Origin of the sequence: Bradyrhizobium viridifuturi, assembly GCF_001238275.1 — a bacterium.
GTDB classification, from domain to species: domain Bacteria; phylum Pseudomonadota; class Alphaproteobacteria; order Rhizobiales; family Xanthobacteraceae; genus Bradyrhizobium; species Bradyrhizobium viridifuturi.
In genome coordinates, this window is the sequence record NZ_LGTB01000017.1 from 1 (window position 1) to 114777 (window position 114777).

Below are 114777 nucleotides of genomic sequence, written 5' to 3' on the forward strand. Positions count from 1 at the left end.
TGTGTGCCGTGAGACCCTGTGCCCCCTCACCCGGATCGCATCTGCCGATGCGATCGACCTCTCCCCGCAAGCGGGGCGAGGTGAAGTGACTTCCTGCCACCTGCCGCCATTTCCGTCCCGCCCTCGACGAAACCGCCTGAACCACCTACCTCTTGGGCGTGTCGACGCTCGATCTCTTTTCCGTCCCGCCGTCGGAAACGGCCGATCTCTTGCCGCGCCGGTTTCGCGACTGGTTCGCCTCACGCGGCTGGTCGCCGCGCGAGCATCAGCTCGCGTTGCTGGAAAAAGCGCGCGAGGAGCGTTCCGCGCTGCTGATCGCGCCCACGGGTGCGGGCAAGACGCTGGCCGGGTTCTTGCCGACGCTGGTGGAGTTGGCGAACGAGCCGGGTGGGATCAAGTCGCAGCGGCAGACGAGCGAAGGAGCTGTCGAAGTCGATTCAAGGCCAAAAGTCGTCTCCACCGGCCGCTCGGTCCGCCGCAGCAGCGGCCTCCACACGCTCTACATCTCGCCGCTCAAGGCGCTCGCCGTCGACATCGCGCGCAATCTGGAGACGCCGGTCGCCGAGATGGGGCTGCCGATCCGGATCGAGACCCGCACCGGCGACACGCCGGTGTCGCGGCGGCAACGGCAGCGTCGCTATCCGCCGGACATCCTGCTGACGACGCCGGAACAACTGGCGCTGTTGCTGTCCTCCGACGACGCGCCGTTCCTGTTCTCCTCGCTGAAGCGCATCGTGCTCGACGAGCTGCATGCGCTGGTCACCTCGAAGCGCGGCGATCTGCTGTCGCTCGGGCTGGCGCGGCTCTGGACCATCGCGCCACAGGCGCGCGCATCGGCCTCTCGGCGACGGTGGCCGAGCCGGAGCAACTGGCGCGCTTCCTGGTGCCGCAGCCGGGCGGCGAGAACGCATCCGCCGACGTCGTCACCGCCGGCGGCGCCGCGCCGCCGGTGGTCGAGATGCTCGATACGCGCGAACGGCTGCCGTGGTCCGGCCACAGTGCCCGCCACGCGTTGCCCGAGGTCTATGAGTTGATCAAGCGCAACAAGACCACGCTGGTGTTCGTCAACACCCGCAGCCAGGCCGAGATGCTGTTCCAGGATCTGTGGCGGATGAACGACGACGGGCTCGCGATCGCGCTGCATCACGGCTCGCTCGACGTCGCGCAGCGCCGTAAGGTCGAGGACGCGATGGCCGCGGGCCGGCTGCGCGGCGTGGTCTGCACCTCCTCGCTCGACCTCGGCGTCGACTGGGGCGATGTCGACCTCGTCATCAATATCGGCGCGCCCAAGGGATCGTCGCGGCTGATGCAGCGGATCGGCCGCGCCAACCACCGCTTCGATGAGGCTTCGCGCGCCGTCCTGGTGCCGGCCAACCGGTTCGAAGTGCTGGAATGCCGTGTCGCGATCGATGCGATCGCCGAGAATGCGCAGGATACGCCGCCGCTGCGCTCGGGCGCGCTCGATGTGCTGGCCCAGCACGTGCTGGGTTGCGCCTGCGGCAAGCCGTTCCTGTCGGACGAGCTCTACGATGAGGTCAGGACCGCGGCGCCCTATGCAGCGCTGTCACGCACCGATTTCGACGACGTGGTCGATTTCGTCGCCACCGGCGGCTATGCGCTGAAGACCTATGAGCGCTTCGCGCGCATCAAGCAGGACAAGCAGGGCCGCTGGCGCGTCACCAATCCCAAGGTGCGGCAGAGCTACCGCCTCAATGTCGGCACCATCGTCGAGGAGACCATGCTGAAGGTGCGGCTGGTGCGCTCGCGCGCCGGCGGTCACGGATCAACCGGCGCGATCGCGCGCGGCGGCCGGATGCTCGGCGAGATCGAGGAGGTGTTCATCGAGGGCCTCGTGCCCGGCGATACGTTTGTCTTTGGCGGTGAGGTGGTGCGCTATGAGGCCTTGGTTGAAGACCAGATCTACGTCTCCCGCGCCAACGACAAGGATGCAAAAGTGCCGTCCTATATGGGTGGCAAGTTCCCGCTCTCGACCTATCTCGCTGAGCGCGTCCGCAAGCTGCTCGACAACAGCCGCGCCTGGAACGCGCTGCCGGACCAGGTGCACGACTGGCTGTCACTGCAGCGAAAGTTCTCCCGCGTGCCGGCGGTGCGCGAGCTCCTGGTCGAGACCTTTCCGCGCGGCGGCAGCCATTACCTAGTCTGCTATCCCTTCGAGGGACGGCTCGCGCACCAGACGCTCGGCATGCTGCTGACGCGCAGGCTGGAGCGCGCCCGCGCCCGTCCGCTCGGCTTCGTCGCAAACGAATACGCGCTCGCGGTCTGGGGCGTCGGCGATCTCTCCTTCATGATCCGGCACGGCAAGCTCGATCTCAACGCGCTGTTCGATCCCGACATGCTCGGCGACGACCTCGAAGCGTGGCTTGCGGAATCCGCGCTGATGAAGCGCACCTTCCGCAACTGCGCCATCATCTCCGGCCTGATCGCGCGCCGCTTCACCGACGAGGAGAAGTCGCGCCGCCAGGTGTTGTTCTCGACTGATCTGATCTATGATGTGCTGCGCAAGCACCAGGCCGACCACGTGCTGCTGCGCGCCGCGCGCAGCGATGCCGCCACCGGGCTGCTCGATCTCCGCCGTCTCAGCGACATGCTGTCGCGCATCCACGGCCGGATCACCCACAAGGATCTCGACCACGTTTCCCCGCTTGCCGTCCCCGCGCTGCTGGAAATCGGCCGCGAGTCAGTTTATGGCGAAGCATCCGACGAGCTTCTGGCCGAGGCGGCCGAGGAACTCGTGCGGGAGGCTATGACATAACGCTGGTACCTTGGGGAACAGGACGTGACGGCAAGCGCGCTAGCTTTGCGAGACGGTGACGACATGCGCGTTTCGAGGGTCACGGTGGCGGATGTCGGCTTCGTGGCGGATTTTTCCGGCGCACTCTTCTGGGAAGAGCAGCGCCTGCTCGTGGTGTCCGACCTGCACCTGGAAAAAGGCTCGAGCTTTGCCGCCCGCGGCGTGCTGCTGCCGCCTTACGACACGGTGGCGACGCTGAGCCGGCTTGCCGCCGTGATCGCGCGGCACGATCCGCGGCAGGTGGTCGCGCTCGGCGACAGCTTCCACGATCGCGACGCGCATGCGCGCCTGTCGGAACCGGATCGTGCGGCGCTCGCGGCGCTGCAAATGCGGCGCAACTGGATCTGGATCGCGGGCAACCACGATCCGGCGCTGCCGTCCAGTCTCGGCGGCGTGGTCGCGACCGAAGTTGCGATCGGCCCGATCGTGTTCCGCCACGAGCCGACCGGCGCGAGCGGTGAGATCGCCGGGCACCTGCATCCCAAGGCGCGGGTGCCGACCCGCGGCCGCTCGATCGAGCGGCGCTGTTTTGCCAGTGACGGCGAGCGCGCGGTGATGCCGGCGTTCGGCGCCTACACCGGCGGCCTCAGTGTCCGCGACGCCGCGTTCGTCCGGATATTCGGGTCGCGCGGCTTCATGGCCCACGTGCTCGGCGACAACCGCGTCCATGCGTTCGCTGCGTCGCGGTGTTATTGACGGTCGCGACCGGCCCGCTCGGGCCTGCCGTCATTCGTACATCGCACCACATACTCAGCGTGGTCCCGGGCAAGCGCAGCGCGACCCGGGACCCATAACCACAGGGTCTTGCTGTTGAAGAAGGCTGCGGGTCCAGCCTGCCCTCTCACCGCGCCCTGTGGTTATGGGTCCCCTGCTTTCGCAGGGACGACACCGCAATTGCGGCCCGACCTTCGCTACGCCGCCTTCGCCTGCACGCTCTCGCAATACTCGGCGAGCCGGTCCGCCAGCCGCAATGTCGCGGGCCTCGCCTCGGGGGCGGCGACGAGGGCGACTTCGGTCCGCTCGATCGGCGCAAAGCCGTCCTTCGCGGTCAGCACGCGATGCTCGGCCTGGATCGACATTTCCGAAAGAATGCTCAAGCCGAGGCCCGCCGCGACCGCAGCCTGGATGCCGGCGAGGCTGGAGGAGGTGTAGGCCATGTGCCAGTTGCGGCCGGCGCTCTCCAGCGCATGGATGGCGTGGGCGCGGTAGAGGCAGCCCGAGCCGAAGCCGATCAGCGGCACCGAGCCGACGGTGGTGTCGCGCGGATGGCTCTTGCTCGTCACCCAGTGCACGCGTTCCGGCCACACCGCGATGCCGCCCCTCTCGCTGGCGGCGCGCTTGATCAGCGCGAGATCGAGATCGCCGCGCTCGAGATCGCGGTACAGGTAAAGGCTCTGGCCGGAGCGCACATCGAGGCGCAGATTCGGATGGCTGCGCGAGAAGGTCGCGAGCAATCGCGTCAACCGATAGGCGGCAAAATCCTCGGTGATGCCGATCCGGATCGCGCCTTCGCTGCCCGGACGCGACACCACGTCGCGTGCCTCCTCGGCCAGCGCCAGCAGCCGCCGTGCATAGGTCAGCAGCTGATCGCCGGCTTCCGTCGGGGTGACGTCCTTGCCGCTGCGGATCAGCAGCGGCTGGCCGACATCCTCCTCCAGGCGCTTGATCTGCTGGCTGACCGTCGATTGCGTGCGGTGAACGCGCTCGCCGGCGCGGGTGAAGCCGCCGGCATCGACCACCGAGACGAAACTGCGCAACAGCTCCAGATCGAGCATCGCAGCCTCCATTTATAAATCCACTGGATGGCAGTCTATCATTTAATTTCCAAATGACAAGGCGCGGGCCTAGATCATGGGCGATGGAGAACCCGCCAGGAAAAATCGCCATGTCCGCCGCAACGTCAATCGCCGCCCCCCGCGCCCGCTTCAACACCCTGCCGCTGCTGATCGCGCTGTTCTGCCTGCTCTGGAGCTATGCTTTCGTCGCCGGCAAGATCGGCGTCACCGATTGTCCGCCGCTGATCTTGCTCGCCGCGCGATTCTCGCTCGCCGGCGTTCTGATCCTCGGCATCTCCTGGCTGCGACGGGACCAATGGGATCTCAGCTGGCGCGATGTCGCCGTGTTCGCCGTAATCGGCGTCGCCAACAACGCGCTCTATCTCGGCCTCGGCTATACCGGACTAAAGACGGTCTCCGCCGGGCTCGGCGCGCTGATCGTCTCGGCCAATCCGGTCTTCACCGCGATGCTGGCCGCGATGTTCCTCGGCGAAAGCATGACCTTGCGCAAGGTGATCGGTCTCGTGCTCGGCATCGTCGGCGTCGCCTTCATCGTCTGGCATCGCATCAAGGTCGGCACGGACAGCCCGCATGGCATCCTGTTCACGCTGGCTTCGCTGGCCTCGATCGTCGCCGGCACCGTCCTGTTCAAGCTGCTGGCGCCGAAGGGTAGCCTGTGGATCGGCAACGGCATCCAGAACATCGCCGGTGGCCTTGCGGTGATGCCGTTCGCTTTCACGCTCTCCAGCGTCAGCGACATCGTGCCGAGCATGCGACTCGCAGGCGCCTTCGCCTTCCTCGTGCTCGGCGGCTCGATCCTCGCTTATCTGCTCTGGTTTCATCTCCTGAAAGTGTGTGGCGCGACCGCTGCGAGCGCCTATCACTTCCTGATGCCGCCGCTCGGCATGCTGTTCGCCTATCTCGTGCTCGGCGAGCATGTCGAATTTCGCGACCTGCTCGGGATCGTTCCGGTCGCTCTCGGCATTTATCTGGTGACGCGCCCCGCCGCGGCATCGCCCAAGAGGAGTGGAACGTGAGCATCACCATCACCCTGATCGGGGGCCCGACCGCCCTGATCGAGATCGACGGGTTCCGCCTGCTCACCGATCCGACCTTCGATGCGCCCGGCGACTATCAACTGCCGCATGTGAAGCTGGAGAAGCTGACGGGCCCCGCGCTCGGCGTGCGCGACGTCGGCGAGATCGATGCGGTGCTGTTGAGCCACGACCAGCATTCCGACAATCTCGACCATTCCGGCCGGGATTTTCTCAAGGACGCGAGGCGCGTGCTGACGACGGAGGCCGGCGCCAAGCGGCTCGGTGGCAACACCGAGGGATTTGCGCCCTGGGCCTCGACGACACTGAAGAAAGGCGGGCGGACGCTTGCCATCACCGCGACGCCGGCGCGGCACGGGCCCGCGGGCATCGAGCCCTTGTCCGGCGACGTGATCGGCTTCGTGGTGGAGCGGCCGAAGCCGGGCCGTCCGGTCTATGTCAGCGGCGACACCACTTGGTTCGACGGCGTCGCCGAGGTCGCGCGGCGCTTCGACTGCGGCGTGGTGCTGCCGTTCGCCGGTGCAGCGCAGACCCGTGGCCCGTTCCATCTCACGATGGACACCAACGACGCGATCGAGACCGCGCGCGCCTTTGCCGACGCGGTAATCGTGCCGGTCCATACCGACGGCTGGGCGCATTTCCGGCAGAACGCGGGCGACCTGCGCGCGAGCTTCGATACGCTCGGCTTCGGCCGCCGTCTGCGCATCCTCGAGCCCGGGGTCGCCACCGTCATCGAGAGCTAGGTTTCATTGCAGGAACCCCGGCGTATCCGGCTCGTTGTCAGACGGCTGGAACCGGACATGACGCGCCAAGGGACGATCTCGCCACACGACAAGCATGACACGGCGCCGACGGCGAAGCCTCGGCGCCGGCCGTTCAGCGTCAGTCGCGTCCTGGAGACGCTCGGCCCCGGCCTGATCACCGGAGCCTCCGACGACGATCCATCGGGTATCGGCACCTACAGCCAGGCCGGCGCGCAACTCGGCTACGGCATCGGCTGGACCATGCTGCTGACCTTCCCGCTGATGACCGCGATCCAGGAGATCTCGGCGCGGGTCGGCCGCGTCACCGGGCACGGCATCGCAGGCAACGTATGCAAACACTATCCGGGCTGGCTGCTCGCGGCCGTGGTGATGCTGTTGTTCGTTGCCAACACCGTCAACATCGCCGCCGACCTGTCGGCGATGGCGGACGCGACCAAGCTCCTGATCGGCGGTCCTGCGATCCTCTATGTGGTGCTGTTCGGCGTGGCTTCGGTCGCCGCCCAGATCTTCATGAACTACCGGCGCTACGTGGCCGTCCTGAAATGGCTGACGCTCAGCCTGTTCGCCTATGTCGCGGCGCTTGCCTTCGCCAAGGTGTCATGGACGCAGGCGCTGGCCGGCGTGCTCGTTCCGCGCCTGACGTGGAGCGCGGATTATTTCACGACCATCGTCGCGATCCTCGGCACCACGATCTCGCCCTATCTGTTCTTCTGGCAGGCCTCGCAGGAGGCCGATGAACAGCGGGTCGATGCCAGCAAGCATCCGCTGATCGAACGGCACTACGGCGCGCAGCGCGAATTCTCGCGCATCCGGGCCGACACCATCACCGGCATGGCGTTTTCCAATTTGATCGCGCTGTCGATCATCGTCACCGCCGCAGCCGCGCTGCATGCCGCCGGCAAGACCGACATCCAGACCTCGGCGCAGGCCGCCGAGGCGTTGCGCCCGATCGCCGGGCCGTTCGCTGAGGTGATCTTCGCGCTCGGCATCGTCGGCACCGGCCTGTTGGCGATCCCGGTGCTTGCGGGCGCGACGGCCTACGCGGTCGGCGAGGGCCGGCGATGGCCGGTCGGACTGACGCGCAAGCCGAGGGAGGCGATCGCGTTCTATTCGGTGCTGGCGCTGTCGGGCGGCATCGGCATCGCGCTCAACTTCACCCCGATCGATCCGATCTCGGCGCTGTACTGGAGCGCGGTCGTCAACGGCGTGCTTGCCGTGCCCGTGATGGTGCTGCTGATGCTGATGGCCCGCCACACCGAGGTGATGGGCCGCTTCGCGATCGGCGGGTGGCTGTATGGGCTCGGCTGGCTCTCCACGGCTGCGATGGCGCTCAGCGTGATCGCGATGGGGATCGGGTTTCTCCTCTAGTCCCCGCGGAACAGCGAGCTATCGATCTTGGTCGTCGATTTGACCTTCCGCAGGATGATAGTCGTGCGGTAGCTCGCAATGTCGCTGTCCGGATGCATCAGGCGGTCGAGGATGAACGATTGATAGCGGGCGAGGTCGGAGGACACGACCCGCAGCGAGTAATCCCAGTCGCCGGCAATCATGCAGCATTCGACGACCTCCGGAAGGTCGATCACCTTCTTCTCGAAGCGCGCGAAGGATTCCCGGTTCTGTTGCTTGAGGCGAACTTCGACGATGACGTCGAACCCGAGCCCGACCCGCGCCGGGTCCACCAGCGCCACATAGGAATTGATGACGCCGGCCTCTTCGAGGGTCCGGACCCGCCTCATGCATGGGGCAGACGAGAGGCCGATCCGTTCGGCCAGTTCGAGATTTGTGATGCGCCCCTCGACCTGCAGCACGTCGAGGATCTTCCGGTCAATCTCGTCGATCACGATCGTAGTTCCCATTTCTTTCGCATTTGGCGCGTTTTGCGCAATTGATTGCAGAGACTGGGATGAAATGCATCTCAAATCGCAAGCTCATTGCGGCAGCGCGCGCATAAGATGCGCTGCAATAGCCTTGATCACGGCGACTGAGCGGCAAAGGGCATGGGTATGGCTGGAAATGACGACAAATCATTCTGGGATCGCGCGCGCCGTCACCTGATCCGGTACGGCGGGACGTTCACGCCCGTCATCATCGAGCGCGCCTCCGGATCCTTCGTCCATGACGCCGGCGGCCGCGCGATCCTGGATTTCACCTCCGGGCAGATGAGCGCCGTGCTTGGTCACGGTCACCCCGAGATCGTCCAGACCATCAGCGCGCACGCCGAGCGGCTCGACCATCTGTTCAGCGGCATGCTGAGCCGTCCGGTCGTGTCGCTGGCCGAGAAACTCGCGGACCTGCTGCCGCCGGGGCTCGATCGCGTCATGCTGCTGAGCACGGGGGCTGAGTCGAACGAGGCGGCGATCAAGATGGCGAAGCTCTTCACCGGTGGCTTCGAAACCGTCGCGTTCGCGCAGTCCTGGCATGGCATGACGTCAGGCGCGGCGGGGGCGACCTATTCAGCCGGCCGCAAGGGCTATGGTCCCGCGCCGGTCGGCGCGCTCGCGATCCCGACGCCGAACCCCTATCGGCCGCGTTTCGGCAATGCGGCCGACTGGCGGGCCGAACTGGCTTACGCCTTCGATCTCGTCGATCGCCAGTCGACCGGCTCGCTCGCCTGCATGATCGCCGAGCCGATCCTCAGCTCCGGCGGGCTGATCGACCTGCCGGAGGGCTATCTCGCCGCGCTGAAGGAGCTGTGCCGCGCGCGCGGCATGCTGTTGATCGTCGACGAGGCGCAGACCGGCCTTGGGCGTACCGGCGCCATGTTCGCCTTCGAGCGCGACGGCGTCGTGCCCGATATCCTGACCCTGTCGAAGACGCTCGGCGCCGGCCTGCCTCTGGCCGCGGTCATCACGTCGGCCGAGATCGAGGAGCGCTGTCACGAGCGCGGCTTCCTGTTCTACACGACACATGTGTCGGATCCGATGCCGGCCGCGGTCGGGCTGAAGGTCATCGAGATCATCCTGCGCGACCGACTGGTCGAGCGTGCCGCCATCGCGGGCGCGCGGCTGCGGGACGGGCTGCTCGCGCTTCAGAACCGGTTCGAATGCATCGGTGACGTGCGCGGCAGGGGACTGATGCAGGGCATCGAGATCGTGCGCGACCGCTTCAAGAAGGAGCCTGACGAAGCGCTCGGAACGCTTGTGTCGCAGCGCTGTCTGGAGCTCGGACTGAGCACCAACATCGTGCAGTTGCCAGGCATGGGCAGTGTGTTCCGCATCGCGCCGCCGCTCACGATCAGCGATGACGAGATCGATCTCGGCGTCTCGATCCTAGGCGACGCGTTCGAAAGCGCGTTGCACGGAAAGGATGGCTAATCCTTTCGGAACACGATTGAGGCCATCCAGCCCGTCATCAGCGCCATGAACGCGGTGACGAGGCCATAGACCAGGCCGTTATGCCGCGCGGTGGTGGCGACGAACTGCTCGAAGCCGACCTTGACGATCTCGAAGGCGGTCTCGGTCTTGGTCACCAGCGCGCCGTCACTGAACAGCTTGATCTCGACATTGTAGGTGCGATCGGCACCTCCGCCGGCAGCGGAATGCCGGTGCGGAACAGGGTCGGGGTCAGGAACGTCACCGCCGAGGTCGCCTCGCGGTACAGGCCGTGCTCGGAGCGCAGCCGGACGAAGGCGCTGCGGAACGGATCGTTCGGCACCACGTCGGCAAAGTCAGGGCCGACCCGCTGCATCAGCAGCACGTTGTTGAGCCCGAGCTGCTGCCGCCGCTGCACCTCCGGTGCGGCGATCTGGTCGAACGGCCGATTGGAGAACAGCGCGAGATAGCCCGGCACCTGGATGAACTGGCGCGAATCGGTGTTGATCCAGATCCCGAATTTGCGCTCCTTGCGCCGCGTCACCATGTCGGCGCGCGGGCCGGCCACCGTGACGACGAGATCGTAATTGCTGCGATTGGGCGGCGTCTTGTCGTCCTTCTCGACCGAGCCGAACAGCACCAGCTCGCCGCCGGAATAATTCGGCGTCACCGTGACGCGGTGGTTGGAGACCGACACGATCAGCCGCTCGGCACAGGCGGGCGAGGCCGCCAGGCTGGCGGCGGCGAGGCCGGCGATGACAAGCAGCGCGCGCAGCCTCATGGCGGGGCTCCGCCGGTTTCGCGAATGCTGTAGAGGTCCTGCGGCCGGATCACGAGCTCAACCGCGAAGCGGATGCCGACCGCGAGCACCAGCAGGCCGAGCAAGAGGCGCAGATGCTCGCCGCGGATCTTCTGGCCGGCGCGGGCGCCGAACTGCGCGCCGGTGACGCCGCCGATCATCAGGATCAGCGCCAGCACGGCGTCGACCAGATGGTTGGTCACCGCGTGCAGCATGGTGGCGAACACCATGGTGACGAGGGTGAGCACCATCGAGGTGCCGATCACGGTCGAGGTCGGCACCCGCAGCACGTAGATCATCAGCGGCACCAGGATGAAGCCGCCGCCGATACCCATGACAGCGCCGATGAAGCCGATCACGAGCCCGGTCACGACGACCGGGATGACCGAGAGGTAGATCTTGGAGCGCTTGAAGCGCAGCTTCAGCGGCAGGCCGTGGATCCAGCCGTGGCTGCCGGGCTTGCGCAGCGTGACCGTTCCGCCGCGGCGGGCACGCAGCATCGCGCGCAGGCCCTCCCAGAACATCAGCCCGCCGACCGTTGTCAGCAGGATGACGTAGGACAGCGCGATCATCAGATCGAGCTGGCCGAGCGAGCGCAGGAAGGTGAAGGTCCACACCCCGAGCGCGGTGCCGAGCGTGCCGCCGACCAGCAGCACCGCCGCCAGCAGCGGGTCGATTGCGCGCCTGCGCCAGTAGGAGATCGCGCCGGAGAACGAGGAAGCCGCGATGTGGCTGGCGACCGAGGCGACTGCGACCGCTGGCGCGATGCCGACGAAGATCAAGAGCGGCGTCATCAGGAAGCCGCCGCCGATCCCGAACATGCCGGAGACGAATCCAACCGCTGCGCCCATCGCCAGGATGAGGAAGACATTGACCGGAATGTCGGCGATCGGGAGGTAGAGCTGCACGCGCGTCGCTTCTTGTCGGTTCGCCGCATGCTGGGGCGCAAGGCCGCATCACGGCGTGATGTCGTTCGGGTCGGGCATTCTCCGGCTGAACGAATCCGGTCGGCGCGCAAGGAGCAGGCGAACGCGGGTCGATTGCCGCATTCTTGCATAACCGAATTTGGCGGGGGGAGGGACTAAAGTTTCCGCTCCGGGTGGCATTTTTCGCCGCACGTAGCCGCTCGGCTGCGGACGTGGTTGATAATTCAGATTAACGACAGCGAAGCCGGCTTGTTTGAGCATGATCTCCGCGCAAACGCGTTCCGCGTTGGTCGCGAGGGAAAGCCGCTCCGCACTTTGCGCTAACGCGGCCCTTCGGGTCCGGATCATGCCTCAGGGCTGGTCGACGGGCCTGGTGATCAGGTTGAGCGCGAGCGCTTCCTTCGCACTCAACCAGCGGATATCCGAGGTCTGCGACATCGCCTCCACGATCCCAGAAGAGACGCCCATCTTGGTCATGTAGCCGAGCACCATGCCCTGGATGCGTTGCGCCTCGGCGAGCGGATCGCTGACCGGTGCGCTGGTCGTGAAGCGGTGCACGCCGAGCCGCGAGCCCGCGACGCCATAGCGGGTCGCACCGCCGGCATAGACCAGGACGCAGGCGCTGGCGCAGGCTGCGGGGCGGAGCTTGCCCGAAGCATCGGCCGTCGCGACGGCGGTGACCAGCCCGTGCGTGCGGATGACCTCGCCCATGATGGCGGCCTGATTCAGCGCGCCACCCGGTGACGACAGCAGCACGGCATCACCTGGCGCGAGACGGGCCTCGCTCAGCCGGTCGCGGAACCAGCTCGCGCTGGCCGAGCCGATCTTGCCGCTGATCGCGAGCGCGCGCCGGCCGCGGCCCGACCCGTCGATGTCGATGTCTGATATCACCGCCGAGGTCATGCTCGCGGCGATGTAGGTCTCGCGCCAGAAGTCCCAGGCGCCCGGCCGCGACAGGTCGCGGTAAGCCTGAATGGCGACGCTCGACAGCAGCAGCACGAAGATGATGATGGAGGGGAGCGAGAAGCGGAAGGTACCGCGCGGCGGGGCCACGTTTCCTTGCCGCGGCGGAGGCGGCGGTGGAGCGCTCGGGCGCGCGGCAAACGGCGACGGCGTCTGGCGCGGCGGCGCGACGCGGGGACCGGTCGGCGACGAACGGTGGCCGGTGCCATCATCCTGACGATCGTCGACAGACAAACCTGATCCTCCGGAACGCACACGCCGCTGGGGCGGGACTGCGCGCCTGTCTACACGGCGGAAGGCGGGAGGGATAGGACAGCGGTGCCGTCGAGGCGCCGCTGCCATTCTCGTTTTAGTGAGCAGGAGCCGCCAGCGCCGCGGTCCGCTTCGACGGTGGCTTGACGGACTTCGCCGCCGCGGGCTGCGCGGGGGCGCCGTCCCAGCCGCCGGCCGGGGCCGGCACATTGACCGCATCGCTCGGCTGCGGTTCGGGGGTAAAGGTCTGGATCGCAAGCTTCGCGGCGGCGAGCGACTGCGGGTCGAGCCGCTTGGCGATATCATCGCGCTTGTGGCCGGCGTCGGCGTCGCCCTGTGCGGCGGCGAGGCTGAACCATTTGAAGGACTCGGCGAGGTTCTGTTCGACCCCGATGCCGCGGGCATAGAGGATGCCGAGGTTGACCTGGCTGTCGGCAACGCCGCGATCGGCCGCCTTGCGGAACCATTGCGCGGCGCTCTTGTAGTCGGCGCCCTTGCCGCCGCCATCGGCGTCGAGCACGGCGAGGTTATGCATCGCCTTGGCGTTGCCGCGCTCGGCGGCCTGCACGTAATAGCGCCGGGCCACGTCGAAGTCGCGTTTCACGCTGAGACCCTTCTCGTAGAAGGTGCCGAGCCGGAACATCGCCGGCACCACGCCGGCCTGCGCCGCGCGGCTGTACCATTTGGCGGCTTCGTCGACATTGGCGGGCACGCCCTTGCCTTCGGCATAGCGGATGCCGACCTCGTAGGCCGCGGCCGCATCGCCCTTGATCGCGGCGGTGCGCAGCGCCGGACCGCCGATCGCCTCGGGCAGCTTCTCGCCCGCCGGAATCTGGATCGTGGCGAGCTTGCCGCCGAGCGGCGGAGCGGTCGGAATCGTGCCGGTGATATCGCTGGCGGCGGCAACCGGTGGCGCCGCGGCGGGCTCCGGCGCGGCGGCCGGTGCAGGGGCCACCTGAGGAATCGTCACCTGCGCGCTGTCGAGCGTGTTCGGCGCCGCGGTGTTGTTGGACTGACGGCCGAGCGGGGTCGGCGAGGTCATCGACGGCCCGGGCACGCCGGATGGCGCAGCCGGTGCCGGGGTCACAGGATTTTCGACGGGCGGCTGCATGGCGGGTGCGGCCGGCTCGCGCTGCTCGATCGCAGGCGCCTGCGGCGCGGAGCTGGTGTCGAGCAGGTTCATCGCCATCTTGGCGGTGGAGAGCAGGATCACGACCACGCTCGCGCCGACCAGCAGCGAGCGGATCTTGGAGGTGATGGTCGACGGCTGGGCTTCGGTTGCGGCAGCCGCCGGCGCGCCGGCCTTGACGCCGGCCTTGGCGGCGGCAGCCTTCGCGGCCTTGTCGGCCTTCTCCTTGGCCTTGGCGGCGGCCTTGCTCGCTGCGCGCGCCGCCTTGTCGTTGACCGGTTGCGCGGCGGCGGCCTGCGCGGCGCGGCGCGCGGCGGCGATGAAGCTCGATGTCGAGACCGGCTCCTTCTTGCCCGCGGGCAGATCGGAGATCGCGCGCTCGGAATCCGCAATCCGCTCCGACGGCGACGACGCCCGGCCCGACGGGCGCGTGCCCGGCTCGAGCGGATGATCCGGCGGCAGTTCCGGTGCGAGCGCAGCGCGTGCGGACGCCGCATGCGGCTCGAGGATCTCGCTGATCGCGCGCGGCGGCAGCGGCGGCGGTGCGCTCTCGACCGGCTGCGCGGCATGGAATTCGCGCGGCGCGGACATGAAGTGCTCCTGCGCCTGCGCAGGATTGGGCAATTCGGGCCGGTATGAATCAGGCTTGTACGATTCAGCCCTGTACGATTCAGGTTGGGGCTGCGCGACCGGTTGCGGCATCGCCGCGCGCGGCATCTCCATCCGCGGTGCGTCCATCCGCAGTTCGGCCGGCGCAGGGGCAGGCGGAGCCGGCGGCGGCGCGGTGCGCACCGTGCGCAGATCGTTCTCGATCATCGCCAGCCGGTCGACGACATGGCCGAGCGTGTTGTGTACGGTTTCCAGCGAATCCTGGGTGCGGCGATCGGTCTCCGACTGGCTGAAGCGGATGTCGGACAGCTCGCGCTTCACCAGATCGACGATACCGCTGTCCATCATCGGTTGCGGCGCCGAGCTGCTGACGCTGTTGCGGGTGGCGTCGGCGAGCGAGGCGATATGGGCGTGCTGCGCCTCGAGGTGCCGCATGATGTCATGCAGCCCTTCCTCGACCCGGCCGAGATTGCCGGAGCGCTGGTCGGCGGACTCCAGGCGCTCGAGCAGATAGGAGACGCGCTGTTCGAGGTGGGTGAATGCCGACGAGCTGTCGTTGCCGACCTGCAGGCGGTCGATCCGCTCCGACAGCGAGCGCAGGGCGCCCTCGATCGCATCGGTGTTGTCATAGGCGGCCGGCCGCTCGCGGCCTTCCAGCGACGAGGCCAGTGCCGCAATGCGCTGCTCGATCCCGGCGAAGGCGTCGCCGTAGGAATCCCCGCGCGACATCTGCGACAGCTGGTCGACCTTCGCCGCCAGCGCATGCACGTCCCCGGAGAGCTGCAGCAGCGCGTCGTTGGAGGCGACATTGGAGACGATGGCGCGCAGCGCCGCGATCGCGCTCTCGAGCTGATGCACCGTCGACGGATCGTCGTTGGCGCGCAGGATCATGTCGAGCTTGGCGCCGAGATTGCGGATCGCCTCGTCGTAGCCGGTGAGCTGCTCGGCGGGCGTGAGCGTGCGCAGCGCCTCGCGGATCTCCGACAGCGCGCGTTCGATGCCGGCAATCGCCTGGTCCTGGCCGTTGTTGCTGTCGTGACGGATCTCGTCGATCCGGTGATGCAGCGAGCGGATCTCGTTCTCGATCGACTCGATCGCCCGGCGCGGCATCGCCTCGGTGATCGCCTGGCGGATTTCCGCGAGCTCGCCGCGGAACGACGCGATCGACTGCTCGATATGGTCGGGCCGCTGCAGCGCCTCGATCTGGCTCGTGATCTTGAGCAGATGACGCTCGAGCGAGGAGAAGTCCGGGCCGGCGGGCGCTGCCGGCGGCGGCGCGTAGGCGGCCATCGGCGGTGCCGGCTGCTGCGTCGGCGGCGCGCTGCGCTGTGGCATCTGCCGGGGCGCGGGGCCGTCGAGCTCGTTCTGGCGCGCAGCGATTTCCGCGATCGCGGAATCGAACGCGCCGGGCTCAGCGGCGGCGAGGGGCGGTAGACCTGGGCTGCGGCGCGCTCGACCGCTTCCGCCTGGCGCAGCCTCTCCTCCAGTTGCCGGTCGTTGATCTGTGGCTCCCGCTGCATCTGGGCTTCACGCATCGGCTGCGGCTGCGGTTCGCGCGTCGGCTGCGGCCGCGAGATCTGCGACAGCCGCGCATCGAGACGCGAGATCGCATCGTTCAGCTGCCGTGCCACCGCGGGCTGGCCGCGCGGCACTTCGGCGCGCACGGCTTCGGCGCGCGTCATCGGTTTTGCAATCTGCTCGATCTGGCGGGTGATCGCGTCGAGCCGCTGATGGATGTCGGCGACTTCGCGGCTTTCCCGGCTCGGCATCGGCTGCCGCTGCTCCGTGCGCCAATCCGGCGGGCTCGGCTCACCGACGGTGGAATTGAGCCAGTCGTTCAGCGACATCCCGGCGCGACGCGCAGCCGCTTCGGCCCTGTCGCGGACGGAGGGATCGATGCCGTCAACACTCCACGATACGCGCGAATTCATGATTCCGTCCGGTCCCGACTCCGGCGCCATACTCTGCGCCCGCAGCCTCCCCGCGCATTCCCGTTAAGAGACAATCGAATTCTGCGCTGGTCGTCTGCTTCAGCTGCTGACTTTTTCCCGTCACGGTAAATAACGGGTTAAGGAATGCAGTCGGCGGGCCTTAAAGTTAGGGATTCCCGGAACCTGTTGCGCCGGATCAGGACAGGCCTATCGTTTTCCGGCAGAGCGGATTCAGCCGTGCATGACGAATACGGCAAGCCGGGACGACGTTTGTTGCTAGCCGTTGCTTTCGCGCTTGCCGTCGTCGAGCGGCGTAACGCTGCCGCGGCCTGACATTGCCGACAGCGCATCGAGCGCCTCCTCGCACCACTCCACCACGACGTGCTCGTGGCGCATCCCGAGCCGCAGACTGAGCATCTTGCCGACATCGGCCGCAGGCGCGGTGCCGTCGGGGAAGCGCTTGTTGAGCAGGCGCTCGTAGCGCTCATAGCGGTCGCGATGATGTTCCAGCCGCGCCATCAGGTCGGTGCGCAGCGGCTCGATGTCGACGCAGTCGAGCGCGTAGAGCCGGACCAGGAGATCGTCCTTGATCGAAGGCGGGACGCTCGGCCGCGCCGCCCAGTGCTTCAGTGCCGCGCGGCCCTCGGCCGTCAGCGTGTAGACCAGCTTGTTGGGCTTGCCGGATTGCACCACCTCGCGGCCCTGGACATGGCCCTTGTCGCGCAACCGGGAGAGCTCCCGGTAGATCTGCTGATGGTCGGCCTTCCAGAAGAAGCCGATCGAGGCGTCGAACGTCTTGGCGAGCTCATAGCCCGTCATCGGACGTTCCGTGAGGCAGGCGAGGATTGCGTCACCGAGTGCCAACGCCCACCTCCATCTGAGTTCCCGAGTTCATCATTCTGAAGTTCGCTTGACTTTATGCGTTACTGTGCATATGCGTCAATATGCATATGGTGATCGGCGTGCCGTCTTGTCGCGCGCGGCCGATGTTCAGGCTTCTTACAACCCCGCCGCAGGAGACGTCCGAATGAGCAAGCCGGGCCTCGACAAGTGGTACGCCTACATGAAGTCCCACGACACCGCCGTTTTGTGGGATCTGCTGCATCCCGACGCGGTGTTCGAAAGTCCGGTCGTGCACACGCCGCAGCGCGGCCGCGACATCACCTTCAAATATCTCACCAGCGCCGCCAAGGTGCTCGGTGGCCCGACCTTCAAGTATCTCGGCGAATGGAAGAGTGACACCGGCGCGGTGCTCGAATTCGAGAACGAGATCGACGGCATCAAGCTCAACGGCGTCGACATCATCACGTTCGACGCTGACGGCCGGATCACGCATTTCAAGGTGATGGTGCGTCCGCTCAAGGCGATCAACCTGCTGCATCGGATGATGGGCGAGGAGTTGATGAAGCAGAGCGGCGCAACGTCGCAATCACAGTCTCGCTAGCACCTGCCGCGGACCTTCCGAACCGGATAAGGTCCGCTGCAACAACCCAAGGAAAAGCTGCGCAGCATCGGTCGCGTGTGCGACCGCGAGCCAGCCGGGAGATCAGCATGCCGACCTACAAAGCCCCCGTCGAAGACGTCAGCTTCCTGCTCAATGACGTTTTCCAGATCGACCGCTACGGCAATCTTCCCGGCTTCACCGATGCGTCCGCCGATGTGCGCGAAGCGATCCTCGGCGAGGCCGCCAAGCTCAGCGAAGAGGTGTTGCAACCGCTCAATCGCGTCGGCGATCTCGAAGGCTGCAGGCGCAATGACGACGGCAGCGTCACCACGCCGAAGGGCTTCAAGGACGCCTACAAGCAGGTCGCCGAGGGCGGCTGGCTCGGCCTCTCGGCGCCGACCGAATTCGGCGGCCAGGGCCTGCCGGTGACGCTCTCGCAGGCGGTCAACGAATTCCAGATCTCCGCCAACATGGCGTTCTCGATGTATGGCGGCCTGACCATGGGCGCGACCGCGGCGCTGCTGGTGCACGGCACGCCCGAGCAGAAGAAGACCTATGTGCCGAAGATGGTCGCGGGCGAGTGGACCGGCACCATGAACCTGACCGAGCCGCAATGCGGTACCGACCTCGGCCTGCTCCGCACCAAGGCCGTGCGTCAGCCGGACGGCAGCTTCAAGATCACGGGCACCAAGATCTTCATCTCCGCCGGCGAGCATGACCTTGCCGACAACATCATCCATCTGGTGCTGGCGCGTATCGAAGGCGCGCCGGCCGGCATCAAGGGCGTCTCGCTGTTCGTCGTTCCCAAGGTGCTGGTCAACAGCGACGGCTCGTTGGGTTCGCGCAACGGCGTCACCTGCGGCTCGATCGAGCACAAGATGGGCATCCACGGCAATTCCACCTGTGTGATGAACTACGACAACGCCACCGGCTGGCTGATCGGCGAAGAGAACAAGGGCATGCAGGGCATGTTCGTGATGATGAACGAGGCTCGCCTCGGCGTCGCCGTGCAGGGCCTGGCGCAGTCGGAGGTCGCCTATCAGAACGCGGTCGCCTACGCGCGCGAACGTCTGCAGGGTCGTTCGCTGACCGGCGTCAAGGAGGCCGACAAGCCGGCCGATCCGATCATCGTGCATCCCGACGTGCGCCGCACGCTGCTCACCATCCGCGCCTTCAACGAGGCCGCGCGCGCCATGGTGGTGTGGACCGCGCTGAAGAGCGACGTCGCCCACCGCTCCAACGACCCGAAGGACCGTCAGGCCGCCGACGATCACATGGGCCTGATGACGCCGGTGCTGAAGGGGGTCCTGACCGACACCGGGTTCGCCAACACGGTCTCGGCGCAGCAGATGTTCGGCGGCCACGGCTACATCGCCGAGCACGGCATGGAGCAGTTCGTGCGCGATGCCCGCATCGCGATGATCTATGAGGGTGCCAACGGCATCCAGGCGCTCGACCTGGTCGGTCGCAAGCTGCCGCGCGACGGCGGCCGCGCCGCGATGGCGTTCTTCGGCGAGGTCGGCGCCTTCGCCAAGGAGCATGGCGCCGACGAAGCAATGAAGCCGTTCATCACCCCGCTCTCCACCGCGCTCGGCCATCTGCAGCAGGCCACCGGCTGGCTGATGCAGAACGCGCTGACCAAGCCCGACAATGCCGGCGCCGCCGCAACCGATTACATGAAATTGTTCGGCCTCGTCGCGCTCGGCTACATGTGGGCGAAGATGGCCAAGGTGGCGCAGGACAAGGCCGCCGCCGGCACGACGCCCTATCTCAACACCAAGCTCGTGACCGGCCGCTTCTTCATGGAGCGGCTGCTGCCGGAGACCGCGGTGCATTTGGCCCGGATCCAGACCGGCAGCGCCACCACGATGGAATTGGCCGCGGAAGCGTTCTGAATAATTGCCGCCGCACCCATGCGGCGGCGCTTCCTTCCGTATATATTATGATCCTCATATCAAGGAGGGCGTCATGCCTGAGGCATACATCTACGATCACGTTCGTACTCCGCGCGGCCGCGGCAAGGCCGATGGCGCGCTGCACGAGGTCACCGCGCTGGCGCTCGCCACGGTGCCGCTGAAGGCGCTGAAGGAGCGCAACAACCTTGCCGAGGACAGTGTCGACGACGTCGTGCTCGGCATCGTCGATCCGGTCGGCGAGGCGGGCGGCGACATTCCGCGTTTCGCCGCGCTGAACGCCGGACTCGGTGAGAAGGTGCCGGGCGTGCAGATCAACCGTTTCTGCGCCTCCGGGTTGGACGCCGTGAACTTCGCCGCGGCGCAGATCATGAGCGGTCAGCATCAGCTCGTGATCGGCGGCGGCGCAGAATCGATGAGTCGCGTCGGCCTCGGCGCCGCTGGCGGCGCCTGGCCGATGGATCCCTCGATGGCGGTGCCGGCCTATTTCATGCCGCAGGGCGTCTCGGCAGATCTGATCGCAACCAAATACGGATTCTCGCGCGATGATGTCGATGCCTATGCGGTGCAGAGCCAGCAGCGCGCCGGCAAGGCCTGGGACGAGGGCCGCTTCAAGAAGTCGGTGGTGCCGGTCAAGGACATCAACGGCCTGACCATCCTCGCCAAGGACGAGCATATGCGTCCGACTACGACGATGCAGTCGCTGGCGCAGCTGCAGCCGTCATTCGCGGCGGTAGCGGCAATGGCCGGCTTTGACGCGGTGGCCGTGCAGTCGCACCCCGAGGTCGAGAAGGTCAATTATGTGCATCACGCCGGCAATTCCTCCGGCATCGTCGACGGCGCCGGTGCCGTGCTGCTCGGCAGCAAGGAGGCAGGAGCGAAGCTAGGGTTGAAGCCGCGCGCGAAAATCCGCGCCTTCGCCAATATCGGCTCGGAGCCCGCGATGATGCTAACCGGCCCGGTCGACGTCACCGAAAAGCTGTTCGAGCGCTCTGGCATGAAGAAGTCGGATATCGACCTGTTCGAGCTCAACGAGGCGTTCGCCTCTGTGGTGCTGCGCTACATCCAGGCGTTCGACATCGACAACGCCAAGATCAACGTCAATGGCGGCGCGATCGCGCTTGGCCATCCGCTCGGGGCGACCGGCGCCATGATCCTCGGCACCGTGCTCGACGAGCTCGAGCGCACCAACAAGGAGACGGCGCTGGTGACGCTGTGCATCGGCGGCGGCATGGGCACCGCCACCATCATCGAGCGCGTCTGAGGCGAGGGGAGCGAGCAACATGGCTTACAAGAATTTCAAGTTCGACGTCGACGTCGACGGCATTGCGCTCGTCACCTGGGACATCCCGGGCCGTTCGATGAACGTGTTCGACGAAATCTCCACCCAGGAGATCGGCGAGATCATCAAGCAGACGACCAGCGATGCCGCGATCAAGGGCGTCGTGATCACCTCGGCGAAGGAGGCGTTCTGCGCCGGCGCCGACCTCTCGATGCTCGAGGGCATGAACCGCGCCTACGCGCAACTCTTCAAGGAGAAGGGCGAGGAAGCCGCGAACCAGATGCTGTTCGAGCAGAGCCGCCAGATGTCACTGTCGTTCCGCGCGATCGAGACCTCGGGCAAGCCGTGGGTCGCCGCGATCAACGGGCTCGCGCTCGGCGGCGGCTTCGAGATCACGCTGGCCTGCCACTACCGCGTCGCGGCCGAGAACCCGAGACCCGGCTCGGCCTGCCCGAGATCAAGGTCGGCCTGTTCCCCGGCGCCGGCGGCACCCAGCGCGTGCCGCGTCTCGTGCAGCCGGCGGATGCGATGCAGTTGCTGCTCAAGGGCGAGGCCGTCAATCTCACGCGTGCGAAGGCGCTCAACCTGATTCACGCTGTGGTGCCCGCAGCCGATCTGATCAAGGCCGCCAAGGACTGGATCAAGGGCGGCGGCAAGGCCGTCGCGCCGTGGGACGAGAAGGGCTTCAAGCTGCCCGGCGGCCCCGTCTTCTCCAAGATGGGCATGCAGATGTTCCCGGCCGGTAACGCGATCTATCGCCGCGAGACCTACGACAATTATCCGGCCGCGCGCGCCATCATGAGCTGCGTCTATGAGGGCCTGCAGTTGCCGATCGACGCTGCGCTGCGGGTCGAGTCGCGCTACTTCGCCAAGGTGCTGCGCTCGAAGGAGGCGGCGGCGATGATCCGCTCGCTGTTCCTGTCGATGCAGGAACTGAACAAGGGCGCGCGCCGCCCGGCAGGCGTGCCGCCGACCAAGGTCAAGAAGCTCGCGGTGATCGGCGCCGGCTTCATGGGCGCCAGCGTCGGCTATGTCTCGGCGCAGGCCGGCATCGACGTCGTGCTGGTCGATCGCGACCAGGAGAGCGCCGACAAGGGCAAGGGCCACGCCAAGACCGTGGTCGACGGCCTGATCGCGAAGGGCCGGATGAAGCAGGAGGCGGCCGATGCCATTCTGGCGCGGATCTCGGCAACGGCGGACTACAACGTGATCGCGGACTGCGACCTCGTCATCGAGGCGGTGTTCGAGGATCGCAAGGTCAAGGCCGACACCTATGCCAAGGCGCAGCCGCTGCTGAAGCCGGACGCGATCTTCGCCTCCAACACCTCGACGCTGCCGATCAATTCGCTCGCCGAGGAGTTCAAGGACCAAGGCAAGTTCATCGGCATCCACTTCTTCTCGCCGGTCGAGAAGATGATGCTGGTCGAGATCATCCTCGGCAAGAACACCGGCGATGTCGCGCTGGCGACCGCGCTCGACTATGTCCGCGCGATCGGCAAGACGCCGATCGTGGTGAACGACAGCCGCGGCTTCTTCGCCAACCGCTGCGTGATGCGTTACATCTCCGAGGGCAACGAGATGCTGCTCGAAGGCGTGCCGCCGGCGATGATCGAGAACACCGCCAAGATGGCCGGCATGCCGGTCGGGCCGCTGTCGCTGCAGGACGAGGTCGCACTCGATCTCGGCCTCAAGATCACCAAGGCGACCGAGGCCGATCTCGGCCCCAACGCGATCGACCAGGCGCAGAAGAAGCTGATCGTCGAGATGGTCGAGAAGCAGGGCCGCTTCGGCCGTAAGAACGGCAAGGGCTTCTACGACTATCCCGAGAAGGGCAAGGGGCAGAAGAGCCTGTGGCCGGGGCTCGCCGGTCTGCAGCCAAAACAGCTCGATCCCGACACGCTCAGCGTCGAGGAATTGAAGCAGCGCTTCCTGGTGGTACAGGCGGTGGAAGCCGCGCGCACCGTCGAGGATCACGTCATCACCGACGTGCGCGAAGCCGACGTCGGCTCGATCCTCGGCTTCGGCTTCGCGCCGTTCACCGGCGGTGCGCTGTCCTATATCGACTTCATGGGCACGAAGAATTTCGTCGCGCTCTGCCACGCCTTCGAGAAGAAATACGGCTCGCGCTTCACGCCGCCGAAGCTGCTCGAGGAGATGGCGGCCAAGGGCGAGACCTTCTACGGCCGCTTCCCGCCGAAGAAGCAGGCGGCGTAAGCGCCGTCACATTCTGAACCAACTCGCACAGGATCAAGCCGGTCATCGATCCGACTTGATCCTGTTGCGTGTCGGTCATGGCGGTCAAAGTCCCGCCACGCTTGCTCCCCACTGGCACCATGCTGCTGGCATCACTCTTGCTGGTCGTTCGAAGACGACGATCAGGGGTGGGGTGTCCTGCAATGCGTTCTGTGCTCAAGGAAGGTGCCGCTGAGACCGCGGGCAAAGCTTCGATCCCATCATCGCGCCGCCTGAATCCATTGCGCTTGCGCGGCAAGGGACCTTCCTGGACCGCCCTTGCGCTACTCGTTCTGGCCGTGGATCTTGTGCTCGCGGCCGCGGTGTGGAACGCCGTCGATTTCTTCCGCCATTGAGCCGTCATTGTCCGGCGACAGCAGCGCGCCGGCGAGATAGGCGATCTGGTTGAATGCGAGGCAAGCGACCACGATCGGGGCGCCGGTGGCAAAGGCATAGCCGTCGGACTGGAGCACGATTGCGGCGAGCACGGCGACCAGCGGCGCCACCAGCATCAATGTCCAAACCCGAAAGTACAAACTGGTGGCCAGCCCGGCGAGCGTGCTGGTCAATAAAAGCGTAGAGACGATCGTCACATTTTCAGACCAGTTGGAGCGGAGGGTGCGCCGCAGGTCATAGTCGGTCAGTTGGATCGCACGAACAAGGACGGCAACGCCCTCAGCCGGAAGTACGCCGACTTAGTCTTAACTCGTAGAATGCGGATCAAATTTGATTTGTTCCACCGCGCGCCGGAAAGTTTGCACCGCTCATTTCTCCCGGAAGGCGCGGTGCACCTGGTCGGCCAGCGGCTTCATCAGATAGGACAGCACCGTGCGCTCGCTGGTCGGGATGAATACCTCGACCGGCATGCCCGGCAGCAGATGCGCGGTCGCGAGCTTGTTCAGCTCCGGCGCTGGAATCGCAACGCGGACAAGGAAATAGGTCGGGGCTGTCTTGTCGTCGCGTGATACGTCCGCGCCGATCCGGCTGATCTCGCCCTCGATCTCCGGCGTGGTGCGTTGGTTGAAATTGGTGAAGCGCAACACCGCCGATGCGCCGAGCCTCACCTGATCGATATCCTGCGGCGCAACATGGGTTTCCACGATCAGATTGTCCTGGTCGGGCACGATGGTCATGATGGTCTCGCCGGCGGCGATGACGCCGCCCTGGGTGTGGATGGTGAGATCGTGCACGACGCCGGCCTGCGGCGCGCGGATCTCGAGCTTCTCGGTCTGGTCCTTGGCGGTGACCTGCTTCTCGATCGCATCGGCATATTTGGCCCTGATGTCGGCGAGTTCCTTGGCGACGCCGGAGCGGAAATCCTGATCGACCTGCAGGATCTTCAGCTCGGTCTCCGAGATCTTGCCCTTGGCCTGCGCGATCGACGCGGTGAGCTGGCCGCGCTCGCCGAGCAGCCGCGCCGAATCGCGCTGCAGCGTCGAGAGCCGCGACAGCGAGACCAGGCGTTGCTCCCAGAGCTGTTGCACGCCGGTCAATTCGTTGGCGATCAGATCGGCTTCTTGCTTCTTGGCGCTCAACTGGTCCTGCATGCCGCCGATCTGCTCCTTGAGCTGGGCGATCTGCTCCTTCAACTGCTGCTTCTGCCCGTCATTGGCGTCCTTGCGCAGTTGGAAGAACCGCCGCTCGCCCGAGACGACCGCCTGCGCCGCGGGATCGTTGAGCGAGGCCACGCTGTCGGGGAACGCGATCTCGGTATCGCCGTCGCGTTCGGCCTGCAGCCGCGCGCGGCGCGCCTCGAGTTCCCACAGGCTCTTGGTCACCGCGGTGAGATTGGCCTGCGCCACCGTCTCGTCCATCAGGATCAGCAGATCGTCCTTGGCGACGCGGGCGCCGTCCTCGACCAACAGCTTCTTGGCGACACCACCGGAGGGGTGCTGCACCTTCTTGACGCTGGATTCGACCACCAGCGATCCCTGCGAGATGATCGCGCCCGACATCTTGGTGGCCGCGCCCATGATGCCGATGCTGGCGACGAGGAACGCCGCGGCCATCACGACCGCCAGGATATGATGATGGACCGATTGCCGGGCGCTAGGCATTTTGCCGGGGCTCCGCGTCCTTCTTGCGCTTGCGGCCGGCAGGGGCCGGTGCCGGCTCCGCGGCCGCAGCGGGCTGCGCAGCCTTCGGCACCAGCAGCGGCAGCACTGCCGCGGTGGTGCCGAACGCCTGCATGCGTCCTTCGTTCAGCACCAGCATGTGATCGACTGCCTGCAATACCGCCGGCCGATGCGCGATCACGACCACGATGCCGCCGCGGGCGCGGACCCGGGCGATGGCGTGGATCAGGGCGCGCTCGCCTTCGGAATCCAGATTCGAGTTCGGCTCGTCGAGCACCACCAGGAACGGATCGCCATAGAGCGCGCGGGCCAGCGCAATGCGCTGCCGCTGGCCGCCCGACAGCATCAGGCCGCCGTCGCCGACCTCGGTCTCATAGCCGTCAGGCAGCCGAAGGATCAGTTCATGGACGCCGGCCTCGCGCGCGGCGCCATCAATTTGATGGCGTCCGGGGCTGCGGCGAAGCGGCAGATATTCTCGGCCACCGTGCCGCGGAACAATGCGACGTCCTGCGGCAGATAGCCGATCGACGGGCCCAGCGCGAGCGGATCCCATTGCGCCAGCGTCGCGCCGTCGATCCGGATCACGCCGCGCACCGGCGCGCCGATCCCGACCAGCGCGCGGGCCAAGGTCGACTTGCCGGAGCCGCTGGGGCCGACTACCGCGACCGCATTGCCGGCGCGCAGTGCAAAGCTCACCTCGTGCAGCACCACGGCGTCGCTGGCCGGCGCCGTCAGGCTGATCGAGGTGACGCGAACCTCACTCTTCGGCGCGGGCAGCGGGGTGAACGCCAGGCGCGACGGCACCGCCGTCAGGGCTTCGGCGAGCCGGCCGACGCTCGCACGGACCGCGATGAAGCTGCGCCAGTTGGCAATCGCAAGCTCGATCGGCGCCAGCGCGCGGATCGAGAGGATGGTTGCCGCGAGCATGACGCCGGCGGTGGCCTGCTGATTGATCACGAGATAAGCGCCGAGCGCCAGCACGCCGGATTGCAGGATCATGCGCAGGAAGCGCGAGGCGCTGCCGAACGTGCCGGTCAGATCGGAGGTCACGCGCTGCATGTTGAGATAGGCCTGCGTGCGCTCCGACCACAATTCGGCCATTCGCCGCTGCATGCCGAGCGCGTGCACGACGGGTGCGTGGTGGAATGCGGTCTCCGCCATCTGCCGCCGCGACGACGCCAGCGCCACCAGCGAGCGCGTCGGCGCGCGCGTGAACAGCTCGGCGCCAACCGTGATCAGCGCCAGCGCGACGGCGCCACCGGCCACTGCAAGGCCCATCAGTGGATGAAACAGCGTGCAGACGATGATGTAGAGCGGGGTCCATGGCAGGTCGAAGATCGCGACCAGGCCGCTGCCGGCGATGAAGCCCCTGATGGTGTCGAGGTCGCGCATGATCTGCAAGCCGTCGCCATTAGGGCGGGACAGGGAAGCATGCTGCACGCTGTCGAACACCGCGCCGCGAATGCTCTCGTCGAAGATCTCGGCAATGCGCGCCAGCAGCCGGCTGCGCAGCACATCCACGCCGGCCTGCACCACGAGCAGCACCAGCGCGATCACGAGCAGGCCGACCAGGGTCGCGATGCTGCGGCTCGGCAGCACGCGGTCATAGGTCTGCAGCATGAAGACCGGACCGACCAGCATCAGGAGGTTGACGAGGCCGCTCGCCATCGCCACGGCGACCAGCGCACCGCGCACGGCCGTAATCGCATCCCGGATTTCAACCGGCAGTGAGGAGAAGCGTTTGCCCTGACCGATCATCGCGCCCCGCGGATGTTCAAGCCTGTGATGCCCAATGGACATGGAGAGGGAGACGCGGAAGCGCGGCGATCCCGCGCGTCCGCCGATTTACGGCAATCTCAGAGGATATGGGTGCCGTGCGCATCAAGGATGCCGTGACCATGTGTGAGCGGCGAGAGCAGATCATGCCCGATCGCGCCGAGATCGACCGGCGTGGAGACCGGCGCGCTCGCGGCGTGTCCGGCGGTACTGCTGTCGCCGAGCAGGCTGAGATTCAGACTACCGAGCAGATTGCCGGCCAGCTCGTCGGCGCCGACGCCGCCGAGACTCGGAATGTTGAGGCTCGGAATGTTGAGGCCGTGCGTGCCGGTGAGGGCGCCGAGGTCAAGCAGATGCGGGCCGGTCTGGCCGGTGTCGACGGCACTGATGTCGGCGGTGTGGTGATCGCCCGGCGTCGGCGCCGCGAGGAGATCGAGCGTCGGTCCGCTCGGTTGCTGCGGGCCAATCGTGATGCCGGCCAAATGGCCGTTGCTGGAGCCGGTGAGACCGCCAAGCAAGCCGCCGAGCAATCCATTGCCTGCGGTGTCGCCGCCGGGATTGAGCAGGCCGCCATCGAGCAAGCCGCCATCGAACAAGCCATGGGTCAGTTGGCTGACGAGCCCGGACACCGGGCTCAGCAGACCGCTGACATCGGAGACAACTGTATCAACCAGCCCCGAGACGGCATGAACCACGCCGCTGATATCGGCGCCGAGATGCGCGACCGTCTCGCCGAGATTGCCGGCAAGGATTTGCCCGGGCACATCCAGAATGTCCGTAACCAGATTGGCATCGCCGCCACTGCTGATCCCGATGGTGCTGATGCTGCCAAGATCGATCGCCTGTCCGAGATTTGTGACGCCATGGAGCATCTCGGGCAGGGCGGCCGCCTGGGACAGGACGTCGGCTGAGGAATGGACTGCGCTCTGAACCGCTGTCGTGGCGGTGTCGAGCACCGGTTGCAGCGTTCCGCCCGATGCTGCGAGCAATGTCGAATCCGGTTCGACCGGCAATGCCACGTTCAATACACTGCCGATCACCGGCAGGTCGCTCGTGTTCAGCAAGCTCCCGAGCAGAGGCAGGTCGGAACCGGACGCTGCTGCGGCGCCGTCGCCGAGCAGGGACGTCGCGTTGTCCATGGCATCTGCCGCCGGTAACGGATCGATCAGGCTGTGGGCCGGCTGGCCGGCAGCCGTATCGGCCATACTGTCGTCCGGGAGGACCGACGTCAGCGAGGCCGAAAGGTCGGTCAGTCCGCCGCTGGAATTTGCCAGCAGCGCCGTCGAGCCCGCCAGGACCTCGACCATCCGGTCCGCAGTGTTGCTGGATAGCGAGCTACTCATGGGCGCATCTCCCGCTGGGTGAGGCAGCAATCCGGCTACGCCCGATCGAAGGAATAGTTGCCGGACCCGGTTGCGGTATTCGCGCCATGGCGAAAGCACGCTTACGCCGAAGCGGACAAACTGCTGAAAATTGCAGATTTGGGGCTGACCCAATCGGGGGCACAAGCAAAAAAGGGCCGGATGCTATCCGGCCCTTTCACGTCTGATGAAGCAGGTTCGAAAGCTCAGGCGGCCTTCAGCAGGCCTTCCTTCTTCAGCGCTTCCTGCACCTTCGGGCGCGCCGCGACGCGGGCCTTGTAGGCGGTCACGTTCGACAGGCCGGAGAGATCGAAGCCGAGCCGGTCTTGCGCCCACATGATCATGGTGAACAGGTAGCCGTCGGCAACCGTGAACTGGTTGCCCATCAGGTATTCGCGGCCGGCGAGCTGGCTGTCGACATATTTGAACTTGCCCATGGCGCGGTCCTTGAAGAACGCCTTGGCGTCGTCGGCAAGCACGGGCGAGAACATCGGGCCGAGATTCTTGTGCAACTCGGTCGTGATGTAGTTCAGCCATTCGAGCAGCTTGTAGCGCTCGTTGGAGTCCCTCGCGGGCGCCAGCTTCTTGTCGGCGGCCTTGTCCGCGATCATCTGGATGATGATCGGGCCTTCGGTAACCATCTCGCCGGTATCCAGCGCCAGGGCGGGCACCTGGCCCTTGGGGTTCACTTGCAGGAAATCGTCGCCGTTTTCGAGCTTCTTGGCACGCAGATCGACCTTGACCAGGTCATAGGGCAGGCCGGCCTCGAGCAGGGCGATGTGGGGGGAGAGGGAGCAGGCACCGGGGGTGTAATAAAGCTTCATAGGGGTATTCCTTCCCTTGTTCTTGGCGTCCGGAGAGGGATTGCCTACATGCACCTGCATGAAATAGTCAAGATTGATGCAGATGCATTCAGTGCGGTACAGTCGGTGCCGGGACGTTATGGGCTAGACGATGAAACGCAAGCTATCGAGCGAGGCGACGGCCGCCTGGATCCGCCTGATGCGGGTACCGAGCCGGGTGCTGGACTGCGTCGAGCAGGATCTGAAGAAGGCCGGCTTTCCGCCGCTCGCCTGGTATGACGCCCTGCTCGAGCTGTCGCGCGCGCCGTCCGGAGAGCTGCGCCCGGTCGAGCTCGAGCGGCAGATGCTGATCCCGCAATATTCGACCTCGCGGCTGATCGACAAGCTGGTCGACGAGGGGCTCGCCGCCCGCCGCGAATGCAAGATCGACAAGCGCGGCCAGTTCGTCGAGATCACCGAGACCGGACGCGAGCTGCAGAAGAAGATGTGGAGCGCCTATTCGGCGGCGATCGACAAGCATGTCGGCTCGAAATTGTCCGACGCCGACGCTGAACGGCTGTGCGGTCTGCTCGACCGCCTCGGCTGCTCCTGCGGCGACGTCAAAGGCGATGGCAAGGCCGATGCCAAGGCTGATGCAAAGAGCGATCCGAAGGCCGCGTCCGCGCGAGACGGCGTGGCCGCCCGATGATAGTCCTGATCCCATCATCCGCGGCCGCTCCGGCCCGCGGATGTCCCTGCCACCACGCGCCTTCGATCGAAGCGCCCTTGAGTTGGATTTTTTATGGCGCGTGACCAGATCGACATGACGCCGCTGCAATCGCGCGACGAGCTCGTGGCGTGGATTGAAGCCGGCGTGAAGCCCGAGTCCGAATTCCGGATCGGCACCGAGCACGAGAAGACCCCGTTCACGCTCGAGGGCCATCAGCCCGTGCCCTATGAGGGCGCGAAGGGCATCGGCGCGCTGCTCGAGGGCATGAAGCTCCTGCTCGGCTGGGAGCCGATCATGGAGCGCGGCAACATCATCGGGCTTTATGACGTCACCGGCGGCGGCGCGATTTCGCTCGAGCCGGGCGGTCAGTTCGAATTGTCGGGCGCGCCGGTCGAGACCGTGCACCAGACGCAGTCGGAATTGATGGCGCATCTGGCGCAGGTGCGGGAGATCGCGACTCCGCTCGGCATCGGCTTCCTCGGTCTCGGCATGACGCCGTCCTGGTCGCGGGAGCAGATCCCGGCGATGCCGAAGGGCCGCTACAAGATCATGCGCAACTACATGCCGAAGGTCGGCAAATACGGCCTCGACATGATGTTCCGGACTTGCACGGTGCAGACCAATCTCGACTTCTCCTCCGAAGCCGACATGGTGAAGAAGCTGCGGGTGTCGCTGGCGTTGCAGCCGATCGCGACCGCTCTGTTCGCCAACTCGCCGTTCACCGAAGGCAAGCCCAACGGCTTCCTGTCGTTCCGCTCCGAGATCTGGCGCGACACCGACAATGCGCGCTCGGGCATGATCCCGTTCGCGTTCGAGGACGGCATGGGCTTCGAGCGCTATGTCGACTACGCGCTCGACGTGCCGATGTATTTCGTCAAGCGCGGCGAGGAATATATCGACGTCTCCGGCTCGTCGTTCCGCGATTTCTTCGCCGGCAACAACAAGATTCTCCCCGGCGAGCGGCCGACCCTGTCGGACTGGGCCAACCACCTCTCGACGATCTTCCCCGAGGTGCGGCTGAAGCGTTATCTCGAAATGCGCGGCGCCGATGGCGTGCCGTGGGGCCGGCTGCCGGCACTGCCGGCGTTCTGGGTCGGGCTGCTCTACGACAATGACAGCCTCGATGCCGCCTGGGACATCGTCCGGCACTGGACCGCGCCGGAGCGGCAGGCGTTGCGCGACGACGTGCCGCGTTTCGGCTTCAAGGCGCGGATCAAGGACCGGTATCTGTTCGAGATCGCCAAGGAGTGCCTGGTCCTGTCGCATGCCGGATTGCGCCGGCGCGGCCGGATCGACCATCTCGGCCGCGACGAGAGCCGCTTCCTCGAACCGCTCGAGCGCATCATCGAGGCCGGCCGCTCGCCGGCCGAGGAGATGCTGGAGAAGTTCAACGGGCCCTGGAAGGGCTCCGTGGAACCGGCCTACCAGGAATACGCCTTCTAATCCCGACCCGGGCCCCGAACGCGTGCGGACGGCGGTGTTGTCGCACCCGCCGTTGCCTCGCCGTTCATCAGCCGTACAGGTTCATGGCGTTCAAATGACGCCCCGCGGGATGCGCGGGGCTGTGCGAATTTGAAAGCAATCTCATGGGGATAGGCCGCCTCTTTAGGGCGTGTGTGGTGATGTTCGCGGTCTTGTCGGCCGTTGCCGTCACGCGCCCGGCATTGGCGCAAACCAATTTCGACCGTCCCGGCGGCGACTATCTGAACGCGCCGGTGACGTCGGGCGATCCCGCCGATTGCGCGCTGACCTGCGAGCGCGACCGCCGCTGCCGCGCCTGGAGCTTCAGCTATCCGACCGATGCCAACAACGGCGCGGTGTGCTGGCTGAAGAACAGCGTGCCGGCGCGGGTGCAGGACGTCTGCTGCGTCTCCGGTGTGCGTGGCGCGGGCGTGGTCGAACCGCGCAACGGCGCCATCGAGACCTCGATCGACCGTCTCGGCGGCGACTACAAGAATTTCGAGTTGAAGAGCAGCGACGGCGACGAGGCCTGCCAGGCCGCCTGCACCGCCGACAACAAGTGCCGCGCCTGGACCTACGCCCGGCCCGGCTATGCCGGCCGCGACGCGCACTGCTTCCTGAAAAAAGAAATCAAGCCGCCGCGGCGCAAGGCAGGATTCACGTCGGGCGTGGTGCGGTAGCGGCCGCACACACATCTGTCGTCTCTGCAAAAGCAGGGACCCATAACCACAGCTGCTGGTTACTGCGCGATATTTGAATGACGAGTCCCGTTCACCACATCTGCTGCGGAGTATGGGTCCCTGCTTTCGCAGGGACGACAAACTACTCTGCTGCGATCACCTTGATCTCCGGCCACAGCGCCTTCCAGCGCGCTGCCTTCTTCGCATAGTTCGCCGCCGAAAAATTCGCGGTCCGGTTCGGCCGCACGATCATGCCGGCGACATCGTCGAAACCGCTCGGCGCATAGACGTCGTAGCCGCTTGCGCTGCGGCGGATGCCGACCTGCACGTTTGTGCTGAGGAAGCGATCGATGCCGTCGGTCGAACGCGACAGCGCCGGGTAGGGCACGCCGTGCTTGCCGGGATACCAGAGATGGACCCTGGCCTGGTTGCGGACCTCGATCGCGACGCCGAGGTGGCCGAGCCGCGCCGTGAGGTCGCGGATGACCGCATCCTCGGCCTCCCATGACGTGTCGGAATCGAAATAGAAGACGTCGTAGTCGTTGATGCCGTGATCGAGCGGCCGCTTCGTCAGCACGTTCCACACGCTCTGCACCAGGCAACCAGCCACCAGCCAGGCATCGGGCAAACCGAGGCGGTCAAGCTCGTCCGTGATTGCTGGATTGACTGGGTTGCGTAGCGCCGCGGCGAGGAATTCGTCTTGCGTCACGACGATGCGGCCGCATCGTAATCCCTGACCGCCTTCTTCGAGGCCAGCGTGCGCCAGTGCCGGCGCAGCAGCGGCTCGACGGTTGCGCGCTTCGCCTTTGACAGGCGGATCAGCACGATCGGATAATCCCGATAGTGATCGGTGAAATAGAAGACCTTGGGCTGGCCCTCGACCAACATGTCGCGCTCGTCCGGCGGCACGCCCGGCATCACTAGGCTGTCAGCGTCTTCCTTGAGCCGCACCAGCATCTTCTTGCGCACCTTCAGCGCCGGCGTGCCGTAGGACGAGCCGTCCTCGACCTCCGGCCACGCCAGCACCAAGGTCCTGACGTCGTCGAAGGTCACGTCGGCAAGCTCACTGCACCGAGGTGAAGAAGCGCGCGAGGCGGAAGCCGGACAGCCAGGTCCAGACCGGCTGGCTGCGGATGCCCATGTCCCAGGAGCCGACCACCGCATCGGCGCGGCCGATCAGATTGTCGATCGGCAGCAGCCCGACGCCGCCGTCGCGCACCGGCACGCGGCTGTCGGCGGAATTATCCCGGTTGTCGCCGAGCACGAACAGCTGGCCCGGCGGCACCGTCACCTCGGGCGTGTTGTCGAGCCGGCCATTGTCGCGGATCTTGAAGATCGCGTGGCTGACGCCGTTCGGCAGCGTCTCAATGTAGCGATAGGCGTCCTCGCCGCCGCCGCGATCGTCCTCGGCAAAGCCGGTGCCGTCGGGCTTCAGTGCCGCCGGATGATCGTTGATGAACAGCTGGCCCTGTCGCATCTGGATGCGATCGCCGGGCAGCCCGACCACGCGCTTGACCCAGGCCTGCGAGCGGTCGCCCGGCCAGCGGAATACGACGACGTCGCCGCGCTTCGGCGTCTCGCCGAACACCCGGCCGGTTTCCGGCAACGTGATCTGGATCGGCAGCGATGCCGCGCCATAGCCATAGGGAAATTTCGAGGCGACTAGCGCGTCGCCGATCAGGAGCGTCGGCTCCATCGAGCCCGACGGCACGTAGAACGGCTCGGCGATCGCGCCCTTGGCGAGGAACACGACGGCCACGATCGCGGCCAGTTGCACGGCCTGCCCGCGCCAGCTGGTGGGCTTGGTCGCCACGACTTCGTTTCCGCTGCTCACTAGCCCGTTCCTCCGACCGTAATCCGTTCCATCCGGAGCGTCGGCTGGCCGACGCCGACCGGCACGCCCTGGCCGTTCTTGCCGCAGGTGCCGATTCCCGTATCGAGCGCAAGATCGTTGCCGATCATGGTGATCCTGTGGAGATCGGTCGGCCCGTTGCCGATCAGCATGGCGCCCTTCAGCGGCGCACCGAGCTTGCCGTTCTCGATCTTGTAGGCCTCGGTGCACTGGAACACGTACTTGCCCGAGGTGATGTCGACCTGGCCGCCGCCGAAATTGGCGGCATACATGCCGTTCTTCACCGAGGCGATGATCTCGGCGGGATCGCGGTCGCCGGACAGCATGTAAGTGTTGGTCATGCGCGGCATCGGCACGTGAGCATAGCTCTGCCGACGGCCGTTGCCGGTCGGCTTCATGCCCATCAGGCGGGCGTTCTGACGGTCCTGCATGTAGCCGACCAGGATGCCGTCCTCGATCAGCACGGTGCGGTTGGTCGGCGTGCCCTCGTCATCGATCGACAGCGAACCGCGGCGCGAGGCCATGGTGCCGTCGTCGACCACGGTGACGCCCTTGGCCGCGACCTGCTGGCCCATCAGGCCGGCGAAGGCGGAGGTCTGCTTGCGGTTGAAGTCGCCCTCGAGTCCATGACCGACGGCCTCATGCAGCATCACGCCGGGCCAGCCGGCCCCTAACACCACGTCCATCTCTCCGGCCGCGCCGGCACCGATTCGAGATTGACCAGCGCCTCGCGCAGCGCGCCGTCGGCGGCGTCGCGCCAGGCCTTGGTCTCGATGAAGCGGGCATAGCCCTCACGGCCGCCATAGCCCTTGCTGCCGCTCTCTTGCCGGTCGCCCTGGCCGGCGACCACGGAGATGTTGACCCGCACCAGCGGGCGGATGTCGCGATAGCTCTCGCCGTCGGGCCGCAGGATCTCCACCACCTGCCAGGTCGCGGTGAGGCTGGCCGAGACCTGCCGCACCCGCGGGTCCTTGTCCCTGACATAGGCGTCGATCTCGCCGAGCAGCTTGACCTTGGCCTCGAACGCCGGTCCGTCCAGCGGATTCTCATCGCCATAGAGTCTGACATTGGTGTGGGCGGGCGCCGCGGCGAACGTGCCGGCATAGCCCCCGCGCACCGCCGCGACCGCGTCGGCCGCGCGGATCAGCGCCGGGATCGAGACGTCGGAGGAATGCGCATAGCCGACCGCGTCGTCCTTGACGGCGCGCAGGCCGAAGCCCTGCGAGGTGTCGTAGGTCGCCTGCTTCAGCCGGCCGTTGTCGAACACCAGCGCCTCGGTCTGCCCGAACTCCAGGAACAGCTCGCCGTCATCGGCGCCTTCAAGGCCGCGCGATACCTCGCGGCGGACGGCATCGCGGTCCAGATTGGCGCGGTCGAGCAGGGAGGTCGTGGCGGGATTGGTCATGGTCACTCCGACGCAGTGCGATGTCTTGGCGAGTCCTTGGGCGATTCTTCGTCATCCTTGCCTGAAGCACAGCTGATTGCCAGTGCGGAACCGCAGCAGGGATTCCGGTGATTGAAGCAGAGACGAGCGGAAAACTCATCTTACAACCCGGAAACCTGTGCCGGTCCCGGTTCCAGGCCCGGACGGCAATTGCCAAACATAGTGTTTGGGGTGGCAAACCGGGAGTGCCTGCGACAGTGACATCGGTCACGGCAGCCCCGCGGGATACTCACCTTGTCGTCATCACGGCGAGCGCCGCCCGGCCTTCCGGGGCTGGTCTTTCGGCTCGCCTTGATCGAGCGACGGCGCCGGCTGTGCGGTGCTCCCGGTCGAGGTCGGGAAGCCGTGCTCCTGCGCCCAGCGGAAGAGCTCGTCGAACACCGGCTTGAGCGCCTTGGCCGACGGCGTCATCTCGTACTCAACCCGGGGCGGGACCTCGGGATAGACCGTGCGCTTGACCAGGCCGTTGGCCTCGAGGTCGCGCAGCTGGGTGGTCAGCATGTGCTGGGTGACGCCGGGGATCGCCTGCCGCAACTCGCCGAAACGCCGCTTGCGCTCGACCAGTTGCCAGAGGATGTCGCCCTTCCATTTTCCGGCCAGCACCGACAGCGCGCGATGAAATTGCGCCGACAGGTCGCCGTTGCACGGCTCAGACGCCGCCGGAGGCTCGGCAGGCTCAATAGTCAGTTTTTTCATACTACCTCACAAAAAGCATCCTACTTGTTCTTTTCATCTTACTCCCGAATTTAGTCCATCGAAAGCTGCGGGCCTGCCGCCGATCGGTCAGGCGGCGGCGCGGTCCGGTCGTTTCGATCAATCGAGGAGTCATCAATGTCAGTTGCCGTTGCCGCTGCGCCGTCGCGCTGGAAATCCGTCAGTCTCTGGGTCGTCAGGGGACTGCTTGCGCTGGCCTTCGCCGCCGCGGGCGCCGCCAAGTTCTACGGCGTGCCGATGCTGGTCGAGGAATTCGAGCATATCGGGCTTGGCCAGTGGTTCCGCTACTTCACCGGATCACTGGAGCTGGTCGGCGCAATCCTGATCCTGCTGCCCCCGGTCGCAGCGTTTGGCGGCGTGCTGCTGAGCTGCATCATGGTCGGCGCGACCATCAGCCACCTGTTCGTGATCGGCGGCTCGCCGGTGCCCGCCCTCGTGCTGTTGGCCCTGAGCGCGATCGTCGCCTACGCCAAACGCAGCCAGTTCGCGCTGCTCGCGGCCACGCCGTGAGGTCGCCGCAATGCGCGTCTCCCGCCGCATCCTGACGCTCGCCGCGGGGCTTGTGCTTGCATTCGCGGCGCCGTTCGCCGTGACCTTGCTGCTCACCGGCTCGGTCGCGGCGGTCTCCAAGCCGGAGCCCAAAAACCTCGGCTCAAAGCAGCCCGAGCCGCACGTGCACCACATTGTGCTGCCGATCAACAGCGACGACCCGACCACGATGCGGGCGCTGATCTCGACCGCGCTCAACCTCCCGAAACATTACCGGGAGCGCAACGAGCCGTTCGAGATCGAGGTCGTCGCCTACAATGCCGGCGTCCACATGCTGCGCGCCGATACCTCGCCGGTGAAGGATCTGCTGCGGGTGGTGCGCGGGCTGACGCCCGGCATCCGCTTCGTGGTCTGCGAGGCCACCAAGCTCGGCATGGAACGTGCCGAGGGACATCCGCTCGTGCTGCTCGACAATGTGGATCTGGTGCCGAACGGGCCCGGCCGCATCGTCGAATTGCAGGAAGCCGGCTGGTCCTACATCCGGTCGTGAGCGATGCAGCCGTCAAGCCAAGCGGAGAACTGACCATGACCGTTGTTCGTGCGCCCACGCGCCGCGCCGTCGTCGCCGGCATGATCGGCGCGGGCGCTACGCTCGCGATGCCGGTGCGCGCCGCGTCGGGACCACCGCAATTCGGCACCATCCGGCATCAGTTCACGCTGGTGCAGGGCGCCTATCCAGTACCGCCGGTTGCGATCCCGTCGCTGGCCGGCGGCGCGCTCGATCTCACCGCGCGCAAGGGCAGACTGGTGTTGGTGAACTTCTGGGCCACCTGGTGCGCGGCTTGCCGGACCGAACTGCCGATGCTGGACCGGCTCGCTGCGAGCGGCCGCAGCGACCTCGCGATCATCGCCGTCAGCACCGATCGCAACCGCGCGCTGGTGGCGCCCTACGTCAAGCAGCTCAAGCTGCGTCACCTCGCGATCGGCTTCGATCCCGGCGGTCTCGTCTCACGCGTCGATGCCGCCGAGGTCCGGACGCCTTTCGCGCTCTACGGCATGCCGATCTCGTTCCTGATCGGCGTCACCGGAAAGGTCGAGGGCTACATGACTGGCGAGGCGGACTGGCTGTCTGCCGATGCGAGCGCGTTGTTCGATTATTATGCGACGGGTGCCGGGCGGTGATTTCGCGCAGCACGCGACCTAGGGCAATTTGTCATACCCCTCCGCCAAGCCGTTCAGGCTGAGCGGAAAGCCGATGCCCTCTTCCGGGGTCTCGAAGATGATGAAGGTCGCGGTCTTGGCGTTCTTGAGCTGGCCGAGCAGCTTGTCGTCCATCACGACCTCGGCGACGCAGCCATTGGGCAGGCAGCGGACGAAGCCGGCGCGGCCGACATCCTGATTGTCGAGTTTCAGGCCGAGGCCGGAGGGCAACAGCACGCCGAGCGGGGCGACCACGCGCATCAGGCGGCTCTTCTGGTCGGCGGTCTTGAGCACGATCACGGTCAGGCCGGCATTGGAGCGGTCTTCCGCTACCACGCTCTGGATCAGTGCGCATTGCTCGGCCTGGGCGCCCGGCGGGGTGTCGCAGCGGATCTGCCAGTCGCCATGGACCGAGCGCACCGCGCCCTGCGCGTTTGCCGCCTGGGTCAGGCCGAGCGAAAATGCGGCCGCCAAGAGGGCGCCGAGCCAGCGCGGCAGCGCCCGTCCTGCCTGAATGTTCGAAGCGCCCATCCGGGTCGATCCTCTAGAATGTTGGGTCCGGCCGTTCCGGCCGCCGGTAGCACGCAACAGCCGACTGATACCGCAATGACGGCGCCTTGAAGGCGATCTTGAAGCCATTCCAGCGCCGGATTGGGGCAGCCCGCAGCGAATCAGGTTCCTGTGGGCTACCGTGTCTGTGGGTACATCCGGCAATCCCCCTGTCAACTGCATGCGGCGACGTTTCGGCGACTTTCGCTTGATTCTGCGGGAAAAATCGCAAGCGGCAGCTTCATCGCAGGCGCATGGCTTTCGGCCCTACTACTGCATTGCGAGCGCCTGAGAATTATGGTTTGAGAGGCTGGATTTCGACGCGTTCTAGCGATCTGGCTCCCGTACCCACCTTGACTCAGAGACGGGTATGTCCGGAAGGCCGTTTGTCAGGGCGGATCGTGCTGCATTTCCGGCCACATGCCGGAGGTGCTTTGGGGAATAATGCAAGGGAGCGCGAGCGGCATGAAGATGTCGATTGGCCGGTTGGGCAGGCAATTGCTGGGGTTGGCGGTAGCGGGTGTGGCGTCTGTCGCCGCGGGATCGGCCTTCGCCGAAATGGGGCAGCCGGCGCCGTGGGAGCACACGCTGCAGGAAGCCGCGACCCCGGTGATGGAAAACATCATCTGGTTTCATAACTTCTTGCTGGTGCTGATCACCGTCATCACGCTGTTCGTGCTGGCGTTGCTGGTCATCGTGGTGGTGAAGTTCAACGCCCGCGCCAACCCGGTCCCCTCCAAGACCACCCACAACACCCTGATCGAAGTGGCCTGGACGCTGATCCCGGTCCTGATCCTGGTCGGCATCGCGGTGCCGTCGTTCCGCCTGCTGTTCCTGGAGCTCGACGTGCCGAAGCCGGACCTCACCGTGAAGGTCACCGGCAAGCAGTGGTATTGGTCCTACGCCTACCCGGATAACGGCAAGTTCGAATTCGACTCGCTGCTCGACAAGGACAAGCAGCCCCGTTTGCTCGGCGTCGACAACGAGATGGTGGTCCCGGTCAACAAGGTGGTGCGGATCCAGACCACCGGCGCCGACGTGATCCACTCGTTTGCGGTGCCCGCGTTCGGCGTGAAGATCGACTCGGTCCCCGGCCGCCTCAACGAGAGCTGGTTCAAGGCCACCAAGACCGGCGTGTTCTACGGCCAGTGCTCGGAACTGTGCGGCAAGGACCACGCCTTCATGCCGATCGCGGTCCGGGTCGTCAGCGACCAGGAATTCGCGACCTGGGTTGAAGGGGCGAAGAAGAAGTTTGCGACCAACCCGGCGAATTCCTACGCCTCGGCTGGTCAGGCGGCGCAGTAGGCCGAGCGGCTTATTGCGGCGGATGGAATAAGGGCGACGGGACCGCGAGGTCCGAGAGGGACTGCAAGGCAGGATTTTGAACATGGCGACAGGCGCAGCGACACACGACGATCACGCCCATGATGATCACGCCCACCATCCGACCGGATGGCGGCGCTATCTCTACTCCACGAACCACAAGGACATCGGTACGATGTACCTGGTCTTTGCGGTGATCGCGGGCGTCATCGGCGCGGCGATGTCGATCGCGATCCGTGCCGAGTTGATGTACCCGGGCGTCCAGATATTCCACGAAACGCACACTTATAACGTGTTCGTGACCTCGCACGGTCTGATCATGATCTTCTTCATGGTCATGCCGGCGATGATCGGCGGGTTCGGCAACTGGATGGTGCCGCTGATGATCGGCGCGCCGGACATGGCGTTCCCGCGCATGAACAACATCTCGTTCTGGCTGCTGCCGGCCTCGTTCGCGCTGCTGCTGCTCTCCACCTTCGTCGAGGGTGAGCCGGGCGCCAACGGCGTCGGTGCGGGCTGGACCATGTACGCGCCGCTGTCGACCTCGGGCCATCCCGGTCCGGCGGTCGATTTCGCGATCCTGTCGCTGCATCTCGCCGGTGCATCGTCGATCCTCGGCGCCATCAACTTCATCACTACGATCTTCAACATGCGCGCGCCGGGCATGACCCTGCACAAGATGCCGCTGTTCGTGTGGTCGATCCTGGTGACCGTGTTCCTGCTGCTGTTGTCGCTGCCGGTGCTCGCCGGTGCGATCACCATGCTGCTGACCGACCGCAATTTCGGCACCACCTTCTTTGCGGCTGACGGCGGCGGCGACCCCGTGCTGTTCCAGCACCTGTTCTGGTTCTTCGGCCACCCCGAAGTGTACATCCTGATCTTGCCCGCCTTCGGCATGGTCAGCCAGATCGTCTCGACCTTCTCGCGCAAGCCCGTGTTCGGCTATCTCGGCATGGCCTACGCCATGGTCGCGATCGGCGGCATCGGCTTCGTGGTGTGGGCGCACCACATGTACACCGTCGGCATGTCTTCGGCGACGCAGGCCTATTTCGTCGCCGCCACGATGGTGATCGCGGTGCCGACCGGCGTGAAGATCTTCTCCTGGATCGCCACGATGTGGGGCGGCTCGATCGAGTTCAAGGCGCCGATGATCTGGGCTGTCGGCTTCATCTTCCTGTTCACCGTCGGCGGCGTCACCGGCGTGGTGCTGGCCAATGCCGGCGTCGACCGCGTGCTGCAGGACACCTATTACGTGGTGGCGCACTTCCACTACGTGCTGTCGCTCGGCGCCGTCTTCGGCATCTTCGCCGGCTGGTACTACTGGTTCCCGAAGATGTTCGGCTACATGTACTCGGAGAAGATCGCCAAGGCGCACTTCTGGTTCACCTTCGTCGGCGTCAACCTGGTGTTCTTCCCGCAGCACTTCCTCGGACTGTCGGGCATGCCGCGCCGCTATGTCGACTATCCGGATGCGTTCGCCGGCTGGAACCTGATCTCCTCCTGGGGCTCCTACATCTCCGGCTTCGGCGTCCTGATCTTCATCTACGGCGTGATCGATGCCTTCGTCCGCAAGGAGCAGGCCGCGAACAATCCGTGGGGTGCGGGTGCCACCACGCTGGAGTGGACGCTGACCTCGCCGCCGCCTTTCCACCAGTTCGAAGTGCTGCCCCGCGTGCAGTAAGTCCAAGACAACGCGGCGCACCTTGGGTGCGCCGCGCCTTTACTTAGAGAAGTGAGACCTGATCTTGTCGGTTGTCGATCACAACGCCATCGAACTGCCCCGGATCTCCGAGGCCGAAGTGGGCGACTACATCGCGCTGTTGAAGCCGCGCGTGATGTCGCTGGTGATCTTCACCGCGCTGGTCGGGCTGATGATCGCGCCGGTGCATGTGCATCCGGTGCTGGCGTTCACCTCGATCCTGTGCATCGCGGTCGGCGCCGGCGCCTCCGGCGCGCTCAACATGGCATATGAGAGCGACGTCGACGCCTTGATGTCGCGCACTGCCAACCGGCCGATCCCGCGCGGCCGTATCACCCAGGCCGAGGCGGCTGCGTTCGGCCTGACGCTCGCCTTCTTCTCGGTGATGACGCTCGGCATCCTGGTCAACTGGGTGGCGGGCGCGCTGCTCGCCTTCACCATCTTCTTCTATGCCGTGGTCTACACGATGCTGCTGAAGCGCTGGACCGCGCAGAATATCGTGATCGGCGGCGCCGCTGGCGCGCTGCCGCCGGTGGTGGCGTGGGCCGCCGCGACCGGCTCGCTCTCGGTCGAGCCGATCCTGCTGTTCCTGATCATCTTCTTTTGGACCCCGCCGCACTTCTGGGCGCTGGCGCTGTTCCGCAGCGACGACTATGCGCGCGCCGGCATCCCGATGCTGCCGGTGGTCGCCGGTCCGGACGCCACCCGTCTGCAGATCCTGCTCTACACCATCGTGCTGGTCGCGATCGCGCTGGCGCCCTGGCCGCTCGGATATTTCGACGCGATCTACGGCGTCACCTCGCTGGTGCTCGGCGCCGGCATGCTGTGGCTCGCCATCGAGGTCTACCGTCGCCGCGAGGGCACGGCTGCCAACCGCGCCACCCGCCGGCTGTTCACCTTCTCGATCCTTTATCTGTTCGCGCTGTTCGCCGTCCTCCTCGCCGAGGTGGTGGTCCGCGCGATCCTGCCTGTCTTCATCGGATAGGGACGCCGGGGGCAAGATGGGGGCGCACGGGATAGCAATGGACGACAAGAACGAACCAGACGGCATCGTCCTTACCGAGGCGCAGCTCAAGAGCCGCCGCCAGCGTTCGGTCGCGATTGCGCTCGCGCTCGGCGTCATGGTGGTGCTGTTCTTCGCCGTCACCCTGGTCAAGGGGCCGGCCGTGCTGGTGCGGCCGCTGTGAACGAGATGGCGAACCAGGGTGCACCGCAGGCTCCGCAAGGCGAGGGCGCCAAGGTGACGCGCCGCATGCTGACTCGCGACGCCATGGTCGCGTCGATCTGCGGCTTCGTCGTGGTGCTGATGGTCGGCGCGTCCTACGCGGCCGTGCCGTTCTACAACTGGTTCTGCCGCACCACCGGCTTCAACGGCACCACCCAGGTCGCGACCTCGGTGCCGACGGATGCGCCGCTCGAGCGCACCATTGCGGTCAGCTTCGATTCCAACGTCGCGCCGGGCCTGCCCTGGAAGTTCGAGGCCGAGCAGACCACGGTCGACGTCAAGATCGGCCAGGTCGTCACGGTCTATTACACCGTGACCAACCAGTCGGCGCGCACCACGACCGGCCAGGCCGCCTACAACGTCGCGCCGCTGACGGTCGGCGCCTATTTCCAGAAGATCAACTGCTTCTGCTTCACCGAACAGACCATGGCGCCGGGCGAGAAGCGCGAGATGGCCGTGGTGTTCTATGTCGATCCGGCGCTGGCCAAGGACAGCGAGAACGACACGCTGAAGACGATCACTTTGTCCTACACCTTCTTCCCCGTGCGTGATGCCGCGCCGAAGCCTGTGGCTGCGGGCGAGGCGGAGCAGCGCAAGGGCGGCTAGAGCATGATCCGGAAAAGTGGAGACCGGTTTTCCGAAAGATCATGCTGATGAGATTGGAATTCTAAGATTAAGACGTGCCTTGCGGCACGCGAATGGAGAGACGGCAATGGCTGAGGCGCAAGTCAAGCATCACGACTATCATCTCGTCGACCCGAGCCCGTGGCCGGTGGTCGGCTCGGTCTCGGCCTTCATCATGGCGCTCGGTGCGATCGGCTGGATGCACCACATGTTCTCCGCTGCCCCGATCGTGTTCGGCGTCGGTACCATCGGCGTGCTCTACACCATGGCGAGCTGGTGGGGCGACGTGATCAAGGAAGCCCAGTACAAGGGCGACCATACCCGCGTGGTGCAGATCAGCCATCGCTACGGCATGATCCTGTTCATCGCCTCCGAGGTGATGTTCTTCGTTGCCTGGTTCTGGGCGTTCTTCAACTCGGCGCTGTTCCCGGCCGATGCGGTGCACGCCACGCGCGATGCGGTGTTCGGCTGCGGCGCCGGCACGGCGATGGGCGCCTGCTCGGTGCCCGGCACCTGGCCGCCCCACGGCATCGAGACCTTCGATCCCTGGCATCTGCCGCTGCTCAACACGCTGCTGCTCCTGACCTCGGGCACGACAGTCACCTGGGCGCACCATGCGCTGCTCGAGAATGACCGCCAGGGCCTCAAGCAGGGCCTGATCCTCACCGTGATCCTCGGCGCCTGCTTCACCTGTGTGCAGGCCTATGAGTACGCCCATGCGACGTTCTCGTTCGGCGGCAACGTCTATGGCGCGACCTTCTTCATGGCGACCGGGTTCCACGGCTTCCACGTGCTGGTCGGCACCATCTTCCTGCTGGTCTGCCTGATCCGCGCCTATGCCGGCCACTTCACCCCGAAGCAGCATCTCGGCTTCGAGTTCGCCGCCTGGTACTGGCACTTCGTCGACGTGGTCTGGCTGTTCCTGTTCATCTGCATCTACGTCTGGGGCCACGGCGCCGAGTCGATGGCGCACGGCGCACACTAACTTCGCTGACGTGCTAAGAGGGGGCGGCCTGATGGCCGCCCCTTTTGCTTTTGATAGAGAGCCGATGACCGATACCCCGCCCACAGTGACCGAGAGCGCGATCCGCGGCATCGCCTGCCGCTGTCCCCGCTGCGGCAAGGGCAAGCTCTATTCCGGCTTCCTGACGCTGGCGCCGCGATGCGAGGCCTGCGGCCTCGACTACGCCTTCATCGATGCCGGTGACGGGCCGGCGATCTTCATCATCATGCTGGCCGGCGCCATCGTGGTCGCGGCGGCGCTGATCGTCGAGGTGAAGTACCAGCCGCCATTCTGGGTTCACGCCGCGCTGTGGCTGCCATTGATCCTGTTGACCACGATCCTGCCGCTGCGCTCGATGAAGGCGCTTTTGATCGCGCTGCAATTCCACCACAAGGCCGCCGAAGGCCAACTGATCGAGCGCGACCCGAAATGAATGATGTCTCTACGCGCCGGCCGAGCGCGGCCGGCTTCGGCATTTTCACCTTGATCCTGATCGCGGTGTTCATCGCGCTCGGCGTCTGGCAATTGCAGCGCCGGGTCGAGAAGCATGCGCTGATCGCCGCGCTCGACACCCGGCTTGCTGCGCCGACCGAGGCGCTGCCGCCGCCATCGGCGTGGCCGACGGTGACCTCCGCGAAGGATGAATTCCGCCGCGTCACGCTGATCGCGACCTACGCGAAGCAGCCCGACGCGATGGTCTTCAGCTCCGGCTCCGCGGTGCGCGACGACATTTCGGGACCCGGCACTTGGGCATTCCTGCCGGCCAAGCTCGCCAGCGGCGAAACCGTGGTGATCAATACCGGCTTCGTCCAGAACACGATGCAGGACCGCGCCTTCGAGGATCGCGTCACCGGCCGCCTCGTCACCGGCGCGCCGGTCGAACTCACCGGCTATATCCGCTATCCCGAGCCGCCAGGCCGGCTGACGCCGAAAGAGGATCCGGTGAAGCGGCTGTGGTTCGTGCGCGACCATCGCGCGATGGCGCAGGCGCTCGGCTGGGGAGAGGTCGCACCGTTCTATATCGACCTCGAGTCGCCGGTGCCCGACAGCGGCACGCCGAAGCCGGGGGCGCTGAAGGTGCATCTCAAGGACGACCACATGCAATACGCCATCACCTGGTTCTCGCTGGCGGCGGCGGTCACGATCGCGTTCGGCCTGTGGTGGCGCGGCCAGCGCCGCCGCGCGGGCTGAGACGAGCAGGTCACGAGGCCGCCCCGGCTTCGTGCGGCGCGTCCTTCCGCGCAGCTGTGCGCAGGTTGGCCAACGACCGGCTGATCCTGTCGAGATAGATGTACACGACCGGCGTCGTGAACAGCGTCATCAGCTGCGAGACGATCAGCCCGCCGACGATGGCAAAGCCGAGCGGCTGGCGCAGCTCCGATCCGGTGCCGGTGCCGATCATCAGCGGGACGCCGCCCAGCATCGCGCACATCGTCGTCATCAGGATCGGGCGGAAGCGCGCCCGGCAGGCCATGTAGATCGACTGTTCGGCGGAGACATCCTGGTGGCGCTCGGCCTGCAGCGCAAAATCGATCAGCATGATGCCGTTCTTCTGCACGATGCCGATCAAGAGGATGATGCCGATCAGCCCGATCACGTCGAGCCCGAGGCCGAACGCCCACAGTGCGACCAGCGCGCCGAGCCCGGCGGACGGCAGGGTCGAGAGGATCGTGATCGGGTGGATCGTGCTCTCATAGAGCATGCCGAGGATCAGGTAGACGGCGACCAAGGCGGCGAGGATCAGGATCGGCGTCGACGCGAGCGCCGCCTGGAACGCCTGCGCGTTGCCCTGGAAGCTGGTGACGACGGTCGACGGCACGTGAAGGTCGGCGGTCGCCTTTTGCACGGCTGCGACCGCAGATCCCACCGCCGTGCCCGGCGCCAGGTTGAAGCTCAGCGTCACCGACGGAAACTGGCTCTGATGGTTCACGGAAAGCGGCGCGGTGCCGTAGTCGATGCTCGCGATCTGGCTCAGGGGCACCATCGTCCCCGCGGATGAGCGGACATAGATGCGGTTGAGCGCGTAGGGGCCGAGCTGGAACGACGGATCGACCTCCAGGATCACGTAGTAGGTGTTGAGCGTCGTGAACAGCTGGGCAACGTGACGCTGGCCGAATGAATCATAGAGCGTGTTGTCGACCGCGGCCGGATCGATGCCGAGCCGGGAGGCGGCGTCGCGGTCGATCTGCAGCTTGAGCTGGCGCGCGGCGTTGGCCTGGTCGGTCGCGACGTCGGCCAGTTCCGGCAACGTCTTCAGCTTCTGATACAGCTTGCCGGCCCACAGATTGAGCTCGTCCTGATTCACGTCGGTGAGGGTGAACTGATACTGCGTCTTGGACAGGCGGCTGGCGAGATTGATGTCCTGTGTCGCCTGCATGAACACCGACATCCCCTTGATCTTCTGCAGTGCGGTGTCGAGCTGGCGGATCACCTGATCGGCCGATGCGTTGCGTTCGGCGCGCGGCTTCAACAGCACGAACAGTCGGCCGTTGTTCTCGGTCACGGTCGGGCCGCCCGGTCCGATATAGCCGGTCGCGTTGGCGACTGAGGGGTTCTTGGAAATGACGTCGATGACGCTGCGTTGCAGCGTCGCCATCTGCGCCGGCGAGACGTCGGCCGAGGCCTCCGTGATGCCGGTGATCATGCCGGTGTCCTGCTGCGGGAAGAAGCCCTTGGGGATGGCCACGAACAGCAGGCCGGTCACCGCGACGCATGCCAGCATGATCGACAAGGTCGTGGCCTTGTAGCGCAGCGCCGCGGCCAGCACGGCCTCGTACGCGGTCTGGATCGCGACGAAGCCGCGCTCAAGCGTGCGCGAGATGATCCCGGCCTCGGCGCCCTGGTGCGGCGACAGCAGATAGGCGCACATCATCGGCGTCAGCGTCACCGAGACGATCACCGACACGACGATGGCAACGCAGACCGTGACAGCGAATTCCTGGAACATGCGGCCGATCACCCCGCCCATCAACAGCAGCGGAATGAACACCGCGATCAGCGAGACCGAGATCGAAATGATCGTGAAGCCGATCTCGCCGGCGCCCTTGAGCGCGGCCTGCATTGGAGAGAGGCCTTCCTCGATGTGCCGCGAGATGTTCTCGATCATCACGATGGCATCGTCGACGACGAAGCCGACCGCGATCGACAGGCCCATCAGCGAGAGGTTGTCGAGGCTGTAGTTGAGCAGATACATCACGCCGAAGGTGCCGATCAGCGAGATCGGGACCGAGACCGCGGGGATGATGGTCGCCCACATATTGCGCAGGAACAGGAAGATCACCCCGACCACCAGCGCAATGGTCAGCACCAGCGTGAACTGAACGTCGGCGACGCTGGCGCGGATGGTCTGCGTACGGTCCGAGGCGATCGTGACCTTGATGTCGGACGGCAGGCTCGACACCAGCTGCGGCAGCAGCTTCTTGATGCCGTCCACCGTGCTGATCACGTTGGCGCCGGGCTGGCGCTGGATCGCCAGGATGACGGCGGGCTTGTCGTTGTACCAGCCGTGCAGCGTGACATCCTCGGCCGCCACGATGGCATGCCCGATGTCGCGCAGACGCACCGGCGCGCCGTTGCGATAGGCGATGATCAGATCGTCATATTTGCTCGCGACGAGCACCTGGTCGTTGGTCGCCAGCGTATAGGCCTGCTGGCTGCCGTACAGCACGCCCTTCGGCTGGTTCACGGTGATGTTGCCGAGCGTGGTACGCAACTGCTCGAGATCTAGCCCTGCGGCAGCGAGCTTGGCCGGATTGACCTGCACCCGGATCGACGGCTTCTGCATGCCGCCGATGGTGACGAGCGAGACACCCGGCACCTGCGACAATTTCTGCGCCAGGATGCTGTCGGCATAGTCGTCGACCTTGGTCAGCGGCTCGGTGTCCGACGTCAGCGCGATCAGCAGCACCGGCACGTCGGCCGGATTGACCTTGTGGAAGGTCGGCGGCGACGGCATGGTCTTGGGCAATTGCCCCGATGCCGCATCGATTGCGGTCTGCACGTCCTGCGCGGCTGCATCGACGCTGCGGTTCAGCGCGAATTGCAGCGTGATCTGGGTGTTGCCGAGCCCGCTGCTCGAACTCATGCCGGTCAAGCCGGCGATCTGGCCGAACTGCCGTTCCAGCGGGGTTGCGACCGAGGAGGCCATGGTCTGCGGGTCGGCGCCGGGCAATTGCGCGGTGACCTGGATGGTCGGAGTGTCCACCGTCGGCAGCGCCGAGACCGGCAGCCGCACGAAGGCGATCATGCCGACCAGCACGATGGCGATGGCCAGAAAGGCGGTGGCAACGGGCTTGCGGATGAAACCTGCGGAGACGTTCATGGCAGCATACCTGCGCTTGCGGTGGTTGCGTCCTGGACCTGGTCGTTCTTGTCGTCGGGCACGATCTCGACTGTCGTCCCCGGATTGAGCCGGTACTGACCCGCGGTGACCACGGTCTCGTTCGCGGCGAGGCCTTGCTCGATCAGGACCTGTCCGTCGCGCGATTGGCCGGTCGCGACATTGCGGATGCCGACGACGTTGTTCGGGCCGACCGTATAGGCGAAGGCGCCGTCTGGCCCCTGGCGCACCGCCGTCAGCGGCACGGTGAGCGCGTTGTGCCGAACCGCGATCGTTAGATGGACGTTGACGAAGGTGCCGGGCCACAGCGTGTTGCCGGCGTTGGGAAAGGATGCCTTCAGCTGCACGGTGCCGGTCGAACTGTCGACCTGGTTGTTGATCAGTATCAGGCTGCCGTGGTCGAGCTTGTGCTTGTTCTGGGCATCATAGACGTCGACCGACGCGTCGCCGGAAGCCAGCGCCTGCTGGACACCGGGGATGTCGCCGGATGGCAGCGTGAAGATCACCGCGATCGGCTGCAGCTGGGTGAGGACCACAAGCCCGTTGGTATCGGTCGGGTGCACGACGTTGCCGGGATCGATGCGGCGGATGCCGGTGACGCCGTCGAACGGCGCCGTGATGGTGGCGTAGCTCAGCTGGGTCTGTGCGGCTTCCAGCGCGGCCTTGTCGAGCGCGACGGTGCCTTCGCCCTGCGCGACCTGCGAGTCCTGGGTATCGAGCAATTGCTGGGTCGCAAAGCCGCGAGTGGCGAGCGGCTGGGTACGCGCCAGATTGGTCCTGGCGTTCTTCAGGCTCGCCTCGTCGCGCGCCAGCGCGGCCTGTGCCTGGTCGACCTGGGCCTCGTAGACACGCGGGTCGATCTTGGCGAGCACATCGCCGCGCTTAACCTGCTTGCCCTCGACAAAATCGACGCTGTCGAGCGTGCCCTGCACCTGGGTGCGGATGGTGGCCGCGTTGATCGGCGTCACCGTGCCCAGCCCTTCGACCACGATCGGCACGTCGTGCTGCGCGACCTTCGTCGCTGTCACCGGGACGACAGGCGCGACCGTCTTCGACTGGGCTGCAGCCGGAGCCTTGTCGGCCGCGCGGTCCGGCCGATCCACGGCATAGAGGCCGACGCTGACTGCGGCGGCCACCAGGCACGCGCCCGCCATTTTGAGGGTCTTTGATGTCATGGGTTACCAGCTCCATCGGTGGTCCGGCGGCCGATCGTTGCGACCAGCTCGAGGACAAAGGTTTCAGTTGCGCTCGCCGCGGCCGCTTCCATCGCGCGGCCGGCGGCGAGGTCGAGATTGATGACGCGTGCGTCGAGATCGGCGGCGCGCAGTGCGCCGATCAGGCCGCCGTGCGGCGCTTCGTCGTTGTGATGAATGACGAGACGGATCGCGGTTGCCGTCGGCGCCATCGGAAACGGCAGTGCGTCGGCGGCGACGTCGACCGCGACAATGCCGCCACAGGGCAGCTCGCCCCGCAGCGCCAATTCGAGCATGAGCCTCGCGAGGTACCCTTCGCCCAGCAGGATCAGCTGCCGCGGCGCCGTGGCGGTGCGATCGAGCGCGTCCGCGACGCCGCTCAGGATGCCGGCATGGCTGGTTTCGCGAAGCGCGATCGGCAGCCATGCCGCTTGCGGCGTGAGCCGCCGCCAGCGCGCAAAGGTCTCCGGGGCTGCGAAATCAGCGGCCCCGGGGACGGTCAGGACGCCGACCAGGACGCGCGTGGTGCGAGGGGGCGGGGTTGCGATGGCGCTGTGCGGGCTCTCGGGCATGCGCAGAAGCTGGGCCCAGGCTCGATATTATTCAAATGAATTGTCTTTATCCATCAATTCACATCGTGCATGATGAAGCATGCGGATGCGCAATCTCGATCTCAACCTGCTGCTGGTGTTCGACGCCATCATGCGCGAGCGCAGCGTGGTGCGCGCGGCCCGCGCGCTCGCCATCAGCCAGCCCGCCGTGAGCCATGCGCTGAACCGGCTGCGTCACGCACTGAAGGATCAGCTGTTCGTCCGCACGCCGTCCGGCATGCTGCCGACGCCGCGGGCGGAAGCGCTGGCGTTGCCGGTCCGCAAGGCGCTCAACGAGCTGCAGCTCGCGGTCGAAGGCGATCGCTTCGATCCGGTGCAGGCGGATCGGCGCTTCACTATCGCCGTCAACAACTACGCCGCGGTGGTCGCAGCCGGTTCGATCATCGCGGCGGTGCGTGCGCAGGCGCCCAAAGTGCGGCTGACGCTGGTGCCGAGCGGGACCTTGAATCTCGCCGACCGGCTCGATCGCGCCGAGCTCGATCTTGCGATCTCCGCCCGAGCGCTGGATGGCGAGCGTTTTGCGTCCCGCCGGTTGATCGAGGACCGCTTCGTCGCAGTGCTGCGGGCCGGTCATCCGGCGTTGCGCAAGAAGCTGACCGGCGAGACGCTGGTCGAGCTGCCGCACCTTGCAATCACCTCCAGCGGCGAGGATCTGGATTTCGTCGACGCCTGGCTGCGGGCCCGCAAGGCCGAGCGCACCATTGCTTCCGATGTGCCGTATCTGTCCGCCGGCGCCGTCCTGGTGCAATCGAACATGGTTGCGATCCTCGGGCGTAAGCTCGCGCTCGAATTCCGCCGCGCCTATCCGATCGAGATGCGGGAGCTGCCATTCGACGCATCGAAGCTGCAGAGCGTCATGAGCTGGCACCGCCGCTTCGACGATCTGCCGGCGCATCGCTGGCTGCGGGAGACCATCGTTGCGGCGACTGCCGGGATATGAACTGCTTACGGCACGAGCGCGTCACTGGGGGAGGCGACGCGGAGCTTCATTGCATCGCTCATCGGCAGCTGCAAATTCTGCCCCCTCGGCGGGATCGGCTGCTCGAACCATTTCGCATAGAGCCTGCCGAATTCGCCCGATGCCATCTTCTCTCTGATTGCACCGTCGACCAGCGCCTTGAACTCCGGGTCCTGCTTGCGCATCATCAGCCCGTAATAGGTCGGTGCATAGGTCGCCGCGAGCATCCGGAAGGCCTTGGGGTCCTGCGCGTTGGCGACCATCCCGGCGACCAGGATATCGTCCTCGAACCAAGCTGCGGCGCGGCCGGTCCGCAGCATCAATAGCGATTCGGCATGGTCCTTGGCCTGCGCAATCGTCACCTTGAGCTTGTGGTCGGCGATGGTCTTCTGGGCGCCGGCAAGGTTGAGAGAACCTTGTGTGACCACGATGGTCTGCCCGTCGAGCTGTTTGAGGTCGGTGATCGGAGATTGATCGACCACCAGCCAGCGCGGCGATGCGACATAGGTCGCAACCGAGAATGCCACCTGCTTCTGCCGCTCGGCCGTGTTGGTCGTGCTGCCGCACTCGATGTCGATGGTGCCGTTCTGCAGTAGCGGAATACGGTTGGAAGCATCGACTGCGACGTATTCGGTCGCAAGCGTCGGCCGTCGCAATTCGGCGCGGATCTTGTCGGCGATCGCCCCGCAGAGATCGAGCGAGAGCCCGGTCGGCTTCTGATCCGCGCCGATGAAGGCAAACGGGATCGAGGCCTCGCGATAGCCGAAGGTGATCTTACCGAGCTCCCTGATCTTGTCGAGCGTCTCGCTCGCCGCGTGAGCCGTGCCGGACTCGAATGCAGTGATCGATAGTGTAGCGAGTGTCAACGCGTGGAAACAGTTACGGATCATGTCGGCCTCCCCTGTTGCTAGCCGGCTTTGCTGCGTGACAATTCGTCGAGGCTCTCCCGCAAAGACCGGTCGAGGATGTCGGTGGCCCGGTCGATTTCGTCGGCGGAGACGGTGAGCGGCGGCGCGATCCGCCACACCGATCCGCGCTCGGGACGACGGCGGATGTTCATGCTGAGGCCGTGCTCGAAGCATTTCCTGGTGGTCAGCCCGCCCAGCTGATGCGCAGCGTTCTTGCTGTTGCGATCGGTGACCAGTTCGACGCCGAGCAGGAGCCCCGCGCCCCTGATGTCGCCGATCTGCTCATATTTCTGCTGCAAACCTTCGAGCCGGTTGCGCAAGTAGGCGCCCATCACATTGGCGCGTTCGACCAGCTGCTCCGCGGCGATGACGCGCAACACGGCAAGGCCCACTTCCGCGAGCAGCGGGTCGGACACGTGGCTCGTGTAGTAGGTGAAATGATCGTCGTGCAGCTTGTGCTCGATCGCCTCGGTGGTCGACACCGCGGCGAGCGGCAGGCCACCGCCCAGCGTCTTCGACATCGTCATGATGTCCGGCACCACGCCGAAATATTCGGAGCCCGTCTTCCTGCCGATGCGGCCGAACGCGGTTTGCGCTTCGTCGAAGATCAAGAGCATGCCGCGGTCGTGCGCCGCCTTGCGCAGCGCCTCCATGAACGCCTTCGGCGGCACCAGCACGCCGCCGGCACTGATGATCGGCTCGGCGATGATCGCTGCACCCCGGCCGCTCGACTGCATGTCGAACATCTTCAGCGCGAGATCGAGATTGGCGAGGGCGGATTCCTCGTCGCTGACCTTCGCAATATACGGTCGGTAGGCGTTGGGCTCGGGGATGACGAACACGCCGGGCGGCGGCACGCCGTAGCCCTTGCGATCGCTCGCCATCGAGACCGAGGCGGCACCGCCGGTGATGCCGTGCCAGGAGCCGCCGAGCACCAGCACCTCGTAGCCGCCGGTGTACATTTTGGCCATGCGGAGCGCGACTTCGGTCGCCTCCGAACCGGTGTTGATGAAGATCGAGCGCTTGAGATCGCCCGGCAGCCAGTCGGTGGCCAGCACCTGGGCAAGCTCGGCAACCACTTCAGGGATCATGCCGCTGAACATGTGGAACGCCTTGCGGCCGGCGCGCTCGACCGCCTCGACGATCGCCGGGTGGTTGTGGCCGATCGTGGCGCACATCTGGCCGGACGTGAAATCGAGATACTCGCGGCCGTCGCTGTCGGTGACGATGGTGCCCTTCGCCGAGGTGAAGAGGTTGGGGAACACGTCGCCGCCATAGCGGACCAGGAATTCGTCGGCGGCGGCCTTCAGCGCGGATGTCATGAGCTCTCCTCGGGTAAGCGGGAGCGATCGCGCGCGGCCGGAGCCGTGCGGCAATGCGGAATCCGCTCGCCATTCGTGGGGTCGGGTCTGGGGTAACGTGGCTGTTGCGTCAGGACGTCTGCGGTACGAAACTTGCCTGCGCCAACAATGATATCGTTACCCGGCAGGCAGGATGGTCGCCAGTTCAAAAAATTCACCGGCCGATGAAGTGGAGTCAACGCAGCGGCCGCGCATGCCGCCGCTGAAGGCGCTACTGGCGTTCGAGGCCGCCTCGCGGCATGGCAGCTTCAGCCGGGCCGCCGATGAGCTTGGCGTCACGCCGTCGGCGATCAGCCATCACATCCAGAAACTCGAGGACTTCCTCGGCGTTCCGGTATTCTCCCGGCACGCCGGGCGCGCGGTGCTGACCAGTGCCGGACGGGCCTATGCCAGCGAGATCGAGCGTGCCTTCGGAACTATCGTCGGCGCGACGCGCCTGGTGGCGCCGCAGTCGCAGCGCGACCATCTGTTCATCGCGAGCGGCCCGAGCTTCGCCGCCAAATGGCTGCAGCCGCGGATCGGCGAGTTCATCGAACAGCATCCCGAGATCGGGATCAGGCTGTCGACGATGTCGGATCTGCGCGATCTCGAGACCATCCGCTTCGACCTTGCGATCGCCTATGGCTGCCCGCCCTCAGGCAAGGGCCGGCAGGCCGAACCGCTGCTGGCGGAGCGGTTGCGCCCGCTGTGCAGCCCGCGGCTGATCGAACAGGCGCAGCTGCGTGAGCCGGCTGATCTCTGCCGCGCGACCCTTATTCATTCCTCCAACGCGCTGACCTGGACCGACTATCTGCGCCAGGTGATCGGGACCAGCATCAAGGCTCGGCACGAACTCTGGTTCGACCGTTCGACCATGGCGATCGATGCGGCCGTCGACGGTCTTGGCGTGGTGCTCGAAAGCGAACTGCTTGCCGCCGACGAATTGAAGAAGGGCACGCTGGTCGCGCCGTTCGATCATCCCGAATTCGAAGTCGAGACGGTGTCCTACTATCTGGTGCGCTCGGCCGAAGCCAAGGGCCGCGGCCATGTCGCCGCGTTCGAGGCGTGGCTGCGCACGAAGATCGCGACAGCGAATCTTCGTGCCCCGGTGACGTGAGATCTCATCCGCACCGGCTCAGTGGCCGGCCGGGGCGGGGCCGCCGAGCTTGATGTTGCGCAAGGTCAGCGCCAGCGGGATCGCCGACAGCGCGATCAGCATCAGGACCCAGAACGCATCCATGTAGGACAGGAACGAGGCCTGGGTCTGCACCTGCTGGCCGATCCACTGCACCGCCTGCTGCTGCGCTTGCAGCAGCGAATTGCCCTGGGCGACGAAGAAGTCGGTCATCCGGTGCAGCGTCTCCTGGTATTGCGGGCTCGACGGCGTCAACTGCTCGACCAGCCGGCTCTGGTGGAACTGCTCGCGATGCGTCAGCACGTTGGAGACCAGCGAGACGCCGATCGAGCCGCCGGTGTTGCGCGCCGCATTGATCAGCGCCGAGGCCTGGTCGGTCTTGCCGGCCGGGATGCCGTCATACGACGCTGCCATGATCGGGATGAAGATCAGCGGCAGGCCGACGCCGATCAGCATGCGCGAGCGCGCCATGTACCAGAAGCCGAGATCGCCATAGACATTGGTCATGCTGTACATCGAGGCCGCGATGACCAGCGCGCCGAGGATGATCAGATATTTCGGCTGCACCTTGGCGGCGAGCCGGCCGACCACGAACATCATCGCCATGGTGACCACGCCGCCGGGCGACAGCACGAGGCCGGCCCAGGTGGCGGTATAGCCGAAATCCTGCTGCACCAGTTGCGGCAGGAACTGGGTGGTCGCGAGCAGGATCGCTCCGGTCGCCAGCATCACCAGGAAGCTCGCGCCGAACTGCCGGGTCGCGACCATCCGCAAATCGATCATCGGATTGCGGCGGGTCATCTCCCACGGGATCATCAGCACGAACGCGATCGCGCAGATCGCGGCCGACGTGATGATGAAGGACGATCCGAACCAGTCGTCCTCCAGGCCGCGGTCGAGCGTCACCTCGAGCGCGCCAAGGAAGGTCGCCACCAGCGCGAAGCCGATGAAATCGAATGAATTGTCCTGTTTCTGGTCCTTCGACTTGGCGGGCTCCTGCAAGACCGCCCCGATCAGGGCGATCGCGAACAGGCCGACCGGAGCGTTGATCAGGAAGCACCAGTGCCAGGACAGATTGTCGGAGAGCCAGCCACCGAGCGTCGGGCCGACCACCGGCGCCACCACGACGGCGATGCCGAACACCGCAAACGCCTGGCCGCGCTTGGCGGGCGGGAAGGCGTCGGCAAGGATCGACTGCGCCACCGGCACCATGCCGCCGCCGCCGAGACCTTGCAGGATGCGGAACAGCAGCAGCGCGTTGAGGTTCGGCGCGAAGCCGCACAGGATCGAGCTCACCGTGAAGATGCCGAGGCAGATCAGGAAGAAGGTCTTCCGCCCGAGCATCTTGGCGAGGAAGCTGGAGGCGGTGAGGATGATGGCGTTGGAGACCAGGTAGCTCGTCACCACCCAGGAGGCTTCATCCTCGCTGACGCCCATGCCGCCGGCGATATAGGGGAGCGCCACGTTGGCGATGGTGGTGTCGAGCACCTCCATGAAGCTCGCGAGCGCGACCACGATGGCGATCAGCCATGGATTGACGGTGACGCTCGGGACAGGGAGGCTCTTGGCATCGATTGCTGCTGCACTCATGACAGCCTCCTGCGATCAGAGCTTGCCGAGACGCTCGAGCAGCGACGGCGCGGGATTGATCCGCACGGTGGGCACCACCGACATGCCCGGTCCAAGCGCGACGTCGGTCGGCGGGTTGTCCATCACGATCTTGACCGGCACGCGCTGCACGATCTTGACGTAGTTGCCGGTGGCGTTCTGCGCCGGCAGCAGCGAGAACGCGGTGCCGGAGCCCGGCTGCACGCTCTCGACATGGCCCTGGATGGTGCGGCCGGGATAGGCGTCGATCCGCATCGTCACCTTCTCGCCGGGGCGCATCTTGTCGAGTTGGATCTCCTTGAAGTTCGCGGTGACCCAGGTCTGGTCGGGCACGAACATCGTGAGGTTGGTGCCGGCCTGCGCGAACTGGCCGACCGCGGCCGAGAGGTTGACGACGCGGCCGGGCTGCGCGGCGGTGACCGTCGTATAGGACAGGTTGAGCTTCGCCTGGTCGCGCTGCGCGTCGGCCTGCGCCAAATTGGCGACCGCGCTCTTGCGCTGTGCCTTCAGCGATTCCACCTGGCGCTGCGCCAGATTCAGCTGCGCCTGCGAGCTCAACAGCGATGCCTGCTGCTGATGCAGTTGCGAGGTGTATTGCTCGGAGTTCTGCACCGTGCCGTAGCCGGTCTGCTCGAGATGCTGGTAGCGCGTCGCCTGCTGCTGGGCGAAGGTCAGTGCCGCCTGCGCCTGGTCGACCTGGGCCTGGCTGGCCGCGATCTGCGCCTGCTGCACGTCGAGCTGCGCGTCGACATTCTCGATGCTGGCCTGGGCAGCGGCGACCTGTGCCTCGGACTGTGCGAGGGCGGCGCGATAGTCGCGGTCGTCGAGCCGGGCGATCACGTCGCCGGCCTTGACGTGCTGGTTGTCGGTGACCGGGACCGCGGTGATGTAGCCGGAGACCTTCGGGGCGAGCGCGGACTGCCGCGCCGCGATGAAGGCGTCGTCGGTGGATTCGAAATGCCCGGTGTAGTCCATGTAGAGGTAGCCGCCGCCGAGCGTGGCGGCGAGCAGCACGGCGCCGACAGCGGAGACCACGGGCCGACGGCGCAGGAAGCTGCGCGGCGCCTTGCCGGTGATCTCCGGTGGGATTGTCGCAGGCGGCGCGGGCTCCCTGGCCGCGGGGCGCCCCTCGGCGGGTGCCTTCGCGGTGATCTCCGGCCGCTCCGACGCGATGTTGGGCTCATGAGGGGCGGGAGTTGAGGGCGCGCCCTCGCTGCCGTCATGCCCCGGTTGGTCGCGCTCCAAAACAGTGTCTTCGAACATGATGGCTGCTCCAGCTGTCCGGCGAGGTCTGTAAGGCCTTCGTAAAAGGGAACGGAACCGTTCCGTTCTGTGCGGCAAATAGTCCCGGCTGCGGGCCGAGTCAATAGGAACGGAACTGTACCGTTCTATTTACAACTAGATGTGATAGGGCTATATTGTTGTGTGCTGCCGGCTAGACCGGCTGATGGAACCCGGGCCAAGGCGATGACCACCAGCACCCTGAAGACGCCGCAGGCGCGCAGGAGCAGGCCTGCGGCCAGCCAGGTCGAGGTGCGCGCCGGCCGGCCGCCGAAGGAATTGGCCGGTGAGGTCGATGCGCGCATCCTCGATGCCGCGCGCAAGGTGTTCCTGCAGCGCGGGTTCGAAGGCGCGAGCATCGACGAGATCGCGGAAGCCGCGCGCTCCGGCAAGCGTACGATCTATGCGCGCTTCCGCGACAAGCGGGCGCTGTTCACCGAGGTGGTGACGCGGGACATCCTGTCGCGCATCGCCGAGTTCAAGGCCGACCCGCCGGTCGGCGCGACCATCGAGGAGCGCCTCACCAGCGTCGCCTCGACCCTGCTGCATTGGGGCTTCGACGCCGACCGGATCGGCCTGATGCGGCTCGCGATCGCGGAGGCGCACCGCTTCCCGGATCTCGCCGCCACCGTCAACCGCCGGGCGCGTGCGCTCAGCACCGAGCTCGGGATTCATCTGCTGCGCGAGCTGACGCAATCCGACGAGCTCGGCAAGCTATCGGCCTTCGCGCCGGAGCACCTGCCGACCACGGCGCGGCTGTTTCTCGACATCATCGCGGTGCCGATGCTGCTCCGCGCCCTGTTCGAGGTGGACCTGAAAGCGCTCGACCCCGAGATCGATGAGCACGTCGCGCGCGGCGTCGCGTTCTTCGTCGCCGCGTGTCGCAACGGTTGGCCCGGGAGTTCGCGGCAATAGGCGATCGATCGCCGGGCCGCGCGCTCAGCGTGCCGTCGGATTGTCGCGATACTGGAACAGCACTTCCGCCGCAAAGCCGGTGCTGAGGTCCTTGCGAACGTCCCGCGCAATGTGGCGACTGGAAAAACTGGCCGCGAAAATCTCCGCCTCCGTCATGCCGAGATCGGCCATCAGGCGCGTCGCACTGAACAGCTCGTCGGGCGACTTCTGCTTCTTCGCCTTCAGGTAATTCTCGAGCCGCGTGCGTCTCGAACGCTTGTTCGCCCAAAACACGATGGAGGCGCCGGCCGCGATGATCGACGTCAGGATCGAGGCGACGTTTGCGCTGATGCGAAGCCAATGCTCCATGCCGCCCCCGCGTTCGTCATGTCCGCAGGCGCAGATTGAGCCGGATCGCCGACCTTGTCGAGAGCTCGACCGTCAGGCGTTCAGCCCGGCGCACGCTCGACCGCGTGGCGCAGCCAGACCATGCCGCCTTCCAGCGTCTCGCAATGCGTCAGCCGCAGCGATTGTCCGGCGCCGGGACGGTCGCCGTCGGGTCCGTGGTAATCGACGATGCTTTGCGATCCAGCAACGCCGTCGACCGCCGGAAAGATCAAGGTGCTGAACTCGTCGATCAGCCCGTGCTTGAGGAATGCGCCGTTGATCCCGCCGCCGCCTTCGAGCAGCAGCGTCCTGGCGCCGAACAGCGATGCCAGCTGCGTCATCGCGCCCGGCAGATCGTCCCCCTTGGGGCCGGCAAAGATGTAGGACGCGCCGTCCTCGCGCAACTCGGCGAGATGGCTGTCGGAGACCTGTTCGCCGAGCACCGCAACGGCGTGATCGCCGCCGACATTGTCCTTGCCGAAATGCACGCGGCCCGACGGATCGATGCCGATGGCGAGCTTGCGGCCGTTGCGGTTGGAGAGATGCGCATCGCGCGGCAGCCTGGGCGCATTGGCGAAGTGCCGCTCCGTTCCCTTGGCCATCTCGTTCATGGTGACGCGGCCGATGATCCATCCGTCGGCATTGAAGCCGTCATGGATCCGTTCGTAGTGGCTGCGCAGCACCTCGGCCGGAATGCCGCTAGCTGCCTTGGTGAAGCGGCTGGGATGAAGCCGGCCGTCGATCGACGTGCCCATGTGGCAGATGATGTGGGGTCGCATGAGATGAACTCTTCGATGGCGTGCGGAACAACGGGCCGCAGCGGCGGGTGGGGCTGGCCCTGATCTAGCGAGCCGCGGGCACGTTCTCAACGCCGATAACGCAGCGGTGTTTCAACTGATGCGGCCCGGCCCGCACTCTCAATGCTTGTCACGTCGGTTGCAGTGTGCCCCTGCCGTCCCTCGCCGAAACTGTCATTTCACCATTACCCAGGCCGGCTGCAGCCATGGGTACGCGATCAGGCCGACCACCGCGGTGGCCGCGATCAGCAGCGGATTGCTTACCTTCCAGCGGAACAGCACCGCCAGTGACGCGATTCCGATCAGCGCGGTGAGCCAGTCGCCGATGGCGATCTTGCCGAGCAGTATGCAAGCGCCGAGGATGGTTCCGATCGCGGCTGCATAGGCCCCCTTCACGAAGCCCTGGACGTTGGCGTTTCCGCGATGCCGTGCAAGCAGGGGGGCAACGATCAGCACCAGCAGGAACGACGGCAGGAAGATGCCGATCGTGGATACCACGGAGCCCCAAAATCCCGCCACGAGGTAGCCGACGAAGGTTGCGGTGATCACCACCGGTCCCGGACTGATCATGCCGATCGCGACCGCGATGAGGAATTGTCGCTCATCGAGCCAGTTGTATTGCTGCACGAGTCCCTGCTCGAGGAACGGTACGATCACAAGGCCGCTGCCGAAGGTCAGCGAGCCGGCCTTGAGAAAAAACAGCAGAAGCTTGGAGAGCGTGGACCCGCTTGCGACCGGCGCGATCGGACCTGCGGCGACCGGCACGATGGCAATTCCCGGCAGGATCGCAGGCGAACGTTTGAACGGCTTGCCGTAATAGAGGATGCCCACGATGCCCGCTCCGATGAACAGCAGCGCGACCTCGGCCTGGAGGATGACCGTGACGGCGAGGCAAACCGCCGCGATCGCCCATTGCAGCCAGTCTTCCATGCCGAGCTTGGCAAGCCGGTAACAGGAGTGAAGGATAAGCGCGATCACTGCGGGACTGACACCGTAGAAGATCGCGGTCACCGGCTGGAGATCGCCGAGATAGACGTAGAGGGCGCCGAGCGAAGCCACGATGACGAAGTTGGGCAGGATGAAGCACCATCCACCGACCCAGGCGCCCCAGAAGCCACCGCGAAGCCACGCCACGTAGATGCCGACCTGGATCGCCAGCGGCCCAGGAAGCGATTGGCAGATGGCAATCGATTCCTTCATCTCAGCCTTGGTCAGCCATTTCTTGCCATCGACCAGTTCCCGCTCCATCTGCCCGACCAGCGCGACCGGGCCGCCGAAGCCGAGAAAGCCGAGGCGCAGGAAATAGCGTGCCAGTTCTGCCAAGCGGCCGCGCTGCGAATCTGTCGGCGTGATCACGGGAAGGCTCCTTGCAGAGAATTTTGTTCGTCGCGGTGGATCAGGGATGGTTTCTGGAAGATCGCCTCACTCATTCGGTTGCTCACAGAACTCTCCTCACGTCTCCTTCGAGTACTGCTCATACAGCCGGACCGCGTTGTCCCAGCGGATGGCTTCCATGTAGATGTCGACATAGCGCGCCGCGGCCGCGCCGAAGTCCATGTGATAGGCGTGTTCATACATGTCGAGCACCAGGACCGGGCGACCGCCGGCGAGGGTCGTCGTGTGATCGGCAGCCCATTGGTTGACGAGTCGCTTGTCGCGGGGCGAGTAGGCGAGGATCACCCAGCCCGATCCGCCGCCCTCCGCCTTGCCCATCGCCGCAAATTCCGCGTGCCAGCGCTCCATGCTCCCGAAGTCGCGCACGATCGCCTCAGCCAGCGCGCCGCCCGGCTTGCCCGTCCCGCCCAGTCCATCGAAATAGATCTCATGCAGGATCATCGAGTTCGATGCGATCAACTCTTCGCGCTTCAGGCCGTTGATCACAAAGTTCGGCGCCTTGGCGAAGTCGAGCTCGGCAAGCTGCGTGCCGATGGCGTTCAGCCGCTTCACCGCGCCGACGTAGTTGTTCTCGTAATGGCTGATAAGGATTTTTTCCGAGATGCCGGTGATCGACTTCGGGTCGAACGGCATCGGCTTGGCCTTATAGGACATCGCCTTGGCTCCTGTCTGTGGGTTGGCTTCGGCAAGGACTTGATTGGTGGTGAGCACGGCTGTTGATGCTGCGGCCGCACCGACCGTCGCGATGAAGTTTCGTCGTTCGGTGTTGATGGTCATCGGACTCTCCACATGTATTGGATTGCTGCCCCGAATCTGGATTTGATGGGTCAGATCGTGGCTCTATTCCTTGGTTAGTCCGACGATGGTCGGGAATCCCGAGATGGTCTGCACCGAGATTTCGACGGGATCGCCGAAGCGGACGGCATTGAAGATCAGGCCGTCCTGAACCTTGAATGGTTCGGTCCTGTCTGCGGACAGCCGTATCAGCAGCGTATCGTTACCCTCATCGACGCTATCGACGATGCCGCGCAACGTTTCGGTTGCCGGCGGATGAACGATCGCTGCCAGCACCGTCACGGCGGCTTCCCGGTCATTGCTGAGCGCAGCCGGTGCTGCGAGAACCGTAGCCGGCCACAGGGCGGCCATGCACAAGGCCAGAGTTATTCTCATCATTATTGTGACTCCATCGCTCTCTATTGACGGCGGTGCCGGACCTCAGTCCTGCTCCTTGACCTGGCCGCGGCTGTCGATCACGAGCCGCACGGGCTTGCCGTTCTTCATCGCCTTCGCCGTCGTACCTTCGGCCGTCGATTTGACGTCGCTCACGTTCGCGTAGCCGGCGGCCTGAAGTTTCGCGACCAGCTCGTCCTGCGTCAGGGCGCGTGCGGGCGTCGCGGTACTCGCGATCGCGACGACGAGCATCATGTGAAGGAGCCTCTGCATCGTTGTTCTCCTGGTTGTGTGGTCCCGCCCCAGGTTGGTCCAGAGGCGCGATTTCCGCGCGCCTCTCATTGGCAGCAAAGCCGGTTACGGCTTCACCTTGCTGGTCGGCCAGTTGTGCGTCTCCTTGGTCGCGTCGCGGCACCAGCGATAGAAGGCGTCGTAGAGCAAGAGGCCGGCGCTCAGTTGTTCGAGGTCGTCGTCGAACATGCGCGACAGGCCGAGCGAGGCCGCGAGCAGTCCAGGCGCCTCGGGCGACTGATCGAGCCGCGCGGTATCCGCCGCCCGCACCATGGCCGCGAGCCGCTCCAGGGCCGGCGTCGAGAGGCCGAATTCCCGAATCATCACATCGAAGGTGCAGAGCTCGCCGCGATGGCTCCAGAACACGTTCTCGATATCGAACGGCGTGGCGCCGAACCGTTCGGCGACGGCCTCGACTTCCGCTGAGGTCACGAACAGGAACACGGCTGCGGGATCGACGAAGCGGCGGATCAGCCACGGACAGGCGATGCGGTCGATCTTCGGCCGCGATCGCGTGACCCAGACGGTGCGACCGCGGCCGTCGCGTTTCGGAATCCGGTCGGCGGGCACGGTCGGTAGCTCGGCCTGGCTCCAGCCGAGATGTCCGCCCTCGAGAACTTCGGCTGCAATGTTGCTGCAGCGGAGCCATGCGGCGGTGCCTTCGGCGAGCTTCTGGCCCTTCTGGCAGACCACGACCACGGACTGGCCGGTCAGGCCGGAAGCCCAGTCCTGGACGTCGAGATGCGAATGCCTGACCGCGCCCGGGATGAAGCGCGGATCGGCGGTGAAATCCTCGTCGAGGCGAACGTCGACAAGCGTCGGCGCCTTGGCGGTACCAATGAGACGAGACAGTTTTTCGGATGAGATCGAGGTGTATGACGACATGGTGCGTCCTTGGTGAACAGGACGCGATTCTTGGGCATGTCGCCTCGCGGGGAGATCGCACATCCCCGTGCGTTGGAATTAAGACCTTGTGCCGATCGATGTCAACCGGAGTGCGCCGCGGTCACGGTCGAAACCCCACGCCACTGTCACGAACAATTCACCTGCGCGGTTTGGAACAATGTCTCGACCGCGGCGCAAGATGACACCCGATCGGGATCGTTGCGATCTAGAAGCCGCAATCCCTGTATTGTTGTGCGCCGAGGTGAAATCGCGAACCTTGCTCGACGAAGTCCACGTCCAGGCACTGGTTGCCCCGGCGGAACGCACCGATGCCGTTGCACCGGAGATATTCGAGGTTTATTCGCCAGCGCTTTTCACGCGGCGAATAGGTCGCGAAGTCGTGTTGGGCGCTGGCGGGCCCTTTGCAAATCCCCGCGATGTATTGCCGGACTTCGGGCGGCAGACCGTCGATGTGATCGGAATTCCAAGGGCCGTCATTATGCCCGATGCTGCTCTTGGAGACGGCCGGCAGCGCGTTCGACAGCAGGATCGGGAGAGCCACCAACAGGACGCGGACTTTCACGCGACGCCTCCTTGCTTGCCTCGTTGGCATTGTTGGTTTGACCGAATTCAATGCCGTCCGCGACGCAATGTAAAGCGCGTGGAACGCCGCCAGCGAGAGCCAGCTGCCTCTCGAACCGGTTGACCAAAATAGGGTACCCCCCTATATTATAGGCCATGTCGCACACCATCAAGCACAAGTCCAAGCTCGTCGGCCGGGTTCGCCGCATCAAGGGTCAGCTGGAGGCCGTCGAGCGGGCCCTGGAATCCGAGATCGGCTGTGCCGACGTGTTGATGCTGGTGGCCTCGGTTCGCGGCGCCATCAACGGCCTCACCGCCGAATTGCTCGAGGATCACATCCGCCATCACGTCGTGGATCCCTCCCGGGAAAAGGATCCCGAAAAGGCCCAGGGCGCCGCCGATCTGATCGATGTCGTTCGTACCTATTTGAAGTAGCGCCGTCCTGAAGCGAAGCCTATGACCGATCTGTCCCAGTTGCTGCAGCAGAGCAGCGCGCATGCATGGCTGTTCATCCCCAGTGCGATCCTGCTCGGCGCACTGCACGGTCTCGAGCCCGGCCACTCCAAGACGATGATGGCGGCCTTCATCGTCGCGATCCGCGGCACGGTGGTGCAGGCGGTGCTGCTCGGCCTGTCGGCGACGATCTCGCACACCGCGATCGTCTGGATCGTGGCGCTGGCGGGCCTGCATTTCGGCCAGCAATGGTCCGGCGAACGCAGCGAAGCCTATTTGCAGCTGGCCTCGGCAGTGATCATCGTCGCGATCGCGGCCTGGATGGCCTGGCGCACCTGGCGCGAGCAGACCTCCGAACACGATCATCACCATGATCACGACCATGATCACCATCATCACCACGACGAGGCGCGCCAATTGACCCTCGCCGGGCAGCCGCTGTCGCTCGAAGTCTTCGAGGACGGCGTGCCGCCGCGCTGGCGGTTGCGGAGCGAGGCCGGGGCACTGCCGGCGGCCGGCGAGGTTGATGTCGTGACGATCCGCCCTGACGGCAGCGAGCAGCGATTTCGCTTCACCGAGCAGGGCGGCTATCTGGAAAGCATCGATGAAATTCCCGAGCCGCATGCCTTCAAGGCGCGGCTGTCGGTGCGGGCAGACGTTGCGGAGGTCCTGTTCGAGGAGCACGACCATGCGCATATGGATCTCGGCGAGGCGGACGACGCGCACGCGCGCGCGCACGCCGCCGACATCCGCAAGCGCTTCGCCGGGCGCACCGTCACGACCTGGCAGATCATCCTGTTCGGCCTGACCGGCGGGCTCATTCCGTGCCCGGCAGCGATCACCGTGCTGCTGCTTTGCCTTCAGCTCAAGCAGTTCAGCCTCGGCTTCGTGCTGGTGCTCTGCTTCGGCATCGGGCTTGCCATTACCATGGTCTCCGCCGGCGTTGCGGCCGCGCTCAGCCTCCGCCATGTCGAGCGTCACTGGGGCGGCTTCAGCCGTTTCGCACAGCGCGCGCCTTACGTGTCGGCCGCACTGATCGTGCTGGTCGGCCTCTACACCGGCTGGCTGGGGCTGCACGGGATCATGGCGTGATCCGCGGTCGGCTCGCTTCCATCTTGAAACCTGCACCAGGCCGGCTAGAGTTGCCTCCACGGGGACAGGCAGACTCCCCGCGAGACCGTCGGTCCAAGCTCTGCGCGACAACCTGTCGTGGAGCTTGCTATGGACATCCAACCGCAGACTATTCGCCGTTCCAAGATCGCCATCCTGTGGCGTGGAGATGCCGCGTCGCGCCGCGAGGCGACGCCGCAGAACAGCCGTTTCGTTCGCGTCTTCGAAGCGCTCGATGCTGCCGGCATCGAGGCCGTACCGGTCGTCTATGACGAGACATTCGCCGATCTCGTCCGCGACCAGTTGTTGACCATGGACGGCGTTCTGGTCTGGGTCGATCCGATCCACCAGGGCAAGACGCGGGCGGCGCTCGATCCGCTGCTGCGCGAGGTCGCGTTGAAGCGTCCCTGGGTCAGCGCACATCCCGATGTCATCCTCAAGATGGGCGTCAAGGAGGTGCTCCACCGCACGCGTCATCTGGGCTGGGGTGCCGACACGCATCGATACGCCGCGGCCGAGGTATTCCGCGCCGAATTCCCGCCGCGGCTTCGCGCGGCCGGTCCGCGTGTCCTCAAGCAGAATCGCGGAAATGGCGGCCAGGGCGTCTGGAAGGTGGAAGCCCTGCCGGATGCGACGGTGCGCGTGCTGCACGCGCTGCGCGGCAGCCAGCCCGAGGAGATGCCGCTGGAAGATTTCATGGCGCGCTGCGAGCCGTATTTCGGCTGGGGCGGCTGCATCATCGATCAGCCATTCCAGCCGCGCCTGCCCGAGGGCATGATCCGTTGCTATGTCAGCGGATCGAAGGTTGCGGGGTTCGGGCATCAGCTGATCAAGGCCTTGATCCCGCCGCCCCCGGAGGGCCCGGATTCACCGCAGGCCCAACCCGGACCGCGCATCATGCATGGCCCAGACGCCGGGCAATTCCAGGCGCTGCGTCGTTCGATGGAGGACGAATGGATTCCGCAGCTAATGAAGACGCTGGCGATCGACGACGCGTCGCTGCCGGTGATCTGGGATGCGGACTTCCTCTACGGTCCCCGCGACGCTGATGGTGCCGACACCTACGTGCTGTGTGAGATCAACGCGAGCTCATGCTTTGCGATTCCCGACGAAGCGCCGGCGGCGATCGCGCGGACGGTCCGGGATCGGATTGCCCGGCGTGTGGAGAGTGGTAGCGGCGGGTAAGCAAAGCTCGCACGATCCATGTCGCGAGAACGCGAAGCTGCGTCCCCACCAAAGCTGTCATCGCCCGGCTCGACCGGGCGGTCCAGGACGCCTTGAATCGAGAACCATCCATCCCCATCGTCCCGGCGAAGGCCGGGACCCATTACCCCGAATGTTGGTTGTTGCGCGACGCAGGGACCGCGATCCCGTTCACAACCGAACCCTGTGGTTATGGGTCCCGGCTTTCGCCGGGACGACGCGTGGAGAGACTGCGCAACGGGAGCGCTTCGCTCGTAACGACGTGGAGAGAATGCCGTCTACTTCGCCCGCATCGCCTCCGGCGTATCCGGCTGCGCGGAGGGATGCGCCTTGGCGAACGCCGGCAGCGCCATCGCGGTTTCGTGGATGCACTTCACGGTCGGCCAGGGCGACAGGCTGATCTGCTGGTTGATCGCCGCCGTGACGTGGCCGACCAGGCAGATGTCGGCGAGGGTCGGCGCATCGCCGTGGCAGAACTGGCCGGTCGCCTTGTGGCCGGCGAGGTGACCCTCGAGCGCGGCCAGCGTCTCGACCGTCCAGTGCCGCCGCCAGGCGCTCTGCTGGCTGTCGCGCAGATCGAGCTCGCGGTCGAGATAGCGCCGCACCCGCGGCGTCAGCAGCGGATGGCCCTCGCAGGCGACCATCAGCGCCAGCCCGCGCACCCGGGCGCGGCCGAGCGCGTCGGATGGCAGCAGCGGCGGGTCGGGATAGTCTCGTCGAGATAGTCGACGATCGCGAGTGACTGGAACAGCACGGTGCCATCGTCGGTCACCAGCGCCGGCAGCGCCATCTGCGGATTGATCTTGCGATAGGCATCGGCGCGATGCGCGTCGGCATCGAGATCGACGAATACGACATCGGCCGGCACGCCCTTGAGGTTGAGCGCGATCCGCACCCGAAAGCTCGCCAGCGATCGCCAGAAGGAGAAGAACTGCATGGGGGATTTCTCTCTGCGCCAAACGACGAGGCCTGTAGCCCGGATCAAGCGCAAGCGAAATCCGGGACCGGCCAGCGTGCGGTCGCAGTCTATCCCGGATCGCGCTTGGCTGCATCCGGGCTACGGACGGCCGGAAAAGGCGACCTCATCACCCTCCCCTGGAGGGGGAGGGTGGCAAAGCTAGCCCGCGCCCACCTTCTTCTTGCGCCAGGCGAGGTGCACCGCACAGGTGCAGCCCTGCGGATGCGAGGCCAGTTCCTCGTCGTTGGCGGGCGTCGCGGCGGGCGCGATCGCCTGGCCCTTGGCGCTGTCCTGCGAGGGGATGTAGTTCAGCACCGGCGCGAGCCAGCGCTCGACCTCGGCGACCGTCATGGCCTTGCGCGCAGCATAGTCCTCGACCTGATCGCGCTCGATCTTGCCGACGCGAAATAGAAGCTTTCGGGATGCGAGAAGTACAGGCCCGAGACCGACGATCCCGGCCACATCGCAAAGCTCTCGGTCAGCTTCACGCCCGCAGTATTCTCGGCGTCGAGCAGCGCGAACAGCGTCCGCTTCTCGGTGTGGTCGGGTTGCGCCGGATAGCCGGGCGCCGGACGGATGCCGTCATACTTCTCGAGGATCAGTTCGTCCGCCGAGAACGTCTCGCCGGGCGCATAGGCCCAGAACTCCTTGCGCACGCGCTGGTGCATGCGCTCGGCAAAGGCTTCGGCGAGGCGATCGGCGAGCGCCTTGCACAAGATCGACGAGTAGTCGTCATTGGCGTTCTTGAAGCGGTCGGCAACCGCGTCCTCGCCGATCCCCGCGGTGACCACGAAGCCGCCGATATAGTCGGGCACGCCGGTGTCCTTCGGCGCGATGAAGTCCGACAGCGCGGCGTTGAAGCGGCCCTCGCGCTTCTCAAGCTGCTGGCGCAGCGTGTGGAAGGTCGCGATCTTCTTGGCGCGGTTCTCGTCGGCATAGACCTCGACGTCGTCGCCGACGGCGTTCGCCGGCCAGAAGCCGACGGTCGCGCGGGCCGTGAACCACTTCTCCCTGATGATCGTGTCCAGCATCTTGCGCGCGTCGGCATAGAGCGAGCGCGCGACTTCCCCGACCTTGGGGTCGTCGAGGATCGCCGGGAAGCGGCCGGTCAGCTCCCAGGTCTGGAAGAACGGCGTCCAGTCGATGTAGTCGGCAAGCTCCGCCAGATCGTAGGCGTCGAAGCTCTTCAGTCCGAAGAAGGCCGGCTTCTTCGGCGGCGCCGCTGCAAAGTCGATCGCGACCTTGTTGGCGCGCGCTTCGGCAAGCTTCAGCCGCTTCTTGTCGGCCTGGGCGCGGAAATGGGCCGTCGAGATCTTTGCGTATTCGGCGCGCACCTCGGCGGCATAGGCCTGCTTCTTGTCGGCCGACAGCAGCGAGGAGGCGACGCCGACGGCGCGGCTCGCGTCGTTGACATGCACCACCGGGCCGCCCGGATAGTTCGGGTCGATCTTCACGGCGGTATGCACGCGACTGGTGGTGGCGCCGCCGATCAAGAGCGGCACGTTCATGCCCTGCCGTTCCAGCTCGCCGGCGAGGAAGCTCATCTCGTCGAGCGAGGGCGTGATCAGGCCGGACAGGCCGATGATGTCGGCGCCCTCGGCCTTCGCGGTTTCGATGATCTTGCTCGCGGGCACCATGACGCCGAGGTCGATGACCTCGAAATTGTTGCACTGGAGCACGATGCCGACGATGTTCTTGCCGATGTCGTGGACGTCGCCCTTCACGGTGGCAAGCACGATCTTGCCCGCGGCGCTGCGGCCGCCGGTGATGCCGTTGGCGAGGTTGCGCGCCTTCTCCTCCTCCATGAACGGCATCAGATAGGCCACCGCCTGCTTCATCACGCGCGCCGACTTCACGACCTGCGGCAGGAACATCTTGCCGTCGCCAAAGAGGTCGCCGACTACGTTCATGCCGGCCATCAGCGGGCCTTCGATGACGTCGAGCGGGCGGGAGGCGTTCTGGCGGGCGGCTTCGGTGTCAGCTTCGATGAATTCAGTGATGCCGTGCACCAGCGCGTGGGACAGCCGCTTCTCGACCGGCCATTCGCGCCAGGCGAGATCCTGCTCCTTGGTCTGTTTCTCCTTGCCGCGGAATTTCTCGGCCAGCGCCAGCAGCCGCTCGGACGCGCCGGGATCGCGGTTGAGGATGACGTCCTCGCAGGTTTGCCGCAGCTCGGGGTCGATGTCGTCATAGACGATCATCTGCCCGGCATTGACGATGCCCATGTCCATGCCGGCATGGATGGCGTGATACAGGAACACCGAGTGCATCGCCTCGCGCACCGGCTCGTTGCCGCGGAACGAGAACGACAAATTGGAGACGCCGCCGGAGATGTGGGCGCCGGGCAGGTTCTGGCGGATCCAGCGCGTCGCCTCGATGAAGTCGACGCCGTAATTGTTGTGCTCCTCGAGGCCGGTCGCGATCGCGAAGATGTTCGGATCGAAGATGATGTCCTCGGGCGGGAAGTCGAGCCGGTTGACCAGGATGTCATAGGCACGCTTGCAGATCTCGGTCTTGCGCGCGAACGTGTCGGCCTGGCCGGTCTCGTCGAACGCCATCACCACCACGGCGGCGCCGTGACGCTTGGCCACCGTCGCCTCGTGCAGGAACTTCTCCTCGCCTTCCTTCATCGAGATCGAGTTGACGATCGGCTTGCCCTGGATGCACTTCAGGCCGGCCTCGATGACGTGGAACTTCGAGGAGTCGACCATCACGGGCACGCGCGCGATGTCGGGCTCGGCGGCGACGAGGTTGAGGAACGTCACCATCGCCGCTTCGGAATCGAGCAGGCCCTCGTCCATGTTGACGTCGATGACCTGGGCGCCGTTCTCGACCTGGTCACGCGCGACCTGCAGCGCCGCGGTGTAGTCGCCGGCGGTGATCAGCTTGCGGAAGCGCGCCGAGCCGGTGACGTTGGTGCGCTCGCCGACGTTCACGAAGGGGATCGCGTCGGTCAGCGTGAACGGCTCGAGGCCTGACAGCCTGAGCCGAGGTTCGATCTCGGGCACCACGCGCGGCTTGTGCGGAGCGACGGCCCTGGCGATCGCCGCGATATGGTCGGGCGTGGTGCCGCAGCAGCCGCCGACGATGTTGACGAGGCCGGCGGCGGCGAACTCGCCGATCAACCGCGCCATGTAGTCCGGCGTCTCGTCATACTGACCGAACTCGTTGGGCAGGCCCGCGTTCGGGTATGCGCACACGAGCGTGTCGGCGACGCGGCCGATATCGGCGATGTGCGCGCGCAGATCCTCGGCGCCGAGCGCGCAGTTGAAGCCGATCGTGATCGGCCTGGCGTGCCGTACCGAATGCCAGAACGCCTCCGGCAATTGCCCCGAGAGCAGGCGGCCGGACTTGTCGGTGATGGTGCCGGAGATCATCACGGGCACGTCGATGCCGCGCTCTTCGATGATCTCGGAGATCGCATACAGCGCCGCCTTGGCGTTCAGCGTGTCGAAGATGGTCTCGACCAGCAGCAGGTCGGCGCCGCCATCGAGCAGGCCCTTGGCCTGTTCGCCGTAGGCCTTGCGCAGGTCGTCGAAGGTGACTGCGCGATAGCCGGGATTGGAGACGTCGGGCGAGATCGAGGCGGTGCGGTTGGTCGGGCCGAGCGCGCCGGCAACGAAGCGCTGCTTACCGTCTTCGGCCGACACCCGCTCGGCGGCGGCACGCGCGAGGCGGGCACCTTGCAGGTTCATCTCATAGGCGAGGTCCGACATGTCGTAGTCGGCCTGCGCGATCGAGGTCGAGGAGAAGGTGTTGGTCGCGACGATGTCGGCGCCAGCGCGCAGATAGGCGGCGTGGATGTCGGTGATCGCCTCGGGCTGGGTCAGGATCAGGAGATCGTTGTTGCCCTTGATGTCGCGATGGAAGTCCTTGAAGCGCTCACCACGGAAGGCGGCTTCGTCGAACTGCAGGCCCTGGATCATCGTGCCCATGGCGCCGTCGAGCACCAGGATGCGCTCGCGGGCAGCCGCGAGCAAAGCGTTACGCTTGGGGGAAACCGGTACGGACATGATTCAGGCAGCTTTCTGGGCACCGTTCGGCCGGATGCCGAGCAGGTGGCTGATCGCGAACACGAGGTCCGCGCGGTTCATCGTGTAGAAGTGGAAGGTGTCGACGCCGTGCTTGAACAGCTTCTGCACCTGGCCGGCCGCGACCGTGGCTGCGACCAGCTTGCGGGTCTCGGCGTCATTGTCGAGGCCCTCGAACTTCTCGGCGAGCCAGTCCGGCACGCTGGTGCCGGTGCGCGTGACGAAATTTCGGGCCTGCTTGAAATTGTGCATCGGCATGATGCCCGGCACGATCGGAATCTCGATGCCGCGCGCCCGCACCTTGTCGACATAGCGATGGTAGAGGTCGTTGTCGAAGAACACCTGGGTGATCGCGCGTGTCGCGCCGGCGTCGACCTTGGCCTTAAGCGTGTCGATGTCGGCGTCGAAATCCTTCGCTTCCGGATGCTTCTCCGGATAGGCGGACACCGAGATCTCGATATCGGCGTGGCGCTTCTTGATCCCGGCGACGAGCTCGGCCGAGCTCTGGTAGCCTCGGGATGGGTGAAGTAGGGCGTGCCGATGCCGCCGGGCGGATCGCCGCGCAGCGCCACGATGTGGCGGACGCCGACCTCATGGTAGCGGTCGACGATGTCGTCGATCTCGCCGCGCGAGGCGCTGACGCAGGTCAGATGCGCGGCCGGCAGCAGATCGGTCTCGCGCAGGATGCGGCTGATGGTCGAATGGGTGCGCTCGCGGGTCGAACCCCCGGCGCCGTAGGTCACCGAGACGAAGTTCGGCGTCAGCGGCGCCAGCCGATTGATGGTCTCCCAGAGATTGCGCTCCATCTCCTCGGTCTTCGGCGGGAAGAACTCGAAGGAGATTTTCGGCGCCTTTGGCGCGCGCTGGCCGTTCGGCACGGAGGAAATGGTCTGGGTCATGATACGCAAGGGCTCCGCAACTGGAGGGGCGACGTCCGGCCTGGATATGGAGGCATTAAGATAAGCGAAACCGGTGGGCTGAAACAGCCCATCGGATATGGGAAATTGCCCATTGTCGGCAAGGAAACGAGAAAAATCGGCTGCGGGGCACGTGTGGTGGGCGGCGGGATGGCAGCCAAAATAGATTGCTATTGTATTGATATATTTATATTAAATCCTGTCTTGGCGATATGCATACCGCCAGAACGCAATGTGGGCCAGGAGGTGCGTCAATGAATCGTCTCGTTTCGTCCCAATGTCTTACGCAGCCTCTTCCAGCTTTCCGCAGCGGGACTGCTCTGCGCGGCCGGGGTCTTTGTCGCCTCGTGACGTCACACTAGGCTGTCGGCCATGATCCCGCTTTCCGTCCTCGACCTGTCCGTCGTCACAACAGGCACCAAGCCCGCCGCCGCACTCCGCAACAGCATCGATCTGGCGCGCCATGTCGATGGCCTCGGCTATGTCCGCTACTGGCTCGCCGAGCACCACAACCTCGCCTCGGTCGCAAGCCCGGCGCCCGATCTGATGATCGGGCAGATCGCGGCGGTGACCCAGCACATCCGCGTCGGCTCCGGCGGCGTGATGCTGCCCAACCATGCGCCGCTCGTCGTCGCCGAGCGGTTCAAGATGCTGGAGGCGCTGTTTCCCGGCCGCATCGATCTCGGCCTCGGCCGCGCGCCCGGCACCGACGGTGCCACCGCCTACGCGCTGCGCAGCCGGCTCGATCGCCACGAGGGCGACGATTTCCTCGAGCGGCTGCATGAGCTGACCCTGTGGGAGACGCGCGATTTCCCGACCGGCCACCCCTACAACAATGTGGTGGCGATGCCGGATGATTCGCCGCTGCCGCCGATCTGGCTGCTCGGCTCGAGCGACTATTCCGCCGAGCTCGCAGCCCAGGTCGGGATGGGCTTTGCCTTCGCGCATCATTTTGCCACGCACGACGCGATCGCGGCGATGACGAATTATCGGGCGCATTTCAAGCCGTCAGGCTGGCGCGCCACGCCGCAATCGATCCTGGCGGTCGCCGTCGTTGCCGCGGACACCGATGCGGAAGCCGAGCGGCTTGCGATGTCGATGGATCTCAACCGGCTGCGCCGCGACCGCGGTCAGTATCTGCCGCTGCCGAGCGTCGAGGAGGCCGAGGCCTACCTTTACAGCGACGCCGAGCGCGCCTCGATTGCACGCAACCGCGCGCGGCTGTTCGTCGGCAGTCCTGCAACGGTGATGACGAAGCTGCAGCCGCTGATCGCGGCAAGCCAGGCGGACGAGTTGATGGTGATCTCCGCGGTCTACGACCACGCGGCGCGCAAGAAGTCCTACAGCCTGCTGGCCGAGGCGTTCGGGCTGCAGAAGAAGGCGGTCGCATAACGATTGTCGTCCCGGCGAAAGCCGGGACCCATTACCACGGATCAAAGTTGTTACGCATCGCTGGGGCCGCTATTCCTCCCACAACCCAAGCCGGTGGTTGTGGTCCCGGCTTTCGCCGGGACGACGGACGAAAAGGCTGCGTGCTCGGTTCAGTCCTGCGTCTCGCTGAACGTCGCGCGGAACGGGTTGCCGGGATAGACGCCGAGGATGCGGAATTCGCGCGAGAAGAATTTCAATTCCTCGAGCGCGAAGGCGAGCCCGCGGTCGTCGGGGTGGCCGTCGACATCGGCATAGAATTGCGTGGCGAAGAAATTGCCGTCGACCATGTAGCTCTCGAGCTTGGTCATGTTGACGCCATTGGTGGCAAAGCCGCCCAGCGCCTTGTAGAGCGCGGCCGGCAAATTGCGTACCCGGAAGACAAAGCTGGTGACCAGCGGTCCCGAACCCTGCGCGGCCCATTTGGCCTCGCGCGCCAGCACCACGAAGCGGGTGGTGTTGTGGGCTTCGTCCTCGATGTCCTCGGCGAGAATGTCGAGACCGTAGATCTCGGCGGCGAGGCGCGAGGCGATCGCGGCCACGGTCCTGTCGCCGCGTTCGGAGACGTCGCGGGCGCTGCCGGCGGTGTCGCCGGCGACGATCGGCTTGATGCCGAGCTTGCGGATCGTGCGCCGGCACTGGCCGAGCGCCTGCACGTGGCTTTCCACGCTCTTGATGTCGGCGAGCTTGACGCCCTTGAGCGCATCAGCTGATGGCGGATCGGCAAGAACCATTCGCCGACGATGAACAGGCCGGAAGCGGGCAAGAGGTGATGGATGTCGGCGACGCGGCCGGCGACCGAGTTCTCGATCGGGATCATGCCGAGATCGGCCTCGCCCGAGGAGATCGCGGCCAGCGCATCCTCGAAGGTCGGGCAGGGCATCGGCTCGGCGTCGGGATAGGCCTCGGCGATCGCGATGTGGGAATTGGCGCCAGGCTCGCCCTGGAACGCGATTTTCAGCTTCTTGGTCATGGGTTCTTTCCTGCGGGGCCTTTTAGCACCCGCTCAGGCCTTGGAAAGTATTCTGCGGGCGGTTTCGAGGTCGGCCGGGGTGTCGACGCCGCGCGGGACGGTGTCGACGATGGTGATATCGATCCGCATCCCGGCCTCCAGCGCGCGCAGTTGCTCGAGGTTCTCCTGCTGCTCCAGCGGCGAGGGCGGCAGCTGCACGAACCGCTCCAGCGCGGCGCGGCGGTAGGCGTAGAGGCCGATATGGTGGTAGCGCGGCCCGTCGCCATAGGGCGCGGTGGCGCGGGTGAAATACAGCGCGCGCAATCGGTTCGCGCCAATCGGGGAGCCGACGGCCTTGACGACGCTCGGCGCCTGATCCTCCTCCTCGGTATGGATCCGCGAGGCCAGGGTCGAGATATCGACCGAGGGATCGTCGAGCGCCGGCATCACGCTCTGGATGGTCTCGGGCGTGATGGTGGGGAAATCGCCCTGCAGATTGACCACGATCTCGGCAGTCCGGTCCGGATCGAGGGTCGTCATCGCCTCATAGATCCGGTCCGAGCCGGAGGGATGGTCGGAGCGGGTCATCACGACCTCGCCGCCGGCAGCCTTCACCGCGGCTGCGATCTCGGCCGTGTCGGTGGCAACCGCGACCCGGCCGATCCCGGCTGCCTCGGCCCGCCGCAGCACGTGGACGATCATCGGCGCGCCTGCGATATCGAGAAGCGGCTTGCCGGGCAGACGGGTCGCGGCCATGCGGGCCGGAATCAGCACCAAGGTACGGGATTGCGTCATTCGTCTCGGGGCCCGTCCGGGCTGCGGAAATTGCCGGGGAGGAGGTTGAATTCGGCGCGTTTATACGGGTTGCCAGAGCGCGGGCAAACCGATATCTCAACCCTGCCTGGGGGGAGGCACGAAAGGTCGATTCCCGGGTCTTTCCCCGCGGCCGTATTCCCGGCCTGAAGTCGACATTCAAGGCCCGGAGCCTGACCCAAAATGGACTCCTTCGAACTCAACAAAATCCTCGGTGCGGTCCTCGGCACCTGCATCGTCGTCCTGGTGATGAGCTTTACCGCCGGATCGGTGTTTTCTGCGAAGCAGCCGGAGAAGCCGGGTTTTGAGATCGCGGTGAAGGAAGAGTCCCATGGCGGTGGCGGCGAGGCCGCAGCGGCCGCATCCGAGCCGATCGAGAAGCTGCTGCAGACCGCCTCGGCCGAGAAGGGCGCGGCGGCCGCCAAGAAGTGCCAGGCCTGCCATACCTTCGAAAAGGGTGGCCCCAACCGCGTCGGTCCGAACCTCTACGGCATCGTCGGCGAGAGGAAGGGCGAGGGCCGCGGCTTCAATTTCTCGGCTGCGATGAAGGGCAAGGGCGGCGATTGGTCGTTTGACGACCTCAACAAGTTCCTGACCAATCCGAAGGGCTTCGTCCCCGGCACCGCGATGGGCTTCGCGGGCGTGCCGAAGGACAGCGAACGCGCCGATATCATCGCCTATCTGAATTCGAACTCGGAGCATCCGGCTCCGCTCCCGACCGCTTCGAAGTAGCGAATTGCTTCGCGCAAGCATGCGGACGAAACGGCCAGGCAATGCCTGGCCGTTTTCGCATGGGCAATCCGCTGTCGCGGGGTTGTTATCGGGACGTTTCGCCGCACCGATATTGTTCCCGGGTCAATATCATGAGGAAAAAGCAACGTAATTTGTCGAACCGTTGCCTTATATTGGGTCCCATGTAACCGGGGCCGCAAGCAGGAAGAGCGAATTTGGCGATCACCCGACGACATCTCCTTCAAGGCAGCGCACTGGCGGCAATCGCTCCGGCGCTCGGACTCAACGCCAACTTGTCGGCGATCACGCCGGCCCTCGCCGACGACGCCCCGAACGGGCTGAAATGGCGCCACGGCCTCTCGACATACGGCGAAATCAAATACCCGGCCGACTTCAAGCGCTACGACTACGTCAATCCGGACGCCCCCAAGGGGGGCGTCGTGCGGCTGTTCCAGCCCGGCACCTATGACAGCTTCAACCTCGTGGTTGCGGGCTTGAAGGGCACGGTTTCGGCGGCCGTCAGCCGGATCTACGATTCGCTGATGGAAGCCTCGCTCGACGAGCCCGATACGTATTATGGCGAGCTCGCCGAGCGTGCGACCTTTCCCGATGACTTCTCCTATGTGATCTACCGCCTGCGGCCGGGGTCGCGCTGGCACGACGGCAAACCGGTCACGCCCGAGGACGTGATTTTCTCGTTCGAGGCGTGGAAAGCCAACAGCCCGATGTTCAGCGGCTACTACCGGCATATCGCCAAGGCCGAGAAGGTCGGCGACCGCGACATCAAGTTCACCTTCGACAGTCCGGGCAACCGCGAGCTGCCGATGATCACCGGCCAGCTCATCATCATGCCCAAGCATTGGTGGGAAGGCACGGACGCGCAGGGCAAGAAGCGCGACATCACCGCGAGCACGCTGGAGCCGCCGCTCGGGTCCGGTCCCTACAAGATCAAGGAATTCGTGGCCGGGCGGTCCGTGGTGCTCGAGCGCGTCAAGGACTATTGGGGCAAGGATATTCCGATCGCGATCGGGCAGAACAATTTCGATGAGCTGCGCTACGAGTATTTCCGCGACGACACGGTTGCGCGCGAGGCACTGAAGGCGGACCAGTTCGATTGGTACGGCGAGCGTAGCGCGAAGGAATGGGCGTCGGCCTACGACGTGCCGGCGGTGCGCGAGAAGCGGCTGCTCAAGGAGCTCTTCACCGTCCGCAATCAGGGCCGGATGCAGGGCTGGGTGTTCAATCTGAGGCGCCCGAAATTCACCGATCCCCGGCTGCGCCGCGCTTTCAACTACGCGTTCGACTTCGAAGAGATGAACCGCGTGCTGTCGACCGGCGAGTATCATCGCGATTCCAGCTATTTCGACGGCATCCCCGATCTGATGGCGACCGGCCTGCCGGAAGGCAAGGAGCTCGAGATCCTGGAGACCGTGCGCGACAAGGTGCCGCCGGAAGTCTTCACGACGCCATACAAGGATCCGGTCGGTGGCACGCCTGAAAACGTGCGCGCCAATCTGCGCGAGGCGACGCGGCTGTTGAAGGAAGCCGGCTTCGAGATCCGCGATCGCAAGCTGGTCGATTCCTCCGGCCAGCCGTTCACGGTCGAGATCCTCGGCATCAGCGGCGATTCCGGCATGGAGCGGATCGCTCTGTTCTACAAGCCGAGCCTTGAGCGTCTCGGCATCACCGTCAATCTGCGCGCCGTCGACACCGTGCAGTACCAGAACCGGGTGCGCGATTTCGATTTCGAGATCGTCACCCAGGTATGGGGACAGTCGATCTCGCCCGGCAATGAGCAGCGCGACAATTTTGGCTCGCAGGCGGCCGACCGGACGGGCTCGAACAATCTGCCCGGCATCAAGAATCCGGCCGTCGATGCCATCATCGAGCGCATCATCTTCGCCGGCAGCCGCGCCGATCAGGTCGCCGCCGCCAAGGCGCTGGACCGGGTGCTGCTCTGGAACTTCTACTGCGTTCCGCACTTCAACTACGACAAGCAGCGCTACGTCTATTGGGATCGCTTCAGCCATCCCGACCCACTGCCGAAATACGCCGTTGCAGGATTCCCAAATCTTTGGTGGTTTGACGCCGACAAGGCGGCCAAGCTCAAGCGTTCATAAGATCGAAGGATTCGCGCATGGCGCTATTCTCCCGTCGGCACGCACTCGGTCTCGGCATCGGTGCGCTGAGTGCTGCAGGCTTGCGTGTCGCACCGGCAGCGGCCGACAACGGAGCCGAGATGCACGGCATGTCGGTTTTCGGCGACCTGAAATACCCGGCGGATTTCCAGATCTTCGACTACGTCAATCCGAAAGCGCCGAAGGGCGGCGCCTTCTCCGTGATCCCATGGGTGCGCGCCTACAACCAGTCCTACTACACCTTCAATTCGCTGAACGCCTATGTCCTGAAGGGTGAAGGCGCGCAGGGCATGGACATGACGTTCGCGACGCTGATGTCGCGCGCCAACGACGAGCCCGACGCGATGTACGGCTTTGCCGCCAAATCGGTCCAGATCTCGCCGGACAAGCTGGTCTACCGCTTCGCCATGCGTCCCGAGGCACGCTTCCATGATGGCTCGAAGCTGACTGCGCAGGACGTGGTCTTCTCGCTCGCTACGCTGAAGGAAAAAGGTCACCCGCTGATCCAGGTGCAGCTGCGCGACTTCGTCAAGGCGGAGGCGCCCGATGACGCGACCGTGGTGGTGACCTTCGCGGCGGGGCGCGCGCGCGACGTGCCGCTGTTTGTCGCGAGCCTGCCGATTTTCTCCAAGGCCTATTACGCGACCAGGTCGTTCGAGGACTCGACACTCGATGCGCCGCTCGGCTCGGGGCCGTACAAGGTCGGCCGGTACGAGGTCAATCGCTATGTCGAGTACGACCGCGTCAAGGATTGGTGGGGCGCGGACCTTCCGGTCAACCGCGGCAGCTACAATTTCGACACCGTGCGCTATGAATTCTATCGCGACCGCGATGTGGCGTTCGAGGGCTTCACCTCGAAGAGCTATCTGTTCCGCGAGGAGTTCACGGCGCGCGTCTGGGCGACACGCTACGATTTCCCCGCGGTGAAGGATGGCCGCGTCAAGCGCGAGACGCTGCCCGACGACACCCCGTCCGGCGCGCAGGGCTGGTTCATCAACATGCGCCGCGACAAGTTCAAGGACCCGCGCCTGCGCGAGGCGCTGATCTGCGCCTTCGACTTCGAGTGGACCAACAAGACCATCATGTACGATGCGTATGCGCGCACTGTCTCGCCGTTCCAGAATTCGGACATGGTCGCGGAGGGGCCACCCTCGCCGGAGGAGCTCGCGCTGCTCGAACCGTTCCGCGGCCAGATTCCCGACGAAGTATTCGGCCTGCCGTTCGTGCCGCCGATGTCCGATGGCTCCGGGCAGGACCGCGCTTTGCTGCGCAAGGCGGTGCAACTGCTCAACGAAGCCGGCTGTGTCGTCAAGGACGGCAAGCGCGTGCTGCCGAACGGCGAGCCGATCACCATCGAATTCCTCAACGACGAGCCCTCGCTGCAGCCGCACCACGGGCCTTACATCAAGAATCTCGGAACGCTCGGCATCGAGGCGACGTTCCGCCTGGTCGACGCGGTGCAGTACCGCGCCCGGGTGGAAGACTTCGATTTCGACATGACCATGCAGCGCTTCAGCTTCTCGGCGACGCCCGGCGACAGCATGCGGCCGTTCTTCTCCTCGCAGGCGGCGAAGACCAAGGGCTCCTACAATCTCGCAGGCATCTCCAACCCGGCGATCGATGCGTTGATCGAGAAGATCATCGGCGCGAACAGCCGCCATGAGCTGACGGTCGCCTGCCGAGCCTTCGACCGCGTGTTCCGCGCCGGCCGTTACTGGGTGCCGCAGTGGTACCGCAACACGCATCCGATCGCCTATTGGGATCAGTTCGGTCATACCGAGAAGCTGGCGAAATATACCCAGGGCGTCGGTGCGCCGGAGAATTGGTGGTACGATGCGGCCAAGGCCGCGAAGCTCGAGCAGTCGAAGTAGCCGATGAGCGCCTATATCGCCCGACGTGTCCTGCTGATGCTGCCGACGCTGCTCGGCATCCTGTTTGTCTCGTTCGTCGTCGTGCAGTTTGCCCCTGGCGGTCCGGTCGAGCGTGTCATCGCGCAGATCAACGGCGCCGACACCGGCGGCACCTCGCGCGTGTCGGGTGGCGGTGGCGATTTCGGCGCGCAGCGTGGCCAGGGCGCCGCAGCGGCCGGCGCCGTCAACTCGAAGTATCGCGGCGCGCAGGGGCTCGACCCTGACTTCATCAAGAAGCTCGAGGTGCAGTTCGGTTTCGACAAGCCGGCGCCGGAGCGGTTCGCGCTGATGGTGTGGAATTTCGCGCGGTTCGACTTCGGCAACAGCTATTTCCGCAGCGTCAGCGTGCTGCAGCTGATCAAGGAAAAGCTGCCGGTCTCGATGTCGCTCGGCATCTGGATGACGCTCCTGACCTACCTGATCTCGATCCCGCTCGGCATTCGCAAGGCGGTGAAGGACGGCTCGCGGTTCGATACCTGGACCTCGGCCGTGATCATCATCGGCTTCGCGATTCCCGGCTTCCTGTTCGCGATCCTGCTGATCGTGCTGTTCGCGGGCGGCTCGTTCCTCAACATCTTCCCGCTGCGCGGCCTGACCTCGGACGGTTGGTCGCAATTCCCCTGGTACTGGAAGATCATCGACTATTTCTGGCATCTCACGCTGCCGCTGGTGTCGATGGCGCTCGGCGCCTTCGCCACCATGACGCTGCTGACCAAGAACTCGTTCCTCGACGAGATCCGCAAGCAATATGTGATGACCGCGCGCGCCAAGGGCTGCAGCGAGCGCCAGGTGCTGTACGGCCATGTCTTCCGCAATGCGATGCTGATCGTGATCGCGGGTTTCCCGGGTGCGTTCATCCACGCGTTCTTCTCGGGCTCGCTGCTGATCGAGACGATCTTTTCACTCGACGGGCTCGGCCTGCTCGGCTTCGAGAGCGTCCTGAACCGCGACTATCCGGTGGTGTTCGGAACGCTGTTCATCTTTTCGCTGGTCGGACTGGTGGTCAATCTGATCTCCGATCTCGCTTATATGTGGATCGATCCCCGGATCGATTTCGAGGCGCGGGAGGTCTGATGACGCTGCTCGCGCCCCAGCCGGTCGAGACCTCGACGCAATCGCCGCTCGGCGAGGCCGTGCCCGCCACGCGCCACGGCTTCTCGCCGTCGCCGCTGAACAAGCGGCGCTGGCAGAACTTCAAGGCGAACCGTCGCGGCTACTGGTCGTTCTGGATATTCCTCTTCCTGTTCGTAGCGTCGCTGTTCGCCAATGTCATCGCCAACGACAAGCCGCTGGTCGTCAAATATGACGGGCGACTGTACTGGCCGGTGATCTTCACCTATGCCGAGACCACCTTCGGCGGTGACTTCGAGACCGCGGCCGACTATCGCGATCCTTATCTGCAGAAGCAGATTGCCGCCAAGGGCGGCAGCATGATCTGGCCGCCGATCCGCTACTCCTATGACAGCCGCAACCTGGACCCGCCGACGGCGGTGCCGTCGAAGCCGACCTGGCTGCTGACCGAGAAGGAGTGCGCGGACGTGGTGAAGCGCAAGGGCCTGACCGGCTGCCGCGACCTCGAATACAATTGGCTCGGCACCGACGATCAGGGTCGCGACGTCGTCGCGCGGCTGATCTACGGCTTCCGCATCTCGGTGCTGTTCGGCCTGATTCTGACCATCCTGTCCTCGATCATTGGCATCGCCGCCGGCGGCGTGCAGGGCTATTTCGGCGGCTGGACCGATCTGATCTTCCAGCGGCTGATCGAGATCTGGACCGCGATCCCCTCACTTTATCTGCTCCTGATCATCTCGGCGGTGCTGCCGCCCGGTTTCTTCATCCTGCTCGGCATCCTCCTGCTGTTCTCATGGGTCTCGCTGGTCGGCCTCGTGCGCGCCGAATTCCTGCGCGGTCGCAACTTCGAATACATCCAGGCGGCGCGCGCGCTCGGCGTCTCCAACGGCGTCATCATGTTCCGCCATTTGCTGCCCAACGCGATGGTCGCGACCATGACGTTTCTGCCCTTCATCGTCTCGTCGTCGGTGATGACGCTGACGGCGCTGGACTTCCTCGGCTTCGGGCTGCCGCCCGGTTCGCCCTCGCTCGGTGAATTGCTGTCGCAGGGCAAGGCCAATGTGCAGGCGCCATGGCTCGGCCTCACCGGCTTCTTCTCGGTCGCGATCATGCTGTCGCTCTTGATCTTCATCGGCGAAGCGCGCGCGACGCCTTCGATCCGCGCAAGACGTTCTCGAAGGGCTGAGGCATGGACGCGATCAACCAGCCGCTGCTCGATGTCCGTGACCTCTCGGTCGCCTTCGGCCGTTCGCTTGCGGTCGACGGCATCTCGTTCTCGATCAAGCGCGGCGAGTGCGTCGCGCTGGTCGGCGAATCCGGTTCGGGGAAATCCGTCAGTGCGCTGTCGGTGCTGAAGCTGCTGCCCTATCCGACGGCCTCGCATCCCTCCGGCGCGATCCGGTTCCGCGGCCGCGATCTGCTGGCCGCATCCGACCAGGAGATGCGCGAGGTCCGCGGCAACGACATCTCGATCATCTTCCAGGAGCCGATGACCTCGCTCAATCCGCTCCAGACCATCGAGACCCAGATCGGCGAGATCCTGTCGCTGCATCGGGGCGTCAGTGGCGCGGCAGCTCGGGCGCGGACGCTGGAACTGCTCGGCCAGGTCGGCATCCCCGAGCCGGAGACCCGGCTGAAGAGCTATCCGCACCAATTGTCCGGCGGCCAGCGCCAGCGCGTGATGATCGCGATGGCGCTCGCCAACGAGCCCGATCTCTTGATCGCGGACGAGCCGACCACCGCGCTCGACGTCACCGTGCAGGCGCAGATCCTGGCGCTATTGGCCGAGATCCGTGCTCGGCTCGGCATGAGCCTCTTGTTCATCACCCACGATCTCGGCATCGTCCGCCGCATCGCCGACACGGTCTGCGTGATGAACAGCGGCAAGATCGTCGAGCAGGGCCCGGTCGAGCAGGTCTTCACCGCCCCGCAGCACGCCTATACCAAGGCGCTGCTGGCGGCCGAGCCGAAGCCGGATCCGGCGCCGCCGCAGCCGGACGCGCCGGTCGTGATGTCGGCGGACAATCTCAAGGTCTGGTTTCCGATCAAGCGCGGGCTGCTGCGCTCGACCGTCGGCCACATCAAGGCGGTCGATGGCGTCAGCCTCGCGGTGCGCAAGGGCGAGACACTCGGCGTGGTCGGCGAATCCGGCTCCGGCAAGACCACGCTTGGGCTCGCGCTGCTCAGGCTGATTTCGTCCGACGGCCCGATCGTGTTCCTCGGCAAGGATATCCAGGGGCTGCGCTTCAAGCAGATGCGGCCGTTCCGCCGCGACATGCAGATCGTGTTCCAGGACCCGTTCGGCTCGCTCAGCCCGCGCATGTCGGTGGCCGACATCATCGCCGAGGGGCTCGAGGTGCACCAGACACAGCTCTCGCGCGAGGAGCGCGAGGCGCGGGTGATCAAGGCATTGAAGGATGTCGGGCTCGATCCGGAATGGCGGTTTCGCTATCCGCATGAATTCTCCGGCGGCCAGCGCCAGCGCATCTCGATCGCCCGCGCGGTCGTGCTGGAGCCGAACTTCGTCGTGCTGGACGAGCCGACCAGTGCGCTCGACATGCTGTTCCAGGCCCAGATGGTCGATCTGCTGCGCGACCTGCAGCGCAAGCGCGATCTCACCTACATGTTCATCTCGCACGATCTGCGCGTGGTTGCCTCGCTGGCGAGCCATCTGATCGTGATGAAGTCCGGCAAGGTCGAGGAGGAGGGGCCGGCCTCCGAGCTGTTCAAGAATCCGAAGAGCGACTACACCCGCGCGCTGTTCGCCGCTGCGTTCCGGCATGAAGCGGAGGGCGGAGGGACGGTGGCGACGTAGCCTGCGCTCGTCATTCCGGGGCTCGCGAAGCGAGAACCCGGCATCCATCGAGCCGCACGTTCAATGGATGAATCGATTCCGGGCTCGACGCTGCGCGCCGCCCGAAATGACGCGATCAAAGCCGCTTGATTGCCACGACCTCGCTGCCGGCGGCCTTGATCCGCGCGATCGCGGCCTGCGTGTTCTCCACGACCGTCGCCATGTGATGCGCATTGGCGTGAACGATCGTCGTCGCATCGCGCGCAATCGCGACATGGCCTTTCCAGAAGATCAGATCGCCACGCTGCAGATGCTTCGATTCTGCTGAAGCCAATTCGCCGCCGAGTCCCTCCTGCTGCATGTCGCTGTCGCGCGGGCAGCCGGTGCCTGAGGCCGTCAGCGCGATCTGCACCAGACCGGAGCAGTCGATGCCGAGGCTCGACTTGCCGCCCCAGAGATAGGGCGTGCCGACGAATTGCTCGGCGATGGCGACGAAATCCGGCGCCATCGTGTCGAGCGGCGCGAGATGCCGACGCGGCAGGTGCCAGCCCTCGCGGGTCACCGCGAAGGCGCCGTCCTCGCGGATGATTGCGAGCTTGCTCCCCAGCGCCAACGCCTCGATCGGTGGCAGCTTGATCGACTGCCCCGGGAACGCCAGCGTGCGCAGCGCCGTCACCTTGTGCGTGGGCGCAACGCCGGGCTTAGCGAGCGTGGCATCGGGAATCCAGCCGACATATCCGTCATCGGCGAGCTGGCCCCAGGCCCAGCCTTCGCCGTTGCGGTCGTAGATCGTGACGCGCTCGCCGCGCAGCGCCTGCGTCATCTGTTCGGCATCGGCGGCCGGCGCCCGCCGCAGCGGCGCGATGGCATCCATGACCTCGAAGGTCTCGCCTTCGACGAAGCGTGCAGCCTTGACCTTGCCCTCGAGATATTTCGCGGCGACGTCGTCGCGGGCGGGAGTGAGGCGGGGATCATCCATAACGCTGACTCAGCAACTTGTAGATCGCGCGCGCGGCCTGGCACTCGCCGCCTTCGGGGCGGCCGGGCTTTGCGGATGGCGTCCAGCCGTAGATGTCGACATGCAGCCAGCTCCTGGCGTGCTCGACGAAGCGCTGCAGGAACAGCGCGCAGGTGATCGAGCCCGCAAAACCGCCTGATGGCGCGTTGGTGATGTCGGCGGTCTTGGAGTCGAGCCAAATATCGTAGGCCGGCCAAAGCGGCATCCGCCACAACGGGTCGTTCTCGCTCCTTGCACACGTCGCGACGTCGCCGGCGAGCGCCTCGTCATTGGTGTAGAACGGCGGCAAATCCGGGCCCAGCGCCACCCGCGCCGCGCCGGTCAGCGTGCCGAGATCGACCAGCAGATCCGGTGTTTCCTCGTCGGCCAGCGCCAGCGCATCGGCGAGCACCAGCCGTCCCTCGGCGTCGGTGTTGCCGATCTCGACGGTGATGCCCTTGCGCGACTTGAAGATGTCGAGCGGGCGGAACGCGTTGCCGGCAACCGCATTCTCGACCGCCGGGATCAGCACGCGCAGCCGCACCTTCAGCTTTGCGTCCATCACCATCTGTGCCAGCGCCAGCACATTGGCGGCGCCGCCCATGTCCTTCTTCATCAGCAGCATGCCGCTCGACGGCTTGAGGTCGAGCCCGCCGGTGTCGAAGCAGACGCCCTTGCCGACCAGCGTCACCTTGGGATGGGCCGGATCGCCCCAGCTCAGATCGATCAGCCGCGGCGCGCGCGTCGACGCCATGCCGACGGCGTGGATCAGCGGGAAGTTCTGCGCGAGCTCGTCGCCGTCGATGCAATTAAAGGTGGCGCCGAACCGGCTTGCGAGATCGCGCGCCACTTCGGCGAGCTCGGCTGGGCCCATGTCGTTGGACGGCGTGTTGATGAGGTCGCGCGCCAGCGCCGCGGCGTCCGCCATCCGCGCGATCTCGGCGGTGTCGACGCGTCGGGCGGCATCAGGCGGACCTCGGGGGCCTTGTTCTTGCGATAGCGGCCGAAGCGGTAGCAGCCGAGCGCGAAGGCGAGCGCGGCGAGCCGCGTGTCATGCGGCGCATTGGCAAAGCGGTAGACGCCCGGCGGCAGCAGGCCCGGCAGGGCGCCGGGCCGGAACGGATCGCGCGCCTTGTGGTCGGCATCCTCGAGGCCGAACAGCACCTGCGCAATGCCGCCGTCGGCCGCCGGCAGGGCAAGGGATTTGCCGGGCTTGGCCTCAAACCCGTTGGCCTCGGCGAACTGGCGCGCCGGCTCCGGCAATTCGCTGCGGATCGCATCCCAAGTCGCCTTGGTAACGAAGATGATCGGCGTGACGGCGGTCGTGGGTGCGGTCTCGAATACGGATGGCATGCGGCTCTCGGCTGTTCTGGCGTCGTGGGTCGCTACTACACGCCTTTCATGGCGGAAGGTAGCGCGCCCGCGGTTGACGTGACCTGCGGGATTGGAACCGGGCGCCCGGCCGGCCGTGCCGGGCAGTTAACCAGACGTTAGGGTTAACAGTCTATTGCTGACACGCTCAGTTGGATCCATTCGCCCGATTTCGTGAGTCACAGTGCCATGCGTCGACAGTCCAATTTGACCCGGCATCTCGCTTCCGCAGCCCTCATGACGGTCTTGGCCGCGGGGCTTGGCGGTTGCCAGACCATGTCCGACGTGACCGGATCGATCGCGTCGCGCTCGGATCCCACGCCCGACGATCCACGTCGCGCCGTCGAGCTCTATGGCGAGCGTTATCGCAAGAACCCCAAGGATGTCGACGCGGCGATCGCCTACGGCCAGGCGTTGCGCATGAGCGGACAGCGTTCGCAGGCCTGCGCCGTGCTGGAGCAGGCCACGCTCGCCAGCCCCGGCAGCAAGCCGCTGCTCGCCGCCTATGGCCGTGCGCTCGCCGACAACGGCAATTCGCAGGCTGCGTTCGACGTGTTGAGCCGCGCGCACAGCCCGGACAATCCGGACTGGCGGATCCTGTCGGTGCAGGGCACCACGCTCGACAAGTTGAACCGGCACGAGGAAGCGCGGCGCTATTACGCGAGTGCGCTGCGGTTGGCTCCGGACGAGCCGTCGGTGCTGTCCAATCTCGGTCTCTCCTACATGCTGACCAAAGAATTGCCGAAGGCAGAAGAGACGCTGCGCCAGGCCTATGCCAGCGCCCGCGCCGACACCCGCATCCGGCAGAACCTTGCGCTGGTGGTCGGCCTGCAGGGCCGCTTCGCGGAGGCCGAAACCATCGTCAAGGCCGACCTGCCGGCGGATGAGGCGGCGGCCAACGTCGCCTATCTCCGCGACATGTTGAACCGCAAGGACGGGCCGCGGACCGCATCACGCGCCGCACCTGTCGTCGCCAAGGACGACTAGCTCTCCGCTCCTTTTGCGCTCGATAGCGCAGCTCTCGGCTCGCGAAGCCCATGTGCGCACAAAAGAAAACGCCCGGCATTGCCGGGCGTTTTCGTAGGCGCTGCTTGCGCAGCTCAGTGCATCGTGGCGATCTTGATGTAGGACGGCCCGAGGATCACGATGAACAGGCAAGGCAGGAAGAACAGGATCATCGGCACAGTCAGCTTGGGCGGCAGCGCCGCGGCCTTCTTCTCGGCTTCGTTCATGCGCATGTCGCGGTTTTCCTGCGCCATCACGCGCAGGCTCTGCCCGAGCGGCGTGCCGTAACGTTCGGATTGCTGCAAGGCCATGCAGACCGACTTCACGCCTTCGAGGCCGGTGCGGCGCGCCAGGTTCTCGTAGGCGGACTTGCGGTCCTGCAGGTAGGACAATTCCGCGGTGGTCAGCGCGAACTCCTCCGACAGCGCGATCGACTGTCCGACGATCTCGTTGGCGACCTTGCGGAACGCGACCTCGACCGACATGCCCGACTCGATGCAGATCAGCAGCAGGTCGAGTGAATCAGGGAAGGCGCGCTTGATCTGAAGTTGGCGCTTGGAGATCGCATTCTTCAGGAACAGCATCGGCGCCTGCAGACCGGCATAGGCCGCGCCGACGCAAATGCCGATCTTGAGCGTCAGCGACCAGGTCGCGCCCGCGATGAAGAAAGTGTAGATGATTGCGGCGATCAGCATCAGAACCGGCGTGATCGCCCGCGCTGCCAGGAAGTAGACATACGGCGCATGGCCGCGATAGCCGGCCATCACGAGCTTCTCGATTGCCGCTTCCTGAGCCAGCCATTTGGTGAGGTTCAGGTCATCCACCATCTTGGAGACGGCCTGCCTCGGCGTCTGGCGCAGCGTCACCTTTTCCGACTTGGCCAGGCGTTCGCGCTCGCGCTGCCGGAGGCGTTCGCGCTCGCTGGCGACGGCCTTCATCCGCTTGTTGAGGTCGCCGCCGGCGAGCAGCGGCATCACCAGCGTGTAGACCGTCGCGCTTGCCGCGAAGAAGGCAAGCAGCATGGTCATGAACCTGACGTCGTGGAGCTTGGCGACCATAATATCAATCATGCTGCACCGTCAGAAATCGAAGTTGATCATCTTCTTCATCACCAGCACGCCGCACGTCATCCAGAGCGCGCAGCCGACCAGCATCAGCTGGCCCATCGAGTTCGTCCACAGCAGGGCGATGTAGTCCGGCGTCGTGAGGAACACGAGGATCATCACGATCGGCGGCAGCGAGCCGATGATGGCGGCGGAGGCCTTCGCTTCCATCGACATTGCCTGGATCTTCTCGGCCATCTTCTTGCGGTCGCGCAGCACCCGCGACAAATTGCCGAGCGCTTCGGACAAGTTGCCGCCGGACTTCTGCTGGATCGCGATCACGATGCCGAAGAAATTCGCCTCCGGCAGCGGCATGCGCTCGTAGAGCCGGGCGCAGGCCTCGCCGAGCGGCATGCCGATCGCCTGGGTCTCGATGATCGCGAGGAACTCGCTGCGCAGCGGCTCGGGCGCGTCGTTGACCACCGCCTTGAGCGATTCGAACAGCGGCAGGCCGGCCTTGATGCCGCGCACGATGACGTCGACGGCGTCGGGCAGCGCCTTCAGGAATGCTTTCTCCCGCCGCTTCTTCAGGAAGCCGAGCAGCCAGCGCGGAGCGCCGAGGCCCATTGCGAAGCCGATGCCAGCCGCACCGAGCAGTCCCCCGCCGACCATGAAGGCCGTGCCGAACCCGAACAGGCCGAGGGCGCCGGAGATCATCCAGAATTTCTGCTCCGACCACTCCAGTCCGGCCTGCGAGATGCGGACGCCGAGCGGGACTTTCTTGTCCTTCTGCCGCCGCGCCTCGAGCTCCTTCAGCGACCCTTCGACCTGCTCGCGGCGGGAGCGCTGCGTGCGCTCACTGCCTCGTGTCGTCGACTGCTCGTTGCGCGCCACTGATGCACGGCGCGACTCGGCCTTCTTTTCCCCAGAGAGGTAGGGATACAGGAAGACCCAGGCGATGCCGCCCACGGTGGTGGCGGCGAGGAAGGCCAGAGCGAGCGTTTGCGTCTGCATCCTGCGCTCCCCTAGACCGGCGCCGGCGAGTCGGAGGCGTCCAGCGCCGCCGCAAGCCGCTTCTCTTCATTGTAGTAGCGCGCCCGCTCCCAGAAGCGCGGCCGGCCGATGCCGGTCGAGCGGTGCTTGCCGATGATCTTGCCGTTGGCGTCTTCCCCGACCACGTCGTAGAGGAAGATGTCCTGGGTGATGATGGTGTCGCCTTCCATGCCCATCACCTCGGTGATGTGGGTGATGCGGCGCGAACCGTCGCGCAGGCGCGCAGCCTGCACGATGATGTCGACCGAGGCGCAGATCATCTCGCGAATGGTGCGTGAGGGAAGCGAGAAGCCGCCCATCGTGATCATGGATTCGCAGCGCGACAGGGCTTCGCGGGGATTGTTGGCGTGCAGCGTGCCCATCGAGCCGTCGTGGCCGGTGTTCATCGCCTGCAACAGGTCGAATGCCTCGGGTCCGCGGACTTCGCCGACGATGATGCGCTCGGGACGCATACGCAGGCAGTTGCGTACCAGCTCGCGCATCGTGACCTGGCCCTCGCCTTCGATGTTCGGTGGCCGGGTTTCCAGCCTCACCACATGCGGCTGCTGCAGCTGAAGTTCGGCGGCGTCTTCGCAGGTGATGATGCGTTCGTCGTGCTCGATATAGTTGGTCAGGCAGTTCAGCAGCGTGGTCTTGCCCGAACCGGTACCGCCCGAGATGATCACGTTGCAGCGGACCCGGCCGATGATCTGCAGGATGGTCGCCCCTTCCGGCGTGATCGCGCCGAACTTGACGAGCTGCTCCAGCGTCAGTTTGTCCTTCTTGAATTTGCGGATGGTGAGCGCGGGTCCGTCGATCGCCAGCGGCGGCACGATGGCGTTGACGCGCGAGCCGTCGGCGAGGCGGGCGTCGCAGATCGGCGAGGATTCGTCGACGCGCCGGCCGACCTGGCTGACGATGCGCTGGCAGATGTTGAGCAGCTGCTGGTTGTCGCGAAAGCGGATGCCGGTGCGCTGGATCTTGCCGGCGACTTCGATGAACACGGTGCCTGCGCCGTTGACCATGATGTCGGCGATGTCGTCGCGCGACAGCAGGGGCTCCAGCGGTCCGTAGCCGAGCACGTCGTTGCAGATGTCGTCGAGCAGCTCTTCCTGCTCGGCGATCGACATCACGATGTTCTTGATCGCGATGATCTCGTTGACGATGTCGCGGATTTCCTCGCGCGCCGACTCGCTGTCCAGCTTGGCGAGCTGGGCAAGGTCGATCGCCTCGATCAGGGCGCCGAAGATCGTTGCCTTGACCTGATAGTAGTTGTCCGAGCGGCGGGCTTCGACGGCGGGAGCCGGCGGCGGCGGCTTGGCAGGGGCCAGCGGCGGCGACGAGATCGTCGGGGCGGCGGGCTCGCGCGCCATCGGCGACGATCCGGCAGGCTCCGGCGTCTGAAAGGCGGGCTTGGGTGCCCGCAAATCCCCATCGTTTCCGCTACGCTTACCAAACACGACGTCTTGACTCCACGCGGACCACTATTTGGACCGCAGCTTTTCGAGCAGGGGCGACAGGAAGGACCCCCTCGGCTTCTTGGTTTCGCCGCGGCCTGTCAGCCGCTGCGCCATCTGCAGAAACATCTCGACTGCGCGGTGATTGGCGGAGATCTCCGCGATCATCTGGCCGTTGTTGGCGGCTGAACCGAAGATCTGCGGATCGAACGGGATGGCGGCGATCGGCTGGCTTTCGATCGCCTTGGCGAATTCACCCGCTGCGATCTCCGGACGCTTCGGCACGCCGACCTGGTTCAGGCAGTACAGCGGCGCCCGGTCATTCGGCCGTGACGCCTTCAGGAGGTCGAACATGTTCTTGGCGTTGCGCAGATTGGCGAGATCGGGCGCCGCCACGATCAGGATGTCGTCGGCTGCGATCAGCGCGCGCTTGGTCCAGCCGGACCATTGGTGCGGCACGTCGAGCACGATGCAGGGCATCGTGGTGCGCAGCGTGTCGAAGATCGCATCGAACGCTTCGGCGCCGAATCGTAGACCTTGTCGAGCGTCGCCGGCGCCGCCAGCAGGCTGAGGTGGTCGGTGCATTTCGACAGCAGGCGGTCGACGAAGGCGGTATCGACGCGGTCCGGCGAGAACACGGCATCGGCGATGCCCTGCGCCGGATCCTGGTTGTAGTTGAGGCCGGCGGTGCCGAACGCAAGGTCGAGATCGGCCACCACGGAATCGAGCGCCAGATCGCGGGCGATCGCCCAGGCGATATTGTGCGCGATCGTCGAGGCGCCGACGCCGCCCTTGGCGCCGACGATGGCGACGACGCGGCCGACCGCCTTGGCTTCCGGCGCCGAGAACAGGTTGCAGACCGCGCGTACCACGTCGATCGCATGCGCCGGCGCAATCACGTAGTCGCTGACGCCGCGGCGCACCAGCTCGCGGTACAGCGTGACGTCGTTGACCCGGCCGATCACGACCACCCTCGTGCCGGCGTCGCACACCGTGGCGAGCTGGTCGAGGCCGGCCAGAATGTCGCTGCGGCCCTCGGTCTCCAGGATGATGACGTTGGGCGTCGGCGCCGAGCGATAGGCCTCGATGGCGGCCGCCATGCCGCCCATCTGGATCTTGAGGTGAGCCTTGGCCAGCCGGCGATCCTCGCCCGCCGACTGCACGGCGGCGGCGGTCTCGACCGTTTCGCAGAACGCCTGAACCGAAACCCGTGGCGCCGGAGCAATATGGTCGTCCACGGCCTGCGGCGGGGCGTCCGTCTGCTCTTCGGAGTTTTGCTGCGCGTAGGTGATCATTTTCCTGTGTCGCTTAGCTTGGCCCTGTCGGCCTCGGGATACGTCGTGGCAGTGGTGGTGCCCTTGCGGTACTTGTCGAAGGCGATATTGCGGCGCGACGTGTACGCAGGGGTCTCCGCGCGCGGCTGCACGAGGTCAGTCGGGTCTTCGACCATGGCGGCAAGGTTGCGCTGATTGGCGCAGCCGAAATTGTAGTACTGCTTGTTCTGGATGTAGGACCCGTTGTGCATCGACGGGCCGAGATCCTCCGGCCAGAGCCCGCACGGCCCGGCCTCCGCCTTCATCTTGGGATAGTTCACGCGGATCGCAGGCATCAGGCGCGGGTTCTCGGGATGGTACTTGCGCACGAGGATCCCGCGCGGCGGTACGCCGGCCGCGGCAAAGGTCGCCTGGATCTCGCGCAGTGATTCCTGCGCGGGCCGGGCATTCGGCGTGTCGACGGGAACGTCGATGGTGACGGCGCCGGTGCCTTCGCGCATCCAGTCCTGCGCCATTCCCATCACCTCGGCGCGCTGCTCCGCGGTCAGGCCACCGCGGCTGCGGCCGACGAACACCACGATCGAGCGGTCGGCCTCGGTGACGGCGATCGGGTGACGCAGGCGATAGTCGGCCGGCGAATCCACCATCGCGAGGCTGTTGTCGGCCGCGTGCTGGCAGGCGCCGAGCGTCATGGCAAGGCCGACGAGCGCTCCGGCGAGACTGACGGTGCGCTTGTGATCGGCGGATGGTCTGGGTGTGGTCTGTGTCATCGTCCGCCTCAGTCGGTAATGAAGCCGTAGGTGCCGCGGTAATTCCGCGCCGGCTCGCTGCGGCCCGGCACGCCGTAGATGCGATTGAGGCTGCCCAGCAGGTCGGCCTGCGGATCGGATGCGTTGGCGAAGCCGTCATCCGGGCGCGAGAGGTCCTTCTGTGCCACCGCGCGAACCACATAGGGCGTCACCAGCACCATAAGTTCGGTCTGGTTGTTGACGAAGTCGCGGCTGCGGAACAGCGTGCCGAGCACCGGCAGCGACGCCAGCCCCGGAAGGCCGTTGATCGCCTGCTTGGTCTGGTCCTGGATCAGGCCGGCCATGGCCATCGAGCCGCCCGAGGGAATCTCCAGCGTGGTCTCGGCGCGGCGGGTCTTGATCGAGGGGATCGTCGTTCCACCTGCCCCGCCCGTCAGTGCGTTCTCGGTCGAGACTTCCGACACTTCGGTCATGACGCGCAGGCTGATCCGGCCTTCGGTCAGCACCACCGGCGTGAAGTTGAGCGAAATGCCGAATTTCTTGAAGCTGACGGTCTGAACGCAATTCCCGATCGTGCCGGTCGACGAAGTCTGACAGGTCACGCCGGTCGGAATTGGAAACTCGCCGCCCGAGATGAAGGTTGCCGATTCGCCCGAGATCGCGGTCAGGTTCGGTTCGGCGAGCGTCCGCACCACGCCGGCGCTTTCCATGGCGCGGAGCGTCGCCGTCACCGACGATCCGAACTGCGTGGTGAGATTGTTGCCGGAGACCAGCGGTCCGCTGTTCGCGGTGAACGGGTTGCTGTTGGCGAATTTCACCACGGTCGTGCCGTAGTTGAGGTTGGCGGTGAGGTCGATGCCGAGCTGCTTGATCAGGCTGCGCGAGACTTCGGCGACCGTGACTTTGAGCATCACCTGGTCGCGGCCGCGAACCGCGATGGAGTTCACGACCTTGTCGGGGCCGCCGACCAGCCGGGTGGCGATCTCGCCGGCCTGCTGCGCATCGACCGGGCTCGCCGCGCTGCCGGTCAGCATCACGCCGTCGCCGACGCCCTCGATCTGGATATCGGAATTCGGCAGCGCCGCGCGCAGCGCCTGACGTACGCCGTTGAGGTCGCGCTTGACCGCGATGTCATAGGCCGCGATCTGCTGTCCGGCGGCGTCGAAGAACACGATGTTGGTCTGGCCGACGGTTGCGCCGATGATGTAGGCGCGTTGCGCCGAGCGGACCACGGCGTTGGCGATCTTGGGATCGGCCACCAGCACGTCCTTGATGTCCCTGGGCAGGTCGATCACGATCGATTTGCCGACGCCGAGCGAGAGGAAACGGGCGTTCATCTGGCCGCCGTCGGCCGATGCGGCAGGGGCAGGCGCGGCGCGATAATCGCTCGCCACCACCGGCGTCAGCGCCGGGTTCAGCGAGAGCGCCGTGACGGCCGAGAACGACAATGCGCGGACCATGAAGGCCCGCATCGTCCGTTGAGTTGCCCCGCCCTTCATCACGTGTGTCCTCATGGTCACTTCTGCATCGTTGCCTGGTTGGCAACGCCGAAGCGGATGACGTTGATCGTCTCACCGCGCCTCGAGTGGTTGTCGTCGATCTTGGTTTCGGGCGCGTTGTTGTCGGCGATGCTGCGCAGCGCCAGCGACAGGACGCCGCTCTGGCGCGCGCGCGCCAGCGTTTCGGTCTGTTCGGGCTTCAGCTCCAGCGTCACCGTCTTGCCGATCAGTGCGTTGGTGCCGTCCTTTTCCTTCGGCGCCTGGTCGATCGCCAGCACGCGGATATTGGTCAGGATCACCTCGGAATTGACGATGTCGGCGCCGTTGCGGTCCGGATTCTTGTCGCGCTTCGACAGCAGGACGTCGACCCGGTCATTCGGCAGGATGAAGCCGCCGGCGCCGGTCTCGGGCGAGATTTCGGTCGATACCGCCCGCATGCCGGTCGGCAGGATCGCGGCCATGAAGCCGCTCCCGTCGGCCTTGACGAGCTTCTGCTCGCGAATCGGCTCGCCCTGGATGAACGGCGCACGCGCGATCGAACCGGTGACGTCCTTGATCGCTTCGGCGTGGCTGTCCCTGCGCATGAAGCTGGCGCTGGCGGTTGCTGCCGGCCAGGTCTGCCACTGCAAATCCTCGGGCTTCACGGCCTGGCCGAGACCGATGTCGGTTTTCGCGACCAGGATGTCGACGGTGGGCAGCTGCGCGACCGGCGGAGGCGGCGCCGGTTTGTCGTCGCTTCCGCTCGCCAAATAGAGCGCCGCTAGGCCGGCGCAGCCTGCAATTGCCAGGACCAGAATGCGGGCCTTATCCATTACGCTTCACTTTCCACATGACGCCGCGACGCTGCCGCCGCCGTGATGGGAGTTGACCAGCTATTCGTCAAAGCATGGTTAATGAGGCGTATCTAAATCGCCTTAACGAGCGGTTACCGCTACTTTCTCAGCGCAAGGCGAAGTGCGCGAGATCGATCGTCTTGATCCAGTCCGTCTCCGGATAGATCAGCAGGGCGCCGAGGGCGAGTGCGATGCCGTAGGGGATGCCGGTCTGCTTGTCGTGCAGGCGGCTGAGCCAGGCCTGGGACGCGAGCGGGTAGGGCAGCGGCCACTGCCGGAGCTGCAGCAGCAGCACGGTCAGCGCGCCGCCGAACAGCGAGGCAAAGACCAGATAGGGGAGCAGATGCTCGAAGCCGAACCACAGTCCGGCCGCGGCCGCGACCTTGGCGTCTCCGCCGCCGACCCAGCCCATCGCGAACATGCCGAATGCGACCACCAGTACCAGCGCGCCGGCGCCGGCATGGCTGAGGATGTCGTGGACGCCCATCCCGGTCAGCGGTGCCAGGGCGAAGAAGCCGGCCACCAGCGCCAGCGAGATCCGGTTCGGGATCGTCATGGTCAACAGATCGCTCGCCGCCGCAAAGGCCATCAGGGCCGGAAACAGCATCAGGCGTGCGATGTCGAGGATCATGGATTCATGCCGTCAAGCTGGAGCTGCGGTCGAGACCCGACGCTAGCGGCCAATGGTGAACAATCGGGAAAGGACTGCTGGCGCCGCGACGGAGGTCGCCGGGCAGCCCCGACAAATAGCAAAGGTCCCGGGTTTGCCGGGACCTTTGATGCGAGTTCGTCGGAACCGACTTACTTCAGCGAACCGGCGATCGTGCTGAAGGTGCCCGAGAGCTTGGTGCCGACGCCGTTGACTGCAGCGATGATCGCGATGGCGATACCGGTGGCGATCAGGCCGTATTCGATGGCGGTCGCGCCCGACTCGTCCTTCACGAAGCGCGAAACGAGGTTCTTCATAAGTAACTCCTGTGTACACGTGGCTGGTCGAACTAGGTTTGGTCTCGTCGGCGTTCTCAGCACCGTGACCATTGCGGCACCCTACGGTTCGACAATTTCGGTGCAGTTAATTTGATCGCACAAACACAGCGGGAACCCGCACTTGTTGCGCACAGTAAATTTGGGATTAAGCGGACCGCTCAGATTGCAGGTTGTTGCTGAGAACCCGCTGCGGGCACCTGTTCACGGCTCCTTAAGTGCACATCTGTACCCATGGAGCGTCCGTCAAAAGAGGCCGTCATGCCCAGCCTTCCCTTTGAAGTCATCGAGATGATCGGCCAGACGATGATGAAGGTGGTGCCGATCACCATCGCGCTGGCGCTGGTCTTCACGGTGCTCGCCCATTTCTGGGCCTGCAATCCCGGCAAGCCGTGGTGGCAGAAGCGTGAGCTGATCACCGACATCTGTTACTGGTTCTTCGTGCCGGTGTTCGCCCGCGTGCTGCGCATCGGGCTCCTGGTGGTGGGCGCGGCCGCGGTGTTCAATGTCCACGGCGCCGACGATTTGATCGCGTTCTATGAGAACGGGCATGGCCCGCTGGCGCAGCTTCCGCTCTGGCTGCAGTCGATCATCTTCCTCGTCGGCTCCGATTTCATGCTGTACTGGCTGCACCGGATGTTCCACCGCGGCGACTTCTGGAAGTACCACGCCATTCATCACTCCTCCGAGGATCTTGAATGGATCTCGGCGGCACGCTTCCATCCCGTCAATCTTCTGATCGGCACGATCACCGTCGACGTGATTCTGCTGATGGCCGGAATCTCGCCGAACATCATGCTGTGGGTCGGACCGTTCACCACGTTCCACTCGGCATTCGTCCACGCCAACCTGAACTGGACGCTTGGCCCGTTCAAATATGTGATCGCGACGCCGGTGTTTCACCGCTGGCATCACACCGGTCTCGAGGACGGCGGCGACACCAATTTCGCTGGCACGTTCCCGCTCTGGGATATTCTGTTCGGGACGTTCCGCATGCCCGAAGGCAAGCTTCCGGAAGATTACGGTGTCGATGCCGAGCAGGGCGTGCCGAGCGAGATCGGCGGACAGCTGGCCTATCCGTTCCGGCAATGACGCCGGTGGCCGCCAGGTGCCATCATGAGCGTTGAGACGGCGACCTTCCCGCGGGCGAAAGCTCCGCGCTCGCCGAGGTCCCGGCCTGGTTCTGGATCGCGTGCGGCGTCTATGCGCTGCTGCTGTTCGTCGGCGACCGGCTGCTCGCCGATTCCGATACCTACTGGCAGATTGCGGTCGGCCGCTGGATCCTCGACCATCGCACGCTGCCGTCGGTCGACATCTATTCGTACACCAAGGCCGGTGCGCCGTGGGTGTCGTCGTCCTGGCTGGCGCAGATTCTGTTCGCGAAGGCCTATGACCTCGCCGGGTGGACCGGCCCGGCGGCGCTGGCCGCGGCCTGTGCCGCCGCCAGCTTCGCATTGCTGACCGCTATCCTCAGCCGCGCGCTGCCGGCAATCTACGCCAGCCTGATCGCCCTTGCGGCGCTGGTCCTGACGTGCGGGCATCTGCTGGCTCGTCCGCATGTGCTGGTGATGCCGATCATGCTGGTCTGGGCGAACGGCCTGATTACCGCCAGCGAACGCCGCGAGGCGCCTTCGTTCTGGCTGCTGCCGCTGATCGCGCTGTGGGCCAACCTGCATGGCGGCTTTCTGTTTGGCCTGGTGCTGGTCGGTGCATTTGCGCTCGATGCGCTGTGGAACGCCCTGCCGGCCCAAAGGCCGGCGCTGGCGCTGCGCTGGGCAGCGTTCGGCATCGGTGCGCTGGCTGCGTGCTGCGTGACCCCCTATGGGTGGGGCTCGATCCTCGCCTCGCTGAAGATTCTCGGTCTCGGTGAATTGCTGCATCTCATCCAGGAGTGGCGGCCGGCGACCTTCAGCGAGATCGACCCGTTCGCGCTGTCCATCCTCGGCCTGCTCGGCGCGGCGCTCTATTACGGGGCAAGGTTGCCGCTGCCGCGAATTCTCCTGGTGCTGGGCTTGCTGCACATGGCCCTGTCCCACATCAGAAATCTTGAGCTGTTCGCGCTGCTGCTGCCGCTCGCTGTGCTCACGCCGGTCGCAACCCAGTTCCGGCTGCGCGGCTCTGGTATCGTTCGCCCGAGGGCCGTTCCGGCGGCGATCCTTGTCGCCGGACTTTGCACATGGACCTCAATCGCGGCGGCGCGTCAGGTGCTATCGCCACCGCCGACCCATTCGCCGGCTGCCGCGGTTGACGCGATGAAGGCGCGCCACGTCAAGCGGGTGCTCAACGATCTGCAGTTCGGTGGCTATCTGATCTGGCGTCAGGTGCCGGTGTTCATCGACGGGCGCGCCGAGCTCTACGGCGAGACGTTCGGGATGAGCCTCGCCCGCGCGCTTCAGCTCAAGGACGTCAACGGTTTCCTCAGCCTGCTCAAGACTTACGACATCGATGCGGTGATGCTGGCGCCGGACACGCCGGCCTCCAGATTACTGGATCATATCGAAGGATGGCAGCGCCTCTACGCCGACGATCGCGTGGTCGTTCACGTCCGCACCGCCAGCTGAAGCCGTTGCGGTCATACAACGTGGGTCGCCGCGAAGCGGCGCTCAAGTCCTGCTGACGGACGGCCCGGCAGAGCGACGAGCGATGAGGATGGCGGCAATGGTCAGCCCGCCGCCGGCCAGGACGTCGGCGAGGTGATGACCTCCCACGGGCATCGTCGCGACGATCATAGTTGCGTTCACGACGAACACGGGAACGACGAGCCAGCGGGTGTCGCGCGCAGCATAGATCGTCATGACGCCGAGCATGGTGTGGAACGAGGGAAAGCTGACGATGCCGTCGACGCTTGCCATGTCGACCACCGACAGCGATCCGTCTCGCAACATCGAGAAGGTCCGTCCGAACGTCCACATGTCGCCGAGCGCAGCAAAGTGCTCGTAGCTTTGCGGGGCGGGGTGGAAATAGGCGAACGCGCCCGCGGCGAGGATCAGCCACATGCCGACGCACAGCGCAACCGCGCTCAAGCTGAGAACGGCGATGAACTCCGCGAGCCTGTCGCCGCGCCGTTGCAGGATCAGCCACCCGAGCACCAGTTGTGACACCAGGCCGGTGCTTTGGTAGGCCGTCGTCAGCATCGTCGCGACGAACGAATGCGAGTTGGTCGCGGCCAGGAAGGTCAGCCAATCGAAGCCCAGCAGATGATCGACGCCGGCCAGAACGTCGTCCCTGAGCGGCAGCTCGATGCTGCGATCAGATAGCTGAGCGTGCTGCCCGCGGTCAGGAGCACGCTGATCGGCAGCAGCGCGCGCCAGAACAACTCGGTCATGAACAGGCCGCGCCGCAACAGGATGGCCGGACGTCGCTGGTCGGCGCCAAGCCGGTTGGAGGCAATGGCGAGGAACGCGGCTGCAATCGCGCAATATGCGATGCCTTGCAGGATCGAGATCCAGTTCGAGGACGCGAACGAGAGCCCGGAGTTGGGCAGCCAGATCGCGTCGGCCAGGATACACGCGACGATGCAGGACCATGCGATCGCCATGTGGCGCTGCGCGGCGTCGCCGAAGTCGCTGAACATCAGCCAGCGCACCGCGGCGCCACGGATCCGGGCTGGGTCGACTATCAGGCCGCGGGCGCCGGAGCCGGCGGCGCTCTTTTCGATTCTTGATACCGACGACACGTGCTGCGCTTTGTGCTTGTGGCTGGCGCAGAAACTGCTTGGAGTCTCTTAAGATTGGGATAACCCCGGAACAGGCGATTCGATGACGCGCTGCCGCGGCGGCAAGATGACGGCATCGGCGACCGGGCATTCCCGGGCGAGGTCGCGGACATCAGGCTTGCCGGCCAGGGAAGTCGTGACATCCGCGCAATTAGGCGGTCGATTTTTGCTCTTCTTAAATGAATTGCCGTCAGATTTGCCTGCGTCGGGCGCGGTCCGCTGCGTATCGCCTTTGCCGGCTTGTTCACGTCCCGGGGTAGAGTATGTCGTTTCAGTCCCAAAGCATTCGCGCCGTCGCGCGCATTGGATTCATCTCGCTGGCCGCAGCCGTGCTGCTCGGGCCCGCGCTGGCAACGGCTGCGCCCGATCCGGATCGGATCGCGGTCAACGTCGATCAGGCCAAGCTCGTCAAGCTGCCCGGCGGCATCGCCACGATCGTGGTCGGCAATCCCCTGATTGCCGACGTCACCCTGCAGAATGGCGGGGTCGTGGTCGTGACCGGCAAGGGCTATGGCGCGACCAATTTCATCGCACTCGACCGCACCGGCCAGGTGCTGGTGGATCGCCAGATCCAGGTCGAAGGTCCGACCGATCAGCTTGTCACCGTCTACCGCGGCATCGATCGCGAGACCTACAGCTGCATGCCGGTCTGTCAGCGCCGCATCACCCTCGGCGATGGCGACACCTATTTCAGGGCGACCATGGAACAGGCCGGTACGCTCAACAATCAGGCCACCGGCTCGGGGGGAGCCGCGAAGCCGCAGAACTGACGCGCGCTTCACACGCCGGCGCCGCGGCCGATCGCAGGTCGTTCGCCGGCATGCTTAACAATGGCCTAACGGATCGGGTCGCTCTGTCTCGATCCGGCGAAATACTTCGACAATGACTCTTGGGTAGTTGTTGCCGCCATGTTGATCCGGGGTCGTTGATGCCGCTGACCGCCTATTCTTTCGCACGCCTCCTCCGTCGCTTTCGCCGAGACCGCCGCGGTGTAACCGTGGTGGAATTCGCGATGGTCGCGCCGCTGTTCTTCGGATTGCTTTTTGCGATCATCGAAGTGGCAATGATCTTCTTCGCCAGCCAAGTGCTCGAGACGGTGACGCAGGATTCGTCGCGTTTCATCATGACCGGCCAGGCTCAGGGCTTGAGCTATACCCAGGCGCAGTTCAAGGCGTACGTCTGTAACAAGATCACAACGCTGTTCGACTGCAACAACGGCATCTACGTCGACGTCCGCAGCTATCCGTCCGCGACGGGCTTCAGCAGTGTCAACATCACGCCGATCACCGATCCCACGCAGGTGAAGTGGTGTCCCGGCAAGGACGGCGACGTCGTGGTGGTCCGGCTGTTCTATCAATGGCAGCTGTTTGTCACCCAGCTCGGCTTCAATGCCTCGAACCTCCCCAATGGCAAGCGGCTCTTGATCGCGACTGCGACGTTCAAGAACGAGCCGTCCGGAACCGCTGGGGCCACATGCTCATGAACAAGGTCGTGAAAGCCCTGCCTGCGGCCTTGCTGCGCTCCGTTGCTGCTCTCGCGCGCGACCGCCGGGGCCTTGCCGCCGTCGAGTTCGCTTTCATCATGCCGCTGATGCTGGTGATGTTCTTCGGCACCGTCGAGTTTTCGTCCGGCGTTGCGGTCGACCGCAAGGTCACGTTGATGGCGCGCGCCGCGTCGGATCTCACCTCGCAGGCGACCCAGGTGGTGGACGCCGATCTGCAGAACTTCTTCAGCGCCAGCGTCGGCATCATGACGCCCTACGATGCATCGCCGACCAAGGTCACGCTGTCGGAAATCTACGTCGATAATTCGAACATCGCGCATATCCAGTGGAGCAAGTCCGGGACGATCGCCTCGGGTGCGACGCAGGCCACGGTGACGGCCTCGAGCCGCAGTCAGGGTGACATCGTGACAAGCGTCGTTCCGTCGGCGCTGCTGGTTGCGGGTACCTATCTGATCTTCAGCGAAGTGAGCTACAAATACGTTCCGGCGGTCGGCTATGTGATGGCCAAGGCTGGCCTTACTCTCAGCGACGTTGCCTTCACGCGGCCGCGGCAGTCGATTTGCGTGTACTATGCCCCGACATCCGCGACCATGCCGACGACCTGCTCGACGTATTAAGGCGCAGATATTCTCGGCGTTGACGCTTTTGCGTTGTCGCCGCTAACGCCGGTTTGCGCGCTTTGAGTTCACGGCGACAGAACAACGATCCAGACAAAAGGGCCGCACCCGAAGGTGCGGCCCTTGATGCTTTAACGACAATTTCCTGGAGCTGTGCGCTCCCGGGAAATCGGCTTATCCAGCGGCGCGCAGATTGTCGGCCGAGGATTTGCCGGAACGGCGGTCAGCCACGATCTCGTAGGAGATCTTCTGGCCTTCACGCAGAGTGCCAAGGCCGGCGCGCTCGACTGCACTGATGTGCACGAACACGTCGTTCCCGCCTTCATCCGGCTGGATGAAGCCGTAGCCCTTGGTCGCGTTAAACCACTTCACGGTTCCCATGCTCACGTGGGTAGTCCCTTCTCAGATATACAAGTTCAAGACCCGCTGATCGGCGGGGTGGTGAGATCGAATTTTTGGAAGGGTCGTCAGCGTCTGAACCGGCTGTACCGGTATTGGCTAATGTCGTCCGGCCGAAAATCGATGGGTAGGATATTATTCGATAGAAGACTTCAAAACAATCCTGACGTGCGCGATTTTTTGGCCGGCGCAGCCGCCGGCCATTTGTTGCGCAGGACATCAGGACACCATGCGCGCAGCGGTTGCAGTCCGCCTGCTATCGGCGGCGGAACTGGCCGCCGCGCTGTGCTCCGCCCCGCGGCGGGCCGCCGGGCGCGCCGCTCGGACGTTCGTCCTTGTGCCGGAAAATCAGGCGGCCCTTTTCCAGATCGTAGGGCGACATTTCGATCGTGACGCGGTCGCCGGCCAGCGTCTTGATGCGGTTTTTCTTCATCTTGCCGGCGGTGTAGGCGACGATCTCGTGTCCGGCATCGAGTTGCACCCGGTAACGAGCGTCGGGGAGGATTTCGGTCACCAGTCCTTCGAACTGGATCAGCTCTTCCTTAGCCATATGGTTCTCCAGATCGAGCGACGGCTAGTGCTTCGGTCGGTTGTTGCGGTTGTGTTGCGGATTCGGCCGGCTCTCGCGATGCAAGAAGGCGACGCCCTGGATGCCTTCGCTGTTGCCGGCCTGCGACGGACGCGGCGACTCGCCCCGGCTCGTCTGCGGCGCGCCATTATTACCACCCCGACGGCGGCGGCGGCGAGGGCCTTTTGTGCCAGGAGCGGCCTCATTCCCACGGACATTATGCGCGCGGGGCGCAGAGCGGCCGCCCCGGTGCGGGTGGGTGGCCTGCGCCGGTGCCGCGGACTCGCGGTTGCCGCCTTGTGTGCGACGGTCTTCCCGCGGCACGGTAATCCGGATCAGCCGCTCGATATCGCGCAGATAGCCCATCTCCTCGGCGCCGGCGATCAGCGAGATCGCGACCCCGTCGGCACCGGCGCGCGCGGTGCGGCCGATGCGGTGGACATAGGTTTCCGGCACGTTGGGCAGGTCGAAATTCACGACATGGCTGACGCCGTCGACGTCGATGCCGCGGGCGGCGATATCGGTCGCCACCAGCGTGCGGATCTCGCCGGACCGGAACGCCGCCAGTGTGCGCTCGCGGTGGTTCTGCGACTTGTTGCCGTGGATCGCATTGGCCTCGATGCCGGCCTTGGCAAGGCTTTTCACGACCTTGTCGGCGCCGTGCTTGGTCCGGGTGAAGACCAGGGCGCGGTTGACCGGTTCCTGCTTCAGGAGCTGGGCCAGAACCGCAGGCTTGGCCGCGAAATCGACCTGGATCGCGCGCTGGGCGATCCGATCGACCGTCGAGGCGACCGGCGTCACCGCCACGCGGGCGGGATCGCGCAGCATCGCCTCGGCGAGCTCGGCGATGTCCTTGGGCATGGTGGCCGAGAAGAACAGCGTCTGGCGCCGGATCGGCAGCTTGGCGACGATTTTGCGGATGTCGTTGATGAAGCCCATGTCGAGCATGCGGTCGGCTTCGTCGAGCACTAGGAACTCGACCTGGTTCAGCTTCAGGCCGTTGCTCTGCACGAGATCGAGCAGGCGGCCGGGGGTGGCGACCAGCACCTCGACACCCTGCATCACGGCGCGCACCTGGCGGCCCATCGGTACGCCACCGATGGCGAGTGTCGAGGACAGCCGGATGTGGCGGCCATAGGTGTTGAAGCTGTCGAGAATCTGCCCGGACAGTTCGCGGGTCGGAGAGAGCACCAGTACGCGGCAGCTCTTGGGCTGCGGGCGGACGCGGTTCTCCAGCAGCCGGTGCAGGATCGGAAGCGCGAAGGACGCGGTCTTGCCGGTTCCGGTCTGGGCGATGCCGACGACGTCACGGCCGGCAAGTGCGAGCGGGATGGTCTGGGCCTGGATGGGGGTCGGCGTGAGATAGTTTTCTTCTCGAAGCGCGCGGGCGATGGGATCGGCGAGGCCGAAATCCTGAAAGGAGGTCAAAAGGTGGTTCTTTCCATAAAAGCCATCGTCGTCCCAGCCAATATCGGCTGGAATCGCATGAGGCGATCGGGACACCCGCGTGTCTGGGGCATCAAGCTGGGTTAGCTGAAAGGCGAGCCAGAAGCCGCTTGGGGCGGCATAAGAACACGCAGCTCGCGAAGGCACCGCGACTCTCGCGGGCATGGCGAGGATATGGACCAGGAACTGGGCGGTTTCAAGGTGGAATCGCTGGGATCTGCTCCCGACGTGCGCCGAACCATCGCGCAAACTGTCACAAATCAGTGCCGGAAATTTAGCCAGAAAGGCGATTTTGCTCAAAAAATAACCTGATTGCTCTTTCGGCAGCCAAATCATTGGCTCAATGTTTGAGCAGTCGTTCTCCGTATTTGCCCGGAACTCGTGGAATTATCCAGCTGGTTCATCGACTTACGGTGTCCACGCACCGTGGCACAGTTCTTGCGATTCCCTTAACCGCAGGCGGCCATGCGGCCGTTTCGCAAGCGTTCACGCCTGCGTCAGGGAGACGACATTTCATGCTTACTCAGCTTACTCACGGAATAGCGACGATGACCCGCCGCCGCGCGCTCGCGGCGACGGCCGGCCTGGTTTTGGGCCTGGCAGCGTCCTCGCCCTTCGCGCCCGCGCAAGCGGCCGACGACACCATCAAGGTCGGTATCCTTCACTCGCTGTCGGGCACCATGGCCATCAGCGAAACCACCCTGAAGGACACGATCCTTTTCCTGATCGACGAGCAGAACAAGAAGGGCGGCGTGCTTGGCAAGAAGCTCGAGCCCGTCGTCGTCGACCCCGCTTCGAACTGGCCGCTGTTCGCCGAAAAGGCCCGCGAGCTGATCACCAAGGACAAGGTTGCGGTCGTGTTCGGCTGCTGGACCTCGGTGTCGCGCAAATCCGTGCTGCCGGTGTTCAAGGAGCTGAACAACATCCTGTTCTACCCCGTGCAGTATGAGGGCGAGGAGTCCGAGCGCAACGTGTTCTACACGGGTGCGGCGCCGAACCAGCAGGCGATCCCCGCCGTCGACTATCTGATGAAGGAAGAGAAGGTGAAGCGCTGGGTGCTGGCCGGCACCGACTACGTCTATCCGCGCACCACCAACAAGATCCTGGAAGCCTATCTGAAGTCGAAGGGCGTCGCCCAGGACGACATCATGATCAACTACACGCCGTTCGGTCATTCCGACTGGCAGACGATCGTGGCCGACATCAAGAAGTTCGGCTCGGCCGGCAAGAAGACGGCGGTGGTCTCGACCATCAACGGCGACGCCAACGTTCCGTTCTACAAGGAGCTCGGCAACCAGGGCATCAAGGCGACCGACATCCCGGTCGTGGCGTTCTCGGTCGGCGAAGAAGAGCTCGCCGGCATCGACACCAAGCCGCTGCTCGGCCATCTCGCCGCCTGGAACTATTTCGAGTCGATCAAGACCCCGGCGAACGAGAAGTTCATCAAGGAATGGCAGGCCTACACCAAGAATCCGAAGCGCGTGACCAACGATCCGATGGAAGCGCACTACATCGGCTTCAACATGTGGGTGAAGGCGGTCGAGAAGGTGAAGTCGACCGATCCGGACAAGGTGATCGACGCGCTCCCGGGCATCGAGGCGCCGAACCTGACCGGCGGCGTGTCGAAGATGCTGCCGAACCACCACATCACCAAGCCGGTGTTCATCGGCGAGATCAAGGGCAACGGCCAGTTCGACGTGGTCTGGAAGACCCCGGGCCTGGTGGCCGGCGACGCCTGGTCGAAGGAGCTCGAGGGCTCCAAGGACCTGATCGGCGATTGGGTCGGCAAGAAGTGCGGCAACTACAACACCAAGACCAACAAGTGCGGCGGCCAGGGCTCTTAAGCTCCTGAGCTGATCAACGACACAACACAACCTTCCAACACCGGAGAAGGCGGCGCCGCTCGCCGCCTTCTCCTCCCACTCCTGCCGGGGTACTGACGTGTTTGCCAATTGTATCGATCGCTTTCGCGCGCTTTGTCTCTCGATCCTGCTGCTGAGCTGCTTTGCTGTGCCGGCGCTGGCCGGCCCGTTCGAGGATTCGGTCGCCAAATTCGCCAATGACGAGTTCTCCGACACCGAGGCTGCGATCGGCGAGGTCGCCGCATCGGGCAACGCGCTGGCTCCGCGCATCATCGGCGCGCTGCAGGACGGCCGGCTGTCGGCCGATCCCGACAGCAAGAAGGTCTTCATCACGCAGACCGACGGCAAGATCGTCGACGCCACGACCGGCGCCGCCGTCGACAAGCTGCCTGACAATGCCGCGGCCGTGCGGCTCAACAACCGCCTGCGCCGCACCGTGGAGGCCGCGCTCGGCGGCCTGACGCTGCTGTCGCCGGATCCGGCCAAGCGGCTCGCCGCGGCGCAATCGGTGTTCAAGAGCCACGAAGAGAATTTGCTGCCGACAGTGGAGAGCGCGCTCGCCAAGGAGAGCGTCAAGCCGATCAAGCAGGCCTTCGCCGAGGCGCGCGCTGCGATCATCCTGTTCAAGTCGGATGCATCCGACAGCGACAAGCTCGACGCGGTCGCCGTGATCAGTCGCGCGGTGACCAGGAGGCGCTGGCGCTGCTGACCGGGCTCGGCGATCAGCCACCGCTGGTCGCCAAGGCCGCCGCGAGCGCGGTGTCCTCGATCCAGAGCAATCTTGCGATGTGGTCGATGGTGCAGAACGCCTGGTACGGCCTGTCGCTCGGCTCGGTGCTGCTGCTCGCGGCGATCGGGCTTGCCATCACCTTCGGCGTGATGGGCGTCATCAACATGGCGCATGGCGAGATGGTGATGCTCGGGGCCTACACCACCTTCGTGGTGCAGGAGGTGATCCGCACCAACTATCCCGCGCTGTTCGACTATTCGCTGCTGATCGCGGTGCCGCTTGCCTTCCTGGTCGCGGGCTTCATCGGCGTGCTGATCGAGCGCACCATCATCCGCTTTCTCTACGGCCGTCCGCTGGAGACGCTGCTCGCGACCTGGGGCCTGTCGCTGGTCTTGCAGCAGGCGGTGCGCACCGCGTTCGGCCCGACCAACCGCGAGGTCGGCAATCCCTCCTGGATGAGCGGCGCGTTCGAGCTCGGCCAGATCACCATCACCTATAATCGGCTCTGGATCCTCTGTTTCACGCTCGCGGTGTTCGCGATCCTGCTCGCGATGCTGCGCTACACCGCGCTCGGCCTCGAGATGCGGGCGGTGACGCAGAACCGCCGCATGGCGGCCTCGATGGGCATCGCCACCTCGCGGGTCGACGCGTTGACCTTCGGCCTCGGCTCGGGGATCGCCGGCATCGCCGGCGTGGCGCTGTCGCAGATCGACAATGTCAGCCCGAATCTCGGCCAGAGCTACATCATCGATTCATTCATGGTCGTGGTGTTCGGCGGCGTCGGCAATCTCTGGGGCACGCTGGTCGGCGCCTTCACGCTCGGCATCGCCAACAAGTTCCTCGAGCCGGTGGCGGGTGCAGTGCTCGGCAAGATCGCGATCCTGGTCTTGATCATCCTGTTCATCCAGAAGCGGCCGCGCGGCCTGTTCGCGCTCAAGGGCCGGGCGGTGGAAGCATGACGCCGCACATCCTGACCCGTTCGCTGGATCGCGCCGCGACCGCTTTCGTGCTGCTCGTCGCCGCGGTCGGCGTGCTGATCCCGCTGTCGAACCTGCTGCTGCCGCAGGGCTCGATGTTTCAGGTGCCGACCTATCTGGTGGCGCTGTGGGGCAAATATGTCTGCTACGCCATCCTCGCGCTCTCGATCGACCTGATCTGGGGCTATTGCGGGATTCTTTCGCTTGGTCATGGAGCATTCTTCGCGCTCGGCGGCTATGCGATGGGCATGTACCTGATGCGGCAGATCGGCAGTCGCGGCGTCTACGGCAATCCGATCCTGCCCGACTTCATGGTGTTCCTGAACTGGGACAAGCTGCCGTGGTACTGGTACGGCTTCGACAAGTTCGCCTTTGCGGCGCTGATGGTGCTGCTGGTGCCGGGACTGCTTGCCTTCTGCTTCGGCTGGCTCGCCTTCCGCTCGCGCGTCACCGGCGTCTATCTGTCGATCATCACCCAGGCGATGACCTACGCGCTGCTGCTGGCGTTCTTTCGCAACGATTTCGGCTTCGGCGGCAATAACGGCCTGACCGACTTCAAGGATATCCTCGGCTTCAATGTGCAGGCCGAAGGCACCCGTGCCGCGCTGTTCCTGCTGAGCTGCCTGGCGCTGATCGTCGCGTTCCTGATCTGCCGCGCGATCGTGACCTCGAAGCTCGGCAAGGTGCTGATTGCGGTGCGCGACGCCGAAAGCCGCACCCGCTTCCTCGGCTATCGCGTCGAATCCTACAAGCTGTTCGTGTTTACGCTGTCGGCCTGCATGGCCGGCGTCGCCGGCGCGCTCTATGTGCCGCAGGTCGGTATCATCAATCCGAGCGAGTTCGCGCCGGGTAATTCGATCGAGGCGGTGATCTGGGTCGCGGTCGGTGGCCGCGGCACGCTGGTCGGTGCCGCGCTCGGCGCCGTCGTGGTCAACTACGCCAAGACGTTCTTCACCTCGGGGCCGCTCGCGCCGTACTGGCTGTTCATGCTGGGCGCGCTGTTCATCCTGGTCACGCTGCTGCTGCCCAAGGGCATCGTCGGCACCTTCAACAGCTGGTGGGAGACGTCAAAGGCAAAGAACGGCTCTCCCGACGCCGAAAGCGCCGCGCGCGAAGACGGCGTCGGCGCACCGAACCCGGCGGAGTAGGCCGATGAACGTGATGGATACCCGCGCCACTTCGGCCATGCTCTATCTCGACGGCGTGCACGTCTCGTTCGACGGCTTCCACGCCATCAACAATCTGTCGCTGACGCTCGCGCCCGGCGAGATGCGGGCCATCATCGGCCCGAACGGCGCCGGCAAGACCACGATGATGGACATCATTACCGGCAAGACCAAGCCGGACGAGGGCACCGTGCTGTTCGACGGCACCGTCGACCTGACCCGGCTCGACGAGACCCGGATCGCCGAACTCGGCATCGGCCGCAAATTCCAGAAGCCGACCGTGTTCGAGAGCCAGACCGTGCAGGACAACCTGCTGCTCGCGCTCAATGTCGATCATTCGGTGCGCGGCACGCTGTTCTGGCGCGGCAGCAAGGCCGAGTCCGAGCGGATCGACAAGGTGCTCGAGACCATCCGCCTGACCGACGCGCGCAACCGCCTCGCCGGCAGCCTGTCGCACGGCCAGAAGCAGTGGCTCGAGATCGGCATGCTGCTGGCGCAGGACCCCAAGGTGCTGCTGGTCGACGAGCCGGTTGCGGGCATGACCGACGTCGAGACCCATCTGACTGCTGAGCTCCTCAAGGAGATCAACAAGAACCACACCATCATGGTGGTCGAGCACGACATGACCTTCGTGCGCGAGCTTGGCGTCAAGGTGACCTGCCTGCACGAGGGCTCGGTGCTCGCCGAAGGCTCGATCGACCAGGTGTCGTCGAACGAGCGGGTGGTCGAAGTGTATCTGGGGCGCTAGCGATGCTGAAGGTCGACAACATCAATCTCTATTACGGCGCGGCGCAGGCGCTGCGCGGCGTGTCGCTGACCGCGGAGCCCGGCAAGGTCACCTGCGTGCTCGGCCGCAACGGCGTCGGCAAGACCTCGCTGCTGCGGGCCATGGTCGGCCAGTATCCGATCGCCTCCGGCGCGATTAATTTCGACGGCAAGGACATCACCGCGCTGAGGCCCTATGAGCGGGCGCGGCGCGGCATCGGCTTCGTGCCGCAGGGCCGCGAGATCTTCCCGCTGCTGACGGTGGAGGAAAATCTGAAGACCGGCTTCGGCCCGCTGAAGCGCGAGGATCGCAACATCCCCGACGACGTGTTCTCGCTGTTTCCGGTGCTGCAGACCATGCTTGGCCGCCGCGGCGGCGACCTCTCCGGCGGCCAGCAGCAGCAGCTCGCGATCGGCCGCGCGCTGGTGATGCGGCCGAAGCTCCTGCTGCTCGACGAGCCGACCGAGGGCATCCAGCCCTCGATCATCAAGGATATCGGCCGCGCCATCTCCTATCTGCGCAACCTCGGCAACATCGCCATCGTGCTGGTCGAACAATATCTCGACTTTGCCTGTGAACTCGGCGACAGTTTTGCCGTGATGGATCGAGGTGCGGTGAAATATGCCTGCGACCGCGCAAGCCTCGATCCCGCCGAGATCAGCCGCCAGATGGCGCTGTGAACAGGATGTGACGCCGCGCTTTGTGGCGTGCGTGAGGGAGCGTCGGGGGAATGCGGAGCGGGATCGCAGGCGCGGCAGCGGCGACGTTTGCGGCAAACCGTGCCCAGGGTGCGGTGCGGTTCGCGGTGCATCGCAAGGACGGCGCGACCCGGCGCGGTGATCTGCATGAGTCCGGCTCGTTGCGCGTCCGCTTCCCGTCGCCGGAGGACGACGGCCTCTCGGCCATGTTCGTCAACACCGCCGGCGGCGTCGCCGGTGGTGACCGCTTCGACATTGCAATTGCAGCCGGCGAGGGCGCCCGCCTGACCCTGACCACAGCGGCGGCGGAAAAGGTCTACCGCGCGCCGGGCGCGGCGGCGCGGCTCGATATCGCGCTGAAAGTCGCCGATGGCGCACATCTCTCCTGGCTGCCGCAGGAGACCATCCTGTTCGACCGCGCCCGTATTGTCAGAAGCTTCGACATCGACCTTGCCGAAGGCGCCTCGCTGCTGCTCTGCGAGATCGTGGTGTTCGGCCGCGCCGCCATGGGCGAAACCATGCGCCATGGCGAGTTCGTCGACCGCTGGCGGATGCGGCGCGGCGGCCGGCTGGTGTTTGCCGAGACCGTCAGGCTCGACGGTGAAATCGGCGAGAAGCTGGCGCGACGCGCGATCGCGGGCGGCGGCTGCGCGATCGGCACTGCGCTGATCGTGCCCGGCGACGAGGCACTGGTCGAGCGGATCCGCGAGGCGTCGGACAGCCTCGGTGGCGAGGTCGGCATCTCCGCCTGGAGTGGCTTTGCAATGGCGCGCTTCTGTGCCCAAGATGCGGCCCGGTTGCGCGCCGACATGATGGCGGTGCTCGGCCGCGCCTCCATGGTCCCGCTGCCACGGCTGTGGCTCAACTAGACCTTTCAAGAACGATCAGAGTGCTCGCATGAATTTGTCTCCCCGTGAAAAGGACAAGCTCCTGATATCGATGGCCGCCATGGTGGCGCGCCGCCGGCTCGAGCGCGGCGTCAAGCTGAACCATCCCGAGGCCATCGCGCTGATCACCGATTTCATCGTCGAGGGCGCCCGCGACGGCCGCACCGTCGCCGAGCTGATGCAGGCCGGAGCCAAGGTCCTGACCCGCGATCAGGTGATGGCCGGCATCCCCGAGATGATCCACGACATCCAGGTCGAGGCGACATTTCCCGACGGCACCAAGCTCGTCACCGTGCACGAGCCGATCCGATAGGAGCGCGACATGATCCCCGGCGAACTCTTCATCAAGGACGGCGAGATCGAGCTCAATGCCGGCCGCAAAACCGTGACGTTGTCGGTCGCCAACACCGGTGATCGTCCGATCCAGGTCGGCTCGCACTACCATTTCTTCGAGACCAACCCGGCGCTGAAATTCGACCGCAAGAAAGCCCGCGGCATGCGCCTCGACATCGCCGCCGGCACCGCCGTCCGCTTCGAGCCCGGCCAGACCCGCGACGTCCAGCTGGTGGCGCTCGCCGGCAAGCGGGTCATCTACGGCTTCCGCGCCGAGGTGAAAGGGAAGCTGTGATCTTGACCTGACGCGACGAGAACACTGGGAATGATCAATAGTGAGGTAAGCATCGTGGCCGGGCTCCCTCTCCCCTTGCGGGGGAGGGTGGGGAGAGGGGTATGCCGCACACTCGAGTGAGCGACATCCAGCGCGATCGCGCCAAGCATCTCCGCCGCGCGATGACGCGCGCGGAGACCTTGCTGTGGCGACACCTGAAGGCCGATCGCCTAGCCGGTCTCAACTTTCGCCGCCAGGCGCCGAGCGGCAACTACATCGCCGATTTCGTCGCGCACGCGCGCAAGCTCGTCGTCGAGGTTGACGGCGAGAGCCACGATTTTGAGGAGCGCATCTGTCATGATGAGCGGCGGGATGCGTGGCTCAAGTCGCGCGGTTATCGCGTTCTCCGTTTCACCAATGACGACGTGATGAAAAACCTTGAGGGAGTGGCCCTGAGCATCGCGGAAGCTGCGGAGCAAGCGGCACCCCTCTCCCTAACCCTCCCCCGCAAGGGGGAGGGAACCCTTCCGCCGGTGGCTCCCTTACATTTGACGCTGATGGCGAGGAGAAACCGTAGTGGAACGTGGAAAGGTAACGACGCCACGTGAGGTGGGCACACTCGTCAGGCTCCCTCCCCCCTTGCGGGGGAGGGTTGGGGAGAGGGGTAAGCCCCGGGCGCCAATCGAAGTCGCTTCTCGATCTCACGCCAATTGCCGTCGCGATCAAAAGGGAGCTTCGTAGCAGATGCTTCCTGCAATCCGCCTCATCTCCGAAGCTGCCGATCTTGCCGCACGCCGGCACAACGGCATGGCACGCAAGGGACGGGGCAACGAGCCTTACATCAACCATCTCGCCGAGGTCGCGAACCTGCTTGCGATCGCGACCGATGGCACGGATGCCGAACTCGTTGCGGCCGGTTGGCTGCACGATACGATGGAGGACACCGACACCACGCGCGAAGAGCTCTCGGCGAGGTTCTCCGATCGCGTGGCCTCCCTCGTCATCGAATGCACCGATGACATGAGCCTGCCAAAGGCCGAGCGGCGGCGGCTGCAAGTCGTCGACGCGCCGAAGAAGTCGGCCGACGCCAAGCTGATCAAGATTGCCGACAAGATCAGCAATATCGGCGCGCGTATTCAGTCTGATCCGACGACGGAGGAGCGCGACGACCTGGTCGACTATACCGATTGGGCCGAGCAAGTGGTCGTGGGCTGTCGTGGCGGCAATTCCTGGCTTGATACGAAGTTCGACGACGTGGTGCGAAGGGCGAGGCGCTCGCTGTGACCGCCGGTCAACAATTCAAACACAAACGGGGCTGACATGTCCGTGAAGATCAAGCGTTCCGTCTATGCCGACATGTTCGGCCCCACCACCGGCGACAGGGTGCGGCTCGCCGACACCGATCTGATCATCGAGGTCGAGAAGGATCTCACCACCTATGGCGAGGAGGTGAAGTTCGGTGGCGGCAAGGTGATCCGCGACGGTATGGGGCAGTCGCAGGTGACCAACGCGCAGGGCGCGGCCGATACCGTCATCACCAATGCGCTGATCGTCGATCACTGGGGCATCGTGAAGGCCGACGTCGCGATCAAGGAGGGCATGATCGCGGCGATCGGCAAGGCCGGCAATCCCGACATCCAGCCCAACGTCACCATCGTGATCGGCCCCGGCACCGATGTGATCGCGGGCGAGGGCAAGATCCTCACCGCCGGCGGATTCGACAGCCACATCCATTTCATCTGCCCGCAGCAGATCGAGCATGCGCTGATGTCCGGCGTCACCTCGATGCTGGGCGGCGGCACCGGCCCGTCGCACGGTACCTTCGCCACCACCTGCACGCCCGGCCCGTGGCACATGGGGCGGATGATCCAGTCGTTCGACGCCTTCCCGGTCAATCTCGGCATCTCCGGCAAGGGCAATGCGTCGCGTCCGGCTGCGCTGGTCGAGATGATCAAGGGCGGCGCCTGCGCGCTGAAGCTGCACGAGGATTGGGGCACCACGCCGTCCGCGATCGACACCTGTCTTTCGGTGGCCGACGATTACGACGTCCAGGTGATGCTGCATTCGGACACGCTGAACGAGTCCGGCTTCGTCGAGGACACCGTGAAGGCGTTCAAGGGACG

100 protein-coding genes and 12 pseudogenes (1 of these 112 only partly in view) are annotated in these 114777 nt (G+C 65.4%); 56 read left to right on the forward strand and 56 right to left on the reverse strand.

Annotated features, from left to right (window positions below; translation table 11 throughout):
- The first annotated feature begins 158 nt into the window (after positions 1–158).
- The 3 genes from ALC15_RS47915 to pdeM all read left to right on the forward strand — a co-directional run bounded on the left by ALC15_RS47915 (position 159) and on the right by pdeM (position 3508).
- Positions 159–1034, forward strand: a complete 876-nt coding sequence (locus tag ALC15_RS47915) for a DEAD/DEAH box helicase (RefSeq protein WP_430649173.1) — start codon at positions 159–161, stop codon at positions 1032–1034.
- Positions 959–2773: a helicase-related protein gene (locus ALC15_RS16830; RefSeq protein WP_430649175.1), complete on the forward strand. Its 1815-nt coding sequence runs from the start codon at positions 959–961 to the stop codon at positions 2771–2773. The genes ALC15_RS47915 and ALC15_RS16830 overlap by 76 nt, the downstream gene beginning before the upstream one ends.
- A 63-nt stretch (positions 2774–2836) precedes the next feature.
- Positions 2837–3508, forward strand: coding sequence for a ligase-associated DNA damage response endonuclease PdeM (pdeM, locus tag ALC15_RS16835; RefSeq protein WP_050628212.1), 672 nt, complete (start codon positions 2837–2839; stop codon positions 3506–3508).
- A gap of 215 nt (positions 3509–3723) precedes the next feature.
- Here pdeM and ALC15_RS16840 read toward each other — a convergent pair whose 3' ends face one another.
- Positions 3724–4587 carry a LysR family transcriptional regulator gene (locus tag ALC15_RS16840; RefSeq protein WP_050628318.1) on the reverse strand — a complete coding sequence of 288 codons (864 nt, stop codon included), beginning with the start codon at positions 4585–4587 and terminating at the stop codon, positions 3724–3726.
- A 110-nt stretch (positions 4588–4697) separates the two neighbouring features.
- On the opposite strand from ALC15_RS16840, the gene ALC15_RS16845 reads away from it, so the two are divergent.
- From ALC15_RS16845 to ALC15_RS16855, 3 genes are read left to right on the forward strand one after another with little or no spacing between them, the layout of a single operon-like run.
- Positions 4698–5624, forward strand: a complete 927-nt coding sequence (locus ALC15_RS16845) for a DMT family transporter (RefSeq protein WP_050628213.1) — start codon at positions 4698–4700, stop codon at positions 5622–5624.
- On the forward strand, positions 5621–6385 hold the full coding sequence (locus ALC15_RS16850; protein WP_050628214.1) for an MBL fold metallo-hydrolase: 765 nt from the start codon (positions 5621–5623) through the stop codon (positions 6383–6385). Before ALC15_RS16845 ends, ALC15_RS16850 begins: the two co-directional genes overlap by 4 nt.
- Before the next feature lie 57 nt (positions 6386–6442).
- Positions 6443–7774, forward strand: a complete 1332-nt coding sequence (locus ALC15_RS16855) for an NRAMP family divalent metal transporter (protein WP_050628215.1) — start codon at positions 6443–6445, stop codon at positions 7772–7774.
- Here the strand turns inward: ALC15_RS16855 and ALC15_RS16860 are convergent.
- A complete protein-coding gene (locus tag ALC15_RS16860; RefSeq protein ID WP_244486116.1) occupies positions 7771–8247 on the reverse strand; it encodes an Lrp/AsnC family transcriptional regulator in 477 nt (158 codons plus the stop codon). The genes ALC15_RS16855 and ALC15_RS16860 overlap by 4 nt on opposite strands.
- A gap of 162 nt (positions 8248–8409) precedes the next feature.
- On the opposite strand from ALC15_RS16860, the gene ALC15_RS16865 reads away from it, so the two are divergent.
- On the forward strand, positions 8410–9720 hold the full coding sequence (locus ALC15_RS16865; protein WP_050628217.1) for an aspartate aminotransferase family protein: 1311 nt from the start codon (positions 8410–8412) through the stop codon (positions 9718–9720).
- Here the strand turns inward: ALC15_RS16865 and ALC15_RS16870 are convergent.
- The 5 genes and pseudogenes from ALC15_RS16870 to ALC15_RS16890 all read right to left on the reverse strand — a co-directional run bounded on the left by ALC15_RS16870 (position 9717) and on the right by ALC15_RS16890 (position 17190).
- A pseudogene (locus tag ALC15_RS16870) lies at positions 9717–10498 on the reverse strand (TIGR02186 family protein). The gene ALC15_RS16865 and the pseudogene ALC15_RS16870 sit on opposite strands and share 4 nt — an antisense overlap.
- Positions 10495–11424 (reverse strand): sulfite exporter TauE/SafE family protein, encoded by a 930-nt coding sequence (locus tag ALC15_RS16875; protein ID WP_050628218.1) that lies wholly within the window; start codon positions 11422–11424, stop codon positions 10495–10497. Before ALC15_RS16875 ends, ALC15_RS16870 begins: the two are co-directional and overlap by 4 nt.
- Positions 11425–11793: 369 nt before the next feature.
- Positions 11794–12639 carry a COG3904 family protein gene (locus tag ALC15_RS16880; protein WP_050628219.1) on the reverse strand — a complete coding sequence of 282 codons (846 nt, stop codon included), beginning with the start codon at positions 12637–12639 and terminating at the stop codon, positions 11794–11796.
- A gap of 115 nt (positions 12640–12754) precedes the next feature.
- A pseudogene (locus tag ALC15_RS16885) lies at positions 12755–16326 on the reverse strand (hypothetical protein).
- Positions 16327–16602: 276 nt separating this feature from the next.
- On the reverse strand, positions 16603–17190 hold the full coding sequence (locus ALC15_RS16890; RefSeq protein ID WP_050628220.1) for a PadR family transcriptional regulator: 588 nt from the start codon (positions 17188–17190) through the stop codon (positions 16603–16605).
- Positions 17191–17353: 163 nt separating this feature from the next.
- On the opposite strand from ALC15_RS16890, the gene ALC15_RS16895 reads away from it, so the two are divergent.
- From ALC15_RS16895 to ALC15_RS16910, 4 genes and pseudogenes are all read left to right on the forward strand, one after another.
- Positions 17354–17770 carry a nuclear transport factor 2 family protein gene (locus ALC15_RS16895; protein WP_050628221.1) on the forward strand — a complete coding sequence of 139 codons (417 nt, stop codon included), beginning with the start codon at positions 17354–17356 and terminating at the stop codon, positions 17768–17770.
- Positions 17771–17877: 107 nt separating this feature from the next.
- Entirely contained in the window at positions 17878–19665 is a 1788-nt protein-coding gene (locus tag ALC15_RS16900; protein ID WP_050628222.1) for an acyl-CoA dehydrogenase C-terminal domain-containing protein, read from the forward strand.
- Between the two features lie 73 nt (positions 19666–19738).
- Positions 19739–20947: an acetyl-CoA C-acetyltransferase gene (locus tag ALC15_RS16905; RefSeq protein ID WP_050628223.1), complete on the forward strand. Its 1209-nt coding sequence runs from the start codon at positions 19739–19741 to the stop codon at positions 20945–20947.
- A gap of 19 nt (positions 20948–20966) precedes the next feature.
- Positions 20967–23179, forward strand: a pseudogene (locus ALC15_RS16910) (3-hydroxyacyl-CoA dehydrogenase NAD-binding domain-containing protein).
- Positions 23180–23481: 302 nt separating this feature from the next.
- Here the strand turns inward: ALC15_RS16910 and ALC15_RS16915 are convergent.
- From ALC15_RS16915 to gstA, 6 genes are all read right to left on the reverse strand, one after another.
- Complete coding sequence (locus tag ALC15_RS16915) at positions 23482–23733, reverse strand: hypothetical protein (protein WP_244486117.1); 252 nt, start codon at positions 23731–23733, stop codon at positions 23482–23484.
- A gap of 228 nt (positions 23734–23961) precedes the next feature.
- The gene (locus ALC15_RS16920; RefSeq protein ID WP_050628225.1) at positions 23962–25254 is read right to left on the reverse strand and encodes an HlyD family type I secretion periplasmic adaptor subunit; all 1293 of its coding nucleotides are present in this window, start codon (positions 25252–25254) and stop codon (positions 23962–23964) included.
- On the reverse strand, positions 25247–25618 hold the full coding sequence (locus ALC15_RS47200; RefSeq protein ID WP_063781838.1) for an ATP-binding cassette domain-containing protein: 372 nt from the start codon (positions 25616–25618) through the stop codon (positions 25247–25249). The genes ALC15_RS16920 and ALC15_RS47200 overlap by 8 nt, the downstream gene beginning before the upstream one ends.
- Positions 25619–25668: 50 nt before the next feature.
- A complete protein-coding gene (locus tag ALC15_RS16925) occupies positions 25669–27030 on the reverse strand; it encodes a type I secretion system permease/ATPase (RefSeq protein ID WP_063781839.1) in 1362 nt (453 codons plus the stop codon).
- A 98-nt stretch (positions 27031–27128) separates the two neighbouring features.
- Positions 27129–28391, reverse strand: a complete 1263-nt coding sequence (locus ALC15_RS16930; RefSeq protein WP_128089528.1) for a hypothetical protein — start codon at positions 28389–28391, stop codon at positions 27129–27131.
- Positions 28392–28615: 224 nt separating this feature from the next.
- Positions 28616–29233, reverse strand: coding sequence for a glutathione transferase GstA (gene gstA / locus ALC15_RS16935; RefSeq protein ID WP_050628227.1), 618 nt, complete (start codon positions 29231–29233; stop codon positions 28616–28618).
- Positions 29234–29363: 130 nt separating this feature from the next.
- Here gstA and ALC15_RS16940 point away from each other — a divergent pair, with 130 nt between their 5' ends.
- The 3 genes from ALC15_RS16940 to ALC15_RS16950 all read left to right on the forward strand — a co-directional run bounded on the left by ALC15_RS16940 (position 29364) and on the right by ALC15_RS16950 (position 32062).
- On the forward strand, positions 29364–29900 hold the full coding sequence (locus tag ALC15_RS16940; RefSeq protein ID WP_050628228.1) for a MarR family winged helix-turn-helix transcriptional regulator: 537 nt from the start codon (positions 29364–29366) through the stop codon (positions 29898–29900).
- Between the two features lie 93 nt (positions 29901–29993).
- Entirely contained in the window at positions 29994–31364 is a 1371-nt protein-coding gene (locus ALC15_RS16945; protein ID WP_050628229.1) for a glutamate--cysteine ligase, read from the forward strand.
- Positions 31365–31507: 143 nt separating this feature from the next.
- A complete protein-coding gene (locus ALC15_RS16950; protein WP_050628230.1) occupies positions 31508–32062 on the forward strand; it encodes a PAN domain-containing protein in 555 nt (184 codons plus the stop codon).
- A 142-nt stretch (positions 32063–32204) separates the two neighbouring features.
- Here ALC15_RS16950 and ALC15_RS16955 read toward each other — a convergent pair whose 3' ends face one another.
- From ALC15_RS16955 to ALC15_RS16975, 5 genes and pseudogenes are all read right to left on the reverse strand, one after another.
- Positions 32205–32771: a nucleotidyltransferase family protein gene (locus tag ALC15_RS16955; protein WP_050628231.1), complete on the reverse strand. Its 567-nt coding sequence runs from the start codon at positions 32769–32771 to the stop codon at positions 32205–32207.
- Complete coding sequence (locus ALC15_RS16960; protein ID WP_050628232.1) at positions 32768–33115, reverse strand: MmcQ/YjbR family DNA-binding protein; 348 nt, start codon at positions 33113–33115, stop codon at positions 32768–32770. Before ALC15_RS16960 ends, ALC15_RS16955 begins: the two co-directional genes overlap by 4 nt.
- A 10-nt stretch (positions 33116–33125) precedes the next feature.
- Complete coding sequence (gene lepB / locus ALC15_RS16965; protein WP_050628233.1) at positions 33126–33896, reverse strand: signal peptidase I; 771 nt, start codon at positions 33894–33896, stop codon at positions 33126–33128.
- A pseudogene (tldD, locus tag ALC15_RS16970) lies at positions 33896–35319 on the reverse strand (metalloprotease TldD). Before tldD ends, lepB begins: the two are co-directional and overlap by 1 nt.
- Before the next feature lie 282 nt (positions 35320–35601).
- Positions 35602–36054 carry a winged helix-turn-helix transcriptional regulator gene (locus ALC15_RS16975; RefSeq protein ID WP_063781840.1) on the reverse strand — a complete coding sequence of 151 codons (453 nt, stop codon included), beginning with the start codon at positions 36052–36054 and terminating at the stop codon, positions 35602–35604.
- A 135-nt stretch (positions 36055–36189) separates the two neighbouring features.
- Here ALC15_RS16975 and ALC15_RS16980 point away from each other — a divergent pair, with 135 nt between their 5' ends.
- Genes ALC15_RS16980 through ALC15_RS16990 form a run of 3 tightly spaced genes read left to right on the forward strand, consistent with a single transcriptional unit; the run spans position 36190 to position 37743 of the window.
- Positions 36190–36582, forward strand: a complete 393-nt coding sequence (locus ALC15_RS16980; RefSeq protein ID WP_050628234.1) for a DoxX family protein — start codon at positions 36190–36192, stop codon at positions 36580–36582.
- A 10-nt stretch (positions 36583–36592) separates the two neighbouring features.
- The gene (locus tag ALC15_RS16985; protein WP_050628235.1) at positions 36593–37111 is read left to right on the forward strand and encodes a DsrE family protein; all 519 of its coding nucleotides are present in this window, start codon (positions 36593–36595) and stop codon (positions 37109–37111) included.
- A 35-nt stretch (positions 37112–37146) separates the two neighbouring features.
- Positions 37147–37743: a TlpA family protein disulfide reductase gene (locus ALC15_RS16990; RefSeq protein ID WP_050628319.1), complete on the forward strand. Its 597-nt coding sequence runs from the start codon at positions 37147–37149 to the stop codon at positions 37741–37743.
- 18 nt (positions 37744–37761) lie between these two features.
- Here ALC15_RS16990 and ALC15_RS16995 read toward each other — a convergent pair whose 3' ends face one another.
- Complete coding sequence (locus ALC15_RS16995) at positions 37762–38292, reverse strand: invasion associated locus B family protein (RefSeq protein WP_050628236.1); 531 nt, start codon at positions 38290–38292, stop codon at positions 37762–37764.
- Positions 38293–38775: 483 nt separating this feature from the next.
- Here ALC15_RS16995 and coxB point away from each other — a divergent pair, with 483 nt between their 5' ends.
- From coxB to ALC15_RS17035, 8 genes are all read left to right on the forward strand, one after another.
- Entirely contained in the window at positions 38776–39615 is an 840-nt protein-coding gene (coxB, locus tag ALC15_RS17000) for a cytochrome c oxidase subunit II (RefSeq protein WP_050628320.1), read from the forward strand.
- 82 nt (positions 39616–39697) lie between these two features.
- Positions 39698–41314 carry a cytochrome c oxidase subunit I gene (gene ctaD, locus ALC15_RS17005; protein WP_050628237.1) on the forward strand — a complete coding sequence of 539 codons (1617 nt, stop codon included), beginning with the start codon at positions 39698–39700 and terminating at the stop codon, positions 41312–41314.
- 64 nt (positions 41315–41378) lie between these two features.
- Positions 41379–42317, forward strand: coding sequence for a heme o synthase (locus ALC15_RS17010; protein ID WP_050628238.1), 939 nt, complete (start codon positions 41379–41381; stop codon positions 42315–42317).
- A 37-nt stretch (positions 42318–42354) separates the two neighbouring features.
- Positions 42355–42519: a hypothetical protein gene (locus ALC15_RS17015; protein WP_050628239.1), complete on the forward strand. Its 165-nt coding sequence runs from the start codon at positions 42355–42357 to the stop codon at positions 42517–42519.
- 5 nt (positions 42520–42524) lie between these two features.
- Entirely contained in the window at positions 42525–43163 is a 639-nt protein-coding gene (locus tag ALC15_RS17020; protein WP_050628321.1) for a cytochrome c oxidase assembly protein, read from the forward strand.
- Positions 43164–43269: 106 nt separating this feature from the next.
- Positions 43270–44166, forward strand: coding sequence for a cytochrome c oxidase subunit 3 (locus ALC15_RS17025; protein ID WP_021076884.1), 897 nt, complete (start codon positions 43270–43272; stop codon positions 44164–44166).
- A 64-nt stretch (positions 44167–44230) separates the two neighbouring features.
- Positions 44231–44617: a DUF983 domain-containing protein gene (locus tag ALC15_RS17030; protein ID WP_050628240.1), complete on the forward strand. Its 387-nt coding sequence runs from the start codon at positions 44231–44233 to the stop codon at positions 44615–44617.
- Positions 44614–45375: an SURF1 family protein gene (locus ALC15_RS17035; RefSeq protein WP_050628241.1), complete on the forward strand. Its 762-nt coding sequence runs from the start codon at positions 44614–44616 to the stop codon at positions 45373–45375. The genes ALC15_RS17030 and ALC15_RS17035 overlap by 4 nt, the downstream gene beginning before the upstream one ends.
- Positions 45376–45385: 10 nt before the next feature.
- On the opposite strand, the gene ALC15_RS17040 is transcribed toward ALC15_RS17035, so the two are convergent.
- The 3 genes from ALC15_RS17040 to ALC15_RS17050 are packed head-to-tail and all read right to left on the reverse strand — an operon-like array spanning position 45386 to position 50288.
- The gene (locus ALC15_RS17040) at positions 45386–48505 is read right to left on the reverse strand and encodes an efflux RND transporter permease subunit (protein ID WP_050628242.1); all 3120 of its coding nucleotides are present in this window, start codon (positions 48503–48505) and stop codon (positions 45386–45388) included.
- On the reverse strand, positions 48502–49698 hold the full coding sequence (locus tag ALC15_RS17045; protein ID WP_244486118.1) for an efflux RND transporter periplasmic adaptor subunit: 1197 nt from the start codon (positions 49696–49698) through the stop codon (positions 48502–48504). Before ALC15_RS17045 ends, ALC15_RS17040 begins: the two co-directional genes overlap by 4 nt.
- Positions 49695–50288: a hypothetical protein gene (locus tag ALC15_RS17050; protein ID WP_050628243.1), complete on the reverse strand. Its 594-nt coding sequence runs from the start codon at positions 50286–50288 to the stop codon at positions 49695–49697. The genes ALC15_RS17045 and ALC15_RS17050 overlap by 4 nt, the downstream gene beginning before the upstream one ends.
- An 85-nt stretch (positions 50289–50373) precedes the next feature.
- Here ALC15_RS17050 and ALC15_RS47920 point away from each other — a divergent pair.
- Positions 50374–50556 (forward strand): annotated as a pseudogene (locus tag ALC15_RS47920) (LysR family transcriptional regulator); the annotation flags it as partial.
- 84 nt (positions 50557–50640) lie between these two features.
- The gene (locus tag ALC15_RS17055) at positions 50641–51267 is read left to right on the forward strand and encodes a LysR substrate-binding domain-containing protein (protein ID WP_430649176.1); all 627 of its coding nucleotides are present in this window, start codon (positions 50641–50643) and stop codon (positions 51265–51267) included.
- A gap of 5 nt (positions 51268–51272) precedes the next feature.
- Here the strand turns inward: ALC15_RS17055 and ALC15_RS17060 are convergent, their stop codons facing one another.
- Positions 51273–52175, reverse strand: coding sequence for an amino acid ABC transporter substrate-binding protein (locus tag ALC15_RS17060; protein WP_050628245.1), 903 nt, complete (start codon positions 52173–52175; stop codon positions 51273–51275).
- 17 nt (positions 52176–52192) lie between these two features.
- Positions 52193–53515 (reverse strand): aspartate aminotransferase family protein, encoded by a 1323-nt coding sequence (locus ALC15_RS17065; protein WP_050628246.1) that lies wholly within the window; start codon positions 53513–53515, stop codon positions 52193–52195.
- A 232-nt stretch (positions 53516–53747) separates the two neighbouring features.
- Between ALC15_RS17065 and gcvA the strand changes: the two genes are divergently transcribed.
- Positions 53748–54650: a transcriptional regulator GcvA gene (gene gcvA, locus ALC15_RS17070; RefSeq protein WP_050628323.1), complete on the forward strand. Its 903-nt coding sequence runs from the start codon at positions 53748–53750 to the stop codon at positions 54648–54650.
- An 18-nt stretch (positions 54651–54668) separates the two neighbouring features.
- On the opposite strand, the gene ALC15_RS17075 is transcribed toward gcvA, so the two are convergent.
- Both ALC15_RS17075 and ALC15_RS17080 read right to left on the reverse strand, forming a co-directional pair.
- A complete protein-coding gene (locus tag ALC15_RS17075; protein WP_050628247.1) occupies positions 54669–56258 on the reverse strand; it encodes a DHA2 family efflux MFS transporter permease subunit in 1590 nt (529 codons plus the stop codon).
- 15 nt (positions 56259–56273) lie between these two features.
- On the reverse strand, positions 56274–57539 hold the full coding sequence (locus ALC15_RS17080; RefSeq protein WP_430649174.1) for an HlyD family secretion protein: 1266 nt from the start codon (positions 57537–57539) through the stop codon (positions 56274–56276).
- Positions 57540–57743: 204 nt separating this feature from the next.
- On the opposite strand from ALC15_RS17080, the gene ALC15_RS17085 reads away from it, so the two are divergent.
- Complete coding sequence (locus ALC15_RS17085; RefSeq protein ID WP_050628249.1) at positions 57744–58472, forward strand: TetR/AcrR family transcriptional regulator; 729 nt, start codon at positions 57744–57746, stop codon at positions 58470–58472.
- Positions 58473–58496: 24 nt separating this feature from the next.
- Here the strand turns inward: ALC15_RS17085 and ALC15_RS17090 are convergent, their stop codons facing one another.
- The 8 genes from ALC15_RS17090 to ALC15_RS17125 form a co-directional block, all read right to left on the reverse strand.
- Positions 58497–58820, reverse strand: coding sequence for a hypothetical protein (locus ALC15_RS17090; RefSeq protein ID WP_050628250.1), 324 nt, complete (start codon positions 58818–58820; stop codon positions 58497–58499).
- An 80-nt stretch (positions 58821–58900) separates the two neighbouring features.
- Positions 58901–59617 (reverse strand): dihydrofolate reductase family protein, encoded by a 717-nt coding sequence (locus ALC15_RS17095; protein WP_063781841.1) that lies wholly within the window; start codon positions 59615–59617, stop codon positions 58901–58903.
- Positions 59618–59809: 192 nt separating this feature from the next.
- Positions 59810–60991 carry a chromate efflux transporter gene (gene chrA / locus ALC15_RS17100; protein WP_050628252.1) on the reverse strand — a complete coding sequence of 394 codons (1182 nt, stop codon included), beginning with the start codon at positions 60989–60991 and terminating at the stop codon, positions 59810–59812.
- 96 nt (positions 60992–61087) lie between these two features.
- On the reverse strand, positions 61088–61684 hold the full coding sequence (locus tag ALC15_RS17105; protein ID WP_050628324.1) for a superoxide dismutase: 597 nt from the start codon (positions 61682–61684) through the stop codon (positions 61088–61090).
- 186 nt (positions 61685–61870) lie between these two features.
- Positions 61871–62176, reverse strand: a complete 306-nt coding sequence (locus tag ALC15_RS17110) for a hypothetical protein (RefSeq protein WP_050628253.1) — start codon at positions 62174–62176, stop codon at positions 61871–61873.
- Between the two features lie 69 nt (positions 62177–62245).
- Positions 62246–62473 carry a PepSY domain-containing protein gene (locus tag ALC15_RS17115; RefSeq protein ID WP_244486120.1) on the reverse strand — a complete coding sequence of 76 codons (228 nt, stop codon included), beginning with the start codon at positions 62471–62473 and terminating at the stop codon, positions 62246–62248.
- A gap of 84 nt (positions 62474–62557) precedes the next feature.
- The gene (locus tag ALC15_RS17120; protein WP_050628255.1) at positions 62558–63376 is read right to left on the reverse strand and encodes a chromate resistance protein ChrB domain-containing protein; all 819 of its coding nucleotides are present in this window, start codon (positions 63374–63376) and stop codon (positions 62558–62560) included.
- 226 nt (positions 63377–63602) lie between these two features.
- A complete protein-coding gene (locus ALC15_RS17125) occupies positions 63603–63959 on the reverse strand; it encodes a hypothetical protein (protein ID WP_095731421.1) in 357 nt (118 codons plus the stop codon).
- A gap of 155 nt (positions 63960–64114) precedes the next feature.
- On the opposite strand from ALC15_RS17125, the gene ALC15_RS17130 reads away from it, so the two are divergent.
- The 3 genes from ALC15_RS17130 to ALC15_RS17140 all read left to right on the forward strand — a co-directional run bounded on the left by ALC15_RS17130 (position 64115) and on the right by ALC15_RS17140 (position 66706).
- Entirely contained in the window at positions 64115–64393 is a 279-nt protein-coding gene (locus tag ALC15_RS17130; protein WP_050422196.1) for a metal/formaldehyde-sensitive transcriptional repressor, read from the forward strand.
- Positions 64394–64414: 21 nt separating this feature from the next.
- Positions 64415–65503, forward strand: coding sequence for a nickel/cobalt efflux transporter (locus tag ALC15_RS17135; protein WP_050628257.1), 1089 nt, complete (start codon positions 64415–64417; stop codon positions 65501–65503).
- Between the two features lie 129 nt (positions 65504–65632).
- Complete coding sequence (locus ALC15_RS17140) at positions 65633–66706, forward strand: Cj0069 family protein (protein WP_050628258.1); 1074 nt, start codon at positions 65633–65635, stop codon at positions 66704–66706.
- Positions 66707–67002: 296 nt separating this feature from the next.
- Here ALC15_RS17140 and ALC15_RS47600 read toward each other — a convergent pair whose 3' ends face one another.
- The 4 genes and pseudogenes from ALC15_RS47600 to metF all read right to left on the reverse strand — a co-directional run bounded on the left by ALC15_RS47600 (position 67003) and on the right by metF (position 72612).
- A complete protein-coding gene (locus tag ALC15_RS47600) occupies positions 67003–67368 on the reverse strand; it encodes a glutathione S-transferase family protein (RefSeq protein ID WP_347336292.1) in 366 nt (121 codons plus the stop codon).
- Positions 67368–67661: a glutathione S-transferase N-terminal domain-containing protein gene (locus ALC15_RS47605; RefSeq protein WP_347336293.1), complete on the reverse strand. Its 294-nt coding sequence runs from the start codon at positions 67659–67661 to the stop codon at positions 67368–67370. The genes ALC15_RS47600 and ALC15_RS47605 overlap by 1 nt, the downstream gene beginning before the upstream one ends.
- A gap of 180 nt (positions 67662–67841) precedes the next feature.
- Positions 67842–71695, reverse strand: a pseudogene (metH, locus tag ALC15_RS17150) (methionine synthase).
- 3 nt (positions 71696–71698) lie between these two features.
- Positions 71699–72612 (reverse strand): annotated as a pseudogene (metF, locus tag ALC15_RS17155) (methylenetetrahydrofolate reductase [NAD(P)H]).
- A gap of 390 nt (positions 72613–73002) precedes the next feature.
- On the opposite strand from metF, the gene ALC15_RS17160 reads away from it, so the two are divergent.
- Positions 73003–74022, forward strand: coding sequence for an LLM class flavin-dependent oxidoreductase (locus ALC15_RS17160; protein WP_050628259.1), 1020 nt, complete (start codon positions 73003–73005; stop codon positions 74020–74022).
- Between the two features lie 149 nt (positions 74023–74171).
- On the opposite strand, the pseudogene ALC15_RS17165 reads toward ALC15_RS17160, so the two are convergent.
- Positions 74172–75031 (reverse strand): annotated as a pseudogene (locus ALC15_RS17165) (prephenate dehydratase).
- Between the two features lie 33 nt (positions 75032–75064).
- A complete protein-coding gene (locus tag ALC15_RS17170) occupies positions 75065–75805 on the reverse strand; it encodes a 3-deoxy-manno-octulosonate cytidylyltransferase (RefSeq protein ID WP_050628260.1) in 741 nt (246 codons plus the stop codon).
- A 201-nt stretch (positions 75806–76006) separates the two neighbouring features.
- On the opposite strand from ALC15_RS17170, the gene ALC15_RS17175 reads away from it, so the two are divergent.
- From ALC15_RS17175 to ALC15_RS17200, 6 genes and pseudogenes are all read left to right on the forward strand, one after another.
- A complete protein-coding gene (locus ALC15_RS17175) occupies positions 76007–76555 on the forward strand; it encodes a c-type cytochrome (protein WP_050628261.1) in 549 nt (182 codons plus the stop codon).
- A 215-nt stretch (positions 76556–76770) separates the two neighbouring features.
- On the forward strand, positions 76771–78675 hold the full coding sequence (locus tag ALC15_RS17180) for an extracellular solute-binding protein (protein ID WP_167350150.1): 1905 nt from the start codon (positions 76771–76773) through the stop codon (positions 78673–78675).
- 17 nt (positions 78676–78692) lie between these two features.
- Complete coding sequence (locus tag ALC15_RS17185) at positions 78693–80564, forward strand: extracellular solute-binding protein (protein WP_050628262.1); 1872 nt, start codon at positions 78693–78695, stop codon at positions 80562–80564.
- A 3-nt stretch (positions 80565–80567) separates the two neighbouring features.
- Positions 80568–81677: a microcin C ABC transporter permease YejB gene (locus ALC15_RS17190; RefSeq protein ID WP_050628263.1), complete on the forward strand. Its 1110-nt coding sequence runs from the start codon at positions 80568–80570 to the stop codon at positions 81675–81677.
- Positions 81677–82860: pseudogene (locus ALC15_RS17195) on the forward strand (ABC transporter permease). The gene ALC15_RS17190 and the pseudogene ALC15_RS17195 overlap by 1 nt, the downstream one beginning before the upstream one ends.
- A 3-nt stretch (positions 82861–82863) precedes the next feature.
- Positions 82864–84489: an ABC transporter ATP-binding protein gene (locus tag ALC15_RS17200; protein WP_050628264.1), complete on the forward strand. Its 1626-nt coding sequence runs from the start codon at positions 82864–82866 to the stop codon at positions 84487–84489.
- Positions 84490–84604: 115 nt separating this feature from the next.
- Here the strand turns inward: ALC15_RS17200 and ALC15_RS17205 are convergent, their stop codons facing one another.
- Both ALC15_RS17205 and ALC15_RS17210 read right to left on the reverse strand, forming a co-directional pair.
- A complete protein-coding gene (locus ALC15_RS17205; protein ID WP_050628265.1) occupies positions 84605–85447 on the reverse strand; it encodes a C40 family peptidase in 843 nt (280 codons plus the stop codon).
- Positions 85440–86818: pseudogene (locus tag ALC15_RS17210) on the reverse strand (leucyl aminopeptidase family protein). The gene ALC15_RS17205 and the pseudogene ALC15_RS17210 overlap by 8 nt, the downstream one beginning before the upstream one ends.
- Positions 86819–87025: 207 nt before the next feature.
- Here ALC15_RS17210 and ALC15_RS17215 point away from each other — a divergent pair.
- Positions 87026–87823, forward strand: coding sequence for a tetratricopeptide repeat protein (locus tag ALC15_RS17215; protein ID WP_050628266.1), 798 nt, complete (start codon positions 87026–87028; stop codon positions 87821–87823).
- 113 nt (positions 87824–87936) lie between these two features.
- On the opposite strand, the gene ALC15_RS17220 is transcribed toward ALC15_RS17215, so the two are convergent.
- The 9 genes and pseudogenes from ALC15_RS17220 to ALC15_RS17260 all read right to left on the reverse strand — a co-directional run bounded on the left by ALC15_RS17220 (position 87937) and on the right by ALC15_RS17260 (position 96694).
- Positions 87937–88911: a type II secretion system F family protein gene (locus ALC15_RS17220; RefSeq protein WP_050628267.1), complete on the reverse strand. Its 975-nt coding sequence runs from the start codon at positions 88909–88911 to the stop codon at positions 87937–87939.
- A 9-nt stretch (positions 88912–88920) separates the two neighbouring features.
- A complete protein-coding gene (locus tag ALC15_RS17225; RefSeq protein ID WP_050628268.1) occupies positions 88921–89898 on the reverse strand; it encodes a type II secretion system F family protein in 978 nt (325 codons plus the stop codon).
- Between the two features lie 11 nt (positions 89899–89909).
- Positions 89910–91376: a TadA family conjugal transfer-associated ATPase gene (locus tag ALC15_RS17230; protein ID WP_094193933.1), complete on the reverse strand. Its 1467-nt coding sequence runs from the start codon at positions 91374–91376 to the stop codon at positions 89910–89912.
- 24 nt (positions 91377–91400) lie between these two features.
- Positions 91401–92668: pseudogene (locus ALC15_RS17235) on the reverse strand (CpaE/TadZ family protein).
- The gene (locus ALC15_RS17240) at positions 92665–93417 is read right to left on the reverse strand and encodes a CpaD family pilus assembly protein (RefSeq protein WP_050628270.1); all 753 of its coding nucleotides are present in this window, start codon (positions 93415–93417) and stop codon (positions 92665–92667) included. The pseudogene ALC15_RS17235 and the gene ALC15_RS17240 overlap by 4 nt, the downstream one beginning before the upstream one ends.
- Before the next feature lie 8 nt (positions 93418–93425).
- On the reverse strand, positions 93426–94910 hold the full coding sequence (locus ALC15_RS17245; RefSeq protein ID WP_094193934.1) for a type II and III secretion system protein family protein: 1485 nt from the start codon (positions 94908–94910) through the stop codon (positions 93426–93428).
- 2 nt (positions 94911–94912) lie between these two features.
- Complete coding sequence (gene cpaB / locus ALC15_RS17250) at positions 94913–95707, reverse strand: Flp pilus assembly protein CpaB (RefSeq protein ID WP_050628271.1); 795 nt, start codon at positions 95705–95707, stop codon at positions 94913–94915.
- Positions 95708–95834: 127 nt separating this feature from the next.
- Entirely contained in the window at positions 95835–96359 is a 525-nt protein-coding gene (locus tag ALC15_RS17255) for an A24 family peptidase (protein ID WP_050628272.1), read from the reverse strand.
- Between the two features lie 170 nt (positions 96360–96529).
- Positions 96530–96694, reverse strand: a complete 165-nt coding sequence (locus ALC15_RS17260) for a Flp family type IVb pilin (protein WP_050422174.1) — start codon at positions 96692–96694, stop codon at positions 96530–96532.
- Positions 96695–96973: 279 nt separating this feature from the next.
- On the opposite strand from ALC15_RS17260, the gene ALC15_RS17265 reads away from it, so the two are divergent.
- Both ALC15_RS17265 and ALC15_RS17270 read left to right on the forward strand, forming a co-directional pair.
- Positions 96974–97804, forward strand: a complete 831-nt coding sequence (locus tag ALC15_RS17265) for a sterol desaturase family protein (RefSeq protein WP_050628327.1) — start codon at positions 96974–96976, stop codon at positions 97802–97804.
- 254 nt (positions 97805–98058) lie between these two features.
- Positions 98059–99273: a hypothetical protein gene (locus tag ALC15_RS17270; protein WP_200914677.1), complete on the forward strand. Its 1215-nt coding sequence runs from the start codon at positions 98059–98061 to the stop codon at positions 99271–99273.
- 42 nt (positions 99274–99315) lie between these two features.
- On the opposite strand, the gene ALC15_RS46255 is transcribed toward ALC15_RS17270, so the two are convergent.
- Both ALC15_RS46255 and ALC15_RS46260 read right to left on the reverse strand, forming a co-directional pair.
- A complete protein-coding gene (locus tag ALC15_RS46255; protein ID WP_244486125.1) occupies positions 99316–99954 on the reverse strand; it encodes a phosphatase PAP2 family protein in 639 nt (212 codons plus the stop codon).
- A complete protein-coding gene (locus ALC15_RS46260) occupies positions 99888–100388 on the reverse strand; it encodes a hypothetical protein (RefSeq protein ID WP_050628274.1) in 501 nt (166 codons plus the stop codon). The genes ALC15_RS46255 and ALC15_RS46260 overlap by 67 nt, the downstream gene beginning before the upstream one ends.
- A 302-nt stretch (positions 100389–100690) precedes the next feature.
- Here ALC15_RS46260 and ALC15_RS17285 point away from each other — a divergent pair, with 302 nt between their 5' ends.
- The 3 genes from ALC15_RS17285 to ALC15_RS17295 all read left to right on the forward strand — a co-directional run bounded on the left by ALC15_RS17285 (position 100691) and on the right by ALC15_RS17295 (position 102548).
- Positions 100691–101197 carry a pilus assembly protein N-terminal domain-containing protein gene (locus tag ALC15_RS17285; protein ID WP_050628275.1) on the forward strand — a complete coding sequence of 169 codons (507 nt, stop codon included), beginning with the start codon at positions 100691–100693 and terminating at the stop codon, positions 101195–101197.
- A 158-nt stretch (positions 101198–101355) separates the two neighbouring features.
- Positions 101356–101910: a TadE/TadG family type IV pilus assembly protein gene (locus ALC15_RS17290; RefSeq protein WP_050628276.1), complete on the forward strand. Its 555-nt coding sequence runs from the start codon at positions 101356–101358 to the stop codon at positions 101908–101910.
- Positions 101901–102548: a TadE/TadG family type IV pilus assembly protein gene (locus ALC15_RS17295; RefSeq protein ID WP_050628277.1), complete on the forward strand. Its 648-nt coding sequence runs from the start codon at positions 101901–101903 to the stop codon at positions 102546–102548. Before ALC15_RS17290 ends, ALC15_RS17295 begins: the two co-directional genes overlap by 10 nt.
- A gap of 174 nt (positions 102549–102722) precedes the next feature.
- Here the strand turns inward: ALC15_RS17295 and ALC15_RS17300 are convergent, their stop codons facing one another.
- The 3 genes from ALC15_RS17300 to ALC15_RS17310 form a co-directional block, all read right to left on the reverse strand.
- Positions 102723–102935, reverse strand: a complete 213-nt coding sequence (locus ALC15_RS17300) for a cold-shock protein (protein ID WP_016842648.1) — start codon at positions 102933–102935, stop codon at positions 102723–102725.
- Between the two features lie 268 nt (positions 102936–103203).
- Positions 103204–103497 carry a translation initiation factor IF-1 gene (gene infA, locus ALC15_RS17305; protein ID WP_016842649.1) on the reverse strand — a complete coding sequence of 98 codons (294 nt, stop codon included), beginning with the start codon at positions 103495–103497 and terminating at the stop codon, positions 103204–103206.
- Positions 103498–103521: 24 nt separating this feature from the next.
- Positions 103522–104943, reverse strand: coding sequence for a DEAD/DEAH box helicase (locus ALC15_RS17310; protein ID WP_050628278.1), 1422 nt, complete (start codon positions 104941–104943; stop codon positions 103522–103524).
- Positions 104944–105476: 533 nt separating this feature from the next.
- Here ALC15_RS17310 and urtA point away from each other — a divergent pair.
- The 11 genes and pseudogenes from urtA to ureC form a co-directional block, all read left to right on the forward strand.
- Positions 105477–106805, forward strand: coding sequence for an urea ABC transporter substrate-binding protein (gene urtA, locus ALC15_RS17315; protein ID WP_050628279.1), 1329 nt, complete (start codon positions 105477–105479; stop codon positions 106803–106805).
- 166 nt (positions 106806–106971) lie between these two features.
- Positions 106972–108512: pseudogene (gene urtB, locus ALC15_RS17320) on the forward strand (urea ABC transporter permease subunit UrtB).
- Positions 108509–109678: an urea ABC transporter permease subunit UrtC gene (gene urtC / locus ALC15_RS17325; protein WP_050628280.1), complete on the forward strand. Its 1170-nt coding sequence runs from the start codon at positions 108509–108511 to the stop codon at positions 109676–109678. The pseudogene urtB and the gene urtC overlap by 4 nt, the downstream one beginning before the upstream one ends.
- A gap of 4 nt (positions 109679–109682) precedes the next feature.
- Positions 109683–110444: an urea ABC transporter ATP-binding protein UrtD gene (gene urtD / locus ALC15_RS17330; RefSeq protein ID WP_050628281.1), complete on the forward strand. Its 762-nt coding sequence runs from the start codon at positions 109683–109685 to the stop codon at positions 110442–110444.
- Positions 110445–110446: 2 nt separating this feature from the next.
- Positions 110447–111142 carry an urea ABC transporter ATP-binding subunit UrtE gene (gene urtE / locus ALC15_RS17335; protein WP_050628282.1) on the forward strand — a complete coding sequence of 232 codons (696 nt, stop codon included), beginning with the start codon at positions 110447–110449 and terminating at the stop codon, positions 111140–111142.
- Positions 111143–111192: 50 nt separating this feature from the next.
- Complete coding sequence (locus ALC15_RS17340; protein ID WP_050628283.1) at positions 111193–112029, forward strand: urease accessory protein UreD; 837 nt, start codon at positions 111193–111195, stop codon at positions 112027–112029.
- Positions 112030–112057: 28 nt separating this feature from the next.
- Positions 112058–112360, forward strand: coding sequence for an urease subunit gamma (locus tag ALC15_RS17345; RefSeq protein ID WP_050628284.1), 303 nt, complete (start codon positions 112058–112060; stop codon positions 112358–112360).
- A gap of 9 nt (positions 112361–112369) precedes the next feature.
- Positions 112370–112675, forward strand: a complete 306-nt coding sequence (locus ALC15_RS17350) for an urease subunit beta (RefSeq protein ID WP_028334688.1) — start codon at positions 112370–112372, stop codon at positions 112673–112675.
- Between the two features lie 116 nt (positions 112676–112791).
- A complete protein-coding gene (locus ALC15_RS17355) occupies positions 112792–113262 on the forward strand; it encodes an endonuclease domain-containing protein (protein WP_244486121.1) in 471 nt (156 codons plus the stop codon).
- Between the two features lie 136 nt (positions 113263–113398).
- Entirely contained in the window at positions 113399–113938 is a 540-nt protein-coding gene (locus tag ALC15_RS17360; protein WP_050628285.1) for an HD domain-containing protein, read from the forward strand.
- A gap of 36 nt (positions 113939–113974) precedes the next feature.
- On the forward strand, positions 113975–114777 hold the beginning of the coding sequence (gene ureC / locus ALC15_RS17365; RefSeq protein WP_050628286.1) for an urease subunit alpha. Its footprint extends 913 nt past the window's final position; the window shows 803 of its 1716 coding nt (coding positions 1–803); its start codon is at positions 113975–113977; the stop codon falls past the right edge of the window.

Bases quoted from the DNA above. Each gene is read 5' to 3' on its own strand.
- ALC15_RS16895 (WP_050628221.1), top strand. From the start codon at position 17,354: ATGAGCAAGCCGGGCCTCGACAAGTGGTACGCCTACATGAAGTCCCAC.
- ALC15_RS16840 (WP_050628318.1), bottom strand. From the start codon at position 4,587: ATGCTCGATCTGGAGCTGTTGCGCAGTTTCGTCTCGGTGGTCGATGCC.
- ALC15_RS17295 (WP_050628277.1), top strand. From the start codon at position 101,901: ATGCTCATGAACAAGGTCGTGAAAGCCCTGCCTGCGGCCTTGCTGCGC.
- ALC15_RS16940 (WP_050628228.1), top strand. From the start codon at position 29,364: ATGAAACGCAAGCTATCGAGCGAGGCGACGGCCGCCTGGATCCGCCTG.
- ALC15_RS16830 (WP_430649175.1), top strand. From the start codon at position 959: ATGCTCGATACGCGCGAACGGCTGCCGTGGTCCGGCCACAGTGCCCGC.
- ALC15_RS17080 (WP_430649174.1), bottom strand. From the start codon at position 57,539: ATGTTCGAAGACACTGTTTTGGAGCGCGACCAACCGGGGCATGACGGC.
- ALC15_RS16845 (WP_050628213.1), top strand. From the start codon at position 4,698: ATGTCCGCCGCAACGTCAATCGCCGCCCCCCGCGCCCGCTTCAACACC.
- ALC15_RS17200 (WP_050628264.1), top strand. From the start codon at position 82,864: ATGGACGCGATCAACCAGCCGCTGCTCGATGTCCGTGACCTCTCGGTC.
- ALC15_RS17360 (WP_050628285.1), top strand. From the start codon at position 113,399: ATGCTTCCTGCAATCCGCCTCATCTCCGAAGCTGCCGATCTTGCCGCA.
- ALC15_RS17015 (WP_050628239.1), top strand. From the start codon at position 42,355: ATGGACGACAAGAACGAACCAGACGGCATCGTCCTTACCGAGGCGCAG.
- ALC15_RS17265 (WP_050628327.1), top strand. From the start codon at position 96,974: ATGCCCAGCCTTCCCTTTGAAGTCATCGAGATGATCGGCCAGACGATG.
- ALC15_RS17285 (WP_050628275.1), top strand. From the start codon at position 100,691: ATGTCGTTTCAGTCCCAAAGCATTCGCGCCGTCGCGCGCATTGGATTC.
- ALC15_RS17030 (WP_050628240.1), top strand. From the start codon at position 44,231: ATGACCGATACCCCGCCCACAGTGACCGAGAGCGCGATCCGCGGCATC.
- ALC15_RS17115 (WP_244486120.1), bottom strand. From the start codon at position 62,473: ATGCAGAGGCTCCTTCACATGATGCTCGTCGTCGCGATCGCGAGTACC.
- ALC15_RS17060 (WP_050628245.1), bottom strand. From the start codon at position 52,175: ATGATCCGTAACTGTTTCCACGCGTTGACACTCGCTACACTATCGATC.
- ALC15_RS17170 (WP_050628260.1), bottom strand. From the start codon at position 75,805: ATGACGCAATCCCGTACCTTGGTGCTGATTCCGGCCCGCATGGCCGCG.
- ALC15_RS16930 (WP_128089528.1), bottom strand. From the start codon at position 28,391: ATGAGTAGCTCGCTATCCAGCAACACTGCGGACCGGATGGTCGAGGTC.
- ALC15_RS16865 (WP_050628217.1), top strand. From the start codon at position 8,410: ATGGCTGGAAATGACGACAAATCATTCTGGGATCGCGCGCGCCGTCAC.
- ALC15_RS17025 (WP_021076884.1), top strand. From the start codon at position 43,270: ATGGCTGAGGCGCAAGTCAAGCATCACGACTATCATCTCGTCGACCCG.
- ALC15_RS17130 (WP_050422196.1), top strand. From the start codon at position 64,115: ATGTCGCACACCATCAAGCACAAGTCCAAGCTCGTCGGCCGGGTTCGC.
- ALC15_RS16950 (WP_050628230.1), top strand. From the start codon at position 31,508: ATGGGGATAGGCCGCCTCTTTAGGGCGTGTGTGGTGATGTTCGCGGTC.
- ALC15_RS17190 (WP_050628263.1), top strand. From the start codon at position 80,568: ATGAGCGCCTATATCGCCCGACGTGTCCTGCTGATGCTGCCGACGCTG.
- ALC15_RS17035 (WP_050628241.1), top strand. From the start codon at position 44,614: ATGAATGATGTCTCTACGCGCCGGCCGAGCGCGGCCGGCTTCGGCATT.
- ALC15_RS17205 (WP_050628265.1), bottom strand. From the start codon at position 85,447: ATGGATGATCCCCGCCTCACTCCCGCCCGCGACGACGTCGCCGCGAAA.
- ALC15_RS47200 (WP_063781838.1), bottom strand. From the start codon at position 25,618: ATGCTGTCGGGCGGCCAGCGGCAGCGCATTGCGCTGGCCCGCGCGCTC.
- urtD (WP_050628281.1), top strand. From the start codon at position 109,683: ATGAACGTGATGGATACCCGCGCCACTTCGGCCATGCTCTATCTCGAC.
- ALC15_RS17345 (WP_050628284.1), top strand. From the start codon at position 112,058: ATGAATTTGTCTCCCCGTGAAAAGGACAAGCTCCTGATATCGATGGCC.
- ALC15_RS17260 (WP_050422174.1), bottom strand. From the start codon at position 96,694: ATGAAGAACCTCGTTTCGCGCTTCGTGAAGGACGAGTCGGGCGCGACC.
- ALC15_RS17040 (WP_050628242.1), bottom strand. From the start codon at position 48,505: ATGAACGTCTCCGCAGGTTTCATCCGCAAGCCCGTTGCCACCGCCTTT.
- coxB (WP_050628320.1), top strand. From the start codon at position 38,776: ATGAAGATGTCGATTGGCCGGTTGGGCAGGCAATTGCTGGGGTTGGCG.
- ALC15_RS17160 (WP_050628259.1), top strand. From the start codon at position 73,003: ATGATCCCGCTTTCCGTCCTCGACCTGTCCGTCGTCACAACAGGCACC.
- ALC15_RS17105 (WP_050628324.1), bottom strand. From the start codon at position 61,684: ATGTCCTATAAGGCCAAGCCGATGCCGTTCGACCCGAAGTCGATCACC.
- ALC15_RS17085 (WP_050628249.1), top strand. From the start codon at position 57,744: ATGACCACCAGCACCCTGAAGACGCCGCAGGCGCGCAGGAGCAGGCCT.
- infA (WP_016842649.1), bottom strand. From the start codon at position 103,497: ATGGCTAAGGAAGAGCTGATCCAGTTCGAAGGACTGGTGACCGAAATC.
- ALC15_RS17240 (WP_050628270.1), bottom strand. From the start codon at position 93,417: ATGACACAGACCACACCCAGACCATCCGCCGATCACAAGCGCACCGTC.
- ALC15_RS17135 (WP_050628257.1), top strand. From the start codon at position 64,415: ATGACCGATCTGTCCCAGTTGCTGCAGCAGAGCAGCGCGCATGCATGG.
- ALC15_RS17350 (WP_028334688.1), top strand. From the start codon at position 112,370: ATGATCCCCGGCGAACTCTTCATCAAGGACGGCGAGATCGAGCTCAAT.
- ALC15_RS16975 (WP_063781840.1), bottom strand. From the start codon at position 36,054: ATGAAAAAACTGACTATTGAGCCTGCCGAGCCTCCGGCGGCGTCTGAG.
- urtE (WP_050628282.1), top strand. From the start codon at position 110,447: ATGCTGAAGGTCGACAACATCAATCTCTATTACGGCGCGGCGCAGGCG.
- ALC15_RS17225 (WP_050628268.1), bottom strand. From the start codon at position 89,898: ATGCAGACGCAAACGCTCGCTCTGGCCTTCCTCGCCGCCACCACCGTG.
- ALC15_RS17245 (WP_094193934.1), bottom strand. From the start codon at position 94,910: ATGAGGACACACGTGATGAAGGGCGGGGCAACTCAACGGACGATGCGG.
- ALC15_RS17175 (WP_050628261.1), top strand. From the start codon at position 76,007: ATGGACTCCTTCGAACTCAACAAAATCCTCGGTGCGGTCCTCGGCACC.
- ALC15_RS17075 (WP_050628247.1), bottom strand. From the start codon at position 56,258: ATGAGTGCAGCAGCAATCGATGCCAAGAGCCTCCCTGTCCCGAGCGTC.
- ALC15_RS17220 (WP_050628267.1), bottom strand. From the start codon at position 88,911: ATGATTGATATTATGGTCGCCAAGCTCCACGACGTCAGGTTCATGACC.
- ALC15_RS17120 (WP_050628255.1), bottom strand. From the start codon at position 63,376: ATGTCGTCATACACCTCGATCTCATCCGAAAAACTGTCTCGTCTCATT.
- ALC15_RS17255 (WP_050628272.1), bottom strand. From the start codon at position 96,359: ATGATCCTCGACATCGCACGCCTGATGCTGTTTCCGGCCCTGATGGCC.
- ALC15_RS17050 (WP_050628243.1), bottom strand. From the start codon at position 50,288: ATGCCCGAGAGCCCGCACAGCGCCATCGCAACCCCGCCCCCTCGCACC.
- ALC15_RS17215 (WP_050628266.1), top strand. From the start codon at position 87,026: ATGCGTCGACAGTCCAATTTGACCCGGCATCTCGCTTCCGCAGCCCTC.
- ctaD (WP_050628237.1), top strand. From the start codon at position 39,698: ATGGCGACAGGCGCAGCGACACACGACGATCACGCCCATGATGATCAC.
- ALC15_RS17090 (WP_050628250.1), bottom strand. From the start codon at position 58,820: ATGGAGCATTGGCTTCGCATCAGCGCAAACGTCGCCTCGATCCTGACG.
- ALC15_RS16905 (WP_050628223.1), top strand. From the start codon at position 19,739: ATGCCTGAGGCATACATCTACGATCACGTTCGTACTCCGCGCGGCCGC.
- ALC15_RS16900 (WP_050628222.1), top strand. From the start codon at position 17,878: ATGCCGACCTACAAAGCCCCCGTCGAAGACGTCAGCTTCCTGCTCAAT.
- ALC15_RS17020 (WP_050628321.1), top strand. From the start codon at position 42,525: ATGGCGAACCAGGGTGCACCGCAGGCTCCGCAAGGCGAGGGCGCCAAG.
- ALC15_RS16855 (WP_050628215.1), top strand. From the start codon at position 6,443: ATGACGCGCCAAGGGACGATCTCGCCACACGACAAGCATGACACGGCG.
- urtC (WP_050628280.1), top strand. From the start codon at position 108,509: ATGACGCCGCACATCCTGACCCGTTCGCTGGATCGCGCCGCGACCGCT.
- gstA (WP_050628227.1), bottom strand. From the start codon at position 29,233: ATGAAGCTTTATTACACCCCCGGTGCCTGCTCCCTCTCCCCCCACATC.
- urtA (WP_050628279.1), top strand. From the start codon at position 105,477: ATGCTTACTCAGCTTACTCACGGAATAGCGACGATGACCCGCCGCCGC.
- ALC15_RS47600 (WP_347336292.1), bottom strand. From the start codon at position 67,368: ATGGTCGCCTGCGAGGGCCATCCGCTGCTGACGCCGCGGGTGCGGCGC.
- ALC15_RS17290 (WP_050628276.1), top strand. From the start codon at position 101,356: ATGCCGCTGACCGCCTATTCTTTCGCACGCCTCCTCCGTCGCTTTCGC.
- ALC15_RS17140 (WP_050628258.1), top strand. From the start codon at position 65,633: ATGGACATCCAACCGCAGACTATTCGCCGTTCCAAGATCGCCATCCTG.
- ALC15_RS16920 (WP_050628225.1), bottom strand. From the start codon at position 25,254: ATGCCTAGCGCCCGGCAATCGGTCCATCATCATATCCTGGCGGTCGTG.
- ALC15_RS16995 (WP_050628236.1), bottom strand. From the start codon at position 38,292: ATGGGCGCTTCGAACATTCAGGCAGGACGGGCGCTGCCGCGCTGGCTC.
- ALC15_RS16945 (WP_050628229.1), top strand. From the start codon at position 29,994: ATGGCGCGTGACCAGATCGACATGACGCCGCTGCAATCGCGCGACGAG.
- ALC15_RS17110 (WP_050628253.1), bottom strand. From the start codon at position 62,176: ATGGCCGCCCTGTGGCCGGCTACGGTTCTCGCAGCACCGGCTGCGCTC.
- ALC15_RS16925 (WP_063781839.1), bottom strand. From the start codon at position 27,030: ATGATCGGTCAGGGCAAACGCTTCTCCTCACTGCCGGTTGAAATCCGG.
- ALC15_RS17095 (WP_063781841.1), bottom strand. From the start codon at position 59,617: ATGCGACCCCACATCATCTGCCACATGGGCACGTCGATCGACGGCCGG.
- ALC15_RS16985 (WP_050628235.1), top strand. From the start codon at position 36,593: ATGCGCGTCTCCCGCCGCATCCTGACGCTCGCCGCGGGGCTTGTGCTT.
- ALC15_RS17045 (WP_244486118.1), bottom strand. From the start codon at position 49,698: ATGACATCAAAGACCCTCAAAATGGCGGGCGCGTGCCTGGTGGCCGCC.
- ALC15_RS17185 (WP_050628262.1), top strand. From the start codon at position 78,693: ATGGCGCTATTCTCCCGTCGGCACGCACTCGGTCTCGGCATCGGTGCG.
- cpaB (WP_050628271.1), bottom strand. From the start codon at position 95,707: ATGGATAAGGCCCGCATTCTGGTCCTGGCAATTGCAGGCTGCGCCGGC.
- ALC15_RS17065 (WP_050628246.1), bottom strand. From the start codon at position 53,515: ATGACATCCGCGCTGAAGGCCGCCGCCGACGAATTCCTGGTCCGCTAT.
- gcvA (WP_050628323.1), top strand. From the start codon at position 53,748: ATGCCGCCGCTGAAGGCGCTACTGGCGTTCGAGGCCGCCTCGCGGCAT.
- pdeM (WP_050628212.1), top strand. From the start codon at position 2,837: ATGCGCGTTTCGAGGGTCACGGTGGCGGATGTCGGCTTCGTGGCGGAT.
- ALC15_RS16980 (WP_050628234.1), top strand. From the start codon at position 36,190: ATGTCAGTTGCCGTTGCCGCTGCGCCGTCGCGCTGGAAATCCGTCAGT.
- ALC15_RS16990 (WP_050628319.1), top strand. From the start codon at position 37,147: ATGACCGTTGTTCGTGCGCCCACGCGCCGCGCCGTCGTCGCCGGCATG.
- ALC15_RS47605 (WP_347336293.1), bottom strand. From the start codon at position 67,661: ATGCAGTTCTTCTCCTTCTGGCGATCGCTGGCGAGCTTTCGGGTGCGG.
- ALC15_RS17340 (WP_050628283.1), top strand. From the start codon at position 111,193: ATGCGGAGCGGGATCGCAGGCGCGGCAGCGGCGACGTTTGCGGCAAAC.